This is a genomic window from Pseudenemella bisphenolivorans, assembly GCF_051133435.1.
Classification (GTDB): domain Bacteria; phylum Actinomycetota; class Actinomycetes; order Propionibacteriales; family Propionibacteriaceae; genus JAAYAO01.
The window spans coordinates 223,192-338,534 of sequence record NZ_JBPGNY010000004.1 but is presented as its reverse complement, the minus strand read 5'-3'; the positions used below and the strand labels follow the sequence as shown (position 1 = coordinate 338,534).

The window sequence follows — 115,343 nt, the reverse complement described above, 5'->3', positions numbered from 1 at the left end:
CGAATCCACCGAGGGCAATCTGCAACGGCTCAACGACCTGCTCGGTGAGATCCGCCGCCAGCTCAAACCCCTGGGCCGGCAGGCCGAGGTGGCCCGCAAGGCCGCGGTGATTCAGGCCGAGGCCCGCGACGCCCGCGCCCGGCTGCTCGCCGACGACCTGGTGCAGGCCACCCTCGCCCTGGAATCGGATCTGGCCGATGAGGCCGCCCGCCAGGCGCACCGCGAAGCCCTCGAGGTGCGGCTGAACGAGGCGCGCCGCACCGAATCCGATGTCGAGGTCGATCTGGCCGCGGTGACGCCCAGGCTGGCCGCCGCCCAGGAGCACTGGTATGCGCTGGCGGGGTTGCGGGAACGGGTCGCGTCCACTTCCTCGATCGCCGCCGAACGGGTGCGTCATGCCGCCGAGGCCCAGGCCGCCGAGGAAGGCCGCCGACCCGGCCGCGAACCCGAAGACCTGGAACGTGAGGCCGCCGAGGTGCGCAAGGTGCGCGACGGGCTGCAGGCCGCGGTCGAGGAGGCCGAAGCCGGTCTGGCCTCGGCCACCGAGGCCCGCATCCGGGCCGAACAGGATCATGCCGCCGAGGACGAGCGGGTGCGCAAGCTGCTGCGCGCCGCCGCCGACCGCCGCGAGGGCCTCGCCACCCTGGCCGGACGGGTGGACGCGATGCGCAGCCGGATCGCCGCCGCCGATGATGAGATCGAACGGCTGAACCGCGCCCGCGAGGCCGCGAACACCCGGCAGAGCGAGGCCAATACCGAGTTCACCAGCATCGAATCCACCGTCGCCGGCCTGGATGCCGGTGAAGAAGGCCTCGACGACGAACTCGAACGCGCCGAAGCGGCGCTGGCCGGCTTCGACCAGAAACTGACCGAGCTGCGTCGGGCCGAGGCCGAAGCAGAACGTGAGGTGGCCACCTGGCAGGCTCGCGCCGATGCCCTGGCGATGGGCCTGGAACGCAAGGACGGCGCCGCCGAGATCGCCAACCGGGGGTTGAGCGGTATCGGGGCCCAACTCGCCTCGCAGTTGCAGGTCGAATCCGGCTGGGAGGCCGCGATCGCCACAGCTCTCGGCCAAGTCGCCGACGCCCTGGTGGCCGATGACCTGACCTCAGCCGAACAGGCCTTCGAAGTACTCGCCGCCGACGATCTGGGCCGGGCCGGATTCCTGATCTCCACGGCCACCGCGACGACACGCGAGCAACCCGCCCTGCCGACCGGGGCCCGCTGGGCCACCGACACCGTCACCGCCCCCGACCCGCTGCGGGCAGCGGTCGATGCGGCCCTGGCCGGGGTGGTGCTGGTCGACCGGGCAGCGGCAGTTCGTGAGGTGCTCGACCGGCACCCCGAGGTGAAGGTCGTCACCGCCACCGGGGAACTGTTCACCACCTGGTTCGCCGCCGGTGGATCCGGGGCGAAACCCAGCCTGCTCGAAGTGCAGGCGGCGGTCGATGAGGCCGAGCAGAAGCGCGAGGCGGCCGAACACGAACTGCAACGTCTACGCTTCGCCGCGGCCGAGGTGGATCACGAGCAACAGGCCGCGACCGAACGGGTCGAGGCGGTACTGACCCAGTTGCACGAATCCGACGCCCGGATGTCGGCGATCGCCGAACAACTCGGCAGGTTGCGTTCCCAGGCCACCGCAGCGGGGGAGGAGGCCGAACGCCTCGCCCAGAACCTCACCGCCGCCGAGGCCGCCCGCAACGCCGACACCGAGACCCTGGCAGAACTCAGCGAGCGACTCGCGGCCGCCGAGGCCGATGCCGAATCCTCCGATGCCGAACCCGAGGCCGACCACCGCGACGAGTTGGCCGCGGCCGCCCGCGACGCCCGCTCTGCCGAGATGGACGCCCGGCTGGCCCTACGCACCGCCGAGGAACGCCTGCGCGGCACCGAGGGCCGCGCCGAGGCCCTCGACCGGGCCGCGGCCACCGAACGCAAGGCCCGCGCCGACGCCGCCCGGCGCAAGGAACGCCGCGCCCGCGAGCAGGCCGCCGCCCAAGCCGTCCGGGCCGGTGCCCAATGGTTGCTGGGCCGGGTCGATATCGCCCGGGAACGTGCCACCCGGGAACGTGCCGCGGCCGAGGCCGCCCGGGCCAAGGCCGATCAGGTACTCGCCGAGGCCCGCGCCGAGGTGCGGCGGGTGCAGCAGGATCTGGCCGAGGTGCAACTGGCCGACCACCGCGACGAACTGGCCCGCACCGAACAGCGGGTGCGGCTGGAGGGCCTGGCCGAGAAGGCCCGCGAAGAACTCGGCATGGAGCCCGACGACCTGATGTCGGAGTTCGGCCCCGAACAGCCGGTACCGGTGCTGACCCGCGAGGACGGGTCGGCCCTCACCGAGGACGACGAGGTGCCCGAACCGGTGGCCTACGTGCGCGCCGAGCAGGAGAAACGGCTGCGCTCGGCCGAGAAGTCCCTGGGGGTGCTCGGGCGGGTCAACCCGCTCGCCCTCGAGGAATACGACGCGATGCAGGAACGGCACGCCTTCCTGTCGGAGCAGTTGGCCGATGTACAACGCACCCGCGAGGACCTCCTGGAGATCGTCGCCGACGTGGACGAACGGGTGAAGGTGGTCTTCGCCGAGGCCTACGCCGACGTCGCCGAGGCCTTCGAACGGGTCTTCGCCCGGCTCTTCCCCGGCGGTGAGGGACGCCTCGTGCTCACCGAACCCGATGCCTGGCTGACCACCGGCATCGAGGTGGAGGCCCGTCCGGCCGGTAAGAAGGTCAAGCGACTGTCACTGCTGTCGGGTGGGGAACGGTCGCTGGTCGCGGTGGCCTTCCTGGTGGCGCTGTTCATCGCCCGTCCGAGCCCGTTCTACATCCTCGACGAGGTCGAGGCCGCCCTCGACGACACCAACCTCGGCCGGCTGCTGGAGATCTACGAGGAACTCCGCGAGAACTCCCAGTTGCTGGTGATCACCCACCAGAAGCGCACCATGGAGATCGCCGACGCCCTCTACGGCGTCACCATGCGCGGGGACGGGGTCTCGACGGTGATCAGCCAGCGCATCCGCGACTGAGCACAGCCGGTTCGGGCCGGGAGCGTCATACCTGGGTCTGATATCGCCCCGAAACGGTCGAACCACAGGGCGATTCCGGGTGTTTCCGGGCTACGAAGCCGCCGGCGAGGTCTAGCGTGTATGCAATCGACCGTGCCCACGGTTGTGACCTGCCGGCCCGCGAAGGAGACGACCGTGACCCCGGACGCCGCAACCCTGCCCACGGGCGGACCGGCGCGCGCCGAAAGGTCGAGCGAGGCCGGACGGTTGCCCGCAGCGGGTGAACCCCTGGTGCACACCCGCGAACTGAGCAAGATCTACCGGGTCGGTGATTCCCGGATCGCGGCCCTGAACCGGGTGAACCTGACGATCGAACGCGGCACCTTCACCGCGGTGGTCGGGACGTCCGGTTCGGGCAAATCGACCCTGCTGAACATGCTCGCCGGGCTGGAACGGCCCACCGCGGGCGAGATCCACGTCGCCGGGCAACCCCTGCACACCTACAACGAATCGCAACTGGTCACCTACCGCCGCGAACAGGTCGGATTCATCTTCCAGTCGTTCAACCTGATTCCGTCCTTGACCGCGATCGAGAATGTCGCCCTGCCACTGTCATTCCGGGGCATCCCCAAGGCGGCACGGGAACGACAGGCCCGGGCGATCCTGGTACAACTCGGCCTGGCCAAGCACCTGTCACACCGACCCGGCCAACTCTCCGGGGGCCAGCAGCAACGGGTCGGCATCGCCCGGGCGATGGCCGTGCGGCCGACCCTGGTCTTCGCCGACGAACCCACCGGCAACCTCGACTCACGCACCGCCGAAGCCACGCTGAACCTGTTCCGCACCGTGATCCGTCGATTCGGGCAGACCTGGGTCATGGTCACCCACGACGCCCACCTGGCGTCCTTCGCCGACACCATCGTTTCGATCGGCGATGGCCGGATCACCGGCATCACCGAAACCGAGCACCATCCACGAAACCAACGCACCCCGGAGTGCCCGGACAAGAAGGTCGACCGATGAAGCTGAAGCGTGTGCTGTGGCTGGCAATCCTGCTGCTGGGCCTGGTGATCGCACCGGCGGGGGTCGCGGTCGCCGATCCGGCCGATGACCCGGACGCGCCCGGTTCCACCGACACCGGCTCCGGCCCGTCGGATTCCGACCCCGCCACGGGAACGCCCGGCAATGACCCCGGCAGCGGTCAGGACGCCCCGCCGCCACCGCCGGGGGTATCGACCCCGCGGGTGATGTTGAAGGCCTTCAGTACCGACCCGGCCACGCTCGTGGCGGGCCAGGACTTCACGGTGAACTTCACCCTGCACAACACGTCCCAGCGCACCTATGTGCGCAATGTGAAGGTCACCCTGATCGCCGAGGAGGGTGCCTTCCTGCCCGCCAACGGCTCCTCGGCGCTCTATCTCCCGCAGATCAACCAGGGTGATGTCGAGACCGGCACGATGACCTTCCGCTCCCTGCCGTCCCTGGAGGAGAAGCCGTACCAGTTCACCTTGAACCTCGAGTACGAAGACCGCGAGAACAACCCGTTCTCGTCCACCGAAACGGTGTCGGTGATGGTGACCCAGAAAGCCCGCGCCGACGCCTCGGCACCCCAGTTGGTGCCCAGCCCGCTGACCGTCGGCCAGGACGCCTCGCTGACCTTCAGCGTGCACAATCAGGGCAAAACCAAGCTCTACAACGTGAAGGCGGCGATCGCCGAGGGGCAGCCGCTGACTGGCGCCGAGGTCTTCGTCGGCACGATCGAGCCGGGCAGTTCGGGTGCGGTGGACCTGACGGTGCAGGCCGAGGCCGAGGAATCCGGCCCCGCGACGATCAACATCACCTATGAGGACGTCAACGGCAAACCGACCACGATCACCCGGGAGGTCGAGGTGACGGTCGAGCCGCCGCTGGAGGACACGCCCGCCCAGATGCAGGACTACCCGGAGGAGCAGCCGGGCGCCGGATTGGGTGTGCTGATGCTGTTGATGATCGTCGGGGGGCTGGCTTTGGTGGGCCTGGCCATCGGGTTGCTGGTGCGCCGTTCCCGGCGCCGCCGGGCCGAGCAGGAGGAGCTGGAATCGCTGGCCCTGCTCGAGGGTGAACCGCTGGTGCCCACCGACGAGCACTGAGGCCGGGTTCATGCTCTGGGGTGATCTGCTGGCGATGAGCCTCGCCAGCCTGAAACAACGGGCCTTCCGCACCTCGTTGACCATGCTCGGGGTGGTGATCGGCACCACCGCGGTGGTGGTGATGGTGTCACTGGGGGTGGGCATGTCGGCGACCTACGACAACTCACTGGACACCACCAACCTGCGCCAGGTGACGGTTTCCGGCCCACCCCAGAACGCCACAGCCTCGGGCCTGCCCGACAAGCTCAACGACGCGATGGTCACCCACCTGCAGTCCTACCCCGGGGTGGAGTTGGTCTGGCCCACCTACTCGGTCGACGCGAACTTCCGGGTGAACACCGTGGAGGCGCACATTCAGATCACCGGGATGCCCCGCGACGCCATGGATTCGCTCGATCTGCCCCTGGCCTGGGGACGGTTGCCCGCGGCGGGTGAACCCCTGGCCCTGATCGTGGGGGAACAGGTGTCGACGATGTTCTGGGACGAGCGCACCCAGGACACCGCCGACGTCGACTTCGCCCGCGACTCGGTCTTCGTCACCTTCGGTACCGAGATGTTCGATCCGAACGGCCAACAGATACCCGATGGGGAACCGGCCCCGCCCGGAGGGGAAGCGCCCGGCAACCCCGGCCCGGCACCGAAACGGGTGCTCGTCCCGGTGGTTGCTCAGATCAGTGATGAGGGCAAACCGTGGAGTGCCAACTCCACGATGGTTTATACCGACCTGGACGCCCTGGTACGGGCACTGGAGAAGCAGATGCCGGGGAAGGCCCTGCCGAACCAGCCCGCCAGCGCCAGCGGGGCCCCCGTGAAGGGGTTCGTCTACACCGACATTCGGCTCTACGCGGAGAGCCCGGAGGCGGCCGAACGGTTGATGGTGGACCTGCGGGAACAGGGCTACGACGTCTCGGCCCAGGTCGAATGGATCCGTCAGGCCCAACAACAGGGTGTGCTGATTCAGGCGGTGTTCGGAGGGATCGGGTTCATCTCCCTGCTGGTGGCCGCGATCGGGATCGCGAACACAATGCTCATGAGTGTGTATGAACGCACCCGAGAGATCGGCATCATGAAGGTGCTCGGCGCCTCCTTGTCCGACATTCGCAAGCTGTTCCTGATCGAGTCGGCCTCGATCGGTTTCTTCGGGGGCCTGGCGGGGCTGCTGGTGAGCTTGGTGATCTCGATGCTGATCAACGCCACCCTGGGTGCCTCAATGACGGCCGAAATGGGTGTCGGAAAGATCTCGATCATCCCGTTCTGGCTGGCGCTGGGCTCGGTCGCCTTCTCCACCCTGATCGGCACGGTGGCGGGTCTGGCACCGGCCCAGCGGGCGACGAAACTGAGCCCTCTGGCGGCCATCCGCAATGAGTGAACCGGGCCCGCTGTGGGCCGAGCACGCAGGCCGTGGAGCGTTGCTGATAACGATTCACACAACTCTTTAGAGTTTCTTCACCATTCTGTCCGGATCACGACATGTCGGCGCGGAGAATAGAGGCATGTGGGTTTTCGTCGTGACATTCGTGCTGATCCTGGGGATCGTGGCGTTGATCGCCGGCGTGGTCCTGCTGGGAATGGAAGGGCAGTACCGAGACCGGGCGCCCGTGCTGGCCAAGCGGCTTGCTCAGATCGCCCAACACTTCAACGGTGACGGTGAACTGCCGCCGGAAGTGACCGCTCGGATCGAGAAGCGTCTCAGCTCCCGCTCCTCGGGCGAGACCAAGCACCCTTTCCGGGTGGGCGCCCCCTGACCAACCCCCTCCTTCGGTCGGCGGGCCCGCACGGGGCACGTCGAGGTTCAGCCGGCGGCCGCTCGTCCCGCCCGGCGTCCGAAGTAGGTGCCATCTCCCAACGACGTACCCGACACATACCCCCAGCCGTGCAACCCCGAGCTCGCCCGTCCGGCGGCGTAGAGCCCCGGGATCGGCTCGCCGCTCAGGTCGCACACCTCGCCGTCGACGGTGGTGTGCAAACCACCGATGGTGAACACGCCCGCGGCACTGCCCTTGGGACCCGACTGGTCATTGCGTGACTTCTCGGGGGATTCGGCCAGGCTGTTGCGCACGTTCATCGCCCCGAAGGGCGCGGTCAACGGACGCAGCCAGCGCGGGTCCTTGCCGAACAAGGGGTCCTCACCCTGGGCGGCGTGCTCGTTGTAGTACGCGACCGTGTCCTGCAGGCTGCCGGTGGGGAAGCCGCACAATTCCTCGAGTTCGGCGACGGTCTCGGCCACGTGGTGCGGACGAGCACCCCAGGACAGGTCGTCGGACACCTCCTCGAAGCCCTGCTCGTCCAGAATCACCCAGACCTCGAGGTCATGGCCGTAGAGGGCGGTCTGCCCGACCCGGCCGGGGTACACGTCCTCGTTGATGATGCGTTGGCCCTGCCAGTTCACCACGATGCCGCGCACCATGAACGCCGGTACGAAGGCGATGCCGATCTGGCCGGCCGACATCCGGCGCACCGCGCCACCGACCGACTGACCGAGCAGAATGCCCGAGCCGTTGTCGTTGCCATCGGAGTTGGTGCCGATGCCGATCAACTGCGGGGCGTGGTGCTCGACCATCCGCGGGTTGTCGATGAAGCCACCGGTGGTGATGATCACCCCCTTGTCGGCCCGGATCGCGCGGTCCACACCGAAGGAACGTGCCACGACCCCGGCGACCCGATCCCCGTCCAGAATCAGCCGGGTGGCCCGCGAGTCGTTCTGCACCCGAATGTCGGTCGCATCGACCGCGGCCATCAGGTGTCGCATCAACACCTTGCCGCCGAAGCCGTCCGACTGCACCCGGTGGCCGCGCGGTGCCATCGGGGAAATCTTGTTGAACGGGGCGGCGTTCTCACCCAGCCACATCAGCCCGTCGTCGGTGGGCGGCACCCAGCTCGGCTGGTCGAAGAACGACTCCTTGAACGGCACCCCGTGGCCGGTCAACCACGCGTAGTGCTCCAGCGAATCCCGGGCATAGAGCCGGATCTTGTCCTCGGGGGCGTTCGGTCCCAAAGCGGCCATCAAATACTCGGCCATCGCCTCGGCGGTGTCGTCGAAGCCGCAGGCCTGCTGGATCGGGGTACCTCCGCCCAGGTACATCTCGCCGCCCGACATCGCCGAGGAGCCACCACCGCCGCTGAGCATTTCCAGCACGATCACCGAGGCGTCCTGTTCGTGGGCGGTCAACGCCGCCGAAGCTCCCGCGCAGCCGTAGCCGAGAATCACCACATCGGCCGAATCGGCCCAGTCGGTGACCTCGTCGATCGACAGCGGACGGAGAGTGTCGGGGGCCATGGGTACTCCTTCGGCATCGGGGTTTGCCCGATCCTCACCACCCGTTCGGCCGGGCGGGGAAGCGTTTTCCGGTCAGCAGGACCTCAGCCGGAGATCCCGCCCATGATCAGCGAGATGACCATCGCCAGAATCACCGTGTTGAAGGCAAAGGCCACCAGGGTGTGGTTCATCGACAGCTTGCGCATCTCGGTGGTGGTGATCTGCACATCGGTGGCGCCGAAGGTGGTCTGGACGGCCAGGGCCAGGTAGAGGTAGTCGCTGAACGAGCGCGTCTGCGACCCGGGAAACTCGAAGCCGGGGGAGGAGAGATGGGTGCGGGCGTACTGCACCGTGAACATGATCCACACGTTCACCCACGACGACACCACCAGCAGGCCGGCACTGAGCATCAACGGGCCGGTGCGCAGTGAGGAGTTGAGCAGCAACACCCCCACACCGAGCAGCGCCATCGCCGACACCTGTACCGACCAGGACGGGGCACTGGAGGTGCCGGTCAGCCAGCGCACGAAGGCCGACCGCCTCGACTTGCGGCCCTCACGGCGCTTCTCGGCACCGAAACGGGCAAGCAGTTGGTCATCGGTACGACCCCGATAGGCGAGCCAGGTGAACAGGGAATGGAACAGCGTGAACGTCGACCAGGTCCACAACACGGACATCCAGCGCACCATGTCGGGGTCCAGATCGGTCAGGATCAGGGCCAGCGTCGCTCCACCCACGCTGACAATGACACTGGGCACCATGGCCAGCCACGATCGTCGGGCGTCGGTCATCGGCCGGCGGGTAGGGGCATCGGAGTTCACGGTGGTCATGGTAGGCGCGTACGGCGCCTAGGATGTGGACCGTGGACAACTATCTGGTGTGGATCATCATCGGTGCCGCAGTTCTGGTCTCGGTGGCCGTGGTCGGCATGGTCGTGGCGACCCGGCGTCGCCGGGAATTGCCCAAGGGGGAGGATCGCCCCGCAGTGGGCGCCGGCTCCTCGGTGGCGGTCGAGGAGCGGCCGAGTGATGACGCCGGGGTCGACCTGCTGCCGAGCGATGTCGATGTCACCACCGAACCGGCCGAGCCAGTCACCCCGGCCCTGGACACTCCCGAACCACCCCGGTCCCGTTTGGCCCGGCTGCGCCGTCGGTTGGCCGGGCAGCAGAACGCCCTGTCACGTGGTCTGTTGGCACTGCTCTCGCGCGACCGGATCGATGAGGACACCTGGGAGGACTTCGAGGACACCCTGCTCACCTCCGACCTCGGGGTGGGCCCGACCACCGAGCTGGTGGAGCGGCTGCGGCAGCGGTTGTCGATCGACGGGGTCGCCGATACCGACGAGGCCCGCCGGGTACTGCGGGAGGAAATGATCGCCCTGGTCGACCCGACCATGGACCGCAGCCTCAACCTCGAACGCAGCGGCGAGGCGCCCGCGGTGGTGATGGTGGTCGGGGTGAACGGCACCGGTAAGACGACCACGGTCGGCAAGCTCGCCCGCGTGTTGGTGGCCGAGGACAAGGACGTGATCCTCGCTGCGGCCGACACCTTCCGGGCCGCCGCGGCCGAACAGTTGGCGACCTGGGGTTCCCGGGTCGGTGTGCCCACCGTGCGCGGCGAGGAGGGCGCCGACCCCGGCAGCGTGGCCTTCAACGGGGTCAGTGCCGGTATCGAACAGGAGGTCGACGTGGTGCTGGTCGACACCGCCGGACGGCTGCACACCAAGACCGGCCTGATGGACGAGCTGGGCAAGGTGAAACGGGTGATCGAGAAGAAGGCCCCGGTCACCGAGGTGCTGCTGGTGCTCGATGCCACCACCGGGCAGAACGGCCTCACCCAGGCCCGGATCTTCCGGGAGGTCGTCGATGTCACCGGCATCGTGCTGACCAAGCTGGACGGGTCGGCCAAGGGCGGCATCGTGATTCAGGTGCAGCGTGAACTCGGCGTACCGGTGAAGCTGATCGGCCTCGGTGAGGGCGTGGACGATCTGGCACCCTTCGACACCGAGCAGTTCGTCGACGCGCTGTTGCTGGACGAAAGTGGGTAGTCTGGACCGATAACCGACCACCGGCGAAACGACACCTTAGGAACGACCTTTGTTCGACACACTCTCCGACCGCTTGGCAGCCACGTTCAAGGGCCTGCGTGGCAAGGGCCGGTTGAGCGACGCCGATATCGATGCGACCGCTCGCGAGATCCGTATCGCGCTGCTCGAGGCCGACGTCAACCTGACCGTGGTCAAGGACTTCGTGGCCGCGGTCAAGGAACGGGCCAAGGGCGCCGAGATCAATCAGGCGCTCAACCCGTCGCAGCAGGTCATCAAGATCGTCAACGAAGAGCTGATCGAGATCCTCGGCGGCGACACCCGCACGATCCGGTTCGCCAAGCACCCGCCGACGGTGATCATGCTCGCCGGTCTGCAGGGTGCCGGTAAGACCACCCTGGCCGGCAAGCTCGCCAAGTGGCTGAAGGACGACGGACATTCCCCGCTGTTGGTCGCCGCCGACCTGCAGCGTCCCAACGCGGTCACCCAGTTGCAGGTGGTCGGGGAACGGGCCGGGGTGCAGGTGTTCGCCCCCGAGCCCGGCAACGGGGTGGGTGACCCGGTGCAGGTGGCCCGCGACGCGATCGGTGAGGCCCGACGCCGACTCTTCGATGTGGTGATCGTCGACACCGCCGGCCGGCTGGGTGTGGACGCCGAGCTGATGCAGCAGGCGGCCAACATCCGCGACGCGGTGACTCCCGACGAGGTGCTCTTCGTCGTCGACGCGATGATCGGTCAGGATGCGGTGAACACCGCCAAGGCCTTCGCCGACGGGGTCGGATTCGACGGCGTGGTGCTGACCAAACTCGACGGTGACGCCCGCGGTGGTGCGGCACTGTCGATCGCGCGGGTGGCCGGCAAACCGATCATGTTCGCCTCCAACGGTGAAGGGCTGAAGGACTTCGACGTCTTCCACCCCGACCGGATGGCCAGTCGGATCCTGGGCATGGGTGACATGCTCACCCTGATCGAACAGGCCGAACGCACTTTCGACGCCGAACGGTCGGCGAAGGCCGCGGCGAAGATCACCAGCAAGGGTGGTTCGGAGTTCGGCCTGGGTGACTTCCTCGACCAGATGAAGCAGGTCCGCAAGATGGGGCCGCTGTCGAAGGTCTTCGGGATGATCCCCGGCATGGGCGACCTCAAGGGCGCGATCGAGGACATCGACGAACGCGAGATCGACCGGATCGAGGCGATCATTCTGTCGATGACCCCCGCCGAGCGCGACAACCCCAAGATTCTGGACGGCTCGCGCCGGGCCCGGATCGCGAAGGGCTCGGGCACCCAGGTCTCGGATGTGAACAGCCTGGTGAACCGTTTCTTCGACGCCCGCAAGATGATGAACCAATTCGCCACCGGCGGGGGCCTGCCCGGCATGCCCGGGATGCCCGGCCTGCCCGGGGGCGGCGGTGGCGGGGGCCGCAAACAGGCCCGCAAGCAGAAGAAGAGTGGACGCAAGGTCTCCGGCAACCCGGCCAAGCGCAACCGCCCCGCGGCACCGGCACCCGAACCGGTGAATCCGGCAGCCGCCTTCGGCCAGGCCCCGCCCAGTGAGAAGGACATGCAGCAGGCGATGGCGAACTTCGAGTTGCCGCCCGAACTGCGCGGCATGTTCGGGGACAAGTGAGGCCATGACGGCACCAGTACTGCACCTTCGCGGGACCGTGTTGCCCTCCGGGGAACCGACCGAGCTGTGGCTGGCCGATGGTGTGGTGCACACCGAACCGGTCTCCGGCGCCGAAACCGTGCACACCGGTGGCTGGATCGTGCCGGGGCTGGTCGATGCCCACTGCCACTTCGGGCTGGGCTCGGGTGGCGCGGTGGATGACGACACCACCCTCACCCAGGCGATCACCGACCGCAATGCCGGCACCCTGTTGGTGCGCGATGCCGGTTCACCCAGCGATACCCGATGGGTGCAGGACCGCGACGACCTGCCCCGGCTGATTCGGGCCGGACGACACATCGCCCGCACCCGTCGCTACATCCGTAACTTCGCCGATGAGGTCGAACCCGAAGACCTGGTGGCAACGGTCGAGAAGCAGGCCCTGGCCGGTGATGGCTGGGTGAAACTGGTCGGCGATTGGATCGACCGCGAGGTCGGAGACCTGGCCCCGTCCTGGCCGTCCGAGGTGACCGCCGAGGCCATCGCCCGGGCCCACGAACTGGGCGCCAAGGTGACCGCACACTGTTTCGCCGAGCAGTCGGTGGCCGAACTCGTCCGCGCCGGTATCGACGGCATCGAACACGGCACCGGCTTGGACGACGACACCATCGCGTTGATGGCCGAGCGTCAGGTCGCGTTGGTGCCGACGATGATCAACCTGGACACCTTCCCCGAGATCGCCGCGGCGGGGGAGGAGAAGTTCCCGACCTACGCCGCCCACATGCGTGACCTGCACCGTCGTCGCCACGCCACCCTACGGGCCGCGGTGGACGCCGGGGTGCCGGTCTATGCCGGCACGGATGCCGGAGGCACGATCGAACACGGCCGAATCGCCGACGAGATTGTCGCCCTGGCCGAACTGGCGGGGGCCGAGTTCGCCCTGGGTGCGGCCTCCTGGCGGGCCCGGGAATGGCTCGGGATGCCCGGGATCGAGCCGGGGGAGTCGGCCGACCTGATCTGCTACGACGCCGACCCGCGGATCGACCCGGCGGTTACCGCCCACCCGGCCCGCGTGATCCTGCGCGGACGCGTCGTCGCCTGAGCGACCCAGGGGCGGCAAGCCACCCGCGCCCCCAGGTGCGCTTGTGCTTCAGGCGGCCCGGCGCTCCTCGGTGCTGGGGCCGGCGGCCCGGTGCCAGACCACGCCGGCGCCGATGAGGAGCAGGGCGACGATCCAGTAGGGCCAGACGCCGTCGCCACCCGACATCGGCAGATCCCCGGTGGTGGTGTCGACCACCTCGATGGTGAAGGTGTCGCCGTCCTTGAGGCGGATGCCGTCGCTGGTGCCGTCGGTGAGGGTGATACCGGCCGGGGTGAGCGTGAAGGCGATCGGTTCGGCCAGTAGTTCGTGTCCGGTCGGGGACTTGGTTTCGACCAGCCAGTAGTCGCCGAGGTCGAGGTCGGCGGCGGTGTGGCGCCAGCCCTGGTTGGGGTCGACGGTCAGGGTGGCGATCGGTGTAGCTCCGGCCTGGCTGGGGTCGGTGTCGTACAGGTCGAAGGCGGCGCCTTCGATGGGGCAGGTGTCCTGGCCGACGTCACAGCTTTGTCCGCCGAGCTTTTCGACCGCGATCGCCTCGGTGGGTGGGTCGACCGGTACGCACGCGTCGTTGTTGGCGACGCCGTCGGAGTCGGGGTCCATCTGGACCTGGTTGAAGAAGCCACCGTCGGCCGGCGTGCCGGCGCCCTCGGTGTTACAGGTTCCGGCCTTTTCCCAGTCGATCGCGGCCCAGTCACCCGGTGCGCTGCGCCCGATGACCCGCACCTGGTAGGTCGTGGCGGCTTGGGGGCCCATCGGCACCGTGCCCGGCGGAATGGTGAAGTGCCCGTTCGTCAACTGGACGGCGACCCCGTCCACGGTCACCTGTTCGACGGTGAACCCCGGGGGCAGGGTGACGAGATCATCGATCTGCGGGTGCGGGGCGGCTACCTCACCGGTATTGCTGACGGTCACGGTGTAGTCGGCGGTCACCGAGAAGGTCTGGGTGTCCGCGTCCCATACCGCATCCACCCGGGCACCCGCGCCACCCGCTTCGCCACCCTCGGCGGCCTTGCGGATCGCGAAGTCCGGATCCTGGGCGGTGGGGTCGTCGGTGCTGTCCTCGATCGGCGGCGTCTCATCGGTGGAGGCCACCGCGGTGTTGACGATCCGTGCGGGGTGCTCCTCGTTGACCTTCACCCGGAAGGTGACCACGGCCGATTCGCCCGGTTCGAGGGAGATGCCTTCCTCGGCCCGGATGAAGTTCGGCGGCTGGCCGAGAGTGTCCGACACCTGTGACCTGCGGTTCGCGGTGACCTGATACTGGTAGTCCAGCACCACCTCGGTAGCGGCGGTGTTGTCCGAGTCATTCCTGAAGCGCCAGAGTTGGCGCGAAGCGTCCGACCAGGTCAGCGTGTAGGTGCCGACCGCCGATCCGGTGGCAGTGGTGGATCCGCGGGTCACGGTGTTCCAGTTACCGTAACCGGTGCCGAACTCCCCGGCACCCACGCCGAACCAGGACCCACCACCGGGCAGGGTGGCAGTCACCGACACGTCCTGTGCTTGGGCCGGCTGACAGCGGCGGTGCAAGAACCCGTCGCAGCCGCCGAGGATTTGCCCGCGCGCCGGGTCGTCGTAACTGATGCCGTTCATGGTCACCGTGTAACCGGTCAACTGGGCATTATCGGGGATCTTGCCGGCGGTGCTGAAGGTCTGTTGCGCGCTGCCACTGGCGCCCTCGCGGGTTCCGAAGATGAAGTCGAGCGGGCCCAACCCACCGCTTCGATAGGTGCCGGTTTTGGTCTCGGTATCGGTGACGGTCTCCCAGTACAACCGCTTGGTCGAGTTGGGCACGTACGTGGTGCCTTCGGGCAACGCATCGTTGAGCACCAGGTTGTTGAGGGTCACATCCCCGGAGGTGTTGGTGACCGTGATGGTGTAGAGAATCTCCTCGCCCACCCGCAGCGGGTTCTCGTCGGTGATCGGCGTGCCGTCGGGGCGAGTGGAGGTCTTCTCGATGGTCTTCATCGGCGGCCGCACCGTCCAGTCGTCCTGTGCGGTGACCCGGCGTTTGGAAACCGCCCCATCCCCTCGGGTGGTGGCGACGTTGACGTGTGGCCAGGTGCCTTCGTCGAGTCGCAGGGTGCTGGTGCAGGTGAACGTCCACGCCTCGTCGAGATCCAACATCTGGTTGTTGTTGGTGTCGCCGGAGACATAAGTGAGTGGCGTGGTGCCGGGAGTGCCACCGGCCGGGGCGCACTTGTCGTCGGTGACCTGCACATTGGCCAGTGGTTCCTCCGAGCCGGTCGGCTTCACCACATAGGTATAGGTGACGTCCTGTGGCGACCGCGCCAGCACATCGGTGCTACCGGTCTTCTCCAACGAGATCTTCGGCGTCGGCAGGGTGATCGTCCACGGGTCGGTGTCGTTGACCCGGGTGCCGGACCTCACGCCGATGCCGGTGGCAGTGGCGGTGTTGATGTGCTGACCGTTGGTGAAGGAGGCTTCGGTCAGCGTTGCCACGCAGGTGTACTTCCACGTTTCGGCGGGACGGTCCGGATTCGTACCGTCGCCCGGACGAGCAACGTTGAGCAGATTGTCCTGATTGACGTCGCCGACATTGAACTGCGTCCCGGGAGTGAGCACCGGGGCCACAGCGGTGCACTTGTCGTCGGTGAGGGTGACGTCGCGCAGGTCATCGGTTCCGGTGGTGGTGATGGCGTACTCGAAAGTCACCGCCTGCGGGTTCTCGGTGAGCTTGGTGACCGGGCTGGATTTGTCCACTTCGATCACGGGCTGAACCACGTCCACGCAGGTCGTGTCATCGTTGCCGGGCAGGGTCGGGTCGTCGGTCACGATGCCGCCATTGGGCCCACCGACGTACACGATGTTGCCCTGGTTGCAGACGCGGTCCTGACCGGGTTCGACCCGTACTTGGAAGGTGATCGTGGCCGTGGTCTTCGCCTCGATCAGGCCGTTGAGCCGCTCCGGCACGCCCGGGCCACGGATCAGCCTGGCCGAGGCATAGGGGAAGCCGCTGCCTCCGAAGGTGTCACCGACCAGCGACCCGTTCAGCCTGGTTGTACGCCGCACGTAGGTCACCCCGTCGGGCAGCCTGTCCTGCAGGGTCACCCCGGTCGCTGCGCCGGTGCCGATGTTCTCCACCTTGATCGTGTAGGTGAGCACCTGGCCGGCAGTCACCGTGCCGGTCGGCTCGACCTCCTTGGTGACCCGCAGCTCCGGGGTCGGCAGGGCACAGGAGCCCAGGTCCTCGAACCGCTTGCCCGTGATGGTTTCCTGCAGCGTGGTCGAGCCGTCGGTTTTGTTCACCAGGTACAGCCTGCCGGTGGCCGGCGCGGTCATGGCGGTGGCCCACAGACGACCGTCCTCGGTGAAGGCAATGCCGTTGAACTCACCGGTGCCCATGGTGCCGACCTCATTGGCCCGGGCGCCGCCGCCATTGATCAGGTCACGCCAATCCAGGGTGTACAGGTGTGCCTCGCCGGTGCTGCGGTTCGAGCCGATGATCCACATCGTGCCCGAGCCGTCGAAGGCGAGGTCACCGGAGGACAAACCTCCGCTTCCGAAGTCCGCGCCGGTGACCGATCCTTGGTTGACCCAGGTGCCTCCGGTCGGGTTCGTGGGGCTGTTCGGCGTGAACTGGAGGATCTGGCCGCCGAGGGTGACCGCCCAGAGACTGCCGTCCGGGGCGACGCCCAGCCGGTTCGACTCCACCGTCATGTTGGAAAGCTTGCGTCTTTCACCGGTGACGTTGTTGTACGCCCACAGCCTTCCGTACGTGACGTTGCCGTAGTTGGCCGTGGCGTCATCGCGTGGAATGAAATAGACCCAGTCGGGATTGGTGGTCGAGACCGCCGAGGCCGCCGAACCACGCCAATATGGGTATGGAGTAGCAGGGTCCTGATAGTTGATCGTGTGCCGGCGGGTGACCGTGGTGCCCGGACCCGGGTTGTTGAAGTATCCCAGTTCGCCGAGGATCGGGTTGGAGGAGCTCAGTGAGGTGTTACCGGTGCTGTACCACAAGGTGTTGCACTTGCTGTTGCCGCCGCCACTGCCCTCGACGGTCACTGTCTCGCTGGCCTTGGCCACCGGTGTGACACCCCAGTTGGAGCCCGAGTACTGGCTGAACGTTGCAGTAGCGGTGTTGAGTGTGGTCTGCCGGACATCCTGAGTGCACCGGAAGGTGGCGGTGGCCCCGGGCTGCAGGCGGATCTGTCGGCGATCGAAGAAGCTGACGTTCTGGAGCCCGCTCACGTACTCGATGTTGCCGCACCGGTCGTCGCTCAATCCGCGGAAGAACAGGGGGTCCCGGGTCAAATTGCTCTTCACCGTGTAGGTGTAGGTGACCGTTCCACCGCCGGCGGGGAGGGCAGTACGGCTCGCGGTTTTGGTGAGCGTGATTTCCCCATTGGCACTGGAGCCACTGCCGGCATGAGCCCGGGGGAGAGTGGAATCGGACGCGCCGGGGAGGCCGATCAGGGTGAAAGCGAGCACCATGGCCAAGGCAAGCCGGACATACCAACCAGCTCCGTGTCGTCCTCGCTGGGAGCCGGGATCTCGCCGGGAGGCCTCAACGCTGCCGACCATCACACCTCCCTGTCCTTGGGTTGTGCCGTAGCCAGTGGGTACGCGCATTCGCGAGTGATTCAATCCACTACTGCTTATTTAGTCAACTGTTGGAAATTGAGTCTCCCGTCACAATTGGTGTCCAGGAATTGCTAGGGATGGCTGAATGCCTCTGCTGACAGGAATCCCCGGATGTGTGCAACCCTCACTGAAGTTGAGAAATCTCAGTACTACTTGCTCACAGGACGATACAAAATGCCTGTCCTTGGTCACGTGATAGCAAAAAGCGGTGACTGAGCTTCGGGCGACGACGGTCGGCGGGCAGCATGCAGATCGGTTGGTGCCCGAGCCGCTTCGACGCACACGGGAGATTGCTCCCGTCCTGCTTCGGGTGGGTCAGCGGTTCTCGGTGGTGGGGGTGGTGGCCCGGTGCCAGACCACGCCGGCGCCGATGAGGAGCAGGGCGACGATCCAGTAGGGCCAGACGCCATCGCCACCCGACATCGGCAGGTCCCCGGTCGTGGTGTCGACCACCTCGACCGTGAAGGTGTCGCCGTCCTTCAATCGGACCCCCTCGCTGGTGCCCCCGTTGAGGGTGACGCCGGCGGGTGTCAGGCTGAAGGCGATCGGCTCGGCCAACAACTCGTGACCGGTCGGCGACTTGGTCTCGACCAGCCAGTACTCGCCCAGGTCCAGGTCGGCCGCGTTGTGGCGCCAGCCCTGGTTGGGGTCGACGGTCAGGGTGGCGATCGGGGTGGCTCCGGCCTGGTTGGGGTCGGTGTCGTACAGGTCGAAGGAAGCACCCTCCACCGGGCACGCATCCTGGCCGACATCACAGCCCTGTCCACCGAGCTTCTCGACCGCCATCGAGAAGGTGGGTGGGTCGACCGGCACACAGGCGTCGTTGTTGTCGATGCCGTCGGAATCGGAATCGATCTGCACCTGGTTGAAGAAGCCGCCCTCGGTCGGAGCGCCCGCACCCGCGGTGTTACAGGTTCCGGCCTGCTGCCAATCGATCGCCGCCCATTGTTCGGGGGTGCTGCGCCCGATGACGCTCACCTGATAGCTGGTGGTGCCACCGACCGCCACGGGTGCGGTGCCGGCCGGGATGGTGAAGCGTCCGTCGGTGACGTCGACGGGGGTGCCATTGAGGGTCACCCGATCGATGGTGAAGCCCTCGGGCAGGGTGACGAAGTCGTTGATGGCGGGATGTGGGCCGACGACCTCGCCGGTATTGGTGACGTTGACGGTGTAGTTGGCGATCGCCGTGAAAGTCTCGGTGTCCGCATCCCACACCGCCTCCACCCGGGCACCGGTGCCGCCGGCTTCGCCGCCTGCGGCCGACTTGGCCACGGCGAACTCGGGCTCCCGGTAGGTGGGGTCGTTGGTGCTGTCCTGAATCGGGGACGTTTGATCGGTGTCGGCCACGGCCGTGTTGACGATTCGCAGGGGATGGTCGTCGTTGACCGTGACCCGGAAGGTCACCACCGCCGATTCGCCCGGCTCCAGAGAGATGCCTTCGGCAGCGCGAATGAAGTTCGCCGGCTGTCCGAGCTTGTCGGAGACCTGCCGGCGGACGCCCTCGACCTCTCGGTAGGTGTAGTTCAAGACCACCCGGGTGTAGGCGGTGTTGTCCGGAAAGACGGGCTCATCCCGCGCGTCGTACCAAGACAGCGTGTAGACCCCGACGGCCGACCCGGAGGCAGCACCTTCTCTGATCACGGTGTTCCAAACACCGGGCCCGGTGCCGAAGGAGTTGTTGTCGACGCTGCGGTCGACTTCGAACCAGGCTCGCCCCCCGGGCAAGCTGGCTGCGACCGATACGTCTTCGCGCAAGGCCGGGAAACACGGGTTCAGGAATCCTCCGCAGAGTCCCAGCCTGCGCCGAGGGTCATCCCGGGTGAGGCCGTTCAGAGTTGCCCGGTAACCGGTCAACTGCGCGTCGGCGGGAATGCGGCCGACAGTGGTGAAGGTCTGTCGTCCGACCGCGAACCACTCGAAGTCGAAGTCGGGGAGATCACCGGTGTCAAAGGTGCCGTTCTTGGTGACGGTCTCCTGCGAGGTCCGCCAGTACAGTCGTGTGGTCGAGTTGGGCACGTAGCTGGTGCCGGTCGGAAGCTGGTCGGTGAGGACCAGGTTCTCCAAGGGGGCATCACCGTTGTTGGTCACCGTGATGGTGTACAGGATCTCCTCTCCCACCATCAGCGGGGTGTCCTCGGTGATCGGCGTGCCGTCGGTGCGACTGGAGACCTTGTCGATGGTTTTCATCGGCGCTTGGACGGTGAACGCGTCCTCGGCGGTCACTGCCTGCTTGGAGCCGGCGCCACGGGCCTGGGTGGTGGCGACCCCGGTTTGCGACTCTGTCGCCTCGGCACGGTTCACGGTGCGGGTGCAGGTGAACTCCCACTTCTCGTCCAGATCGAGGACGTCGTCGTTGTTGGTGTCACCCGAGACATAGGACACCGGGGTGCTGCCGGGGGTGCCACCGGGCGGGGCGCAGTGCTCATCGGTCACCGTCACCTCGTCGAGCGGCTCCTCCGACCCGGTGGGCTCCACCAGATAGGTGTAAGTGACGTCCAGGCGCGAGTCGCTGCGCGCGACGGCGTCCCCGGTCTTCTCCAGAGAGATCTCCGGGGTGGGAAGGGTGATCGTCCACGGGGCGGTGTCGGTGATGGTCGCCCCGGAAACCACCCCGACCGCGGACGCTGTGGCGGTACTGACGTGCTTGCCGTCGGTGAACGACGCCTCGGTCAACGTCGCGGCACAGGAGTACTTCCAGATCTCGGCCTGCCCGGTGTCGTCGCCGGTCGCCTCGGCGTTCAGCAGGCCGTCCTGGTTGCTGTCGCCGACAATGAACTCGGTTCCGGGGGTCAGCTCCGGGGTGATATTGCTGCACTTGCCGTCGCTCAGGGCGAGGTCGCGCAGATCCTCTTCACCCGGGTTGGTGACCCGGTACCGGAACTTCGCCGATTGCGGGTTCTCGGTGAGTTCGGTGACCTCACTGTGGATGTCGACCTCGAGTTGCGGCTCGATCAACCTGAGGCAGGTCGGATTCTGTGGACCGTCCACGTCCGGGTCATCGCTCTTCAGACCTTCGCCGGGCCCACCCAGGTAGGCGGCCCGGCCCTGGGCACAGACCTCCGCCTGATCCGGGGATACCTCCACCCGGAAGGTGATGGTGGCTGCCTGCTTGGGTGCGATGATGCCGTTGCTGCTCTGCGGCAAACCCGCACTGCGGACCAACTCCGCGGTGGCATAGGCGAACCCCGGTGATCGGTCGGTATCGGGCACCGGCGCACCGTTCAACCGGGTCGAACCCGGCACATAGGTGACGCCCCGGGGCAGTTCATGTTGCAGGGTGACGCCGGTGGCAGCCACGGTGCCGGTGTTCTCCACCACGACTGTGTAGCCCAGTTGCTGCGCCGAGGGTTCCTGCGCGTCCGGCCCCGGGTCGACCCTCTCGACACTGTTGGTGACCTGCACCTTCGCAGCAGGCCGAGCGCAAGAACCCATGCCCTCGAGGCTCATGCCGGGAAAGGTCCGCTGCGGGCTGGCAGTGCCGTCCGAGGTGTCCACCAGATAGAGGGTGCCGGTCGCGGACGTGGTGCCGGTGGCCCACAACCGGCCGTCGGCGGTGAAGGCGATTCCGGTGAATTCACCCTGGCCCAAGGCGCCGATCATGGTCGTTTCGGCGCCGCCGCCATCGGTGAGGTCGGCCCAGCCCAGGGTGTACAGGGACGCGGCACGGTCGTGGTTCGCACCGATGAGCCACATCGTGCCGGAACCGTCGAAGGCCAGGTCCCCCGAGGTGGCGTCCAGGCTCGCTCCGCGCACCGGACCCCGGGCGGTCCACGAGCCACCGGTCGGATTCGTCGTGCTGTCGGGGGTGAACTGATGCAACCCACCGTCCAGGTTGACCGTCCAGACCGATCCATCGGGTGCCACGCCCATCCGGTGGGAGCGCGTCGCGGGACTGTCGCCGATCAGCTCGCGGACTTCACCGGTTGACCTGTGGTACGCCCACAGGCCGCCGTACACCATCCCCGATCCGGTCGAACCGCTGTCGGTCTGCGGAATGAAGTAGACCCACTCGGAGTTGGTGGTGGAGACCGCTGAGGCCGCCGATCCACGCCACCGCTGATCTGGGGTCACTGTCTCCTGCGGCGGATCGGTCTGCTGCGAAGGGGTGGGGCTCTCCTGTTCCGGGGAGACGGTTTCCTGCGCCGACCCGGCTTCCGGTTGCGCTGCCACGTGTTGCGAACCAATCGTGTGGCGCGCCGTGGTGGTGGCGGCCGGGCCCGGGTTCTCGATCGTCCCCAACTCTCCGGCCAGATGATCGCCGGAGGAGCCCGGGGTCAAACCCCCGGTGCTGTACCACAGGGTGTTGCAGGCGTTCCCGGGGTTACCTTCGGCATGCGCCCGAGGGGTGGGAGTCTCGGCAGTACCCGGCCAGCCGATCAAGGTGAAGGCCAAGGTGATGACCACCGCCAGCCGGAGGTAGCGGGTCGCGCCGCGTCGGCCGGGTTGGGGCCGTGGGCGCCGGTACCCAGCACCGCTGCCCATCATCGCACCCTCTCTGGCACCGACTTTTTCCTCGCCGAGTACTCACCTACGCACCTTTCGATCGATTCAATCGATTACGGCTGGTCAAGTCAATCGATGCGGAACCGGGGCGTGGACGGCTATTCGGTGCACCACCGCAGGGCAAGCGTTGAGAGCCTTCGGGTGACGGGAATTGAGGTGTCGAGCTTCAGTGCCGGGCGCCTCGACCGGACGTCCAGACTTGTTCAGGGGGCGGCACGTAGATTCAGGGCGCGGCGCGCAGGCCGGTCGGGAACTCCGCCTCCAGGCGGCTCACGAAGATGCCGGTGATCCCGCGCGCCGGGGAGCGCAGCAGGCCCGCTTCGGCATGGTCGGTGTGCCACTCGTGCAACCGGGTGCCGTCGCCGGGGTCGGTGCTCTCATCACCGGGAGGGCCGAGATGGACGGTGATCTCCCGCAACGTCCGGCGGGCCAACTCGTCCAGCCAGTCGGGTTCGCCATGGGCGGTCAGATAAACCTCATCGGGCACCCCGGCACCCGTCCAGTGCCCGCCGAGCCGACGGGTGGTGCGCACCAGAAGCCCCTGGCCCGGTTCGGACTCGACCCCGAAAACCCCGGCCGCCCCGAACCACTCCGGTAGGCCACGAGGGTCATCGGGCAGGGGAGCGTTGGCGAAGACCTGTACCGCATTGGCCATCGCGCGGGCCGCCGCACCCAGTTCTGTGATGTCCTCGTCACGACACAGTTGGAGGGTCGCCCGCGGTGCGGGGTCGGAGCGCCATTCCAGAACGACATTGGCCCCGTTCACCCGCCAGCGCCGACTCCGCGGCAACTGGCCGCCGGAGTCGAAGGGGCGACCGAACTTGGTGCTGAACCACTCGGTGATCACCTCGGCCAACTGCAGTTGCTCCGGACGAAGCCGGTCGAACTCGAAGGTCACCGCCGACAGATGCGACCCCGACACCGCACAGGTGCCCAACAATCCGTCGGAGGTCGCGATGTGGCCACCATCGGGTTCGACCGAGGTGATGGACAGATCCGCCAGTCGCAGGAACCCGGTGATATCGCCGTCCGGCGGGGGCCACGGGGCGCTGAGCAGGGCCTCGGCGACCGACAACAGAGCGTCGGCTGTCCGGACCATTCGGGCGTCCAGTACGCGGGCGGGCTGGTTGGGCACGCCTGTACGATAACGGGTTCCGGCTCCGGTTAGCCCGATCGGGCCCGATCTGGCACAATATAGGCCGCATCTGATGCGGGGTGCCCTCTCAACGCCACGCATCGAGGTTCCCCGAGGCCGATCGCAACGCCCCACCGTTGACGAGAAGGCCCACCCGCATGCCCAACCGGGCACACCAACAGGAGTAACCACCCACGTGGCTGTCAAAATTCGTCTGAAGCGACTCGGCAAGATCCGTTCGCCCCACTACCGCATCGTTGTGATGGACTCCCGCGCCAAGCGGGACGGCCGGGCGATCGAGGAGATCGGTAAGTACCACCCGAAGAACGAACCGTCGTTCATCGAGGTCAACTCGGAGCGCGCGCAGTACTGGCTGTCGGTCGGCGCCCAGCCGACCGAGGCCGTCGTGGCGCTGTTCAAGCGTTCCGGTGACTGGCAGAAGTTCACCGGTGACGACTCCGCCTCGGGCATCGACCCGCAGGCCGAGAAGGAAGACAAGACCGCGATCTTCAACGCGGCCCTGGCCGACACCAAGGACATCCCGCTGGCCTCGGCGATCTCGTCCAAGAAGAAGGACGAGGACACCGATGAGGCTCCGGCCGAGGCCGCCGAAGAGGCGCCCGCCGAGGAAGCGGCCGAGACCGACGGCGAGTCCTGATGCTGGCCGACGCGCTCGAACATCTGGTCCGCGGTCTGGTGCTGAACCCCGACGATGTCCGGGTCACCGACCGGGACATGCGCCGTGGCCGGATGCTCGAGGTTCGCGTGCACCCCGATGACGTCGGCAAGGTGATCGGCCGTCAGGGCCGTACCGCCGGCGCCCTGCGCACCGTGATCGGTGCGCTGTCGGGCCGCGAACAGGTCCGGATCGACTTCGTGGACGTCGACCGGCGTCCGCGTGGTCGGCGCCGCTGACCTTGGCCGAGATCGAGGTCATCGTCGGACGAGTGGGTCGCCCCCACGGAGTCCGCGGTGACATCAGCGTGGAGCCCCGCACCGATGAACCGGATCGCCGGTTCGCGGTCGGGGCTCGACTGCGTGATGAGGCGAGTGGCCGAGCCTTCACCGTCTCGGCCATGCGCTGGCATCAGGGCCGGCTGCTGTTGCGGCTGGCCGAAATCACCGACCGTGACGCGGCCGAGGAGTTGCGCGGGACGATTCTGGTAGCCGATGTGGCGGCCGAAGAAGCCGCCGGTGATGCCGAGGACTTCTGGGACCGCGACCTGGTCGGGTTGAGGGTGCGCGACCACACCGGGGCCGAGGTCGGACGGGTGATCGCGGTACAACACCCACCCGCCCAGGACCTTCTCGAAATCCGCACCGACCACGGGGTGCGGCTGGTGCCCTTCGTCGAAGCCCTGGTGCCGACCGTGGACTTGGCCGAGGGCTACTGCCAACTCGCCGAGGTCACCGGCCTGCTCGACCCGGAGGCGGCCGAATGAGGATCGACATCGTGTCGATCTTCGTCGACTACTTCGCACCCCTGCGGTTGTCCCTGGTCGGCAAGGCGATCGAGAAGGGCATCATCGACCTCGACGTGCACGACCTGCGCACCTGGACCCACGACCGGCACCGCACCGTCGACGACACCCCTTACGGCGGTGGCGCCGGCATGGTGATGAAGCCCGAACCCTGGGGTGAGGCCCTCGACGCGCTGGCCGGCGAGGAAACCCTGCTGGTGGTGCCCACCCCGTCCGGGGAGCGGTTCAGTCAGCACCTCGCCGCCCGTTGGGCGGCCGAATCCCGTCTGCTGTTCGCCTGCGGCCGCTACGAAGGCATCGACGCCCGGGTGGTCGAACACGCCCGCACCCGGATGCGGGTGGTCGAGGTCAGTCTCGGCGACTACGTGCTCAACGGGGGAGAGGTCGCCACCTTGGCGATGGTCGAGGCCGTGGTGCGCCTGCTGCCCGGAGTGGTGGGTAACCCCGAGTCCCTGGTCGAGGAATCCCACTCCCTGGACGGTGGCCTGCTCGAATACCCCGTCTACACCAAACCCCCGAGTTGGCGCGGCCTGGACGTCCCCGACATCCTGCTGTCGGGCAACCACGCCAAGATCGCCGCATGGCGGCACGAACAATCCCTCGACCGCACCCGGCAGCGCCGTCCCGATCTGTTGGATCGGCCCGGTTCGGAATAGCCCTGCCAAGCGGTCGGGCACCCGGCCCGATGGCTCCCGGCGACCCGCCGGCTGTCTACCATTTACCAATGGAATCCAGCTACACCGCGGCCCCATCCCCGAGACCGCGCCGCAGTCGGTCGAGACGAATAGTGCCGATCGTCCTCGCAGCCCTCGGTGGGGTGATCGTTCTGGCTCTGGTGTGGTTCTTGGCCGTACCGGCGCTGTTCCCGAGCATGGGACGCGACCCTCTGGTCGAGGAGGCCGAGAAACTGGCCGCCGCCCTCGGCGACTCCGAGGTGCGCGTGGCAGACGATGAGTACGGTTACCGCGTGATCGTGCTGGTCGAGTTCACGCCGGGCCCCGACTACACGGCCCGCACGGAGCAGATCAACGACGAACTCTTCGGCCGCGGCTGGCTGCCACGCCCGGGACGTCCCGAACTGATCGATGCCGATCTGAATACCTACCGCTACAAGGTCGTGGGTGGCCGCGTCGCTTACGCCACTGCGATCACCGGCGTGCATCCGGTGGAAAAGGACGAGCTGCCCGAGACCGGCCACATCGCGGTCAAGTTCAGCCATGACTCCGGCGACTGAGGCCACCCCATAGCACGAATTCGCCGGCGCGGCGCCCACACAGCAAGTGAGGGCAGCCTTACTTCACCTGTCCGACAGGGCGTAATAGGCTGTGGGGCGTGGCGACAGCAACTATGACACCCAGAAAACAGGGCGGCCGGTCAACGGTCGTGGCCAAGGCTGTGATGGCGGTTACCGGTCTGATCATGATCGGCTTCCTGCTCATTCACATGTACGGCAACCTCAAGATCTTCAGCGGCGCGGAAGCCTTCAACAGCTACTCCGCCTGGCTGCGTGAGGCGTTCTACCCGATCCTCCCGCACCAGGGTCTGCTGTGGATCCTCCGCGTGGTACTCGTGCTTTCGGTACTGCTGCACATGTGGTCGGCGTTCAGCTTGTGGAGCCGGGACAACAAGGCAACCGGCGGTGGCCGCCGGTACGCGTCCAGCCGGGCGGGCAAGGGGCTGCAGCGCAGCTTCGCCTCGCGCACCCTGCGCTGGGGCGGCGTGATCATCGCCTTGTTCGTGGTCTTCCACATCCTGCACTTCACCGCGTACATCATCCGTCCGGGCGGCATGCCCACCGACACCCCCTACGACCGGGTGATGATCGGGTACTCGCCGCAGAACTGGTGGATCACCCTGATCTACGTGGTGGCCCTGGTCATGCTGTTGTTCCATCTGCGACACGGCATCTGGAGTGCGTTGACGACCTTGGGCGCCAACACCAGCGTGAAGGCCCGCAAGACGCTGGACATCATCGCGTGGGTGGTGGCCATCGTGATCATCGGTGGCTTCCTGTTGACCCCGATCGCCGTTCTGACTGGGATTGTGAGCTAGTTCAATGACCGATATCACTGAGAACCAGGTCAGCCCCGACGCTGACTCGCTGTGGGACGTCGGCAACGACATCCATGACACCAAGGCCCCGGCCGGGCCGATCGAGAAGAAGTGGGCCGAGCGCAAGTTCAACGCCCGACTGGTGAACCCGGCCAACCGCCGCAAGATGACCGTGATCGTGGTCGGCACCGGCCTGGCCGGTGGCGCCGCCGCCGCGACCCTCGGTGAGATGGGCTACCACGTCGAGAACTTCTGCTACCAGGACAGCCCCCGCCGCGCGCACTCGATCGCCGCCCAGGGTGGCATCAACGCCGCGAAGAACTACCGCAACGACGGCGACTCGGTACACCGGCTGTTCTACGACACGGTCAAGGGCGGCGACTACCGCGCCCGGGAAACCAACGTCCACCGCCTCGCCGAGGTGTCGGTGAACATCATCGACCAGTGCGTCGCCCAGGGCGTGCCCTTCGCCCGCGAATACGGCGGCCTGCTCGACAACCGCTCCTTCGGCGGTGTGCAGGTCTCGCGTACCTTCTACGCCCGCGGCCAGACCGGCCAGCAGCTGCTGATCGGTGCCTACCAGGCCCTCGAGCGTCAGGTCGCCGCCGGCACCGTGCACATGCACACCCGCCACGAAATGCTCGAGCTGATCGTCGCCGACGGCCGTGCCCGCGGCATCGTGGTGCGCGACATGGTCACCGGTGAGGTCAAGAACTACTACGCCGACGCCGTCGTACTCGCCACCGGTGGCTACGGCAACGTGTTCTTCCTCTCCACCAACGCGATGGGCTGCAACGTCACCGCCAACTGGCGGGCCCACCGCAAGGGCGCCTACTTCGGCAACCCCTGCTACACCCAGATTCACCCCACCTGCATCCCGCAGTCCGGCGATACCCAGTCGAAGCTGACCCTGATGTCGGAGTCGCTGCGTAACGACGGACGGATCTGGGTACCGAAGAACGGTGAGGACTGCACCAAGGACCCCCGCCAGATTCCCGAGGAGGACCGCGACTACTACCTGGAGCGGATCTACCCGGCCTTCGGCAACCTGGTGCCCCGCGACATCGCCTCGCGCCAGGCCAAGAACATGTGCGACGAGGGACGCGGTGTGGGCCCCGAGGTGGACGGTGTCCGCCGCGGTGTCTACCTCGACTTCGCCGACGCGATCGAGCGGTTGGGCCGCGGGGCCGTCGAGGCCAAGTACGGCAACCTGTTCGACATGTACCAACAGATCACCGGCGAGAATCCGTACGAAACCCCGATGCGGATCTACCCGGCGGTGCACTACACGATGGGCGGCCTGTGGGTCGACTACGACCTGCAATCGTCCATCCCCGGCCTGTACGTCACCGGTGAGGCGAACTTCTCCGACCACGGCGCGAACCGCCTGGGCGCCTCGGCGCTGATGCAGGGTCTGTCCGACGGCTACTTCGTGCTGCCGAACACCATCAACGACTACCTGGCCGATGCGCCCTTCGACAAGATCGACGACTCGCACCCGGCCGCCAAGGAAGCGTTGGACTCGGTCAACGAGCAGATCAACACCCTGCTGTCGATCAACGGCTCGCGCACCGTCGACTCCTTCCACAAGGAACTCGGCCACATCATGTGGGAGTACTGCGGAATGGAGCGCACCGAGGAGGGCCTGCGCAAGGCGATCGGACTGATCCGTGAGCTGCGCAAGAACTTCTGGGCCGACGTCAAGGTGACCGGCGAGGCGATGGAACTGAACCAGGCTCTCGAGCGGGCCGGCCGGGTGGCCGACTTCATCGAGCTCGGCGAGCTGATGTGCATCGACGCCCTGCACCGCCGCGAATCCTGTGGTGGTCACTTCCGGGCCGAATCCCAGACCGAGGACGGGGAGGCGCTGCGTCACGACGACGAGTACGCCTACGTCGCGGCGTGGGAGTGGGCCGGTGTCGGCAACAAGCCGATCCTGCACAAGGAACCGCTGGAGTACGAGTTCATCGAGATGAAGCAACGGAGTTACAAGTGAACGTCACCCTGCGCGTATGGCGCCAAGCCGGGCCCAAGGCCAAGGGCAAGATGGTCGAGTACAAGCTCGAGGGCATTCACGATCACATGTCCTTCCTCGAGATGCTCGACGCCCTCAACGAGAAGATCACCCTCGAGGGCGGCGACCCGATCGCCTTCGACTCCGACTGCCGTGAAGGTATCTGCGGTATGTGCGGCATCGTGATCAACGGCATCCCGCACGGTCGTGGTGAGACCACCTACCCGACCACGACCTGCCAGTTGCACATGCGGGAGTTCAAGGACGGCGATGTCATCGACATCGAGCCGTGGCAGGCCGAGCCGTTCCCGATTCTGAAGGACCTGGTCGTCGACCGGGGCGCCTTCGACCGGATTATCCAGGCCGGCGGCTACATCTCGGCCCCGACTGGCACCGCCCCCGACGCCCACGCCGTCCCGGTGCCGAAGAAGGACGCCGACGCGGCCTTCGACGCGGCCACCTGCATCGGCTGCGGCGCCTGTGTGGCGGCCTGCCCGAACGGGTCGGCGATGCTGTTCACCGCTGCCAAGGTGACCCACCTGGGCCTGCTGCCGCAGGGCCAACCCGAGCGCAAGTCGCGGGTGCAGAACATGGTCGCCCAGCACGATGCCGAGGGCTTCGGCAACTGCACCAACATCGGTGAGTGCACCGCCGCCTGCCCCAAGGAGATTCCGCTGGCCACGATCAGCCGCCTGAACCGGGATCTGCTCTGGCTCTGATGCGAATCGCCGTCGCGCAAATCACCAGCAGCCGCGACCTCGACGACAACCTGAACCTGGTTGGCCGTCAGGTCGCGGCTGCTGCCGCATCCGGGGCCGAGTTGGTGGTCTTCCCCGAGGCCGCGATGCGGGCCTTCGGGCATCGCCTCACCGACATCGCCGAACCCCTGGACGGCCCCTGGGCCACCGGGGTGCGCGAGTACGCCCGTCGCCACGGGGTGGTCGTGGCGGCCGGCATGTTCACCCCCGGCACCCCCAACGACCGGGGCGAGCCGCGGGTGATCAACACCCTGCTGGTCACCGGCCGCGACCGCGACGGCCGGGAGATCGAGGAGCACTACGACAAGCTCAATCTCTTCGACGCCTTCGGTTTCCGCGAATCCGATACCGTCCAGCCCGGCGACCGCGAAGTGATCGTCGACATCGGCGGGGTGAAGGTCGGGCTGACGATCTGCTTCGACGTCCGCTTTCCGGAGTTGTTCCGTAACTTGGCCCGCGCCGGCGCCCAAGCGATCATCTGCTGCGCGTCCTGGCATTCGGGGCCCGGCAAGGTCGAACAATGGGATCTGCTGGTGCGCGCCCGCGCGCTCGACTCGACCAGTTGGCTGATCGCTGCCGGCCAGGCCGACCCGGCCATCAGCGGGATCGAATCCAAACGGGGTGCGCCGACCGGGGTCGGGCACTCGGCGGTGATCTCACCGCGCGGCGAGGTCGTCGGCCGGCTCGGGGCTGGGCCCGGACTGCTGCTGCACGACCTGGACCTGTCCGGGCTGGACGAGGTGCGCCAGGAGATCCCGGTACTGGGTTGATTCCGGTTTTTGGTTGATGGCTCGGGACTGAGCGCCTGGGTTGACCCCTGTGATCTCAGCTTGCACAGGCCGCGAACCACCGTCTTATCTGCTGCGGCGCCGACCCCACCAACCTGCGACCCGCAGCTGCCAGCCCACCGGGGCTTCGGCCCCGGTCTGCTGCAAAGCGCCTGATTTCGGGTAGCAAAGCGATATAGAGTGTTCCCGGCCCGAGATCGGGCCAGTTGCAGCAGCGACGAGGGCTCAGACCGTGCGCGACAGCCCGCGATTCCCGTGCGGGCAGCCCACGATTTCCGTCCCGGCAGCACTCTGTGGCAAACTTGCGTGCTGTTGTCCGTGCGACGCGGCTCCTGCCACGGGGGGATCGACCGCACCACGGGCCCAACCAGACCCACCAGCTCAGGTGACCTGTGGCACCGGCAAGGAACAGTTCCATGAACCAGCTCATCGCAGCCATCGACGCCCAGTCCGTCCGGGACGACATCCCCGAGTTCCGGGCCGGCGACTCGGTCAAGGTGCACGTGCGAGTCATCGAAGGTACCCGCTCCCGTGTCCAGGTTTTCGCCGGTGTGGTGATCGCCCGCAGCGGGTCGGGCCTGCAGGAGACCTTCACCGTCCGCAAGATCAGCTTCGGTGTCGGCGTGGAACGAACCTTCCCGGTGCACACCCCGATCATCGAGAAGATCGAGGTCGAGCGTCGCGGTGATGTGCGTCGCGCCAAGCTGTACTACCTGCGCGATCGTCGCGGTAAGGCCGCCAAGATCAAGGAGAAGCGCGAGAACTGATCGCGCTGTCGAAAAACGCCCTCCGCTGAATCGCGGGGGGCGTTTCATATGTCAGGAAGTATTGGCCAACCGGTCTACGCTTGGCTGTGGTCACCACCGGTAGGAGGCAAGGGCGTTGAGCGAGAACGTGCAGGCCGACGAGGATCATCCCGTCGGTATCGGCACCAAGATGTGGCGCCTTGCTCGCGAGATCGGGCTGGTGCTGATCTTCGGCTTGATCCTGTCGGTACTGATCCGCACCTTCGTCGCCCAGGTCTTCTCGATTCCGTCCGGGTCGATGGAGAACACCCTGAAGATCGGCGACCGGGTGGTGGTGCAGAAGATCAGCAAGTTCCAGCGCGGTGATGTGGTGGTCTTTTCCGACCACGCCCACTGGCTGTCCGATCAACCCCAAGCACAGGACCGGGGCCCGCTCGGCAAGGCACTGGAGTTCGTCGGGGTGCTGCCCGACACCGGCACCAACCACCTGATCAAGCGGGTGATCGGGCTGCCCGGTGACACCGTGGAATGCTGCAGCACCGAGGGCCGGCTGTCGGTCAACGGGGTCGAGATTCCCGAGTCGGAGTACCTCTACACCGACGCCGAAGGCAACATGGTCGCCGCCGCCGACGTGCCCTTCAAGGTTGTGGTGCCCCGCGGCACGATGTTCGTGATGGGCGACCACCGCAATGCCTCCCGTGACTCCCGCTGCTATCTCAGCGATGTGTCCAACACCAGCTACACCGGCGCGACCGCCTTCGTCCCGACCGAGAATGTGGTTGGAACGGCCTGGGTGATCATCTACCCCTTCGAGCACGGACGCTTCTTCAGCACCCCCGACGCCTTCGCCAACGTGCCCGATCCACCGCCGGCACCCGACCGGGCGGTGATCGAACCCGAAGGAGTGGGCTGCTGATGGCCACCTTCCGGGTGCGCCGTGACTCCGGCCTGTACGGCTACGAACGCGCCCTGTACCGGGCCGGTCTCGGACCGGTGGCCGGCACCGATGAGGCCGGACGCGGCGCCTGCGCCGGCCCCCTGGTGGCGGCCGCGGTGATCCTCGAACCGAACCGTCCGATCACCGGCCTGCGCGACTCCAAACTGCTCACCGCCGCCGCCCGGGAACGGGCCTACGACGAGATCGTGGCCAAGGCCGCGGCCTGGTCGGTGGTCAGCGTCCCGGCCACCGAATGTGACCGGATGGGCCTGCACGTGGCCAACCTGGCCGCCCTGCGCCGGGCTGTCTGGCGGTTGGACGTGGCCCCGTCCTACGTGCTCAGTGACGGCTTCGCCGTCGACGGCCTGGGGGTGCCGGCATTGGCGATGTGGAAGGGCGACCGCGTCGCCGCCTGTGTTGCCGCCGCCTCGGTGATCGCCAAGGTGACCCGCGACCGGATCATGGTCGACATCGCCCAACAATGGCCCGACTACGGCTTCGAGATCCACAAGGGATACTCCACCGCCGCACACCAGCAGAGCCTCGACACCCACGGGCCGTGCCCCGAGCACCGGATGCGTTACGGGAATGTCCGACGAGCGGTAGAGTCGTCCGCGACATGAGCACTGATGATCTCGAGCAGTACGAAAGCGACCTCGAACTGCAGCTGTACCGGGAATACAAGGACGTCGTGAGCATCTTCACCTACGCGGTGGAGACCGAGCGCCGCTTTTACCTCTGCAATGCGGTCGACCTGAAGGTGCGCACCGAGGGCGGCGATGTGTACTACGAGGTTTCGATGGGCGACGCCTGGGTGTGGGACATGTATCGTCCGGCCCGTTTCGTCAAGAGTGCGAAGGTGCTGACCTTCCGCGACGTCTCGATCGAGGAAATCGTCCACAGCGATCTACAGGTTCCCGACACCCGCGACTGACAGTTATCCACAGATTTCGCTTCGCCGGGGAACTTCGGTATCCCGCTGCCCACCGTTACGGGTATGAACCGCAACGAATTGGGCAAACACGGCGAACAACTGGCCGCGTCCTTTCTCGAGGCCTCCGGATGGACGGTGATCGACCGCAACTGGCACTGCGCCGAGGGCGAACTCGACATCGTCGCCATCAGTGAGGACGCCGGGGAGAGCACGCTGGCCTTCTGCGAGGTGAAAACCCGCACCGGTTTGGGCTACGGCTCGCCTCTGGAATCCATCACCGATCTGAAAGTGCGTCGGCTGCGGCACCTCACCGCCCGCTGGCTGCTCGAGCACCCGATCACCGCCACCCACATCCGGCTGGACGCGATCGGGGTGCTGCTCGTGCCGGGCCGCGAACCCCAGATCCACCACCTGTCCGGGATCGGTCGATGAGCACCGGCACGGCCTGGTCGGTGGCCCTGACCGGCCTGGTCGGGCAGATGGTCGAGGTCGAAGCGGCGATCGGCGGGGGCCTGCCGCGCACGGTGCTGGTCGGGCTGCCCGACACCGCCCTGTACGAGGCCCGCGACCGGTGCAAGGTGGCGGTGGCCTCCTCGGGGCTGTCCTGGCCGGCGCAACTGGTGACGATCAACCTGTCACCGGCCTCGGTACCCAAGCACGGTTCCCACCACGATCTGGGCATCGCGATGGCCGTGCTGTCCGCGGCGGAAGCGGTGCCGGCCTCGGCGGGCGCCCGCACGGTGTGCTTCGGTGAACTCGGCCTGGACGGGCGGGTGCGCAGCGTCCCGGGCATCCTGCCGGCCATGATCGCGGCCCACGACGCCGGATTCCGGCGGGTGATCGTGCCGTGGGAGCAGGTGCGCGAAGCCTGCCTGATCGACGACCTGGCGGTGATCGGGGTGAGCACCCTGGCCGAACTGGTCGCCGTCCTGAACGGCAAGGGCACGCCGCGCGCGTTGTCGCAGGCCAGGGAGGCCGTCGTGGAGGAACCCGATGCGCCGCAGGATCTGGCTGATGTTGCCGGTCAGGCCGCGGCGCGGTTCGCCCTGGAGGTCGCCGCGGCCGGACGGCACCACCTGTATCTGCACGGCCCGCCGGGGGTCGGCAAGACCATGCTCGCCGAACGCTTGCCGGGGTTGTTGCCGCCGTTGAGCCGGGCCGAATCCCTGGAGGTCTCGGCCCTGCATTCCTTGTCGGGACGGGCGCTGACCGGTCTGATCGAACGTCCGCCGTATGCCGACCCCCATCATTCGTCCTCACCGGTGAGCATCATCGGTGGCGGCACCCGGGTGTTGCGTCCGGGGTCGATGTCATTGGCCCATCGTGGGGTGCTCTTTCTCGACGAGGCACCCGAGTTCAACCCGCGGGTCCTGGAATCGTTGCGGGTACCGCTGGAGTCCGGTGCGCTGACGGTGGGCCGGGCCCTCGGGCAGGCCCAGTTCCCAGCCCGTTTCCAACTGGTGATGGCCGCCAACCCCTGCCCCTGTGGTCGCAAGGATTCCCGGGGTGCGGCCTGTACCTGCACCCCGAACGCGATCCGGCGCTATCAGCAGCGCATCTCGGGCCCGATCCTGGATCGGATCGATATCCAACAGCGGCTGACGCCGCTCAGCCGAGCAGTACTGCGCCAAGCCGGTACCGGGCAGGCCGGGGCAGCCGAATCGACCGCCACCGTGGCCGAGCGGGTGGCCGAGGCCAGGCAGCGGCAACGCCACCGGCTGGCCGGATCGGGTTGGCTCACCAACGGTGAGGTGCCCGGCCCCTACCTGCGCACCCATCTGCCCCTGCCGGCCGGCCTGGAGATACTCGACACCGCGGTCGGTCGTGGACTGCTCAGCCCACGTGGGGTCGACAAGGTGCTGCGGGTTGCCTGGTCGATCGGCGATCTGGCCGGTGCCGACGTGCCCGGCCGCGACCATGTCGCGACGGCCCTGGCGATGCGACACGGCGAGGTGGCGGCATGAGCGTGGACGAGGCCGAACGCCGGGCCCGGCTGGCGTTGAGCTGTGTGGTGGAGGCCGGTGACCTGGAGATCGGCGGCCGCGTGTCGCGGGAGGGTGCCGAGCAGGTGTGGTCGCAGTTGCGGGAGGGCAGTACCGACTCGCGCTGGAATCGGCGGGCCGCGCTGTTCGATCCCGAGCCGGTACTGGAACTGGCCGAGCAGGCTCGGGTGCGCTTCGTGGTGCCCGGGGATCGCGAGTGGCCCGAACCCCTGGCCGATCTGGCCACGGCCTCGCCGGTACAGAACCAGGGCGGTGTGCCGATCGGGCTGTGGCTGCGCGGCGGCGGGAACCTGGTCGAGATCAGCCGCCGCTCGGTGGCGATCGTCGGGTCGCGGGCGGCCAGCCCCTATGGCGTCGAGGTCGCGGCCCATCTGGCTGCCGAACTCCAGGACGACCGGTGGCGGGTGATCTCCGGCGGGGCCTACGGCATCGACGCGGCCGCCCACCGGGGTGCGCTGGCGATGGACGCCCCGACCGTGGCGGTATTGGCCTGTGGCCCCGACCAGCCGTACCCGACCGGCAATCAGGGATTGTTCAACCAGATCCTGGATCACGGGGTGCTGGTGTCGGAACAGCCGCCGGGGGAGCGGCCCACCAAACCCCGGTTCCTGATCCGCAACCGGCTGATCGCCGCCCTGTCCACCGGGGTGGTGGTGGTCGAAGGCGCGCTGCGGTCGGGCAGCCGCAGCACCGCCACCTGGGCCACCCGCTGCGGTCGACCCCTGATGGCGGTTCCCGGGTCGGTGCTGACGAGCGAATCGGTCACCCCGCACGCCTTGATCCGCGACCAGGAAGCCGTCCTGGTCACCGGCGCCGCGCACGTGCGTGAGGTGGTCGGTTCCTATGGCGATGACTGCCTGCCCCATGAGCGCAGCCCTGATCGTCCGCTGGATCGGCTCTCGACCCACGAGCTGATGGTGTACGAGGCACTGCCGGCGCGTGGGGCGCGCACCGCCGACGAGCTGTCCATTCGGGCCGGGCTCCCCGTGACCCAGTGCCTGACCGCGTTGGCGACCCTGCAGGTGTCGGGTCTGGTCGCGCAAACGGCCGACGGCAGGTGGTGTCTGGGCTGATCGGCGGGTGAAATGACGAAGCGGCGGACCCGGTTGGGCCCGCCGCTCACAGGGGATTCGTTGGCCGGGTGCCGGTGGGCTACCGCGGCGGGCGGCGATCAGATGACGTCGGTGTATTCCGGGTGATCGCGCAAGAAGCGCTGAGTGTAGGCACACTGCGGTACCGCGCTGAGGCCGCGCAACCGCACATCGTCGAGCGCGAAGCGCGTCAGGGCACGGGCAATGCCGGTGTGGTGGACATGTTCAGCGGTTTCGGTATGGGTGATGACGACCTTGCGGCCGTTCATCCGGTAGTTGATTCGGCCGACGATCTCGCCATTGAGTTCGGCCTGGTACTGCGATTCATCAGCCAGGTGAACGAGATTGGGCACTGTGGTGTTCCTTGATTCTTGTTCCATACGTGGAGTTCCTCTCCACATCTTCAGTCTGCCCGTCACCATACGTTCGCGCCACGGCGACAGGCGGTGGCACGGGACGTTCATCGGCCCGTCATGTGGACCCCATTGGGTACCACACAGCAACAAGCTTAGCTTGCGCCTATGAATAACGACGCCTTCGGCACACGCGCCGTGCACGCCGGTCTCGAACCCGACCCGGCCACCGGTGCGGTGGTGCAGCCGATCTACTGGACGTCGACCTACCAGCAGGACGCTCCGGGGCAGTTGCGATCGGCCTACGAGTACGGCCGGGCCGCTCATCCCAACCGCACCGCCCTGCAAACCCAACTGGCCTCCCTCGAAGGCGGCGAACACGCCTTCGCGTTCACCTCCGGACTGGCTGCCGAGGACGTCCTGCTGCGCGGCCTGCTGGGCCCCGGTGGTCGACTGATCGTCGGCCGCGATGCCTACGGCGGCACCCTGCGGCTGTTCCGCCGCGTGCACGCCGACTGGCAGGTCGACGTCCGGGTGGTCGACCTGAGCGACCACGATGCGGTGGTGGCCGCCCTGGCCGGTTCGTCCGGTGCGGTGTTGTGGGTGGAAACCCCGTCCAACCCGTGGATGACCGTGCATGACATCGCCGCCCTGGCCGAGATTGCCCGCACCCATCACGCCCGGCTGGTGGTGGACAACACCTTCGCCTCCCCGGCCCTGCAGCAGCCCCTGGCCCTGGGTGCCGATGTCGTGGTGCATTCGACCACGAAGTATCTCGGCGGTCACTCCGATGTGGTGGGTGGGGCGTTGATCCTCAACGATGCCGAACTCGCCGAGAAGCTCGGGTTTCTGCACAACGCGACCGGTGCCGGGGCAGCACCGATGGATTGCTGGTTGACCAGCCGGGGCATCAAAACCCTGCACCTGCGGATGGAGCGACACTGCCACAATGCCCGCGCGGTGGCCGAGTACCTGGCCGAACATCCCGCGGTGTCGGCGGTGCATTACCCGGGCCTGCCCGGGCATCCCGGACACGAGATCGCCGCCAAGCAGATGAGCGACTTCGGGGGCATGGTGTCGGTGCAATTCGCCGGCGGTGAGGCGGCCGCCCGCACCGTCGGCGCGGCGATGCGGTTGTTCGTGCTGGCCGAATCGCTGGGTGGGGTGGAGTCCCTGGTCTGCCACCCGACGACGATGACCCACGCCTCGCTGTCCGGCACCGCCGAGGAGATCCCCGCCGACATGCTGCGGTTGTCGGTCGGTATCGAGGACGCCGACGATCTGATCGCCGATGTGGCTCAGGGGTTGGATCGCCTCACGTAACCTGAGGGCATGCGCCGGTTATTTGCGATCCTGTTGACCGCCCTCGTCTGTCTGGGGTGGGCTCAACAAGCCGCCCGAGCCGACTCGAACTGGCAGATCACCCGCTACGACATGCAGATGGTGGCCGAACGCGACGGTGCCATCAACGTCACCTTGGAGTTCGACTTCGACTTCGGCAACGAACGCGGTCACGGCCCCGTACTGGCGCTGCCGAACCGGATGGAGGTCGCCGACGATCCCGACCGCTGGCGGGTGCTCGAGATCAGCAATATCCAGGCCAGCAGCCCCAGCGGGGCACCGGCACAGGTGGCTCGCAGCGGTTCCGGTGGTGTGATCGAAGTGCGCATCGGCGACGAGAACCGTTATGTCCGAGGTGTGCAGACCTATGTCGTGACCTTCACCGTTGAGGGCGTGGTGAACCCCGATGTGAACGGACGCGATGAGATCGCCTGGGATGCGATCGGCGGTTTCGAGCTGCCGATCAGTAACGCCACGGTCAGCCTCGAAGGCCCCGACGAAGTGGTCGAGTCCGAATGCGTGGCGGGGGAGCGGGGCACATCGACCCCCTGCACCGATGAGCAGGTCACCGACAACCGGGTGGTCTGGAGCCAGGATCGTGTGGAGACCGGCGACGGCATGACGGTGGTGGCCGCCTTCCCCGGCGGCACCTTCCCCGGTGCCGAACCGAGGTTCACCAAGCGCTACCACCTCGGCAACACGCTCGTGGTCAACGAGGTCACCGGCGGCGTCTCCGGTGCGGTCGCGTTGCTGGGTGTGGGTGGGGTCGCCTTGCTGGCCCGGCGGCGCGGCCGCGACCGGGCCTGGGCGAACCTGCCCCCGGGGCTCACCCCCGACGACCCGCGCAGTGCCCAAGTGGTGACCCGCGACAAGCGCGCGCCGGTGGCCGTCCAGTTCACGCCACCGAAGGGCTTGCGACCCGCCGAGGTGGGCACCCTGATGGCAGAGCGGGCCGAGATGAAGGAGGTCAGCGCCACCCTGATCGACCTGGCGGTGCGCGGCTACCTGCAGATCCAGGAGGAGCCGAACGACCGCAAACGGCTGATCAAACTGCGCAACTCCGACGGGCTGGCACCGTTCGAGAAGGCGGTCTTCCACGGGGTCTTCGCCCGCAAGGACCAGCCGCTGCTGCACAAGATCAAGACGATGCCCGACATCGTGTCCAAGACGAAGTTCCAACTGGACCGGGCCGTCACCGACGCCGGCTGGTTCCGTGGCAATCCCACCCTGGTGCGCACCCTGTGGTACGTGCTGGGTGTCGCCGTCACGATCGGCGGGGTCGGGCTCGGACTGCTGCTGGGGCTGGCGGCCGGCTGGGGCTTGTTCGGTGTGGCGATTGCCCTGATCGGCCTGGCCATCATCGGCACCGCGCACGTGATGCCCGCCCGTACCCCGCAGGGCAGTGCGATGCTCGCTCAGGCCAAGGGCTTCGAGTTGTATCTGACCACCGCCGAGGCCGATCAGTTGCGCTTCGAGGAGGGCGAGGACATCTTCTCCAAGTACCTGCCCTACGCGATCGTGTTCGGCGTCGCCGAGCGGTGGACCAGGGTGTGTACCGCACTGGCCGCCGAGGGCCGGATGAATATCGACACCGGTTGGTATGTGGGCCCGTACGTGATGTTCAGCCACCCGGCGGCCTTCGCCGGCAGCATGGCCGGCTTGTCCGACTCGATGACGTCCGCCATGACCTCAGCGGTGGCCTCCTCGGCGGCTTCGGCCGGCGGGTCGGGCTTCGGCGGCGGAGTCGGTGGCGGTATCGGTGGGGTCGGCGGCGGCGGCTGGTAAACGCGATGATGAGCGGCCCCTCACGCACCGGCGAAGGGGCCGCTCATTACGCACAGCTCAGGGCATCACCGGCTGGGGCGGCGGCTGATGGCCACCCTGGCCGTAGGGGTCGGGCCCCGGGCCACCCTGCGGCCCCGGACCACCTTGCGGCGCGCCGCCCTGCTGGGACGCGCGCTGCCGCGCGATGGCGATGGACTGCGGGGTGGCGCCCGGCTCGTCCTCACCGAGCGGTACCGCCACAACCGCGGTGCCGTATGCGCACACTTCGGTGAAGGCCTGGCCCATGTCGCCGGTGTCGAACCGCATGCCGATGATCGCGTTGGCGCCGCGTTCCATCGCCTGCTGCCACATCCGGTTCATCACCTCGTTGCGGGATTCGTACACGATCTTGGTGTACTCGGTGACCTCACCGCCGCTGATCGAGCGGAAGCTGGCGGTGAAGTTCGCGCCGAAGTTGGCCGACCGTACGGTCATGCCCATCACTTCACCGAAAACCGCTTCGATGCGGTAACCGGGGATTTCGTTGGTGGTGACGATAATCATGGGCCAAGTATGCCCCCGGGCCGGTGAACTTCGCGCGGCTACAGCGCCAACAAGGGCCGACCGGCTGAGCGGTGGATTGACTTTGGTGCCACCGACCCCGACCGATCGTCAGCACGCGGCGGGCGGAGGGTGATCTCGCGGTCAGGGAGCGGGGACGGTGGCCCGGGCCCGGACGATCTTGCGGCGAATCCAGACCTCGCGGCTGCCATCGCGATAGCGTCGCAGCCGCTGCAGTTCCCAACCGCCGTACTCGGCGTGTTCGGTCAGCAGCTGTCGTACGGCATTGCGAGACAGGGTGCGGTCCAAACGCACTCTGTGAACCTCGTACTCGACCGATCGGCGCATTCGCTCATGATGCCATGTCACTGCTATAGTCGGTCGGCGTCGCCGACGAGTATCGGGTGGCGGCACAGCCTGGTCCGGGTGGCGGAATTGGTAGACGCGCCAGCTTGAGGTGCTGGTGCCCCGTTTGGGGCATGGAGGTTCAAGTCCTCTCTCGGACACGCTTCGGGTAAACCCGGCGTCATGCGAAAAACCGCGTGATGCCGGGTTTCTTGGTCTCCGGCGCCGAGGGTTGCCACGGCCCCTAGAATGTGAACATGGAGCCGAATATGCCCGAGCGACGCATGCGCGCCGGGGACGCCGACCGGGATGCCGTCCTGGAGGTGCTCCAGACCGCCTACGCCGAGGGGCGCCTGACGATCGAGGAATACTCCGAACGCCAGGACGCGGTACTGCAAACCAGCTACTTGGACGAGTTGACCACGCTGATCGATGACCTGCCCGAGCAGGAGTCGTTCACCGCACAGTCCTTGGCGCCGCGTGAGGCTCCGGTACCGGTGGTACCCGACGAGCCTGCCCGTTGGCATGCCGCGGTGATGAGCGGCAGCACCGTCGAACTCGAACGGGGCAGCGAGGGCATGAACAGCGTCGCCTTCTGGGGCGGCGACGACATCTACCTCACCGACGCGATGGGGCCGGGGGTCACGATCACGCTCAACCTGCACACGGTGATGGCCGGCAACGACATCTACGTCCCCGAAGGTGTGCGGGTGATCGACAAGCCGATCGCCATCATGGGCGGCAACAGCATCAAGAAGGACGCCCGGGGCGACGGCTCCAACGGCACCCTGATCCTGCGTGGCCTGGCCTTCTGGGGCGGCAACGAAGTGCACCTCGACAAGCGTCAGGACAAGTCCCGCAAACAGATCGAAGGCTGAGACCGCTCCGGTCGGGGAGGGTCCGATCAGGCAGGCAGCATCCGCGGGACGGTGACCGGCGTCCGGTTCAACATGCGTCGGGCCAGACGGTGCAGCGTCGCGCGCCGCTCGCCACGATTCGGCAGGGCATAACGGAAGACCTGGCGCCAGGCCGAGGCGGCCTGCTTGTGCAGCGGTCCGCTGACGTAGTGCAGCCCGTGTCGCTCCATCAGTTCCTGCACCTTGGGTGCCACCTCCGCATACCGGTTGCTCGGCAAATCGGGGAACACATGGTGTTCGATCTGGTACGAGAGGTTTCCGGTCATCAGGTGCATCAGTGGTCCACCGGAGATGTTGGCCGAGCCGAGCATTTGGCGGACGTACCATTCGCCGCGGGTCTCGTCCTCGATCGCTTCGGTCTCGAAGGTGGACACTCCCGAGGGAAGGTGACCGCAGAAAATCACGGTGTGGGCCCACAGATTGCGCACCAGATTCGCCGTCGCATTGGCCAGCAGGGTGGGTACCGCCGAGGGGCCGCTCAGGGCCGGGTGCAGCACGTAATCGCGGAACCCGTGCTTGGCCACCTTCTTCAGCATCGCGCGCAGATCGGCCAGGTAGGTGGTCCGATCGCGTTCGCCACGTTTCATGGCCGGGGTGCCCAGGTCGTGGATCGCCACCCCGTACTGGAAGAACACCGCGTTGAGCAGGTTCGTCATCGGCTGCAGCAAATGCCCGGGTTGCCACTTCTGGTCGGGGTCGACGCGCAGGATGTTGAAGCCCAGGTCGTCGTCCTTGCCCAGCACATTGGTGTAGGTGTGGTGCCGCACATTGTGTGCCTGCTGCCACTGCGAGCTGGGGGAGGCCATGTCCCACTGCCAACTGGTCGAGTGGATCTTCGGGTCCCGCATCCAGTCCCACTGGCCGTGCAGCACGTTGTGGCCGATCTCCATGTTCTCCAGGATTTTCGACACGCTCAGCCCGGCCGTTCCGACGATCCAGGCCGGCCAGAACTTGCTGAACAACAGCACCACGCGACTGAGCAGCTCCAGCGATCGCTGCATCCGGATCAGCCGGCGGATGTAGCCGGCGTCCTTCTCGCCCCGGGAATCGAGCACCTCCTGGCGGATGGCATCCAACTCGGTGCCGATCTGTTCGATGTCCTCGGCACTCAGTTGAGCCATCGGGTTGGCTTTGCCCGAGGCATAGGTCGCGGTCGGGGTCTTGGGACGGGTGGACGACAGCCGGTGACCGCCGCGTCCGGAGCGCAGTTTCGCTAGAGAATTCTTGAGGGTGTTGGGAATGGCCATGATGTTCCTACAGATCGATCGAGCAAGAGCCGGCGGCAGCGCTGACACAGGTTTGGATCATCACGGCCTCTCCGGGGGTTGCGGTGACGATGTCGCCGGTGCGCAGGTCGCGCACCGCACCTTCGGTGAGTGGGGCAACACAGCCGAAGCAGATGCCCATCCGGCAGCCCGAGGGCATCAGCACCCCGGCGTCCTCCCCGGCATCCAACAGCGGTTCGGCCGCATCGCCGTGGGCACGCACATCGGAGCGGGTGAAGTGGGCTTCGCCGCCCTCACCCTCGACGACCAACTCGACGTGGAAACGCTCCACGTGCAGGTTGTCCGTCAGGCCCTGATCGGCCCAGTGCTGTTCGGCGTCGTTCAACAGGGGAGCCGGGCCACAGGCCCAGGCCTCGCGCTGTCGCCAGTCGGGGACGACGGTGTCGAGGTCGCCGACCGGGAGTTTGCCCTCGGCCTCGGTGAACCGTTCCACCAGGGTCAGCCGGCCGTCGGCGACCATCCGGTGCAGTTCCTCGCGGAACATCATCCGTTCGGGGGTGGGGGCCGAATGCACCAGCACCGCGTTGGGGAAGCGGTAGCTGCGCAGCATGCCCATCACCGGGGTGAGGCCGCTGCCGGCGGTCAGGAACAGTACCTTGGCCGGCAGGGGGTCGGGCTGGGTGAAGAAGCCGACGGCCTGATCCAGCATCAGCATCGTGCCCGGGGTGAGCGCGCGCAGGATGTGGTTGCTGACCACGCCGTCCGGAATCGCGCGCACGGTGATGCTGACCAGCCGGTCGTGCCAGGTGGGTGGGCTGGTGATCGAGTACGAACGCCACAGTCGCACCCCGTCGACGTCGACTCCGATGCGCAGATACTGCCCGGGCAGGTGCCCGCGCCAGCCGCGGCCGGTGAGGATCGTCACGGTGGTGGCGTCGGCGGTTTCGGGGCGCACCGAGATCACCCGACCCCGGAGCGGAGCTCCCGCACGCAGTGGCAGGAACAGATCGAGGTAGTCGCCGGGGGACAGGGGGGTGGTGATCAACCGGGCCAGCGAGCGGGCGCTGTTGCGGATGGATCGTTGCAGGGTCGGTCGGACTTCACGCTGGGTGAGTGACACACTTCTAACTTACCCAACCGTAGGTTGTTTTCCCAAAAGCTCAGCGACCCGGATTCGGGCCACCGGACACATCGTCCAGCGCAGCGGCGATCTCGGCCGGCAACTCACGGTCCTCGACCGCGAGCAGCTCGCGCAGTTGCTCGGAATTGCGCGGCCCGACCAGGGGAGCGGTGACCCCGGGAGCATCGCGGATCCACAGCAGCGCCACCTGGGCCGGGGTCAGGTCGAGGCCCTCGGCCGCCTTGGCCACCGCTTCGACCACCGCCCGGCTGCGGGTCTCCAGATAGGGCTCCACGAACCATTCGAGGTGCTCATCGGCGCCCCGGGAATCCCTGGGGGTTCCGGTGCGGTACTTGCCCGACAGCACTCCGCGACCCAGCGGTGACCAGGGCAACACCCCCAGTCCCATCGCACGGGCTGCCGGGATCACCTCGATCTCGGCGCGTCGGGCGAGCAGGGAGTACTCGATCTGGGTGGTGGCCAGCGGGGTGCGATTCGCGTCGGCCTTCTGCCAGGTGGCGGCCTGGGCGGTTTGCCAGCCGACGAAGTTGGACAGCCCGACATAACGGGCCTTGCCCTGGGACACCGCCAGGTCGAAGGCGGCCAGGGTTTCCTCCAGGGGTGCCTCGCCCCAGGCATGCACCTGCCACAGATCGACGTGGTCGGTGCGCAGCCGGCGCAGCGAATCCTCCAACTCGCGCAGCATGGTGGAGCGGGAGGTGTCCATCATCCGCTCGCCGCCCTCGTTGACGAAGCCCGATTTGGTGGCGATCACCAGGTCTTCGCGGGAGAGGTCGCGCATCACGATCTCGCCGATCATCTTCTCGGTGTCGCCGGCCCCGTAGGCCGCAGCGGTGTCGATCAGGTTGCCGCCGGCCTCGACGAAGGTGCGCAGCAGCTCGCGTGCGGCCGGGCGGGTCACCGATCGGCCCCAGGTCAGGGTGCCCAGGCCCAACCGGGAGACCCGCAACCCGGTGGTGCCAGCGATCCGCCGTTTCATGGTGAGCGACATTACCGGTCGGCCTGCTGCCATGTGTTGCTACGCCCGGTGTCACGTGATGGATGTAAACGCACCCCACAGCCACCCATGTGGTGCGTTCGGGCACTAGCGGGCCGGTTGGGGTGCGTTTGTGTCCACGTGCATCCAGACGAAGCACCCGAGGTGGGCTCAGGGCAGCGGGTGCAGCACCCCGGTGAGCAGCAGCACCGCAACCACCGCGGCCAGAATCAGCCGGTACACCACGAAGATGGTGAAGTTGTTGCGGCTGACGTAGCGCAGCAGCCAGTGGATGACGCCCAGCCCGACCGCGAAGGACACCACGGTGGCCACGCCGATGCCCAGCCAATTCGGCGGAGTCGGGTCGGCACTGATCTCGGTGAGCTTGTAGAACCCCGACCCCAGCACGGCCGGAATCGCGAGCAGGAAGGAATACCGTGCGGCCGCCTCACGGGTGTAGCCCATCGCCAGACCGGCCGAGATCGTGGCGCCCGAACGGGAAACCCCCGGGATCAGGGCCAGCGACTGCGCCAGGCCGTAGAAGATGCCGTCGCGCCAGGACAGCTTCTCCAGCGGCTTGACGTGGCGGGCGAACCGGTCGGCCAGGAACAGCAGCACAGCCACCCCACCCAGCATCGCCACGGTCACCCACAGGTTGCGCAGGGCGTGATCGATGTAGTCCTGGAACAGCAGCCCGAGCACCACGATCGGTACCGACCCGATGATCACCAGCCACCCCATCCGCACATCGGGGTCGGATTGCGGCACCTTGCCGAACAGGGCCAGCACCCACCGTTTGATGATCCGGCCGATGTCCTTGGCGAAGTACAGAATCACCGCCGCCTCGGTGCCGATCTGCACGATCGCGGTGAAGGCCGAGCCGGGGTCATCGCGGCCCAGCAACTGGCCGACGATCGACAAGTGGGCGCTGGAGGAGATCGGCAAGAACTCGGTCAGTCCTTGGACCACCCCCAAAATCAGGGCTTCCCACCACGTCATCTGACACTCCTGAACTGTTCGGCTCCTGCGATCCGAGAGGCAACTGTAGACCGCGATGCAACCCGGCTGGGTACGGTCGGGGTGTGACCATTCATTCCGAGCATCCGTTCGCCACCCCCGAGCCCGACCGTGACCCGGTGCGCCGGTTCCGGGGCCGGATGCCGGCGCCGGTCACGGTGTGGACCACCGGGGCGGGCCGCGAGCGACAGGGGTGGACGATCGCCTCGATGCTGCTCGCCGAGGGGCCGGTGGCCGAGGTGCTCGGGCTGCTGGACGCCGATTCCGACCTGGCCGATGACCTCACCGCCGGCGCCGACCGGCTGGTGGTGAACCTCCTGGGGCCGGATCAGGCCCCGGTGGCCGATGCCTTCGCCCGGGTCGCGCCGGCCCCCGGCGGGCCCTTCACCCTGGGGCAGTGGCAGGACTCCGAATGGGGGCCGGTACTGGCCGACACCGCGGGCTGGCTCGGGGTGCGGGTCACCGCCCACGAAGACCGCCTGGGCTGGACCACGATGGTGCGCGGCGAGGTGGAACACGTGGAGTTGTCCGACCACGCTGCGCTGGGGTACCTGCGCGGACGCTATCTGGTGCCCTAACCTTTGCGAACATGACGACCCTGGTCCTGGTGCGGCACGGCCGCACCACCGCGAATGCCAATCACGTGCTGGCCGGACGCAGCCCCGGGGTGCACCTGGACGAGGTCGGTGTCGAACAGGCCCGGACGGTGGGCCGGCGGCTGGCCGGGGTGCCGGTGAGCGCGGTGTTCTCCTCCCCGATGGAACGCTGCCTGCAGACCGCAGCAGTGATCGGCGAGCAGGTCGACCTGCCCCCGGCGACCGCGGTCGAGGCGCTCACCGAATGTGACTACGGGGCCTGGACCGGCTCCACGCTGAAGGACCTGGCCGCCGAGGCGCTGTGGCAGGTGGTGCAACAGAACCCGTCCGAGGCGGCCTTCCCCGACGGGGAATCGCTCAGCGAGATGTCCACCCGCGCGGTGAACTGGGTGCGCGCCACGAACCGGCACCTGGCCACCGCCCAGGGTGCCGACGCGGTGTGGCTGGCGGTCAGCCACGGTGATGTGATCAAGGCGATCGTCGCCGACGCCCTCGGGATTCACCTCGATCAGTTCCAGCGCATCATGGTCGACCCCGGCTCGGTCACCGTGATTCGCTACACCCCCGCGCGTCCGTTCGTGGTCTGTGTGAACACCACCTCGGGTGAACTGGCCCCGGTCTGCGCCGGCGGTGCCGCGGCAGCGCAGGTCGGTGGCGGCCTCGGCAGCGGCGACTGACGTAGGCTGGTGCCATGGCTTCGGTGGTTTATCACTACGACGAACCCGATCGTTTCGTGGCCGGTACGGTCGGGGAACCCGGCGCACGCACCTTCTTCCTGCAGGCGCGTCAGGCGAACCGGATCACGTCGGTGGTGTGCGAGAAGGAACAGGTCGTGGTGCTCGCCGAGCACATCGAGAAGGTGCTCAACGAGATCCAGCGCCGCACCGGCCAGCCGGACCTCACCCTCGCCCCGCCGCAGGTCGACAACGCGCCACTGGACGTGCCCATCGACGAGGAGTTCCGGGTGGGCACGATGACCATCGCCTACGACGCCGACGAAGACCGGCTGATCATCGAAATGTTCTCCACCGAGCACGTCGACGAGGCCGCCGAGGAGCCGGACTTCTTCGCCGACGAGACCGAGATCGCCAAGCACGAGGCGGAACAGGCCGCCGAGGCCTTCGTGGTGCGCATCACCAAGGATCGGGCCCGCGACTTCGTGGCCCGAGCCCAGGCCGTGGTCTCGGCCGGTCGTCCGCCCTGCCCCTTCTGCGCCCAACCGTTGGAACCGGCCGGACACGTCTGCCCGCGCGCCAACGGGTACCGCCGAGCGTTGTTCTGAGAGCGGTTCGTCAGCCAGCATGCGCCATCCGTGTTTCGACGCCGATTTGAGCGGTACCCCGACCATCGTCGGCCGCTTGATGCAGGCCTCCAACGCCACCTTTCTGGTCGAACTGGACGACGACCGGCAGGCGATTCACAAACCGGTCGCAGGGGAGAAGCCCTTGTGGGACTTTCCCGACGCCACCCTGGGCCACCGCGAACTCGCCGCCCACGACCTGTCGGTGGCCTCCGGGTTCGATGTCGTGCCGCGCACCGTCTGGATCGACGAGGGCCCCCTCGGCCCGGGCATGTTGCAGGCCTGGGTGGACACCGAGGACGAGGACGAACTGGTCGACCTGCTGCCGGTGGCCGAGGCCGATCAACCCGGTTGGTTGAAGATCTTCACCGGCCTGGATGCCCACGAACAACCCGTCGCGGTGGTGCACGCCGATGACCCCCGGTTGCGTCGGCTGGCACTGTTCGACGTGGTGATCAACAACGCCGACCGCAAGGGCGGCCACGTCCTGCTGTCACAGGGAACGGTGTTCGGGGTCGACCACGGCCTGACCTTTCATGTCGAACCCAAACTGCGCACCGTGTTGTGGGGCTGGGCCGGCCGGTCGTTCAGCACCGATGAGGTGACCCTGCTGGAAAACACCGACCGGGTCGCGCAGGAGTGCTTGCAACCGTGGCTCACCGAGGCCGAGATCGCCGCCACCCGAGAACGAATCGCCGACCTGCTCGCGGCCGGGCATTTCCCGGCCCCCGGACGGGACTGGCCGACGATTCCGTGGCCACCGTTCTGACCCCGGCAAAGTAATTGAAAGTTCTCGCAACTGGTTCGGGTCGGGTACTGTCGCCCCCATGGATTCCTGGCAGGTGCCCAGCCCACCCCGCATTCCCGGAGACGGCTCCGCGCCGCTGGTGGCCCACGACAGTGCCACCGGCACGAAACAGCCGATCGGCCCCGAGTCCGGGACGGCGAAGATCTACGTCTGCGGGATCACCCCCTATGACGCCACCCACATCGGGCACGCCAACACCTACCTGACCTTCGATCTGCTGAACCGGGTCTGGCTCGACCGGGGACTGACCGTGGAATACGTCCAGAACGTCACCGACGTGGACGACCCCCTGTTGGAGCGCGCCCACCGCGACGGGGTCGACTGGCGAGTCCTGGCCCGGGAACAGATCGCGCTGTTCCGTGAGGACATGACCGCGCTGAATGTGCTGCCCCCGCAGCAGTTCATCGGCGCCACCGAAGCCATCGACGAGGTTGTGCACCTGATCGAGCGGCTGCGCGAACTCGGCACGGTGTACCGGGTCGACGACCCCGAATACCCCGACTACTACTTCACCACCACCGACGCCCCCGGCTATGTCGGGCTTTCCGGGCTTTCCCGCGAGCAGGCCCTGGCCACCTTCGCCGAACGCGGCGGCGACCCCGACCGGCCCGGCAAACGCGACCCCCTCGACGCCCTGCTCTGGCGGCTGGCCCGCCCGGGCGAACCGTCCTGGCCGTCGGCCCTGGGGGAGGGTCGGCCCGGCTGGCACATCGAATGCGCCGCGATCGCCCTGGAGAATCTGGGCCCCGCCTTCGACGTCCAGGGTGGCGGCTCTGACCTGGTCTTCCCCCATCACGAGATGAGCGCGGCACACGCCCACACCGCCTCGGGTCGTCCCTTCGCCCAGCACTGGCTGCACTCGGGCATGGTCGGCCTGGACGGGGAGAAGATGTCGAAGTCCAAGGGCAACCTGGTGTTCGTCTCGCGGCTGCGGCACGAGGGTGTCGACCCGAGAGCGATCCGGCTGGCCCTGCTGGCCCAGCACTACCGCGACGACTGGATGTGGACCTACCCGGGACTGTGCGAGGCCACCGACCGGCTGGCCCGCTGGCGCGAGGCCGTCCACAACGACACCGGGCTGAACGCAGCGGCCACCATCGCCGAGGTGCGCGCCGCCCTGCGCGACGACCTGGACGCCCCCCGGGCGCTGGCCGCGATCGACGCCTGGGCCGGGGGATCGCTGGCGATCGACTCCGACGACACCGAGGCCCCGGGGGAGATCATCGACGCGGTCGATGCCCTGCTGGGCGTCAACCTGCGTGGCTGAGCCCCGGACGATAGATTGACCCGCGTGAAAACCTTCGAGGAACTCTTCGCCGAACTGCAGGACAAGGCCCGCACCCGTCCGGCCGGTTCGGGCACGGTCGCCCAGTTGGACGCCGGGGTGCATGCGATCGGCAAGAAGGTCGTCGAGGAGGCCGCCGAGGTCTGGATGGCCGCCGAATACCAGTCGAAGGCGGAGGCCGCCGAGGAGATCAGCCAGCTGATCTACCACCTCCAGGTGATGATGGTGGCCCTCGATCTCGACCTGCGCGACGTGTACGAGTACCTGTGAGCAGTGGGTAGGGTCGGGGTCGTGATTCACCAAGGCCCGAAGCTCAAGATCGCCGTCCCGAACAAGGGCGCCCTGTCGGAGGCCTCCGCGCAGATGCTGCGCGAAGCCGGCTACCGGCAGCGCACCGACTCCAAGGATCTGGTTCTGGTCGACGAGGACGCCCATGTGGAGTTCTACTACCTGCGGCCCCGTGACATCGCCATCTATGTCGGTGAGGGCACCCTCGACGTCGGGCTGACCGGACGCGACATGCTGCTCGATTCGGGTGCCGACGCGGACGAAATCCTGCAGTTGGGCTTCGGCCGCAGCCGCTTCCGCTTCGCCTCACCCCAGGGCGAGAACCGCGACCTGGCCTCCCTGGAAGGGGCCCGGATCGCCACCTCCTACCCGGGGCTGTTGGAGACCTATCTGGCCGAGAAGAACATCACCGCCCGCCTGATCAAACTGGACGGCGCGGTCGAGAGCGCGATCCGTCTCGGGGTGGCCGATGTGGTCGCAGATGTGGTCGAGACCGGTAGCACCCTGAAGCGGGCGGGGCTGGAACTCTTCGGTGACCCGATCCTGGAATCGGAAGGGATCGTGATCCGGCGCGCCGACGCCGATCCCGAGCAGGTGAACCGGTTGCTCCAGCGGCTCAGGGGCGTCCTGGTTGCGCGCAACTACGTGATGATGGATTACGACGTGCCCGAGGCCTTGCTGGACGAGGCCGCCGAGCTCACCCCGGGCCTGGAATCGCCGACCGTGTCCCCGCTGGCCAAGGACGGTTGGGTCGCGGTGCGCTCGATGGTGCGTCGCCAGGATGCCCACGCCATCATGGACGACCTGTGGCAGGTCGGCGCCCGGGCGATTCTGGTCACCGACATCGCCGCCTGTCGCCTGTGAGCGCCGAACCCGCCCCGCTGACCGTCTGGCCGCGGGTGTCGCTGATCACCGCGATCATTCTGTCGCTGGTGTTGGTCGCCGCCGCGCTGTTCGGCTGGTACCGGTTGCCGTCCGACATCCAGGGAGAGTTCAACGTTTGGCAGATCGCCACGTTGATCGTGTTCATCCTGGTGATGATGGCGATGATGCTCGGCCTGGGGCTGTGCCGGGTGCGCGCCGATGCCAAGGGTGTGTTCGTGCGCAACGGACTGCTGTCGGAGACCTACCGGTGGGACGAGATCCGCGGCGTGCGATACCGCCAGGGAGACCCGTGGGCCTACCTGCTGCTCGACCCCACCGTCGGCCAGAAGGTGCACGGCGGGGACAAATTCCGGCGCCGACAGATGATCGCGATCCAGAACCCGGACGGGCAACGCGCCCGCGATGCCGCCGACCGGCTGGTGCAGATGGCCCGCTACTACGCCTCGGACGCGGGGGGCTCGGCGTCGGACTGACCCCGGGGGTTGGCCTGCCACCAGCCGTAGCCGCCGTCGGTGGTCTTCACCAGCCGGCGGCTCTGCGCGAGTTGTTGGTTGATCTCGTCGGCGATCACGAACGGGAACGGGCCCTGCAGGTCGATCAACACCGTATTGGCGCCCGACTGCACCGCCGCCTCGCAGACCTTGTCCAGGGTCGCCGGAATCGGCCGGGCGTCGGGTTGCCAGGCCGACATCGAATCGACCCCGGTGAACGCCACCATCGCCTTCTCCCCGTCCGGGCGCTGCAGCAGTACCGCGGCCATCTCGGCGTGCCGATCGGGTTCGGGGCCGGTGGCGTCCAGGTGGTCGCCGCTGGCCATGATCGGCACCAGTAGGCGCGACCCACACAGCTCCACCACCGCGTCGAGATAGGCGCGGGTGTCACCGCCCTCGGCGGCCGACAGGACTTGACGCACGGCCGGATCGGCCGTCCCGTCGTCATCGCTGAAAGTGCGGTCGGTGTCGCCGAGGGTCCGTCCGTGGGGCAGGTCTTGTCCAGTCATAGCAATCGCCAGCCTATCCAGGGACCGATGAGGGTGAATCCCGAGGCGTCAACGGTGGCCGTGTGAGAAAGTAATTGCATGACCTCCGACCAGTTCATGCTCCTGCTGTGCATCGCCATCGCCTTCGTCGGTGTCCTCTGGGCGCTGTTCTCGTGGCGACTGCGATCCGGCTACGGCCGCATCCTGCAGGGTGTCGCGATCATCCTGGCCGCGGTCGGTCTGTACCTGTCGGGGTTGCTGCCGCTGCTGTGGTCGGGCGTGAAGGCCGTGGTCGAGTGGATTCGCTCGGTGGTGCCCGACACCATGATCTGGACCGGGGTGAGCTTTCTCGGGGCAGCGCTGCTGGCCTGGCTGATCGGGGTCGTGTTGAACAGCCGCAATGTCGGCCGGGCCACCGCCGAACAGCGGGCCGAGGCCAAGGCGGCCAGGCGGGCGGCCAAGGAGTCGGCCAAGTCGGGGGAGGGCCGTCCGGCGGTCACCCCCGGACGCGCGCCGGCCGGCGCAGCCCCGGCGAACCGGGCTCCGGCGAACAAGGCTGCCGGAGACGACCTGGACGACATGGCCGAGATCGAGGCCATCTTGAAGGGCCGCGGCATCGAGTAGGCCCGACGAGTTGGGGCCCGGGCCGGATTTCGGCTAAGATGAACGACGGTCCGGCGCCTCGGTGCCGGCCCGGCATAAGCAGAGACCTGATCTCTCACCCGATCAACGGTGGACGTCGACGGGTTTTCGGCCATCATGGCGCCGACCGCACTCGCGTGGTCGGCCGCTCCCGGCTGACACCTTCAGGTCTGTGCATCACGCAAGATCACTGAACACTGGAGGAAGTATCAGCACAGAGCAGCGCATCAATGAGCGCATCCGGGTACCGGAGGTCCGTTTGGTCGGGCCCGCCGGTGAGCAGGTCGGCATCGTGCCGATCGAAGCAGCCCGCCAGCTTGCCCGTGAATCCGAACTCGACCTGGTCGAGGTGGCTCCCGACGCCCGCCCGCCGGTCGTCAAGTTGATGGACTACGGCAAGTTCAAGTACGAGAGTGCCCAGCGCGAACGGGAGAACCGGCGCAACCAGTCGAACACCGGCCTGAAGGAAATGAAGCTCCGGCCCAAGATCGACAGCAACGACTACGAGACCAAGAAGTCGCACGTGGTGCGCTTTCTCAAGGGCGGCGACAAGGTGAAGATCACCATCATGTTCCGTGGCCGCGAACAGAGTCGTCCGGAACTGGGTATCAACCTGCTCAAGCGCCTCGCTGAAGATGTTGAAGAGTACGGCTTCGTGGAGTCGGCCCCCAAGCACGAGGGCCGCAACATGCTGATGGTGCTCGGCCCGACCCGCAAGAAGGGGCAGGCCCGCGCCGATGCCGACGCCGAACGCAGCCGCAAGGCCGAGCGTCGTCGTGAAGCCCAGGAAGCCGAACGCACGATGCTGGCCGAACACCGCCAGCAGCACCAGTCCAAGCCCAAGAAGAAGGGCCCCGCCGACAACATGGATCCCGACATCGATCTGTGAGCCGGCCGCAAGCCACGCGAAACCCCCAGCCCGCCAGTCGGGTATGAAACAAAGGAGCAGATATGCCCAAAATGAAGACCCACTCGGGTGCGAAGAAGCGCTTCAAGATCACCGGTTCGGGCAAGGTCATGCACCGCAAGGCGGGCAAGATGCACCTCAACGATCACAAGGGCAACCGTCGCCTGCGCCGCTTGGACGGCGATGCGGTGATGGCCCCCGGCGACGCCAAGAAGGCCAAGAAGCTGCTCGGCAAGTGATCCCCTGACCGTTTTCCACCCCGCCCGGCCCTGCCGGGCACCCAAGCTGTAAGGAGAAAGTCCATGGCACGCGTCAAGCGTTCTGTGAATGCGCAGAAGAAGCGCCGCGAGATTCTCGACCAGGCCTCCGGCTACCGCGGGCAGCGCTCGCGGCTGTACCGCAAGGCCAAGGAGCAGGTGCAGCACTCCGGTGTTTACGCCTTCCGTGACCGTCGTGCTCGCAAGGGTGACTTCCGCAAGCTCTGGATTCAGCGGATCAACGCCGCCGCCCGCGCCGAGGGCATGACCTACAACCGGTTCATCTCGGGTCTGAAGAACGGTGGTGTCGAGGTCGACCGCAAGATGCTGGCCGAGCTGGCCGTGTCCGACCCGACCGCGTTCGCCGCGCTCGTCGAGGTGGCCAAGGCCAACCAGACGACCGTCGCCGCCTGAGGTTGAGCAGTACTCCCGAACCGACCGCAGCCGCAGCCCGGCACGTCCCCCGTGCCAGTGCCGCCGCGCTGCGGTCGGTTCGTCGTTTGACCAGACGCAAGGACCGCAGGGCCACCGGCGAGTGCCTGGTCGAGGGACGCCAGGCGGTGCGTGAAGCGCTCCGGTACGGCACCTGCCACCGGCTCTGGGTGGCCGAGGATCAGGTCGAGGCGATGGCCGACCTGATCGACCTGGCCACCGAACACGGGGTCGACTCGTGCACGGTGTCGGCCGCCGACCTGGCCGGGTTGTGTGATGCGGTCACCGCCCAAGGGGTGGTGGCCCACGCCGATTCCCCCGAGGTCGCCCTGCCCGAGCACTGGCCGCAGCCACCCTCGTTGGTGGTGATCTGCGCCCAGGTGCGCGACCCGGGCAATGCCGGCACCATCATCCGCTGCGCCGATGCTTTCGGTGCCGATGCGGTGATTCTGACCGGAGGTTCGGTCGAGCTGACCAATGCCAAGACCATCCGGGCCTCGGTCGGCAGCATCTTCCACCTACCGGTGATCACCGGCCCCGACCTGCCCGAGGCGATCGCCGCCTGTCGTGAGGCCGGCCTGCAGGTGCTGGCCGCCGACGGCTCGTCCGGCCCGACCCTGGACGATCTGACGCGTGCGGAACTTGCCGCCCCCACCGCGTGGGTGCTGGGCAACGAGGCCTGGGGGCTGCCCGCCGACGACGTCGCCCTGGCCGACCGCAGTATCGGCGTGCCGATGTACGGCCTGGCCGAAAGCCTCAATGTGTCCACCGCGGCGGCGATCTGCCTGTTCAGTACCGCCCGCGCACAACGAGGCTGACCACCACGTCCCGTCCGAAGTGCGCCGCCGCTGATCGGTAACGAGCGGGCCCGCGGGGACTGACGCAGCTAGGGTCGGAGGTGAACCCGACCGCCACGAATGGCGGCCACGACCGAGAGGACCCGACTGGTGGCAGTGACGATTGTGACCGGCGGTGCGCTGGGTATCGGCGGCGCCACCTCGCGACGGCTGGCCCGGCGCGGTGACTTGGTGCTGCTGAACGACATCAATGCCGAAGCCGCCGAGGCGACCCGGGCCGAGATCCTCGCCGAGGGGGGCCGCTGCGAGGTGGTCGTCGGCGACATCACCGAACCCGAGGTGATTACCGCGGTCGCCGACCGGGCCCGGGAACTGGGCGGTGGCGGCATCGGGGTGCTGGTGAACAATGTGGGCGATTTCAAACCCTTCGCCCGCAGTTTCGAGCAGTCCGAACCCGAGCACTGGCAGCAGTTGTACGAGATCAACCTCTGGCATGTCTTCGCGATGACCCATGCGGTGTTGGACACCATGAAGGCCCAAGGTGGCGGTGCAATCGTCAACGTGGCCACCGTCGAAGCCTTCCGGGGGATTCCGGGGCATGCGGTGTACTCGGCCTTCAACGCCGGCATCGTCGCTTTCACCCGATCGCTGGCGGTCGCGGTGGGGCAGTACGGCATCCGGGTCAATGCCATCGCCCCCGATCTGATCAACACGCCCGCCACCCCGGCCGAGATGATGTTGCGCGGGCGCGATCCCGACAACATGCGCTCGTGGGCGCCGCTGGCCCGCCTCGGCGAGGCCGACGATTGCGCCAAGGTGATCGAGTTCCTGTCCGGGGACGGGGCCTCGTACATGACCGGGCAGACCCTTCCGGTCGACGGCGGCACGCTGGAAGCCGGCGGCTGGTTCACCCGCTTCGACGGCAAGGGCTGGACGAACTTCCCCAAGGAGGTCTGAGGGCTCGCCTTTCACCGAGTCGTCACCGGGTCGATGCGCACTGCGCACGGCCCGGTTTTTGCTGCCCGGAGCTCCTGACCCGACCGACCGATGAAAAAGGTTTAAGGAAATGTCCTCACATACTGAGATGACCGTAGACGGATTTCGGGTCGCGGGTTAGCGTTTTCTTCATACCACCTAACGAGCGCTTGGTTGAGGAGTGAGATGGCCGTCACAGTTGAAGAGAAGCGCGAGCTGCCCCCGTCGATGGTTGAGCGGATGACGTTGATCCTGGACGCCTTCAGCGCCCCGGGTACCTGCCTGACCTTGGAGGGGATCTCGCGGCGAACCGGTCTGCCGCGGTCGACCGCGCATCGGATTCTCGAACAACTGGTGCGGGTGGAGTGGCTCGCCCACAGTCCCGACGGTTACGTGCTGGGTCCGCGGTCGCTGCGGCTGGGCTCCGGAATCCGCGACGAAACGATGATCCGGGAAGCTGCCTCGGCCCGGCTGCAGCAACTGCACTTGCGCACCGGTCTGGTCGTACACCTCGGTGTTCTGCAGGGCGGCGAGGTCTACTGCCTCGACAAGATCGGTTTCCGGGCGAACCTCGACGTGCCGACCAGGGTCGGGGTGCGCCTGCCCGCCCACCGCACCGCGTTGGGCAAGGCGATGCTCGCCTGGGTCGAGCCCGAGGTCGTCGAAGGTATGTACGGCATCGCGGTCTGCCGCAGTACCTCCGGGCGTCAGGGCAACCTGCACAAGGAGCTCTCCCGCATCCGGGCAGCGGGTGGACTGGCTTTCTCCACCGGTGCGCCCTTCGAGCACCTGGCCTGTGTCGGCTCGGCCATCCGCGGCCCCCGCGGCCAGGTCGGCGCGGTGTCCCTGACCGGTGAATCCGGGCTGCCGTTGGAGCGGGTGGCCGATCTGGTGGCCCACGCCACCCGCCGGATCTCGGAGGAACTCTGGCCCGACCATCAGGTGTCGACACGATCGCGCCGGCTGTCGGTGGTGCGCTGATTCAACGACAACGGCGGCGGGTGGGTTCGATCCCATCCGCCGCCGTTGTGCTGTCTGCGGGGCCGGCAGCAGTTGCCGCCGTGCTGCCGAGAATCAGCCGCGGGCCGGCTCGGCCTGCTCCGCCTCCCGGAGATTCTGTTCCACCTCGGCCCGCCAGGCTTCGTTCGGGCGGGTGGTGTCGATCTCGAACTCGAAGCGGTCGGTCATCTCCGGGGTGATGTCGGCGACGTCGGTGTAGAACTGCTGGTACCAACGACGCAACTGGTAGACCGGCCCGTCCTCCTCACACAGCAGCGGGTTGTCGATCTGGGTCTTGTTGTTCCAGATCTGGACGTCCTGCTCGAAGCCGATCTTGATGTACTGCGCCATCTGCTGGGCGGTCTCTTCGGCCGTGGCGGGGTCGGGGAAGTCGGTTTTCTTCACCTTGATCGCGTAGTTCAGCACGAAGTTGTTGTGATCGACCGGGTAGTGGCAGTTGATCAGCATCGAGTTGATGCTGAAATCGGCGAATTTGGTCTCCATCGGGTTCAACATGAAGGACGGACCGTAGTAGGTGCCGATCGACTCCATCCCCTGACGCTCCGAGGGCATCGTGCGCTTGCGCTCCACGTCGGCCCGTCCCTGGCCGTTCATGAACTGGGTGGCGATGTGACCCTCGAAGACGTTCTTGAAGTATGTGGGCAGGGAGCCGTGCACATAGAAGAAGTGGGCCATGTCGACGACGTTGTCGATGATCTCGCGGCAGTTGGAGCCCTTGATCTCGAACTTGTACCAGTACCAGTCGGTCCAGTCCGGGTCGTCGGCCATCGGAATGTCGGGGATCATCTGCTCCGGAATCGGCGGATTGCCCTCCGGGTCGTTCCACACGAACAGGATGCCGTCGTGCACCATGGTCGGCCAGGTTTGAGTGCGGGCGCGCAGGGGGACGCGGCGGGAGTAGGGGATCGAGGTGCATTTGCCCTCGCCCGACCAGCGCCAGTCGTGGAAGGGGCAGGCGACTTCGTCGCCCTTGACCTCGCCCTGGGAGAGGTCGCCGCCCATGTGGCGGCAGTAGGCGTCGAGGACGTTGATGTTGCCCTTGGTGTCGGCCCAGATCACCAGTTTTTGGCCGAAGGCGTGCAGGGTGTGGGGCTTGCCGTCGGAGAACTCCTTGGCCTGGCCCAAGCAATGCCAACCACGGGCATAACGATCCGGGTTGCCGGTGTTGTCGATCATCCGGACTTCGGTGTCCGTCATCAGTAGCTCCTCTCGAGGCTCCTGTCGATGCCACTCAGCGGAAGACGCAGGAGGGAGTCCGCCGGGCTTTGGGTCAAGCTAGCTCCGAGGCCGTCGCAGGTCCACAGATTCCCGCTCAATGGCCCGGGGTGCTTTCCGGCCAGCGGGAGGTTGAGCGAGGTCCCTTTACCCACATGCCAGGCTTCGAGCAAATGCTTGGTTGGCCTCATGGAGGAAGAATGGAACGAATTCAGTACGCCCGTGCCACCCACGGTGAAGAAGAGATCGAAGCGGTCGTCAAGGTGCTGCGCAGCGGTTCGCAGGGCTTGCGGATCGGGGCCAACGTCAAGGAGATGGAGACCCGCGTCGCCGAGTTGAGCGGCAAGAAGTACGGCGTGATGGTGAACTCCGGTTCCTCCGGCCTGTACCTCGCGGTCGATCTGCTGGGCCTGGAGCCGGGCAGCGAGATCATCACCTCGCCGCTCACCTTCTCCACCGATATCGCCCCGATCGTACGGGCCGGCCTGGTGCCGGTATTCGTCGATGTCGAACCCGACACCTATCAGGCCGATGTCAACCAGATCGAGTCGATGATCACCGAGCGCACCGGAGCCATCCTGTTGCCCAACCTGGTGGGCAACGCCCCCGATTGGGATCGCTTGCGCGAGATCGCCGACAAGCACAACCTGAAGCTCATCGAGGACAACTGTGACTCCCTGGGGGCCACCCTGCACGGCACCCCGACCGGCGCCCGCGCCGACTACTCGGTGACCAGCTTCGCGATGGCCCACATCATCACCTGCGCCGGCAACGGCGGCATGATCTCGGTCGACACCGAGGAAGACCGCGACCAGGCCCTGCTGCTGCGTCGCTGGGGCCGCCGCTCCGAGCCGAACCTGTTCGGCGGCGGTGCTGGACGGGTCTTCCGCGAAGATCTCGACGGTGTTCCCTACGACAACGACTTCATCTTCGACACCCTCTCGTGGAACTTCGAGCCCTCCGAACTGGGCGCGGCCTACGGCATCGTCCAGCTCAACAAGCTCGATCAGAATTACGCCCGTCGGCAGAAGACCTACGACGCCTACACCGCTGCTTACGCCGCCTTCCCCGACTTCTTCCGAACCCCGAAGTTGCTGGACGGCCTGCACACCGCCCTGCTGTGCTACCCGGTGTTGGTGCGCGAGGACGCGCCCTTCAAGCGCGCCGATCTGCAGGAGGCCATCGAGGCCGCCGGCATCGACACCCGCACCATCTGGACCGGCAACGCGGCCCGGCACCCGTTCCTGGACGGGGTTGAGTGGCGCCAGCCCGAAGGCGGCATGCCCGAGGCCGACAATGTCTTCGCCAACGGCATGTCCCTGGGTATGAGCCACGGCCTGAGCGATCAGGACGTCCAGCGGGTCTGCGACGCGATCACCAGCTTCGCCGAGAAGTGGTGAGCCGAGAATGACCCATGTGGTCGTTACCGGGTCGGCCAGTGGCATCGGCCGGGCGGTGGTTGATGACCTGCTCTCCCGTGGGTGTTCGGTCACCGGCATCGACCTGGCCGAGGGCCCGTCGCTGTCCCAGGTCGTCAACACCATCGCCGACGTCACCGACGAGGAGTCGATGCGCGCCGCCTTCGCCACCGGCGTCCGGCAGTGGGGGGTTGCCGACGGATTGGTCGCCTGCCACGGCATCCGCGGCCAGTTCGTGCCCACGATGGAGATGGACCTGGCCGCGGCCCGCAAGCTGATCGACGTACACCTGATCGGCACCCTGGTCGCGGCCCGCTGTTTCGCCGAACAGTTGCCCGACTACGCATCGGGATCGATCGTCGGCGTCTCGTCGACCACCGCTTACGGTGGCTGGGTGAATCAAGCCGACTACGGCCCGGCCAAGGCCGCGGTACAGCAACTGCTGCGCAACCTCGCCATCGAATGGGCGCCGCGAATCAGGGTGAACGCGGTGGCCCCCGGGCACACCCGCACCCCGATGGTGCAGTCGATGCTCGACAACGGCTACGACATCGATCCGGTGCTGCAGCGCAACCCGCTGGGACGACTGGCCGAACCTGCCGAGATCGCGACGGTGATCAACCAGCTCCTGCTGGAGGACACCTTCGTCACCGGCGTGTGCCTGCCGGTGGACGGTGGTTGGACGGCGGTCGGGAAATGACCGTGCGGCCGCGTCGGATCGGCGATGTCGAGGTGGGCGCCGTCGGCATGGGGGCGATGACCATCACCCAGGTGGACGGCTGGACCACCGAAGCGGCCGAACGCACGATCCACGCTGCCCTCGACGCCGGCGTCCGCTATTTCGACACCGCCGACACCTACGGCCCACCCGGGGCCCCCGGAGTGAACGAAACGGTGTTGGCCGCCTGTCTGGCCGACTACCCCGGCTCCACCGAGGACGTCCTGATCGGCACCAAGGGCGGGCACCTGCGGTACGGCCCGCCCGACAGTTGGTGGCTGGACGGACGCCCCGAACACCTGCGCAAGGCCGCGATCGGTTCCCTACAACGACTCGGCCTGGATGTGCTGCCCTTCTATCAATTGCACCGCCCCGACCCGGCAGTACCCCTGGCTGAATCCCTCGGCGGACTGGCCGCCCTGCACAGCGAAGGGCTGGTGCGCCGGATCGGGGTGTCCAACGTCAACGCCGACCAACTCTCCCTGGCCCGCCACATCCTGGGCGAGCGCCTGGTGGCGGTGCAGAACCCGCTCGCCCCCGACCTCGCCGACCCCGGCAGCCTCCGGGTGCTCGCTCATGCCGCCAAACTGGGGCTGGCCTTCCTGGCCTACAGCCCCTTCGGCGGACGACTGATGGCCAAGGCCGCCGGAGCCAACATCACCTCGCTGACCACCGTGGCCGAACGTCACGGGGTCAGCCGGCACCGGGTGGTGCTGGCCTGGCTGTTGGCTCTCTCTCCGGCCCTGATCCCGATCCCGGGGGCCAGCCGGCCGGAATCGGTGCGCGACAACATGGCAGCCGCCCGGCTCGACCTCGGCAAGGACGAGTTGCAGATGATCCACGACGAAATCACCAACGCAAACGCCCATCAGGAGAGCGAATGATCAACCACACCGGATTGACCGTCTCCGATCTGGAACGGTCCATCGACTTCTACGCCGCCCTCACCGGCGGCCGGGTCGACGGCCCCTACGAGAACTCCGGTCCGGCGGTGGACGCGGTCACCGGTTATCCGGGAGTGACCGTCCGGCAAGCCTTCGTGAACCCGCCCGAGGGACATGCCGTGATCGAACTACTGCAATACGTCGGCGGTTCCGACGTGGTGCTCGATCCCGACAACGGCTCGGTCGGTGCGGTGCACGTGGCCATCGAGGTTGCCGATCTGGACGCCGAACTCGAACGCCTCGCCGCCGCCGGCACCGCGGCGATGTCGGATCCGATCGTCGCCGGCCGCGGTGCGGTCGCCGGCTGCCGCGTCGTCTATGTGCTGGATCCGGACCGGATCCGGGTCGAACTCGTCGAGAAGCCCTAGGAGAGGAATCATGACCGAACCCCTGGTCGATCTGACCGACAAAGTGATCCTGGTGACCGGTGCCGGCGGCGGCATGGGCCGCAGCCACGTCGAACTGCTCACCGGCCTCGGCGCCCGGGTGATCGCCACCGACGTCTTCGTCCCCGAGGGCCCGGCCGATTGGAACACCGAACTGAATGTCACCGACCGGGCCGCCTGGGACCGGGTGATGGACGGCATCCGGGAGCGCTACGGACGGCTCGACGTGCTGGTCAACAATGCCGCGATCTACAAGCTCGACGAGATCGACACGATGACCGAGGACGATCTGCGGCTGACTCTCGACATCAACCTGATCGGGCCGATCCTGGGCATTCAAAGCGCTCTGCCGCTGCTCGGCGACGGCGCCTCGGTGATCAACCTGTCGTCCCTGGCCGGGATCAAGGGCCACGCCGCTGCGATCGCCTACAGCACCTCCAAGTTCGGCATCCTCGGCGCCACCCGCTCACTGGCCCACCAGCTCGGGCCGCGCGGAATCCGGGTGAACGCGATCTGCCCCGGCGGCATCGACACCCCGATGATCAGCGAGGAGGCCCGCCAAGGTGGGGGCTGGGTGCTGAAGAACCCGATCCGGCGGGTCGGTCGGCCGAGCGAGATCTCGAACATGGTGGCCTTCCTGGCCAGCGATGCCAGCTCGTACTGCACCGGCCACGAATTCGTGGTCGACGGGGGACAGATCGCCTGACCGTCCACCCCTGATCCGGAAACCCGCTCGCTGACCGCGGCGGGTTCCGGCAATTCTGCGCTCACTGGTACCGAATCGCTGTGTGGGAAAAGGGTTTTCGTGCATCCGGACGAGCCCCTAGCATGACCCTTCCAAGCAAGTGCTTGGGAGCTTGGCAAGGGGGACCAATGAAACGCTTCATGAAACTGACGGCCGCTGCGGCCGCGGCGATGCTGCTCGCCGCCTGCGGCACCGGACAAACCGGTGGTGGCGGCGGTGGAGACGGTGACAACACCGACAAGCCCTATCGGATCGTGGTCAGCGGCGGCGTGAGTGCTCCCGGCGTGATGGCCGATCTGTCGGGCACCTCGATCAACGCCACCAAGGCTGCCGTCGAGGACGTGAACGACAACGGCGGTATCGCCGGGCGGAAGATCGAACTGGTCGTCGTCGATGACGCCGGAGATCCCACCACCGCGGTGACCAAGCTCCGTGAGGAGATCAACGGCAAGGGTGTGGACGCCTACCTGAACTCGGGCCCGTCCACCATCGCCAACGCGACGCTGCCGATCCTGACCCAGAACAAGATCCTGTCGTTCAACATCGGCCCCACCGCCGAATCGTCCGACCCCTCGGCTCACCCGATGAACTTCGACCTGTCCCCGGGCCCGGCCGAATACCTGGCCGGCTTCATGGTCGAACTGGAGAAGACCGGCTACAAGAAGGTCGGCATCATTCACGGCAGCACCGCCTACGGTCAGACCTTCGGCAAGATGGCCGCCGACATGCTGCCCAAGGAGGGCTACGAGGTCGTCGGCAAGCAGGAGTACGACTCCGCCGCCCTGGACATGACCCCGCAACTGCAGTCCTTGCAGTCGTCCAAGCCCGAGGTACTGATCTTCGACGGCTATGGCGCCCCGGTGGGCTACGTGCTGCAGAGCAAGGAAAAGCTCGGCTGGGATGTGCCGATGCTGGCCAACAACTCGGTCGCCTCCACCTCGATCGTCAGCCAACCCCCGCCGGACGGCGTGCTGGGCACCAATCAGGTCAAGGGCCTGAAGATGCAGGTGGCCAAGAGCATCAAGCATGACCCGAACGCCGAGAACGTCAACCACGCCGTGGAACTGATGAAGAAGCAGGGCCCGATCAAGACCACCTTGGTGCAGGCCTACAACTGGGATGCCCCGCACCTGATCGCCGCCGCCGCGGACAAGGTCGGCAATGCCGACAACGCCGAGGAGCTCGCCAAGGCGCTGGAGGATCCCGAGGTTCAGGAGAAGGCCGAGTCGGCGATGATCTCCCGGTACAACTTCACGGCCGAGAGCCACGGCCCGAACGTGTCGGGCGAGGAGTTCATCTTCGTCGAACCGTCCGAGGTCAAGGACGGTCAGTTCCAGTAACCATCGGTCGTGGTTCCCGGCGCGGTTGTGGCCGGGAACCACGGGCCCGTCCGGTTCGGGGAATCAGGAGAAGCGCGTGACCCTCGTGTGGGGAGCCCTGTCACTGGGAGCCGTCTATGCCCTGGTGGCAATCGGCTACAACATCGTCTATATCGCCAGTAAGTCGTTCAACTTCGCGCACGCGCAGTTGATGATGATCGGCACCTTCATCGCCTACACCGGACTGATGGTGTGGGGATGGAACCCGCTGATCGTGGCCGTGCTGGCCGCGGTGCTGGTGGCCGCAGTGGCCCTGGTCGAGGAGCGGCTCGCGGTGCGCCCGGTCGACGACCACCACATGCTGCTGGTGACCACCCTGGGTGCGGCCACCCTGCTCAACGGGGCCACCCAACTGGTGTGGGGTGCCCAGGCGCTGCGGGTGCCGTTCTTCGCCGGGGGAGAGGTGTTGACCGTACTCGGTGGCCGGGTGGCGCCGGTGGAGATCGCGCTGATTCTGGTGGCCATTCTCTTCGTGGTGGCCTTCGCCCTGGTCACCAAGCGCACCAAACTGGGTCTGGCCCTGCTCGGTATGGCCGAGGACAACGAAGCCGCCCGGCTGCGCGGCGTACACGTGCGCCGGTTGGCGATGGCCGCCTTCGTCTTCTCCGGAATGGTGGCCGGCCTGACCGGCATGGTCGTCGGCCCGAAGACCTTCGCGGTCGCCACCCTCGGTTCGGCGCTGGCCCTGAAGGGCTTCGTGGTGCTGGCCATCGGTGGCTTCGGATCGATGCCCGGGGTGCTCGTCGGGGGCGCCCTGGTCGGGCTGGTGGAGTCCTTCGCCGCCCGCTACCTGGGCAGCGAGTTCGCCACCCTGTCGGTCTTCGTGATGCTGATCGCGATCCTGATGATCAGGCCCACCGGCCTGTTCGTCCGATCCGTGGAACGGACGGTGTGACGTGATTGCCGTCTGGAAATTGATTCGCCGCGTCCCCAGCTTCGTCTGGCCGCTGCTGGCGGCCCTGCTGCTGGTCGCGGTGCCCTACATCGGGCTCGACTACTCCACCACCCGACAACTTCAGCTCGCGCTGATCCTGTCCCTGGTGGTCGGTGGGCTGAACCTCAGCCACGGATATGCCGGCGAGCTCGCGCTGGGTCAGGCCGCGATGTACGCCGCGGGGGCCTACACCGCCGGATTGGCGTCGAAGGCCGGGGTCACCGACCTGTTCCTGCAACTGCTGATCGGTGGCGCCGCGGCGATGCTGGTCGGGTTGATGACCGGTATCCCGGGTCTGCGCCTGGGCGGCTGGTCGCTGGCGATGACGTCGTTCTTCCTGGTGTTGGTGTTGCCCGATGTGATCGCGATCTTCAACGAGGAGACCGGTGGACGCGAAGGGCTGAGCGGAATCGCCCCGCCCACCCTGGCCGGGGTTCTGCTGGACAACACCGGCTTCTACCTGATGATCGTGCTCGTGGTGGTGTTGTGGTTCGCCTTCATGCGCAACATCGTCACCTCGCGGCGAGGGGTGGCGCTGCGGGTGCTGCGGCAGAGCCCGGTTCTGGCCAGCTCGTTGGGGATCTCGGTCTTCGGCACCAAGCTGTCGGCCTATGCACTGGGGGCGATCCCGGCCGGCCTGGCCGGGGTGTTGTTCGCCAACCTCGACCTGTACATCTCACCGGAGGCCTTCGGCTTCCTGCTGGCCACCACCGTGCTGGCCGCGTCGATGCTGGGTGGTTCGACCAGCATCTACGGTGCCGTGGTGGGTGCGGCCATTCTGCAGTCGATCGCCTCCCGATCCACCGAGTTCCAATCCTTCGCCCTGGTCTTCACCGGTGCGCTGCTGATCCTCGGTGGGGTGCTGCTGCGTGGCGGTATCGCCCGGCTGGCCCGGACGATGGTGCGCCGCCTCGACCGGGCCGCAGGCCTGGGCGTGACCCCCGTGCAGACCGGCGGCGGACTGCCGGACACCCCGGGCCGGGAACTGGTCGTCGACAACGTCTCGAAGGCCTTCGGCGGCAACCGGGCCCTGCAATCGGTCTCGTTCACCGCACCCCCGGGCAAGGTCACCGCGCTGATCGGCCCGAACGGTTCGGGCAAAACCACCCTGCTGAACGTGGTCTGCGGCTTCTACCGCAATGACGACGGCACCATCACCCTGGACCAGCAGCGCATCGACCGGATGCGCTCCCACCAGGTGGCCCGCGCCGGAATCGCCCGCACCTTCCAGACCCCGAACATTCCCGAGGGCATCACCGTCACCGAGGCGGTCGCCGCGGGCCGGTTCATTCCGCACCGGGTCGGCCTGCTCGCCACCGCCCTGCGGCTGCCACAGTTCCTGAGGGCCCGCCGCGATGATCTGCGGATCACCCACGCGGTGCTCGACATGGTCGGGCTACTCGGCCTGCGCGATCAGGAAGCGGTGTCGCTGCCGCTGGGTCGCCGCCGCCTGCTGGAGGTGGCCCGGGCCCTGATCGCCGAACCGGGCGTCCTGCTGTTGGACGAATGTGCCTCGGGCCTGGACGAGCACGAGATCGAACGGCTCGCCGAACTGATCCGGCGGATCCGCGATGCCGGCGGCACCGTGCTGTTGGTGGAGCACAACTTCCGGCTGGTGCTCGACTTGGCCGACGACATCGTCGTGCTGGCCCAGGGCAAGGTTATCGCCCAGGGCCCGCCGGAACAGATCGAACACGACCCGGAGGTGGCCCGCCAATACCTGGGCCTCGACCCGGCCGAACAGGGGGCAGCCGAATGAGCGAACGCAGCCCGATTCTGGAGGTCAAGAACCTCGCCACCGGCTACGGCGACCTGAAAGCGGTGTGGGACGTCTCCTTCGAGGTCTGGCCCGGTGAACTCACCGTGCTGCTCGGCCGCAACGGAGCCGGCAAGACCACCACGATGCGCGCGATCGCCGGACTGAACCCGGTACAGGGCGGTTCGGTGCACTACCTCGGACGCGATATCTCCCGGGTCGGCGCGCACTCCCGGGTACGCAACGGGGTGGCCTACGCCCAGGAGGGCAAACGGGTCTTCCACAAGCTCACCGTCGAGGACAATCTGGTGCTCGGCGGCTACACCCGCAAGGAAAGCCGCTCGGCACTGCGCCGCGATGCGCAGCGGATGTACGAGCTCTTCCCGATCCTGGGCGACAAGCGCAATATGGTCGCCGGCTCGATGTCGGGTGGGCAGCAGCAGATGCTCGCGATCGCCCAGGCCCTGATGAGCAACCCCAAGCTGTTGTTGTTGGACGAACCCTCCGGCGGCCTGGCCCCGGTGATCGTCAACGAGGTGATGGAACAGGTCGGCCGGCTCACCGAGACCGGCATCGGCGTGCTGCTGGTGGAACAGGCCGTCGAGGCGTCGGTGCGGGTGGCCGACCACATCACCGTGCTCGACATGGGACGGGTGGTGATGGCCACCCGGGCCGAGGACCTGACCGACCTGTCGGTGCTGCAGGACGCCTACTTCGGCAAGACCCCGGAAGGCTTCTCCACCCATGAATGACGGACCCCTGTATGACACTGAACTGCGCCGGCTGCTGGCCGAACGTGAGATCTCGCGGGTGCTGGCCCGCTACGTCCGGGGTGTCGATCGGGTCGACCTGCCGCTGGTGGCGAGCTGCTACCACGTCGATGCCACCGACCTGCACGGCACCTTCGAGGGCAATGTCGAGGAGTTCATCACCTGGCTGGGCAAGCTGCTTCGGCGCTACACCATGACCATGCACCACCTCGGCCATTCCCTGGTCGACTGGGGTGATGCCGAGGACGAGGCCCGGGTGGAGACCTACGGCGTCTCGGTGCATCGCAGCCCGGGCGACGACCCGTCCGGCAGTTTGCTGATCGGGTTCCGCTATCTCGACCTGTTCCGCCGCAAACCGGTCGACGGGGTGCCGCAATGGCGGATTCAGCGTCGGGTGTGCACCACAGAGTGGATCAGAACCGACGACGCGGACGGGCGATTCCCGATCGGGGAGCGTTTCCTGCAGGGCTCCCGGGACGGCACCGACCTGGTGCAACAGCCCTGGGAAGCCCTGTTCGACGAACACGCCCGCTGAGGGGCTGATTCTCCGAAGCTCACCAGTCCTGGAAGGGAATGATCGTCTTCACCGGGGTGGACAACAACACCTCACCGGCATCGCCACAGTCGGCATTGCGGGCCAACTGCTCCTCCGCCGCGGCGATCCGTTCGGTGGTCGCCAGCGGATCGCCGTCCAAGTAGAGCAACCGCACCCGCATCGAACTGGCGGCGTCCTCGTCGGGGGTGTTGAAGTTCATCGTCGAGTGTTTCTGGAAGTGGCTGAAGCTGAAGGTGTAGCCGCCGGCCACCCCGTCCACCTCCATCAAACCCGGCATCAGCACCCGGTCGGTCCAGGTGTAATGGGTGTGGGTGTCCAGGCTGTGATGCTTCTGGTGCCGGGTGAGCAAGAAATGAATGCCCTGGTTCGGTCGGTACTTCAGCACCTCCGGGCTGACCAGCGAGGATGCGGCCGCATATCCCTTGACGATGCGGAAGAAGGCCAGCATGCGGCGCTCCACGCCCGGAATCAGGGGGCCGCGGCCCCACTGGAAAGAGGTCTCACCGAGGTCGTTCCACTGCCGGTACGACTCGTCGAAGGGTTCGTGGTACCAGTACATCGTCACGTAGTCGGTGTCGCCGAGGGTGTCGTTGCCCGTTCCGGCCGCCTTGAACTCCGCCGGACGACCCCACCGGTCGCCGTACTCCACGCCTGGCAGGTTCAGGTTCTCCGGACGGTGGTCGAGCTGATGCCACTTGTTGTACTCCCGGTGTTCCTCCGGCCCGGCGTCGGGCAGTGTCGCCAGCGAGAAGAAAACGAACCCCATTGCGAACCCTCCTTGGTCGGTATGTCCGGAACCTAGCAGCGGCACCGGGGTGCGTGGCCGATTCGTCAACTCACCGGACACGGACCCGGACGGCGGGGTGTCCGGGGCGGATTATCGGTTCGCACCGGGCCCGGGCGACTCCCTAGACTGTCGCCTTGGTGCCGCTTCGAAGGCGTGCGCCGGAGGAGAGGGAAATGTCGGGACCGAACAAGTCCTATGACCCGGTCGAGGTCGCCACGCTGCAACCGGAGCATCTGGCCGAGCTGGTTGCTCAGGCCAAGCAGGCCTTCGCCGAGGCCACCAGTACCGCCGAACTGAAGGCGGCCCGGATCGCCCACACCGGTGATCGTTCGCCGCTGGCGCTGGCCAACCGCGAGATCGGTGCACTGCCCCCGCAGGCCCGCAAGGACGCCGGCAAGCGGATCGGCGCCGCCCGCGGTGAGGTCAACCAGGCCCTGGCGGCCCGCACCGAGGAGATCTCGGTCGCCGAGTTGCAGGCCCGGCTGGTCGCCGAACAGGTGGACGTCACCATGCCGGTCGAACTGCAACCCCAGGGCGCCCCGCACCCGATCACCGCGCTGATGGACATGGTCTCGGAGATCTTCGTCGCGATGGGCTGGGAGGTCGCCGAGGGCCCCGAGGCCGAGGCCGAGTGGTTGAACTTCGACGCCCTCAACATGCACCCCGATCACCCGGCGCGCACCCTGCAGGACACCCTCTTCCTGGACCCCAGCGACAACGCGATGCTGCTGCGCACCCACACCTCTCCGGTGCAGGCCCGCACGATGCTGACGCAGGAGCCACCGATCTACGTGGTCTGCCCCGGCAAGGTGTACCGGGCCGATGAGTTCGACGCCACGCATGTGCCGGTCTTCCACCAGGTCGAGGGCCTGTGCATCGACAAGGGCATCTCGATGGCCGATCTGCGCGGCACCCTGGACCACTTCGCCAAGGCGATGTTCGGCGATGTGCGCACCCGGATGCGTCCGAACTACTTCCCCTTCACCGAGCCGTCGGCCGAGGTCGACCTCGAATGCTTCGTGTGCAAGGGCGCATCGGTCGGCAACCCGGACGCCCCCTGCCGCACCTGCGGTTCGGAGGGCTGGATCGAATGGGGCGGCTGCGGGGTGGTCAACCCCCGGGTGCTGATCGCCTGCGGTATCGACCCCGAGGAGTACTCGGGATTCGCTTTCGGGATGGGCATCGAACGAACCCTGATGTTCCGTAACAACGCCGCTGATATGCGCGACATGGTCGAGGGCGACGTGCGGTTCAGCCGCTCGCTGCTGGGAGGTGCACGATGAGGGCTCCGGTGAGCTGGCTGCGCGAACTGGTCGCGCTGGACGAGACGGTCACCCCCTTCGAGATCGGTCAATCGCTGATCCGGGCCGGCCTGGAGGTCGAGCAGGTCGAATCGGCCGGCGCCGATGTCACCGGCCCGGTGGTGCTGGGCCGGGTGATCGACTACGTCGACGAGCCGCAGAAGAACGGCAAGGTGATTCGCTGGTGCCACGTCGATGTCGGCGAGCACAACGATCCCGAAACCGGCAACCGTGGCGTGGTGTGCGGTGCGCACAATTTCAACACCGGCGACACCGTGGTGGTCGCCCTGCCCGGCGCCGTGCTGCCGGGTGACTTCGCGATCTCTGCGCGCAAGACCTACGGACATATCTCCGACGGGATGATCTGCTCGGCCTCCGAACTGGGTCTGGGCGACGACCATTCCGGCATCATGGTGCTGGCCGAAGCCGGCTCCGAGGTGCTCGACGATGCCGGTGATCCGGTACCGCTGGGAACCGACGCGGCCGGGGTGCTGCACCTGCGCGACGAGGTGCTCGACATCGCGGTTACCCCCGACCTCGGCTACTGCTTCTCGATTCGCGGCCTGGCCCGGGAAACCGCCCAGGCCTATCGCGCCGGGTTCACCGACCCGGTCGACCGCGATGTGCCGACCGCCACCGACGCCGGCTTCCCGGTGCGCTCCGAGAGCGAGGGCTGCTCGCTCTTCGTCGCCCTCACCGTGGACGGGGTCGACCCGAACCGGCCCAGCCCGCGCTGGATGCAGCGCCGCCTGCAACTGGCCGGGATGCGGCCGATCTCGCTGGCGGTCGACATCACCAACTACGTGATGTTGGAGACCGGTCAGCCGTTGCACGCCTACGATGCCGACCGGTTGGCCGGGGGCATCGTGGTGCGCAATGCCCGGGCGGGGGAGACCCTGGTGACCCTGGACGACCAGACCCGCACCCTGGCCGAACACGACCTGGTGATCACCGATGACTCGGGCCCGATCGGTCTGGCCGGGGTGATGGGTGGCGAGTCGACCGAACTGCGCGAGGACACCACCCGGATCGTGATCGAGGCCGCGCACTTCGATCCGCTGACCATCGCCCGCACCTCGCGTCGGCTGAAGCTGTCCTCGGAGGCCTCCCGGCGCTTCGAACGCGGGGTCGATCCGAACGCGACCTACGCCGCGGCCCACCGGGTCGCGCAGCTCTTGGTCGAACTGGCCGGTGGCACCCTGTCGGCGGACGAAACGGTCTTCGGCGCGGTACCGCCGATGCCCACCCAGACCATCGACGGCCAACTCCCGGCCGCGGTGCTGGGTACCGAGGTGGCCACCGACACGGTCGCCGAGATCCTCACCGACTCCGGGGTCCGCGTCGACCGGGACGGTGACCGACTCACCCTGACACCCCCGACCTGGCGTTTCGACCTGGTCGATCCCTACGACTATGTCGAGGAGATCGGCTGCAAGATCGGCCTGGACACGATCGAGCCGACGCTGCCCACCCCGCCGGCCGGGCGGGGCTTCACCCCGGGCCAGCGGGCCCGCCGCGCGATCAATCAGGCGCTGCCGGTGGCCGGTTTCGTCGAGGTGCTCACCTTCCCCTTCGGCTCCGATGACGAACTCGACAAGCTGGGGGTGGCCGCCGACGACCCGCGCCGGGCGCTGGTGCCGATCGCCAACCCGCTGTCGGACGTTCAGCCCGCCCTGCGCACCACCTTGTTGCCGGGACTCTTCGCCGCGGTGAACCGCAATACCTCCCGCAGCCTGGACGATGTCGCGATCTACGAGTCCGGCTCGGTCTTCCTGGCCCGCGGACGGGCCGCGGCCCCGCGTCCCTCGGTCGCAGCCCGGCCGTCCGACGAGGAGGTCGACGCCCTGAACACCGCCCTGCCCGAACAACCCCGGCACCTGGCCGCGGTGCTGGCCGGGCAATGGCGCCGCGACGGCTGGACCGGCGAGGGAGAACCGGTGACCTGGGCCCATGCGGTGGCCTTCGCCGAAACCGCTGCCGCCGCGATCGGGGTCACCCTGGGCCGCCGGGCGACCCAGTACGCCCCCTGGCATCCGGGCCGGTGTGCCGAATTGCTCGTCGGTGAAACCTCGATCGGACATGCCGGCGAAGTGCACCCGACCGTCTGCGAGGCGTTCGGTCTGCCCGAACGTACCTGTGCGGTCGAGCTGAACCTGGATCTGTTGATCGACCACGTCCCCGAGCCCGGTTCGATCCCGGAACTGTCCTCCTTCCCCCAGGCCAAGGAGGATGTTGCCCTGGTCGTCGACCGCGACATCCCGGTCGCCGCGGTTCAGGAGTCGTTGCGCGCCGGTGCCGGTGAGCTGCTCGAGGCGATCCGGTTGTTCGATGTCTACGAGGGCGAACAGGTGCCGCCCGGGCAGCGCTCGCTGGCCTTCGCGCTGCGGTTCCGCGCCTTCGGGCGCACCCTCACCGATGCCGAGGCCAGCACCGCCCGGGACGCCGCGGTGGCCCGGGCCGGCGCCGATCACGGAGCCGTCCTGCGGAGCTGAACGTTGGGCTTTGCAGCCGACTGCCATCCCGGCTGACTAGACATCTATAGCCAAGTACCGCACCCCCGGTGGAACACGCCGGGGGTGCTGCCGGTTACCACGCCCCGTCGTAGTAATGTTTTCTGCATCGGAACCAACGACCCATGGTCGATTCAACGGCGAGGTGACTGAATGGGAAGCACGCTGACCCTGGAACGCATAGACATTACCGACGAGGTGATGGATTGGAAGCAGGCGATCGCGCGCTGTGCCGAGCCACTGCTGGCGGATGGCTCGATCGAGGACCGATATGTCGAGGCCGTCTATACGACCGCTGAGAAAATGGGTCCCTTCTTCGACTTCGGCAAGGGTGTCGCCGTCCCGCACGCACGTCCCGAAGAGGGAACCAATGCGGTCGCGCTGTCGCTGTTGCGCACCCGAACCCCGGTGTTGTTGCTGGACCGTGAGGACCACCCGATCGAGGTGTGGATCCTCTTGGCGGCCACCGACGCCGAATCCCACGTCGATGTGCTGCGTTCACTCGCCACGGTTCTCACCGACGACGAGAAAGTGGCGGCACTGAAGAACGCCGAAACCCCCGAAGAGATCCTGGCCGTCTTCGACGACTGATCATCCACCAGCGCCGCTGCGTGGTTTCACGACTGGCAGATTCACCGAAAGGAATCGCTGATGAAATTCATGGCTGTTTGTGGCTCCGGACTCGGATCCAGCTTCATGGTCGAGATGAACATCCAAAAGGTGCTCGACGAACTGGGGGTCTCCGGGGTCGAAGTGGAACACTCCGACGTCGCCAGCGCACATTCGGGCGCCGCGGACGTGTTCTTCCTGGCCAAGGACGTCGCCGACGGGTTGAACCTGGACGCGAAGGTCGTGGTGCTGGACTCGATCATCGACATGGACGAGTTGCGCACCAAGGTCACCGAAGTGGTCGACGAACTCGGCCTCAAGTGAGCCCGCGCCCACTCCCTTATTCATCGACTTGATCCCACCCGCCCCCGCTTCCTCACCTTCCTCTAGCAGTTGGGAATGACATGAATGGCGTCATCGATGTACTCGTGAGCATCGCGAGTACGCCTGCGTTCCTGGTGGCCCTGATCGCCCTGATCGGCCTCCTGGCGCAGCGCAAAACCGCATCCGACACCGTCAAGGGTGTCGTCAAAACCTTCGTCGGCTTCCTCGTGTTGGGTGCTGGTGCCGACTTCCTCGTGGGTGCGCTGAACCCCTTCGGCAGCATGTTCGAGGCCGCCTTCAACGTGAAGGGTGTGGTGCCCAACAACGAGGCGATCATCTCGCAAGCACTCGTCGAGTACGGCACCACCACCGCCCTGATCATGTTCTTCGGCATGATCGTGAACATCCTGATCGCGGCCTTCACCCGGTTCAAGCACATCTTCCTGACCGGTCACCACACGCTCTACATGGCGGCCATGTTGGCCGTGGTGTTCACCGTGGCCGGCCTGCGCGGCCCGCTGCTGATCGGCCTGGCCGCTCTGGCGCTGGGTGCGGTGATGAGCCTCTCGCCGTGGCTGTTGCAGCGGTACATGAACCGCTTGACCGGCCAGCAGAACAAGGTCGGCCTGGGTCACTTCGCCGGTGTCAGCTACTTCCTCGGCGGCCTGCTGGGTGACCTGCTCAAGCCCAAGAGTGGCAAGGTGAAGAGCACCGAGGATGTGAACTTCCCCAAGGGGCTGGCCTTCCTGCGCGACAGCACCGTCGCCATCGCGCTGACCATGATGATCGTCTACGTCGTGGTGGCCCTGGCCGCCGGGCCGACGGTGATCACCGAGCAGCAGACCGCCGACGGTGGTGCCGCGACGAACTACGTCGTGTACGCGCTGACCCTGGGCGGCAAGTTCGCCGCCGGTGTGTTCATCATCCTGGCCGGCGTCCGGTTGATCCTGAACGAGATCGTCCCGGCCTTCAAGGGCATCTCGGAGAAGATCGTGCCGAACGCCATTCCCGCCCTGGACTGCCCGATCGTGTTCCCCTACGCCCCCAACGCGGTGCTGATCGGCTTCCTGGTCAGCTTCGCCGCCGGTGTGGTGTCGATGTTCATCATGGGCGCCGCCGGAATGACCGTGGTCATCCCGGGCGTGGTGCCGCACTTCTTCCTGGGTGCGACCACCGGTGTGATGGGCAACGCGACCGGCGGTATCCGCGGTGCGATCGCCGGTGCGGCACTCAACGGTGTGATCATCAGCTTCCTGCCGCTGTTCCTGCTGCCGGTGCTGGGTGATCTGGGCTTCGCAGCCACCACCTTCTCCGACACCGACTTCATCCTCACCGGCATGTTCTTCGGCAACCTGGCCAAGATCGGCACCATCGGCGTTGTCATCGGTCTGGTTGTTGTCTACGCACTGATGATCGGCTGGACGATCTTCGCCAAGGTGCGTAAGCCCAAGGATGCCGAAACGGTGTCCGCGTCCTGAAAGGAAAGCTATTGACCACCGATCTCAAGCTCCTCGCGGACGAGATCCGCTATTGGACGCTTCGAGAGCTCCTCAACCTCGGCTACGGACACTTCGGCGGAAGCCTGTCGATCGTGGAAGCCCTGGCGGTGCTCTACGGAGATGCCATGACATACGATCCGGCAAACCCGGACTCGGAGGACAGGGATTGGTTCATCCTGTCGAAGGGGCACGCAGGGCCGGCGTGGTACGCCACGCTCGCCCTGCGGGGCTTCTTCGACACCGATCGGCTGATGACGCTGAATGCGAACGGCACCGACCTGCCCTCGCACCCGGACCGGTTGAAGGTTCCGGGCGTCGAGATGACCACCGGCTCGATGGGCCAGGGCATCTCGGCGGCCAGCGGCGTCGCCTATCGATTGCTGACGACGGGTAAACCCAACCGGGTTTACTGCATCGTCGGCGATGGTGAACTGAATGAAGGACAGCCCTGGGAGGCTGCCCAGTTCATCGCCCACCAGAATCTGCACAATCTGACCGTGCTGGTGGACGACAACAAACGTCAGCTCGACGGCTTCACCGAGGACATCTCGCGAACCTTCGACTTCGTCGAGAAGTTCAACGCCTTCGGCTTCCACGCCGTTCGTGTCGACGGTCAGAGCGTCGACGAGATCAAGGCGGCGATCGACCAGGCCAAGGGCCGCACCGACCGTCCGACCTGCATCGTGCTGGACACCACGAAGGGTGCCGGTGTTCCGTGCGTGGCCGAAACCAAGGACAACCACCACATGCGCCTCGACGACGAGGCAACGGCGGCGATCCGGGCCACGATGGAAGAACTCGGCGCACGAGTGGGGGTGCAGGCATGAACTACAGCGGAATGGAAATGCGCAAGGCCTACGCGGCCGTGCTCGAAGAACTCGGCACTGCCGACAAGGACGTCTACGTCCTCGAGGCCGACCTGTCGAGCTCGATGTCGACCGCGGGGTTGAAGGACAAACTCGGCCCCAACTACATCAACGTGGGCATCATGGAAGCTCACATGATGGGGGTCGCGGCCGGTCTCGGCCTGGCCGGGGGATACGCCTTCGTGCACTCCTTCGGACAGTTCGTCACCCGGCGGGCCTTCGATCAGTTGTTCGTGTCGCTGGCCTATTCCAAGGTGCCGGCCTGCATCGTCGGATCGGACGCCGGGGTCACCGCCGAACACAACGGCGGCACCCACATGACCTTCGAGGACATGGGACTGGTGCGGGTGATCCCCGACGTCCAGCTCTACGACGTCTGTGATCCGGTGCAGTTCGCCGCGATCCTGAAGAAGGCCCGCGAGTCCGGCAAGCTCACCTACATCCGCACCATCCGCAAGGCGCCGAAGACCACCATCTATCCCGATGGGGAAACCTTCGGTGACGAGGGTGGCCGGGTGTTGCGCGAGGGCACCGACGTGACCCTGGTGGCCTGCGGTATCGAGGTGGGTGAAGCCCTCGCGGCCGCCGACCTGTTGGCCGAAGAGGGCATCAGTGCCGAGGTGATCGACATGTTCCGGATCAAGCCGCTCGACTCGGAGCTGTTGCTGCGGTCGGCCGGCAAGACCGGACGGGTGGTCACCGCCGAGAACCACAGCGTGATCAACGGTCTCGGATCGGCGGTCGCCGAAACGCTCGCCGAACACCTGCCCACGCCGATGGAACGGATCGGGGTGATCGAGCACTTCGGCCAGGTCGGTCTGACCGATTACCTGATGGAGTTCTACCAACTGACGGCCTCCGATATTGCGGTGGCCGCCCGCAAGGTGCTGAAGCGCTGAATCACCGAAGGAGGAGTCGCACACCCGGTCTCGGGGGTGCGACTCCTTCCTATTTCGCTCCGGTTGCATCTGCGGGCGGACGAGAGGGTGCGCGGGCGGCCGAGGAGTCGGGGAATCGTCGCGATAGGTTGAGGTCTCCGGTGAAAAGCTCTCGAATACCTATGCGGAGTGTGCAATAGTTATGCCCATGGAGAAGATGCGGGTCGCCGTTGCCGGATGTACGGGGTACGTCGGTGGTGAAGTGTTGCGCCTGCTGTTGGTGCATCCCGGGGTCGAAATCGGGGCACTGACCGCCGGGGCCAGCGCCGGAGGACGACTGGGGGAGCACCAGCCACACCTGGTGCCGCTGGCCGACCGAACGATCCTGGACACCACCGTGGACAACCTGGCCGGCCATGACGTGGTCTTCCTCGGGCTGCCGCACGGCACCTCCGGTCCGATCGCCACCGAACTGCAGGCCGCCGACCCGAACGTGGTCGTGATCGACTGCGGTGCCGACTTCCGGCTGGAGAGCGCCGAGATGTGGCGGCAGTTCTACGGCACCGACCACGCCGGTACCTGGCCCTACGGGCTGCCCGAGTTGCCCGGCCAGCGCGACACCCTCAGCACCGCCAAGCAGATCGCGGTTCCGGGCTGTTACCCGACCACCGGCACCCTGGCGCTGCTGCCGGCGCTGACCGCCGGACTGGTCACCGGCACCGATGTGGTGATCGTCGCCGCCAGCGGCACCTCCGGGGCCGGCAAAGCGGCCAAGACCAACCTGCTCGGCAGCGAGGTGATGGGCTCGGTCAGCGCCTACGGCGTCGGCGGGGTACACCGGCACACCCCCGAACTGCTGCAGAACTACGCCCGCCTCGGAGCCACCAACCCGACGGTTTCGTTCACCCCGGTGCTCGCCCCGATGTCGCGCGGCATTCTGGCCACCTGCACCGCACCACTGGCCGACCCGGCCACCACCGCCGAGCAGGCCCGCGCCGCCTATGCCGAGGCCTACGGCGACGAACCCTTCGTCCACCTGCTGCCCGAAGCGCAATGGCCGGCCACCGCCTCGGTGCTGGGCTCCAACGCCGTGCACGTGCAAGTCACCGTCGATGCCGCCGCCGGACGGCTGGTGGCCGTGGCAGCCCTGGACAACCTGACCAAGGGCACCGCCGGGGGAGCGATCCAGTCGATGAACCTGGCCTGCGGGCTGCCCGAAACCACCGGCCTGCACACGATCGGAGTGGCCCCATGAGCACCGGAGTGACCGCCGCGAGCGGCTTCGAAGCAGTCGGTATCGCGGCCGGCATCAAGGCCTCCGGCGCCCCCGACCTGGCCCTGGTGCGCAATCTCGGCCCCCAGCAGACCGCCGCAGTGGTGCTGACCAGCAACCGGATCCAGGCCGCCCCCGTGCAGTGGACCCGGCAGGCGCTGGCCGACGGGGTGTGCACCGCGGTGGTGCTGAACTCCGGGGGCGCCAATGCCTGCACCGGTGCCGAGGGCTTCGCCGACACCCACCACACCGCCGAGAAGGTCGCCGAGGTGCTCGACACCAGCCCCGGTGACGTCGCGGTCTGCTCCACCGGGCTGATCGGCATCCGGCTGCCGATGGAGCCCCTGCTGGCCGGTATCGAGACCGCCGCGACCCGGTTGTCGGCCACCGGCGGCGCCGATGCCGCGGCCGCGATCATGACCACCGACACCGTGGCCAAACAGGCCGTGGTCACCCGCGACGGCTGGACCGTCGGCGGCATGGCCAAGGGCGCCGGCATGCTCGCCCCCGGGCTGGCCACGATGCTCGTGGTGCTCACCACCGATGCGGACCTGAGTGCCGAACAGCTCGACACCGCCCTGCGCGCCGCCACCCGGGTCAGCTTCGACCGGGTGGATTCCGACGGGTGCATGTCGACCAACGACACCGTGTTGTTGTTGGCCAGCGGCGCCAGTGGTATCAGCCCCGACCCGTCCGACTTCACCGCGGCCCTCACCGAACTGTGCCTTGATCTGGGCATGCAACTGCTGGCCGATGCCGAGGGTGCCGCCCACGACATCGCCGTCGAGGTCACCGGCGCCGCCACCGAGGACGAGGCCGTCGACGTGGCCCGGACGATCACCCGGTCGAACCTGTTCAAGACCGCCGTGTTCGGCAACGACCCGAACTGGGGCCGGGTGCTGTCGGCGATCGGCACCACCGACGCCGCCTTCGAACCCGACCGGGTCGACGTCAGCTTCAACGGCGTGATGGTCTGCCGGGGCGGCGGTATCGGGGAACCGCGCGAACTCGTCGACCTGAAACCCCGGCAGGTACACGTCCTGGTCGACCTGCACGCCGGGGACGCGAGCGCCACGGTGTGGACCAACGACCTCACCTACGACTATGTGAAAGAGAACGCCGAGTACTCCTCATGACCGAACCGACCCTCACCGAGGCCGACAAGGCCCACATCCTGATCGAGGCGCTGCCCTGGCTGAACCGCTATGCCGGCAGCACGATCATCGTGAAATACGGCGGCAATGCGATGGTCGACGACACCCTGAAACAGGCCTTCGCCGAGGACATCGTCTTTCTGCGCCGCTGCGGATTGCGCCCGGTCGTGGTGCACGGCGGCGGCCCGCAGATCTCGTCCATGCTCGACCGGCTCGGCATCCATTCGGAGTTCAAGGGCGGCCTGCGGGTCACCACCCCCGAGGCAATGGACGTCGTCCGGATGGTGCTGGTCGGCCAGGTGGGTCGCGAACTGGTCAACCTGATCAACGCCCACGGCCCCCTGGCGGTCGGCCTGTCGGGTGAGGACGGGCAACTGTTCCGGGCCCAGCGCCGCGGCACCACCGTCGACGGTGAGGACGTCGACCTCGGCCTGGTCGGCGAGGTCGCCGAAGTGCGCCCCGAGGGGGTGCGCGACCTGATCGACGCCGGCCGGATTCCGGTGGTGGCGACCGTCGCCCCCGACGACCACGGCCAAGTGCACAACGTCAACGCCGACACCGCCGCGGCCGCGCTGGCCGTAGCCCTGGAGGCCGACAAACTGGTGGTGCTCACCGACGTCGAGGGGCTCTACCGCGACTGGCCGGCATCCACCGAGGTGATTCACGAGATCACCGCCTCCGAACTGCGCGAGCTGATCCCGCTGCTGGCCTCGGGCATGGTGCCGAAGATGGAGGCCTGCCTGGCCGCGGTCGACGGCGGCCTGTCGCGGGCCTCGGTGATCGACGGCCGGGTCAAACACAGCCTGCTGCTGGAGATTTTCACCAACGCCGGAATCGGCACCCAGGTGGTGGCCGACGAAACGGAGCATGACGATGTCTGACCCCAAGCTCAGCGAGCTGATCGGCCCCGGAACGGCCGACGAGTTCACCGACCGGTACGAAGAGGCGATGATGAAGACCTTCGCCCGCCCGCCGCGGATCCTGGCCCGCGGCCAAGGAGCCCGGGTCTGGGACGTCGACGGCAACGAGTACCTCGACCTGCTGGCCGGGATCGCGGTGAACTCCCTGGGCCATGCCCATCCCTTCGTCACCGCGGCGATCAGCGAACAACTCGCCACCCTCGGACACATCTCCAACCTGTTCGCCTCCCCGGCCCAGATCGCCCTGGGGGAGAAACTGGACGCCCTGGTCACCGCGAACGACCCCGAACGTGGTGCGCGGGTGTTCTTCACCAATTCCGGTACCGAGGCCAACGAGGCCGCCTTCAAGGTGACCCGGCGCACCGGTCGCACCCGGATCGTGGCGATGGAGGGCTCCTTCCACGGCCGCACGATGGGCGCCCTGGCGGTCACCGCCAACCCGTCCTACCGTCAGCCCTTCGAACCGCTGCCCGGTGAGGTCACCTTCGTCCCCTACGGCGATCTGGACGCGCTGCGGGCCGCGGTGGACGAAACCGTCGCCGCGGTGGTGATCGAACCGATTCAGGGTGAGAACGGTGTGGTCACCCTGCCCGAGGGCTATCTGGTCCAGGCCCGGGAACTGACCACCGCGCATGGGGCTCTGCTGTGGCTGGACGAGATCCAGACCGGCATCGGCCGCTGCGGCCACTGGCTGGCCAGCGAACCCACCGGCGTTACCGCCGATCTGGTCACCGTGGCCAAGGGTCTGGGCGCCGGTTTCCCGATCGGAGCCTGTGTGGCCACCGGGGCCACCGCCGAACTCCTCACCGCCGGCCACCACGGCACGACCTTCGGGGGCAACCCGGCGGCCGCGATCGCCGGGCTGTCGGTGCTGTCGGTGATCGAACGTGAGGGCCTGCTGGAACGCACCCGCGAACTCGGCGACAACCTGGCCGCGGCGATCACCGCACTGGAACACCCATTGATCGACCACGTCCGCGGCGCCGGCCTGCTGCGCGGCGTGGTGCTCACCGAACAGATCGGCCCCAAAGTGGTCACCGCCGCCCTCGAGGCCGGCTACATCCTCAACGCCCCGCGTCCCGGGGTGCTGCGACTGGCCCCACCGCTGATCATCGAACAGGCCGACCTCGACCGGTTCGTCCACGACCTGCCCACCATCCTCGAAAGCGCCCGCGCATGACCATTCGCCACTTCCTCGCCGACGACGACCTCACCCCCGAGGAACAAGCCCGCGTACTGGCCCTGGCAGCCGAACTCAAGACGGCACCGACCGCACGCCAACCGCTGGACGGGCGCACGGTCGCGGTGCTGTTCGACAAGGCCTCCACCCGCACCCGGATCAGCTTCGAGGTCGGAGTCACCGAACTCGGCGGCCACCCGATGATCATCGATGCGAGTACCTCCCAGATGGGGCGCGGCGAACCGATCGCCGACACCGCCCGGATTCTGGACCGGCACGTCGCCGCGGTGGTCTGGCGCACCGGTGCCCACGACCGGATCACCGAGCTGGCCGAGCATTCGGCCGTCCCGGTGGTCAACGCGCTCACCGACGACTACCACCCCTGCCAGATTCTGGCCGACCTGCAAACGATCATCGAGCACAAGGGCAACCCGTCCGGGCTGACCATCGCCTACCTGGGCGACGGGGCCAACAACATGGCCAACTCTTACCTGCTCGGCTGCGCGACCGCCGGTATGCATGTGCGGATCGGCGCCCCGGCGGGCTACCAGCCGGCCGCCGAGGTGGTGGCGCGGGCCGAACGGATCGCCGCCGAGACCGGGGGATCGGTGCTTGTCACCGACGACCCCGTGGCCGCGGTGGACGGGGCCGATGTGGTGACCACCGACACCTGGGTCTCGATGGGGCAGGACGACGAGAGCGCTGCCCGCGAGGCGGTCTTCCCGCCCTACCGGGTGACTGCCGAACTGATGGGCTCGGCCGCCGCCGACGCGATCGTGATGCACTGCCTGCCGGCCTACCGCGGCAAGGAGATCGACTCCGAGGTGCTGGACGGCCCGCAGTCGGTGATCTGGGACGAGGCGGAGAACCGCCGGCACGCCCAGAAGGCTCTGCTGTGCTTCGTCCTGGGTGCGGTCTGAACCGATCATGAGCGACCCCGCCCGCCGTGATCGGCCCGACGTCCGCGTCGAGGCCGGCCGCGCGGTGCCCTCGTCCAAGAACGCCCGGCAGCGCCGGATCGCGGAGTTGATCGGTGAGGCACAGGTGGCTTCGCAGACCCAACTCGCCGACCTGCTCGAGGCCGAGGGCCTCGCGGTCACCCAGGGCACCCTGTCGCGTGATTTGCACGAGATCGGCGCGGTGCGGGTGCGCACCCCTCAGGGAGTGGTCTACCGGTTGACCGACGACGAGGACGGTTGGCGGGCCGAAGCCGGGCTGTTCGAGAGCAAGCTCGAACGGTTGTCGGCCGAGGTGTTGTTGTCGGCGGAGGCCTCGGCGAACCTGGTGGTGCTGCGTACGCCGCCCGGGGCGGCCCAGTACTACGCCTCGGCGATCGACCGGGTGGCCTGGCCCGAGGTGCTGGGCACCATCGCCGGTGACGACACCATCATGGTGATCTCCCGTGACCCCGAAGGCGGCCGGGAGTTGGCCGACCGTTTCCTCGACCCCAAATCCGACTCGTCCCGAAAGGCCGATCAATGACCAGCAACGAGCCCGAGAACATCCTTCCGGATGACAGTGGGCAGGACGCCAACGCACAGGACGAGGGCGCGGCCGGCCGACTGTGGGGCGGCCGGTTCGCCGGGGGGCCGGACGAGGCGATGTTCGCGCTGAGCCAATCCACCCAGTTCGACTGGCGGCTGGCGCCCTACGACCTGCTGGGCTCGCTGGCCCACGCCACCGCCCTGCATGCCGCCGAGCTGCTGACCGACGACGAGTACTCCCAGTTGATCACCGGGCTGAGCGACATGCTGGCCGATCTGTGGCTCCCCGACCGCGAGGGGGCCCGTCCGATCGCCCCGGCCGACACCGATGAGGATGTGCACGGCGCCCTGGAGCGGATTCTGATCGAACGCGTCGGTGCCGAACTCGGCGGCCGGCTGCGGGCCGGACGCTCCCGCAACGACCAGATCGCGACCCTGGTGCGGATGTACTTGCGCGCCGAACTGCGCAATGTGGCCCATGACCTGACCGATGTGATCGAAGCACTCGGGCAGCAGGCCGGCAAACATCTCGGTGCGGCGATGCCGGGACGCACCCACCTGCAGCACGCCCAGCCACTGCTGCTGTCCCATCACCTGCTGGCCCATGCCTGGCCGCTGCTGCGCGATATCGACCGGATCCGCGACCTGGACCGCCGGCTGGCGATCAGCCCTTACGGTTCGGCCGCCCTGGCCGGCACCTCACTGGGCCTCGACCCGCACCTGGTGGCCGAACACCTCGGTTTCGACTCCTCGGTCGCCAACTCGATCGACGGCACCGCCGCCCGCGACCTGGTGGCCGAAGCCGCCTTCGTACTGGCCCAGATCGGGGTGGACCTCTCGCGGATCAGCGAAGAGGTGATCTTGTGGTGCACCCACGAATTCGGTTTCGCCACCCTGGCCGACGCCTGGTCGACCGGATCGTCGATCATGCCGCAGAAGAAGAACCCCGATGTCGCCGAACTGGCCCGGGGCAAGGCCGGCCGCTTCATCGGCAACCTGTCCGGCCTGCTCGCCACCCTGAAGGGTCTGCCGCTGGCCTACAACCGCGACCTGCAGGAGGACAAGGAGCCGGTCTTCGACTCCATCGACCAGCTCAAGGTGCTGGTACCGGCGATGGCCGGCATGCTCGGCACGCTGACCTTCCACGAGGAGCGGATGGCGGCCCTGGCCCCGATGGGCTTCTCGCTGGCCACCGACGTGGCCGACTGGCTGGTGCGCCAACGGGTGCCCTTCGCCCGCGCCCACCACATCGCCGGCGCCGCTGTGCGCTACTGCGAGGAGCGCGGCATCGACCTGCCCGAACTGACCGCCGACGACCTGCCCCGGATCGCCCCCGAACTCGGTGCCGGCGTACTCGAGGTGCTGAGTGTTTCTGGGTCGATCGATGCCCGGGACGGACGCGGCGGCACCGCCACCGTCCGGGTGCGTGATCAGTTCGACGAACTCGACGCGGCCCTGATCGCCGCCCGGGAATGGGCCGACACCCCGGTGGGGTGGCGAACCCCCTTCGAATGGACCGCCGAGAACCCCGAACAGAACTGAACCGGGCGGTCCACCCTGGATATCGACGCGCGCGAATCACGGTGCGGCGATAGGCTCGGGAACTGTGAACGCACTGCTCGAAGAACTCCAATGGCGTGGCCTGGTGGCCGACTCGACCGACCTGGATGCGCTCAGCGCCCATCTGGACGAGGGTCCGATCACGTCCTATGTGGGCTTCGACCCGACCGCGGCCAGCCTGCACATCGGACACCTGGTGCAGTTGATGGTGGTACGCCGGTTGCAGGCCGCCGGACACCATCCACTGCTGCTGGTCGGCGGATCGACCGGCCTGATCGGTGACCCGAAACAGACCGGCGAGCGGGTGATGAACCCCGCCGAGGTGGTGGCCGACTGGGTCGAGCGGCTCCGGGAACAGATGAGCGCCTATGTCGATCTGGACGGGCCGAATCCGGTGCGCTTCGTGAACAACTACGACTGGACCGCCAACCTGTCCACCCTCGAGTTCCTGCGCGATGTCGGCAAGCATTTCTCGTTGAACCGGATGCTGGCCCGCGATGTGGTGGCCCGCCGGCTGGAGAGCGGGATCTCCTACACCGAGTTCAGCTACGTGCTGCTGCAATCCCTGGATTACCGCGAATTGTACCGACGCCACGGGGTCACCCTGCAGACCGGGGCCCAGGACCAGTGGGGCAACATCACCGCCGGCATCGATTTCGTCCGCCGCACCGAGGGTGCCACCGTGCACGGGCTGGTCACACCACTGTTGACCAAGGCCGACGGCACGAAGTTCGGCAAGACCGAGAGCGGGACGGTGTGGATCGACGGCGAGCTGACCTCGCCCTACGCCTTCCACCAGTTCTTCCTCAACTCCGAGGACGCCAAGGTGATCGACTACCTGAAGGTGTTCAGCTCCCGCGACCGCGACGAGATCGACCACCTGGCCCACCTCACCGAAACCGAACCGTTCCGCCGGGCGGCGCAGCGGGCCCTGGCCGACGACATCACCGACCTGGTGCACGGGGTTTCCGAACGCGAGGCCGCGGTGGCCGCTGCGGCCGCCCTGTTCGGACGCGGTGAGCTGAGCGAACTGCCGGCCCACACCCTCAGCTTGGTGGCCACGGAAGTGGGGGCCGGCACCCTGGCCCGCGATGCCGAGATGCCGACGGTGCTCGATGCCCTGGTGGCCTCCGGTGTGGTCGAGTCGAAGGGTGCGGCCCGTCGGGCGGTCAACGAGGGTGGCGCCTACCTGAACAACCAGAAGGTGACCGACCCCGAGATGCGCCTGACCGAGCAGGATCTGTTGGCCGACCGTTTCGTCGTCGTTCGCCGCGGAAAGCGCACCGTCGGGATGGTCGATCTGGGCGCTTGAGGGCCGTCGTGGCGGGGCCCGTCGAGGGCCCCACAGGCCCGGAACGACGCGGATTTGACTTCCTGGAATCACCTGCGTAATGTTCTCTGAGCCTTGACGGTGCAAGCGCGACCAGGCCGAGGAGCGAAAGCCCCTCCAAGCCCCGCCCAACTGCCCGAAAGGTCACCCTTCGAGACAAGCTCGGTACGGTGTGCGTTCAAGACGGAACCCACCTAGGCCGTGACTCGTCATGGAGAGTGGTAAGACCCCGAAACGGTCGATTTGACTCCGGTCAAACGGCCCGGGTAAAGTAAGTCGAGTTGCCCCAAGCGGCGGTGAGAGCCAAAGCGAGGTGCGCACCCGAAACTTGAGAACTCAACAGTGTGCTTAAAAGTCAATGCCAAGCAATGCACAAAAAATCCCGTGCTCAGGCATTGTGAAGGTCGATTCTTCGACCAGATCAATACTTGAGTCGGATTCCTTTGATGAATGACACCCAAACAATAAATGGGTATGTCAGGAATCGAACTAGTTGACGGTAACCGGGCTCAGCCCGACACCGATATTTTTCAACGGAGAGTTTGATCCTGGCTCAGGACGAACGCTGGCGGCGTGCTTAACACATGCAAGTCGAACGGTAAGGCCCTTCGGGGTACACGAGTGGCGAACGGGTGAGTAACACGTGAGCAACCTACCCTTGACTCCGGGATAACAGCTAGAAATAGCCGCTAATACCGGATATCACCCCTCCAGGCATCTGGTGGGGTTGAAAGCTCCGGCGGTCAGGGATGGGCTCGCGGCCTATCAGCTTGTTGGTGAGGTAACGGCTCACCAAGGCTTCGACGGGTAGCCGGCCTGAGAGGGCGACCGGCCACACTGGGACTGAGATACGGCCCAGACTCCTACGGGAGGCAGCAGTGGGGAATATTGCACAATGGGCGCAAGCCTGATGCAGCAACGCCGCGTGCGGGATGACGGCCTTCGGGTTGTAAACCGCTTTCAGCAGGGACGAAGCGCAAGTGACGGTACCTGCAGAAGAAGGACCGGCCAACTACGTGCCAGCAGCCGCGGTGATACGTAGGGTCCGAGCGTTGTCCGGAATTATTGGGCGTAAAGAGCTTGTAGGCGGCCTATCACGTCGGAAGTGAAAACTCAGGGCTTAACCCTGAGCCTGCTTCCGATACGGGTAGGCTAGAGGAAGGTAGGGGAGAATGGAATTCCTGGTGGAGCGGTGGAATGCGCAGATATCAGGAGGAACACCAGTGGCGAAGGCGGTTCTCTGGACCTTTCCTGACGCTGAGAAGCGAAAGCGTGGGGAGCAAACAGGCTTAGATACCCTGGTAGTCCACGCCGTAAACGGTGGGCACTAGGTGTGGGGGACATTCCACGTTCTCCGTGCCGTAGCTAACGCATTAAGTGCCCCGCCTGGGGAGTACGGCCGCAAGGCTAAAACTCAAAGGAATTGACGGGGGCCCGCACAAGCGGCGGAGCATGCGGATTAATTCGATGCAACGCGAAGAACCTTACCTGGGTTTGACATATACCGGAAACACCTAGAGATAGGTGCCCCGCAAGGTCGGTATACAGGTGGTGCATGGCTGTCGTCAGCTCGTGTCGTGAGATGTTGGGTTAAGTCCCGCAACGAGCGCAACCCTCGTCCTATGTTGCCAGCGGATAATGCCGGGGACTCGTAGGAGACTGCCGGGGTCAACTCGGAGGAAGGTGGGGACGACGTCAAGTCATCATGCCCCTTATGTCCAGGGCTTCACGCATGCTACAATGGCTGGTACAAAGGGCTGCGAAATCGCAAGATGGAGCGAATCCCAAAAAGCCAGTCTCAGTTCGGATTGGGGTCTGCAACTCGACCCCATGAAGTCGGAGTCGCTAGTAATCGCAGATCAGCAACGCTGCGGTGAATACGTTCCCGGGCCTTGTACACACCGCCCGTCAAGTCATGAAAGTCGGCAACACCCGAAGCCGGTGGCCCAACCTTTTGGAGGGAGCCGTCGAAGGTGGGGCTGGTAATTAGGACTAAGTCGTAACAAGGTAGCCGTACCGGAAGGTGCGGCTGGATCACCTCCTTTCTAAGGAGCCATATGGCAGGCATGACCTGTCCATGCGATCTGATCTCAGTCGTACGTACTGAGCAGATCAGGCACCGGAATGTGGAACATTGACCATTAAGCCCCGATGAAGACATTCGTCAGTACAACCTCTGGTTCGCCAGGGGAGTGGAACCTCGAATGCCGGCACCGGGGCCCGAGCACACTGTTGGGTCCTGAAGGGTCGGTTGCGATTGCAACGAACCTTCTGCGGACCACAACCTCGAGAGGAATCTCGAGGCTGGTTACCGCCCGTATTTTGAGAACTACACAGTGGACGCGAGCATCTTTGTAGTAACAACAAGCTACTAAGGGCAATCGGTGGATGCCTAGGCACCAAGAGCCGATGAAGGACGTTGTAACCTGCGATAAGCCCCGGGGAGCTGGTAAACAAGCCGATCCGGGGATCTCCGAATAGGGAAACCTCGAAACACCGGAATTAAATGTCCGGCGACCTCTGCCTGAACACATAGGGCAGTTGGAGGGAACGTGGGGAAGTGAAACATCTCAGTACCCACAGGAAAAGAAAACAACCGTGATTCCGTAAGTAGTGGCGAGCGAACGCGGAAGAGGCCAAACCACAGGTGTGTGATAGCTACCAGGCGTTGCACTTGTGGTGTTGAGGGGCCGTTCCGATCAGGCTGGTAACTGATCAAGGAGTCATAAACGATCTCGAAAGTCGAATCATACTGGGAAGATGAAGCACAGAAGGTAATACTCCTGTAGACGTAACGTGATCACTCCTGAGCGTCACCCCAAGTAACACGGAACCCCTGAAATTCCGTGTGAATCCGGCGGGACCACCCGCTAAGCCTAAATACTCCTTGGTGACCGATAGCGGACAAGTACCGTGAGGGAAAGGTGAAAAGTACCCCGGGAGGGGAGTGAAATAGTACCTGAAACCGATTGCCTACAATCCGTCGGAGCCCTTCGGGGTGACGGCGTGCCTTTTGAAGAATGAGCCTGCGAGTTAGTGGTATGTGGCGAGGTTAACCCGTGTGGGGAAGCCGTAGCGAAAGCAAGTCCGAACAGGGCGTTGAGTCGCATGCTCTAGACCCGAAGCGAAGTGATCTATCCATGGCCAGGTTGAAGCGACGGTAAGACGTCGTGGAGGACCGAACCCACCTAGGTTGAAAACTGGGGGGATGAGCTGTGGATAGGGGTGAAAGGCCAATCAAACTTCGTGATAGCTGGTTCTCCCCGAAATGCATATAGGTGCAGCGTCACGCGTTTCTTTCCGGAGGTAGAGCACTGGATGGTCTAGGGGGCCCACAAGCTTACCGAAATCAACCAAACTCCGAATGCCGGAAAGTTAGAGCGTGGCAGTGAGACTGTGGGGGATAAGCTTCATAGTCGAGAGGGAAACAGCCCAGATCACCAGCTAAGGCCCCTAAGCGATTGCTAAGTGGAAAAGGATGTGGAGTTGCGCAGACAACCAGGAGGTTGGCTTGGAAGCAGCCACCCTTGAAAGAGTGCGTAATAGCTCACTGGTCAAGTGATTCCGCGCCGACAATTTAGCGGGGCTCAAGCAATCCGCCGAAGCTGTGGCATTCATGCATTAGCCCGGTACCTAGTACCCAGGCGCATGGATGGGTAGGGGAGCGTCGTGTGCGCGAAGAAGCGGCGGGGTGACCCAGCCGTGGAGAGCACACGAGTGAGAATGCAGGCATGAGTAGCGAAAGACGGGTGAGAAACCCGTCCGCCGAATATCCAAGGGTTCCAGGGTCAAGCTAATCTGCCCTGGGTAAGTCGGGACCTAAGGCGAGGCCGACAGGCGTAGTCGATGGACAACGGGTTGATATTCCCGTACCGGCGTATGTTCGATCCTGCCGAGGCGAATAATGCTAAGCACGGAAGGTTCCGGATGTCTTCGGACTGAAAAGAACCGACTCTGCGACCCAAGTTCGTATTAGGCAAGCTGCGGAGGGACGCAGGAAGGTAGCCCAACCCGGGCGATGGTAAGCGCAAGCTGATCCCGGGCTAAGTGTGTAGGGTTGGATGTAGGCAAATCCGCATCCTCGGTACCTGAGACATGACGGCTGGTTGGCATTCGTGCCAACGAGTGGGTGATCCTATGCTGCCTAGAAAATCTTCGTGAGCGAGAACATGAGCCGCCCGTACCCCAAACCAACTCAGGTGGATAGGTAGAGAATACCAAGGCGATCGAGATAATCATGGTTAAGGAACTCGGCAAAATACCCCCGTAACTTCGGAATAAGGGGGGCCGGATGTGTGATGAGATTTACTTTCTAAGCACTGAAGGCCGCAGAGACCAGGCCCAAGCGACTGTTTACCAAAAACACAGGTCCGTGCCAAGTCGCAAGACGATGTATACGGACTGACTCCTGCCCGGTGCTGGAAGGTTAAGGGGAAGTGTTAACTTCGGTGAAGCACTGAACTTAAGCCCCAGTAAACGGCGGTGGTAACTATAACCATCCTAAGGTAGCGAAATTCCTTGTCGGGTAAGTTCCGACCTGCACGAATGGAGTAACGACTCGGGCGCTGTCTCAACCATGAACTCGGCGAAATTGCACTACGAGTAAAGATGCTCGTTACGCGCAGCAGGACGGAAAGACCCCGGGACCTTTACTATAGTTTGGTATTGGTGATTGGGACAGCTTGTGTAGGATAGGTGGGAGACTTTGAAGCGGCCACGCCAGTGGTTGTGGAGTCAACGTTGAAATACCACTCTGGTTGTTCTAATTATCTAACCTAGGTCCGTTATCCGGATCAGGGACAGTGCCTGATGGGTAGTTTGACTGGGGCGGTCGCCTCCCAAAAGGTAACGGAGGCGCCCAAAGGTTCCCTCAGCCTGGTTGGCAATCAGGTTTCGAGTGTAAGTGCACAAGGGAGCTTGACTGTGAGAGAGACATCTCGAGCAGGGACGAAAGTCGGGACTAGTGATCTGACGGTGGCATGTGGAAGCGCCGTCACTCAACGGATAAAAGGTACCCCGGGGATAACAGGCTGATCTTGCCCGAGCGTCCATAGCGACGGCATGGTTTGGCACCTCGATGTCGGCTCGTCGCATCCTGGGGCTGGAGTCGGTCCCAAGGGTTGGGCTGTTCGCCCATTAAAGCGGCACGCGAGCTGGGTTCAGAACGTCGTGAGACAGTTCGGTCCCTATCCGCTGCGCGCGTAGGAGTCTTGAGAAGAGCTGTCCTTAGTACGAGAGGACCGGGACGGACGAACCTCTGGTGTGCCAGTTGTCCTGCCAAGGGCACGGCTGGTTAGCTACGTTCGGAAGTGATAACCGCTGAAAGCATCTAAGCGGGAAGCACACTTCAAGATGAGGGCTCCCACAGATTAATCTGGTAAGGCCCCCAGCAGAACACTGGGTTGATAGGTCGGATGTGGAAGTGCAGCAATGCATGGAGCTGACCGATACTAATAGGCCGAGGGCTTGTTCCTACAAAGATGCTACGCGTCCACTGTGTGGTTCCCGAGATATGGTCGGGAACCTCGTCACCGCAAGGTGACTCGAAGGTCCGATATCTCAATAGAGTTTCGGTGACCATGGCGAGAGGGAAACACCCGGCTCCATTCCGAACCCGGAAGTTAAGCCTCTCAGCGCCGATGGTACTGCGTGGGGGACTGCGTGGGAGACTAGGCCGTCGCCGGACATACAAAACACCTCAGCGGTGGTTCTTCGGAACCACCGCTGAGGTGTTTTTGCGTGCCCTTTTGTTTTCGCACGCCCGGGTTCGGGCGCGCCTGGCTCTCCGGGGCGCACCGGGATCGTGTGACTTTGTGCCCGAGGGGTGCACAAGATGTCACACGATGACGCGTAGTCCTGCCGACGATTGGCATTGTGTCGCCCGACCTAGAAGAATCGGGGGGTGAACGAATCCCACGATGACCAGGCGCCACGCGATCGCGGCCGGCGCCCCGGGCCCGGTAGGGGCCCACGCGACAACCGGCGCGGTGGCGGGCCGCCTCGGTCGAGATGGCAACGGTCCGGGGAACCGTCCCGGGACGAGGGTCGACGGGAATCGGGTCGGGACTCCGACCGACGCGGCTGGACCGGACGTTCCCCGTCACGACGTACCGCCGAACCGGGTGCCGACTCCTCCCGTGGCGGCCGTGGCTCCAGCAGTTGGAATCGCGAGAGTGGGCGAGGAACGGGCCGTGACCGCCGAGAAGGTACTCGGCGAGATCGCGACGACTCGCGGGGTTACCGCAGCGATCGTGACGACCGTGGCTTCGACCGCGGTCGTGGCGGAGCCGGTGAGGAAGAGCGCCGCGGTCGGTGGAACAGAACCGAGCGCTCCGATGGGCGAGACCCCCGCGGGCGTGGTGACCGGCCGGCCGGTCGTGGTCCCCGGGGCGACGGAGCACGCGGATCCGAGGGACGATGGAACTCCGGGCGGGGTTCGGATCGGTCGCGTTCGGACAGACCGCGTCGCGACGACCGAGGCCGCGACGAGCGAGGCCGCGACAATCGAGGTCGGGATGACCGGTGGCGCGACGATCGTCGCCGCGAGGATCGGGGTGGCCGCGGTCGCTACGACGACCGAGCCCCACGCCGGTTCTCCGACCGGGACAGCCGCGATGACCGTCGACCGTGGAGTCGGGACGATTCGGGGCGAGCTGGTCGCGATGGGCGTGGTCCCGATGAGCGTGGTCGCGATGACGCCCGTCGGGGTGGTCCCGAGCGTGGTCGACCTCAGCGTGGCCGACCCGGAGTTCGACGTGGCCCGGGCGACCGTGGCTTCGAGAGCCGTGGTTTCGAGAAGCGTGGCTTCGATGACCGTGGCCCGGGCGCCCGCCGGGACAATCGTGGCGGTGGCCGTTACCCGGGGCGGGACGACCGAGGCGGAAAGTTCGAGCGACGCGATGACCGCGGCGGTCGGTTCGACCGCCGGGATGATCGCCGCGACGAGGAACGGCAGATTCCGCCCGGACTGGAACGGCACCCCGATGAGCCGGCGGTACCCGAGGTCGATCCGAAACTGTTGCCGCGTGCGGTGCGTGCGGAACTGCGCGGGTTGTCGCCGGAGGCCGCCGAAACCGTGGGGGCCCATTTGGTCGCTGCCGGCCAGCTGATCGACATCGATCCGGAGCTGGCCTTCCGGCACGCCGAGGCCGCCCGGCGACGCGGCGCCCGGCTGCCGGTGGTGCGGGAGGCCTCGGCCGAAACCGCCTATGCCGCCGGCGAATACGCCCACGCCCTGCAGGAATACCGGGCGCTGCGCCGGATGACCGGCGAGCAGATCTACCTACCGGTGATTGCCGACTGTGAACGTGCCCTGGGCCGGCCGCAGGAGGCTCTCAGCGTGATTCGCGAGGCTCGGGGCTTGGAACTGCCGGGCGATACCCGGGTGGAACTGTTGCTGGTCGAGGCCGGCGCCCGCGGGGATCTCGGGCAGGTACCGGAATCCCACCGGCTACTGCGCGATGCCCTGCGCAACGGCATTCCCGGCGCGTCCTCACTGGCCCAGGCGCGATTGGCGTATGCCTTCGCCGAAGCCTTGTTGAGCCGCGGTAGGGAGGCCCAGGCGCGCACCTGGTTCGACCGGGCGGCCGATTGGGACGCCGAGCATCAGACCGACGCCGCCGACCGTCGCGACGAACTGGACGGACTGTTGGTCGAGTTCGACGACGCTGAGGACTTCGACGACGCTGAGGACTTCGACGACGCCGAGCAGTTGGACGATGCCGAGCAGTTGGACGACGCTGCCCGGTTGGAGGACGGTGACCAGTTGGACGAGGGTGACGAGTTCGAGGACATCGTGGGCCACGACGGCGAGGAGGCCGAGGACGACCCGGGGGAGCAGCCATGATCGAGGCCTTCGACGCGGTGCTGTTCGATCTCGACGGTGTCATCTACCTGGGACCCCAACCGGTAGCCGGTGCCGCCGAGGGCGTCCGGGGATTGCGGGATCGCAAGATCGCGATCGGCTTCGTCACCAACAACGCCGCCCGGTCGCCGCGCGAGGTGGCCGAACACCTCACCGCCCTGGGTGTGGCGGCGACCGAAACCGACGTGGTGACTTCCTCCCAGGCCGGGGCCCGGCTGCTCGCCGAGCAGGTTCCGGCCGGATCGAAGGTGCTGATCATCGGCACCGAGGCCCTGGCCGAGCAGGTCGCCCTGGTGGGCCTGGAACCGGTGCACGACCTGACCGAGATGCCGGCCGCGGTGATTCAGGGATACCACCCGAACTTGTATTGGCCCCTGCTGGAGGAGGCCTGCGTGGCGATCCAGCACGGTGCGGTGTGGGTGGCCACCAATACCGACTCGACCCGGCCCACCGAGCGCGGCATCGTGCCCGGTAACGGAGCCGCGGTGGCCGCGGTGCGCACGGCGGTCGATGTCGACCCCCTGGTGGCCGGTAAGCCCCACCGACCCCTGATCGACGAGGCGGTCCGCCGCACGGGGGCGAGCAATGCCCTGTTCGTGGGCGATCGGCTGGACACCGATATCGAGGGCGCCCACGCGGTGGGTCTGGCCTCGGCGATGGTGCTCACCGGGGCGCACGGGGTGCGCGATCTGCTGGCCGCCCACCCGGGAGCCCGGCCGACGATGCTGCTGGTCGACCTGCCGGAGATGTTCGAGCCGGCCCGGGTCGCCGAACCGATCGAGGGCGGATTCCGCTGCCGCGCCGCCGAGGCCCGGGTGCTGGAGGGCACGCTGCGCGTCGTCGGACCCGAGGACACCCCGGCGCGGGCGGCCGACGCGGCCTGGGCAGCAGCCAACGCCTGCTGGGCCGCGGCCGATGCCGGGATCGCGGTGGACCGGAACGGCTGGGGGGCAGACCGATGACCGAGAGCCATGTACCCGAGAGCCCTGCTCCCGAGAACCGTGCTCCCGAGAACCGTGCACCCGAGGGCCATGTCACCGAGGAGCACGTCACCGAGGGTGGCACCGGCACCGACAGCCCTCCGCAGACCGGCCACGAGGCCATCGATGCGGCTCTGGCCCACGTTGCCGAATCCGGTGACCCCGAAGCAATCACCCGCGCCCTGGACGTCCTGCAGAGCGTCCTGGACGCCGACCCCGACGAACTACCGCCCCGGTGAGACTCGATCTGGCCCTGGTCGAGGCCGGTTTGGCCCGCTCCCGCACCCAGGCCGCCCGCCTGATCGCCGCCGGACGCGTCCGGGTCAACGGCCGCACGGCCGACAAACCCGCCCAGCCGGTCACCGGCGAGGACGAGCTCCACCTCAGCGAACCCGACCCCTGGGTGTCGCGGGCCGCCCACAAACTCCTCGGCGCCCTGGCCGACCTCGAGCTGCATCCGGCCGGCCGGGCCCTCGACGCCGGGGTGTCCACCGGTGGGTTCACCCAGGTACTGCGCCACCTGGGCTGCGCACCGGTCTACGCCGTCGACGTCGGCCACGGCCAACTCGCCGACCCGGTACGTCACGATCCGGGCGTGATCGTGCACGAAGGGCTGAATCTGCGCGATCTGCAACCGGCCCACCTCGATCACCGGCCGGTCGATTGGGTGGTGGCCGATGTCTCCTTCATCTCGCTCACCCTGCTGCTGGAACCCCTGTTCGGGGTCCTCGACGACCGGGGCACCGCACTGCTGATGGTCAAACCCCAGTTCGAGGTGGGCCGCGCCAAGCTCGGCAAACACGGCGTGGTCACCGACCCCGAAGCCCGCGAAGCAGCGGTCGACACAGTCTGTGCAGCCGCCGCCGAGCTCGGCTGGTTCGAGCACGGCCGGGTACCGAGCCGCGTCCCCGGCCCGGCCGGCAATGTGGAGTACTTCGTCCGGCTGCGCCGAGAAAGCAAAGACACCGACCAGCCCGAGACGTCGTAGGGTGGACCCCGTGACAAGCCCGTCCCCAGTTCCTGTCGTCCGGCGCCGTGTCGCCGTGCTCACGCACAGCCACCGCGAACAAGCCATCAGTGCCGCGAAGCAATTCATCGCCGGGATGGCCGACCACAACATCATCTGTGTCCTGCCCGCCAAGGACTTGGAGATCATGGGCGACCTGGGTGGCGCCCCGGTGGAGCAACTCGCCGACGAACACAACGGAGCCAGTTGTGAACTGGTGGTCATCTTCGGCGGCGACGGCACGATCCTGCGCGGCGCCGAATGGGCGCTGCTGGCCGACATCCCGCTCCTGGGGGTCAACCTCGGCCACGTCGGCTTCCTGGCCGAGGCCGAAGCCACCGAGATCGACGAAACGGTCAAACACGTGGTGGCCCGCGAATACCGGGTCGAGGAACGTCTCACCGTCGACGTGGAGATTCTCGACGAGGACGGACAGGTGGTCTGGTCGACCTTCGCGGTCAACGAGGTGTCGGTCGAGAAGGGCGCCCGGGAACGGATGATCGAGGTCGTGGTCAAGGTCAACGACCGGTCGCTGTCGCGATGGGCCTGCGACGGGGTGCTGGTGGCCACCCCGACCGGATCCACCGCCTACAGCTTCTCCGCCGGCGGCCCCGTGGTGTGGCCCGGGGTGGAAGCCATGCTGATGGTGCCGCTGAGTGCCCACGCCCTGTTCAACCGCCCGATGGTCTTTCCACCCAAAACCACGCTGGAGGTCGAGTTGTTGCCGACCGTGCCGAAGACCGAGGGCATCATCTGGTGCGACGGGAGGCGCTCCAGCCCGGTGTGGGGCGGGCAGACGGTGCGCGCCACCGCCGGACAACACCGGCTGCTGCTGGCCCGACTGGGCCACTCGTCGTTCACCGACCGCTTGGTGCGCAAGTTCGGCTTGCAGGTCGAGGGCTTGCGCGGGGTGGGTGAGAAGCGGCTGGCCCAGCCGGACGGGGACGCGCAGTGATCGGCGAACTGCGAATCCGCAATCTCGGCGTGATCGCCGACGCCACCATCGAGCCCGGTCCCGGGCTGACCGTGGTGACGGGGGAGACCGGCGCCGGTAAAACCATGGTGGTCACCGGCTTGGGTCTGCTGCTCGGCGGCAAGGGCTCGGCCGGCCAGGTGCGCAACGGCACCGAACGACTGCAGGTCACCGGACGGTTCAGTCAGGTCGGTGCGGAGGCCGTCGAACGGGTCACCGACGCCGGCGGCGAACTCGACGAGGACGAACTGCTGGTGGTGCGCCAGGTGACCGCCGCCGGACGCTCCCGTGCCCACCTCGGGGGAGTCGCGGTACCAATGGCGGTGGCCGGCGACCTTGTCGCCGAGATGCTGGTGATCCACGGCCAAACCGAGCAGGTGCGCCTGGCCCGCTCCGACCGGCAACGCGAGGTACTCGACCGTTTCGGCGGTGCCGAACTGGCCGCCGAACGCGACACCTATCACCGCGCCTGGCAGGACCGCCGCGCTGCGGTCACCGAACGCGACGAACTTCACGCCGCGAGCCGGGAACGAGCCCGCGAGCTCGACCTGCTGCGCTTCGGAGCCGACGAGATCGCCGCCGTCGACCCACAACCCGGCGAGGACGAGCAACTCCGGGTCGAGGCCAACCGGCTGCAATCGGTCGACGACCTGCGGATGGCGGCCCACACCGCCCTGGTGGCGATCAACTCCGACCCCGACGACCCGACCGATCAGCCCTACGCGGTGGGCCTGCTGGACACCGCCCGCACTGCGCTGGACCGGGCCGACACCGACCCCGAAGCAGCCGACCTGGCTCGTCGGGTCGCCGACCTCGGTTATCAACTCGCCGACCTCGGCGCCGACCTGTCGAGCTTCCTGGCCGGTCTGGAGGCCGACCCGAACCGGCTGGAATGGGTCACCGGCCGGCTCGCGGAGCTGTCCGGCCTGACCCGCAAGTACGGCGAGAGCATCGACGAAGTGCTCGCCTGGGCCGCTTCGGCCGCCGAACGGATCGCCGAACTCGACGGCACCGACGACCGGATCGCCGCCCTGGACCACCGGATCGAGGCCCTGGACACCGAACTGCTCGCCACAGCCGCCCGGCTGACCGCCCTGCGCCGCACCGCCGCCGACGAACTCGCTGCCGCGGTCGACACCGAACTGGCCGCCCTGGCGATGCCGAATGCCACCTTGAGTTTCGAGCTCACCAGCACCGGCGACGATGTCGCAGCGTTGGGGCCGACCGGGGCCGATCAGGTGGAGATCATGTTCCGGGCCAACCCCGGACAACGACCCGGCCCGCTGGGCGCGGTCGCCTCCGGTGGCGAACTCTCCCGGATCCGACTCGCTCTGGAAGTTTCCCTGGCCGACCGGTTGGTCGCCGAAACCGGCACCGGCCCCACCACGATGGTCTTCGACGAGGTCGACGCCGGTATCGGTGGACGGGTCGCCAGCGAGGTGGGGCGCCGCCTCGCCCGGCTGGCCGAACACGCCCAGGTGATCGTGGTGACCCACCTGGCCCAGGTGGCGGCCTTCGCCGGGCGACACTATTGCGTGGCCAAGACCGATGACGGGCAGGTCACCGTCAGCGATGTCGCCGAGGTCACCGGTGACGACCGGCTGGCCGAACTGGCCAGGATGCTCGGCGGTGCCGACTCCGACGCGGCCCGGGCCCACGCCGCCGAACTGCTGGCACAAGCAACCGTGTCGGACCCGGTCACTACACTGATGCAGAACTGATCTGGAGGGGGACGGCAGTGAACTCGATGAGGATCGCCCTGGTACTCACCTCCGGGCCCGGCGCACTGGGCCGCCACGTCGGTCGGATGGCGAAACGGTTCGCCGCCGAGGGGCACGAGGTGGAGCTGTACTGCCTGCCCGCAACCGCTCGCGGGCACCAATACGCAGACCTTCCCGGGGTGCGGGTGCGCACCCTGATGGAGATGCACAACCTGCGCCATGCCGATGTGGTGCACGCCCACGGCTACCAGGCCACCCTGCAGGCCGTCACCGCCACCCTCGGCCGGGTGCCGTTGATCTCGAGCTGGCACCAGTCGGCCTCGGCTCCCGAGGCCGGTCCGGCCGTCCGGCTGGGCCAAACCGGCGCGGCCAAGGCCGCCGACCTGGTGCTCGGCGCCAGCCAGGACGTGGTGGCCGAGGCCCGCGCGCTGGGGGCCGAGGCCGAGTTCGGCCCGATCGGAGCACCCCCACCGGCACGTCCGAGCCGCACCCGCGAAGAAGTCCGCGCCGATATGGCGCTGGCCGAGAACGAGAAACTCATCGTCTCGGTGGGCCGGCTCACCCGGGGCAAGAACTTCGACCTGGTGGTCGACATGGCCACCGAACTGGCCGACCGGCGCGACCTGCGGTTCGTGATCCTCGGCGGTGGGCCCGAACGCACCCGGCTGCTGCGCCGGATCGTCGAACCGGCCCTGCCGGTCGCCCTGCCCGGCACCCGCGGCAAGGTCGCCGATCTGCTGGCCGCCGCCGACGTGGTGCTGATCACCTCCCGCTGGGAGGCCCGTCCGATCCTGGCCCAGATGGCGCTCCAGGCCGGGGTGCCGCTGGTCGCCACCCGGGTCGGCGGCATCCCCGACCTGGTCGGTGACGGGGCGGTGCTGATCGACCCCGACGCCCCGGCCTCGGCTGCCTTCGCTCTCGCCGGGCTGCTGGACGACCCCGAACGCGGCGCCGAACTCGCCGCCGCCGGACGCGCCCAAGCCGCCACCTGGCCCACCGAGGACGATGTGGCCGACCAACTGCTCGGCGTTTACCGCCGGGTGATCGACCAGCGCGCCTCGAGCGAGCGAACCGACGAGAAACCCGAACTCGAAACCCCCGGCCGGGATGCGACAGAACCTGGCCCCAGACGCTAGGTTGGAGATCCGTGGGGACTGCACCGAAAACCAAGCACATCTTCGTTACCGGAGGCGTGGTTTCCTCCCTCGGTAAGGGACTGACCGCCTCCAGCCTGGGCAGCCTGCTGGTGGCCCGCGGACTGCGGGTCACGATGCAGAAGCTTGACCCGTACCTCAACGTCGACCCCGGCACGATGAACCCGTTCCAACACGGCGAGGTGTTCGTCACCGAGGACGGCGCCGAAACCGACCTGGACATCGGCCACTACGAGCGCTTCCTCGATGTCGACCTGAATGCGGCGGCCAACGTGACCACCGGCAAGGTCTACTCGGCCGTGATCGCCAAGGAACGCCGCGGCGACTACTTGGGCGACACGGTGCAGGTGATTCCGCACATCACCAACCAGATCAAGGACGAAATGATGTCCATGGTCAGCGACGACATCGACGTGGTGATCCACGAGATCGGCGGCACCGTCGGTGACATCGAATCGCTGCCCTTCCTGGAGGCCGCGCGTCAGGTCCGCCGCGACATCGGCCGCGACCGGTGCTTCTTCCTGCACGTCTCCCTGGTGCCCTACATCGGGCCCAGCGGTGAGATGAAGACCAAGCCGACCCAGCACTCGGTGGCCGCCCTGCGCCAGGTCGGTATCCAGCCCGACGCCCTGGTCTGCCGGTCGGACCGCGAGATCCCCGAGTCGGTCAAGCGCAAGATCGCCAACGCCTGCGACGTCGACGAAGAGGCCGTGGTGGGTTGCGCGGACGCCCCGAGCATCTACCACATTCCCAAGGTGCTGTACGCCGAAGGCCTCGACGTCTACGTCATCCGCCGGCTCAACCTGCCCTTCCGTGATGTCGACTGGAAGTCCTGGCACGACCTGCTGGAGCGGGTGTACCACCCCAAGGACGAGGTCACCATCGCCCTGGTCGGCAAATACATCGACCTGCCCGATGCCTACCTCTCGGTGGGCGAGGCATTGCGCGCCGGTGGTTTCGCGAACTGGACGAAGGTCAACGTGCGCTGGGTGCAGTCCGATGACTGCGACACCCCCGAAGGTGCGGCCCGGCTGCTCGGCGATGTGGACGGGATCTGCATTCCGGGTGGCTTCGGCATCCGGGGTGTCGAGGGCAAGATCGGGGCCCTGCGCTATGCCCGCGAGAACAAGGTGCCGCTGCTCGGCCTGTGCCTGGGCCTGCAGATGATGGTGATCGAGGTCGCCCGCAATCTGGCCGGGCTGCCGGAGGCCAACTCCAGTGAGTTCGACCCCGATGCCGCCGACCCGGTGGTGGCCACGATGGCCGAACAGGTCGACATCGTCGAGGGCCAGGGCGACCTGGGCGGTTCGATGCGCCTCGGCTCCTACCCGGCGGTGCTCGATCGTGACTCCCAGGTGGCCTGGTTGTACGGTCAGAATCAGGTCACCGAACGGCACCGGCACCGCTACGAGGTGAACAACGCCTACCGTGACCGGCTCATCGAGGCCGGCCTGGTGATCTCGGGCACCTCCCCGGACGGGTCGTTGGTGGAGTTCGTCGAACTTCCCCGCGAAACCCACCCCTTCTTCATCGCCACCCAGGCCCACCCCGAGTACAAGTCCCGGCCCACCCGGCCCCATCCGCTCTTCCGCGGCCTGATCGAGGCAGCCCTGGTGCGGCAGAAGGGCCGGCGGCTGCCGGGCCTGGAGATGGCCGACCTCACCGAGGACGATGATGCGTGAGGTTCCGCGGCTGAGCGGTGACGAACTGATCGACAGCCCCGAACAGTGGGAGCTCGTGTCGCGCACCGAGATCATGCGCAACCGCGTGTTCTCGATGCAATCCGACACCATCCGCACCCCCGACGGCGAAGAACTGGTGCGCGAGTTCGTGCAACACCCCGGCGCGGTGGGCATCATCGCGGTCGATGCCGACGATCACGTGATCCTGGTGCGCCAATACCGGCACCCGGCCGGCTATCGGCTGATCGAACCTCCCGCCGGCCTGCTCGACATCGATGACGAACAACCTCTGGCCGCCGCCCAACGGGAACTGGCCGAGGAGGCCCAGATGGCCGCCGCCGACTGGCGGGTACTGGTCGACCTGTTCACCACCCCCGGTGGGGTACAGGAATCGGCACGGGTGTTCCTGGCCCGCGACCTCAGCGACGCCCCGCGTCCCGAAGGATTCGTGGTGGAACACGAAGAGGCCCACATGGACGTGGTACGGGCACCGTTCGACGAGGTGGTGGCCGGGGTGCTCGGTGGCCGGCTGCAATCCCCGTTGTTGGTGTCCGGAATCCTGGCCCTGGCCACCGTCCGGGCCGGGGCGGGGGAGGACTCCCTGCGCGCCCCCGAGGCCCCCTGGCCGGCCCGTGGCCAGAAGCGCAAGGTGGACGCGGCCGGTTGAACCCCGGCGAGCCCTCGGCCCGGCTGACCGGATGGGTGCAGACCTTCCTGGATCATCTGGCCGTCGAACGCGGACTCAGTGGCAACACCACCGAGGCCTACCGGCGTGACCTCACCCGCTACCTGGACCACCTGACCCGGCAGGGCATCACCGAACCGGCTGCGATCACCGCCGAGCATGTCGCCGGTTTCGCCGGCTACGCCGCCGACCTCGGCCTGGCCGACAGCAGTATCGCCCGGGCGGTGGTGGCCGTCCGCGGCCTGCACCGCTTCGCCCTCGAGGAGGGCACCTGTCCGGCCGACCCGGCCGCCGACGTCCGCCCCCCGCAACAGCGCCAACGACTGCCCAAGGCACTGAGCATCGCCGAGGTCGGTGAGCTGCTGGCCACCCCCGACACCAGCACCATCACCGGCTTGCGTGACGCCGCCCTGCTCGAACTGCTCTACGGCACCGGGGCCCGGATCAGCGAGATCGTCGACCTCGATGTCGACGACCTCACCCGGGTGCTGACCGACCCCAGCCCGGAGGTCGGCCTGCGCCTGCGCGGTAAGGGCGACAAGGAACGGGTCGTTCCACTGGGCCGCTACGCCCGCGAGGCGGTGGACGCCTGGCTGGTGCGCGGACGTCCGGGCTTGGCCGAACGCGCGGCGAGGTTCGACCCGGCACTGCTGCTGAATGCCCGGGGCGGGCGGCTGAGCCGACAAAGCGCCTGGGCGGTGCTGCAGCGGGCCGCCAAAGCCGCCGGGATGGACGACCGGGTGTCGCCGCACACCCTGCGCCACTCCTATGCCACCCACCTGATCGACGGCGGTGCCGATGTGCGCGTGGTCCAGGAACTCCTGGGTCACGCTTCGGTAACGACCACCCAGATCTATACGCTGGTCACCATCGATCATTTGCGTGAGGTGTACGCGACGGCCCATCCGAGGGCACGACGTGACACTTAATAACCTCTTATCGATATTTCGTTTACCGTTTGTGTCGGAGACGCACCTCACCCGCTAGGGTGTGTCGATATGTTCGCCGCGAGGCGATGAAGGGAGTGACCAGGTGACCAACACCACGAACTCGGGGCCCGCCCTGTTCGAGGAACCGACCGCTGAAGGCCCCGAGTTGGGTCCCACCGGTCGACCCTGGCCGACCATTCCCGAAATGCACCCTCCATCGGCACCGCCGTCACGGGCGCAGATCATCGCCATGTGCAACCAGAAGGGTGGGGTCGGTAAGACGACCACCACCATCAATCTGGGCGCATCCCTGGCCGAAGCCGGCTACCGCGTCCTGCTGGTCGATTTCGACCCGCAGGGCTCGCTGTCGGTGGGCCTGGGTGTGGATCCGCACTCGATGGAACTCAGCATCTACAACGCGTTGATGGACGACGCGTCGGTGGACGAGGTCATCTTGCCCACCGGGGTCGACGGGATGGACCTGATCGGTTCGAACATCGACCTGTCCGCGGCCGAACTGCAATTGGTATCGGAAGTGGCTCGCGAACAAGCACTCAGCCGGGTGCTGACTCCCTTGCGGAATCGCTACCACTTCATCCTGATCGACTGTGCCCCGTCCTTGGGGCTGCTCACGATCAACGCGATGACCGCAGCCGACCGGGTACTGATCCCGCTCGAATGCGAATACTTCGCGTTGCGCGGGGTGGCGCTGCTGCAGCGCACGATCGACATGGTGCAACGCCGGATCAACCCCGAACTGAAGATTCTCGGCGTGGTTGGCACCATGTTCGACGGCCGCACCCTGCACGGTCGTGAGGTGATGGAGCGGGTCGTCGAAGCTTTCGGCGACAAGGTCTTCCACACCGTGATCCGCCGAACCGTGAAATTCCCCGAGACCACGGTGGCGGGCGAACCGATCACCACCTATGCCTCCGCCTCGCCGGGTGCCGGGGCATATCGCGTACTTGCCAGAGAGGTGTTGTCCCGATGCCAAGACGAGTAGCGCTGCCGGGAGAGAACAAATTGCTGCATGCCACCGACGAAACAGCCACCGAATCGGGCGCCCCGCCCGAGACCGCGGCCGAGCGCCGGGTTCGCCGCGGAAGCGGCCGGGTGAGGCATGACGAGAAGATCACGGTTTACATCAGTAAGGACGAGCTGCTCGCCCTGGAGACCGCGCGGCTCACCCTGCGCGGACACGGCTTGGCAGTGGACCGTGGCCGGATCGTACGCGAAGCCGTGGCCATGGCTCTGGAGGACCTCGACGAGCGAGCCGACGACTCCGAGATCGTCCAACGGCTGCAACGGTGAGCGCCCCGGCGTTCGTTGTACGCCTGGACAATTTCGAGGGCCCCTTCGATCTACTGCTGCAGCTGATCTCGCGGCGCCGACTCGATGTCACCGAGGTCGCCCTCTCGCAGGTGACCGACGAGTTCATCGCCTATGCCCGAGCCGGCGGCAAGGTGTGGCCCCTGGAACAGACCAGCCAGTTCCTGCTGGTGGCAGCCACCCTGCTCGACCTCAAGGCCGCCCGACTGCTGCCGGCCGGTGAGGTCGAGGACGACGAGGACCTCGCCCTGCTGGAGGCCCGCGACCTGCTGTTCGCCCGTCTGCTGCAGTACCGCGCCTTCCAACAGGTGGCGGCCTGGATCGCCGATGTGCTGGACACCCAGCAGTCCTGGCACCCGCGCCCCGGCGGGCTGGAACCGCACTTCGCCGCGCTGCTGCCCGAAGTCGAGCTCGACCTCGAACCCGAGGAGCTGGCCCAACTGGCTGCTGCGGCGATGACCCCCAAGGCCCTGCCGGTGGTGTCGCTGGAACACCTGCACGCCCCCGCGGTGAGCGTGCGCGACGAGGCCCAGGTGATCGTCAACCGGTTGCGCGTGGTGCGCAGCCTGTCCTTCCGCTCCCTGGGGTCCGATGTCGACGTGCCGGTCGTGGTGGCCCGCTTCCTGGCCCTGCTGGAGTTGTTCCGCGAGGGCGCGGTTGCCTTCGAACAGGTCAGCCCACTGGCAGAGTTGACCATTCGCTGGACCGGCACGGAAGCTGGTGAGGTCGAGATCAACGACGAATACGTGCGTGAGGAGAACGGGACCGCAGATGAGTGACGAGGTGGCACCGCTGATCGAAGCGTTGCTGTTGATGGCCACCGAGCCGGTCTCGGAGCTCGAGCTCGCCGAAGCCTGCGAGCGCCCGGTGGACGAGGTGCGCACCGTACTGGCCGAACTGCAGGAGTTCTACGACAGCACCGGCCGGGGTTTCGCACTGCGCAATGTGGGCGGGGGGTGGCGCTACTGGACCCGTCCCGAATATGCCGAGGCGATCGGCCGGCACCTGCTGGAGGGCCAACACGCCAAGCTGTCCAAGCCCGCCCTGGAAACCCTGTCGGTGATCGCCTACCTGCAGCCGGTCTCACGCAGCCGCATCGCCGCGGTGCGCGGGGTGAACGTGGACGGGGTGGTGCGCACCCTGATCAGCCGCGGCCTGGTCGACGATTCGGGCCGCGACGAGGACACCGGTGCCGGCCAACTGGTCACCACCCCCCTGTTCCTGGAGCGGATGGGTCTCGGCTCGCTGGACGAACTACCCCCGCTGGCCCCGCACCTGCCCGAGGTGGCCGACCTCGAGGCCGAACTGAGCCAACTGGCCGACCTGGACACCGACGGCGGCGAAGCCCCGGCAACCGACGGGTCGCCGCAGCCCGAACTCTCGCCGGCCGCCGAGCCGGAATCACGACAGGAGATGTGATGGAGCAGGCCGAAGGAGTGCGGCTGCAGAAAGTGCTCGCCGCCGCCGGAATCGCCTCCCGCCGCGCCGCCGAGGAGATGATCGCCGAGGGCCGGGTTGAGGTGAACGGCCGCCTGGTGCTGGAACAGGGCCTGCGGGTCGACCCCGACACCGACGAGATCCGGGTCGACGGTTCCCGCATCCCGCCGCCGCGCCGGCATGCCTACCTGGTGCTCAACAAGCCCCGTGGGGTGGTGTCCACCCTGTCCGACCCCGAGGGGCGTCCGACCCTGGCCGACTACCTGGAGGACCGCCGGGAACGCCTCTTCCACGTCGGACGCCTGGACACCGACACCGAGGGCCTGATCATTCTCACCAACCACGGGGAGTTCGCCCACCGGCTCGCCCACCCGTCCTACGAGGTACCGAAGACCTACCTGGCGGTGGTCGAGGGCCGGGTCAGCCCCTCGGAGATCCGCCGACTGCAGAAAGGCGTCACCCTCGAGGACGGCCCGGTGCGTCCCGACCGGGTCACCCTCAAGAACGCCCACGGCGACCGGTCAATGGTCGAGGTGGTGCTGCACGAGGGCCGCAACCGGATCGTGCGACGGATGTTCGATGCGATCGCCCACCCGGTGCGCGAACTGGCCCGCACCCGGATCGGCCCGGTTCGCCTGGGCCGACTGCCCAGCGGCGAATCCCGCGACCTGACCCGGGAGGAACTGGGCGCGGTACTGGACCTCATCGGGCTGTGATGGGGTTCCTGGGGCGTCGGATCTACGGTCTGGAGACCGAGTTCGGCGTGCTCGGATTGGACAACAAACTCAGCCCCGAACAGATCGCCCGCTACCTCTTCCGCAGCGTCGTGGCCTGGGGACGCACCAGCAATGTCTTCCTGGAGAACGGCTCCCGGGTCTACCTGGACGTCGGCTCGCACCCCGAATACGCCACCGGCGAATGCGATTCGGTGCCCCAGGTGGTGGTCCATGACCGGGCCGGGGAACTGATCCTGCACGACCTGGCCCTCGGGGCGGAACAACAGTTGGCCGCCGAACAGATCACCAGCCGGATCCACCTGTTCAAGAACAACGTGGATTCCTACGGACACTCCTACGGCTGCCACGAGAACTACCTGGTGCGGCGCACCGGCGACTTCTCCCGCTACGCCGACCTGCTGGTGCCCTTCCTGGTCTCGCGCACCCTGCTGTGCGGGGCCGGGCTGCTGGCCCCCGATGACCGCGGCCGCAGCGTTTATCAGCTCAGCCAGCGCGCCGATCACATGTGGGAGGCGGTGTCCTCGGCCACCACCCGGTCGCGTCCGATGATCAACACCCGCGATGAACCCCACGCCGACCCGGAACGGTACCGCCGGCTGCACGTCATCGTCGGGGACTCCACGATGGCCGAACCCACCACCGCCCTGAAGCTCGGCTCCTGCGAGTACGTGCTGCGGGTGATCGAATCCGGCCGGGCGATGCGCGACCTGCGCCTGGAACACCCGGTGCGGGCGATGCGCCGGATCAGCGCCGACCCGACCGGACGCACCCCGGTGCGCCTGGCCAGTGGCCGCACGATCACCGCCCTGGAACTGCAGGCCGAATACCTCACCGCGGCCCAACAGATCGCCGAGGAGGATCCACACCCGACCGACCCCTGGCTGGGCCGGGTAATGGAGTTGTGGCAACGTGGCCTGACCGCGATCGAATCCGACAACCTCTCCCTGGTCGACACCGAACTCGACTGGGTGATCAAGCAACGGCTGCTGCAGCGCTATGCCGACCGGGACGGACTCGCCCTGGATGATCCGCGCCTGGCCCAGATCTCGCTGGCCTACCACGACATCGCCCCCGACCGGGGGCTGCATCGGCTGCTGGAGACCGCCGGGGCGGCCGCCCGCTGGACCACCCCCGAGGAGGTCACCGAGGCGAGGACCCTGGCCCCGCAGACCACCCGGGCCGCGCTGCGTGGACGGTTCATCGCGGCGGCCCGGGAGGCCGGGGTGGCCTACGCCGTCGACTGGACGAATCTGCGCGTCACCGAAGGAGCCGGCGCCCGTACCGTGATGTGCAAGGACCCCTTCGCCGCGACCGACGAGCGGGTCGATCGACTGATCGAAGGAATCGGTGCCTCCGGGCAGGTCGGGTAGGCTACGCGCGTGCAGTACATCTCCCGACGCGTGGGCGCGGCCCTGGTGGCCCTCACGCTCACCGCGACCCTGGCAGCTTGCTCCGGCGACGATCCCGAGACCTCGGAGACGACCGAACCGAGTGTGGCCGGCCCCACCGACGGGACCCCTGCCCCGACGGAGCAGCCGACGCCCACTCCGACGCCGGAACCCACGCCGCAGCCCGAACCGACCACGCTGCAGAACCTGGACGCGATCAAGGTCTCGGGTGAGTTGAACCAGAAGGTGCAGGTCACGGTTCCGGCGCCGATGAAGGTCGACCAGACCCAGGCGAAGGTGCTCGTCCAGGGCAAGGGTTCCAAGGTTCCCGAGGGCGGGCAGGTGCTGGTGCACTACACCGGCGTCAACGGACGCAGCGGTGAGGAATTCGACTCGAGCTGGTCGCGCGGCGAGGAACCCACTCCTTTCCCGCTGGATCAGGTCGTCCCGGGCTTCGCCAAGGGGCTGGCCGGTAAACAGGTCGGCAGCCGGGTACTGATCGCGATGACCGGCAAGGACGGGTACGACTCGATGGGTGGCAACCCGCCGACGATCCAGGTGGGCGACACCCTGGTCTTCGTGGTCGACATCGTCGGCACCCAGTTGGCCGGCCCCGAGGGTGACCAGGTGCAACCCAAGGCCGGACTGCCCACCGTGAGCGGGGAACTCAATGCCCCGAAGGTGACCATCCCCAAGAGCGAACCGCCGACCGACCTGGTCGTGCAGCCGCTGATCAAGGGCAAGGGTGCCGAGGTGGCTCCCACCGACACGATCGTGGCCGACTACCAGATGGTGTCCTGGAAAACCGGCGAGGTGATCGACCAGTCGTACGGCCGCAAGCCGGCTTCGGGCGAGGTGTCGCGACTGATCAAGGGTTGGGTCGAGGGCCTCCCGGGCCAGACCGTGGGTAGCCGGGTGTTGCTCGTGGTTCCGCCCAACCTGGCTTACGGCGACTCCGGCTACGACGACCCGAAGGTCGAGGGTGGCGACACGCTGGTGTTCGTGGTCGACATTTTGATGAGCACTCCTGCCGAGTAAAGTAGGAGTTTCTGCGGGTGGGGTCTGGTGGTCAGACGCCGCACTTCCGGTGTGGAGATCGGGGTTCGAATCCTCGCGCCCGCTCCAACTTTGCCCCGATGTGCCCCGAAGACTCTCAAGCAGGGTCGATCACGGCCAACCGGGGTAGTACCCACGGCTGATCCGGCATCACCGCCGGGTCGAACCGGCGCAACAACTCATCGGTGCCGACCTGTTCGCCGGGATGCACCCCATCCGGCCCGTCCGGCCCGGGTTCGGCCAGCCCGAGCGAAGCTGCCAGCAGTGACCGCACCCGTCCGGGTGTCCAACCCCGTTCGGCCACCTCGGCCAGGGTGATCGCGCCGTCGCGCTTGGCCAGCCGCTTGCCCTCGTCGTTGACCACCAGCGGGACGTGGGCGAACTCCGGCACCGGGCCACCCAACCGGTCGGCCAACCAGCCATGCCGCGGTGCCGAGGACAACAGGTCGTCGCCGCGACACACCTGGTCGATGCCCATCGCCAGGTCGTCCACCACCACCGCCAGGTGATAGCCGAAGGCGCCGTCACTGCGCCGCACCACGAAATCGTCCACCACCGCACCGACCCGACCGTGCCACCGATCGGTGATCGTGAACCGGGCACCCTCGGCCCGCACCCGCAGCGCCGGGGGACGTTCCCTGCGACGCCGCCGCCGTTCGGCCTCGTCCAGATTGCGGCAGGTGCCGGGGTAGGGGCGCAAACCATCGGCCGCATGGGGGGCGGTGCTGGCCAGGGCGATGTCCTTGCGGGTGCAGAAACACTCGAAGACATCCAGCCGTTCCAGGGCCTGCTCGTAGACCGCCAACCGTTCGGTCTGCACCACCGTCGGCGGGTCGAAGTCCAGGCCGATGGCGGCCAGATCCTCGACCTGTTGGGCGGCCACCGCGGGCGCCCCGGCCACCCGCTGTTGATCCAGGTCCTCGATCCGCAGGCGGAAGGCCCGTCCGGTGCTGCGGGCCAGCAACCATGCCACCAGGGCGGTGCGCAGATTGCCCAGATGCAGCGGTGAGGTCGGGCTCGGCGCATAGCGTCCGGCCCCGGCGGTGGTGCTGTTGGTCGGTGAGGTCATCTCGAAGCCCGATCGTAATCGTCCACGGCGGGATCGTGGTTCCCGATGTGAGGTGGAGCGGTAACCTCTGCGGGAAGGATCGGGAGGTGGCATGGCGGCACGCAAAACCGAACGACAGATGAACCTGACGATCGTGCTGCTGGAGGCACGCGGATTTCTGACCAAGCACCAGATCCGGGAACGGGTCGAGGGCTATGCCGGGTTGAGCGACGGTGCCTTCGAACGCACCTTCGAACGCGACAAGGACGACGTGCGGCGCTACGGGATGGAGATCAGCACCGGCCAGAACGCCGAATGGGCCGGCGACGAGATCGGCTACCGCATTCTGCGCTCGGAATTCGAACTGCCCCCGGTGGCGCTGACCGCGGAGGAAGCCGCCGTCGTGGCCCTGGCCTCCCGGGCCTGGGACCAGAACACCCTGGCCGGTTCCACCGCCACCGCGGTGCGCAAACTGTCGTTGGACGCCGAAACGGGTTCGGCCGAGCTGCACCTGGATCCGATGGTCACCGTGCCGGAGGACGTCTTCAACCCGTTCGTCGACGCGCTGAACAACCGCACCCAGGTGCGTTTCGACTACCGAAACTCCAGGGGCGAGGTGGCCGAGCGCACCCTGGAACCCTGGGGCCTGAACCAGGTCAAGGGCTCCTGGTACATCATCGGCCGTGATCTGGATCGCGATGAGCGCCGCACCTTCAAACTCGACCGGGTGCTGGGCACCCCGAAGATCAAACGTCCGGTACGGCGCTTCACCCTGCCCGACGACCTCGACCTGACCGCGATCTGGGCCGAGTTGGCCCGACAACCGACCCGTACCGCCGTGGTGGCGCTGCGACCCGACACCGAGGCGAGCCTGCACCGTCGCGGCCGGCCCACCGACCATCCGCGTCCCGAGGGGGTGCCACCGGACTGGACACTGGTGGAGGTGCCCTACTCCTACGAACCCGGCCTGATCGGGGAACTGGCCGCGGCCGCCGGCAATGTGGTGGTGCTCGATCCCGCCGACCTGCGCGAGCGGGTACTGGAACGACTCGCGGGGGTGGCCCGATGAGCAGCCTGCAGCAAGTACCCCGCCTGTTGGCCCTGGTGCCCTATCTGTTGCGCCATCCCGGGGCGCGGGTGAGCGATGTGGCTCGCGAGTTCGGAATCACCCGACAACAACTGCTGCGCGACCTGCAGGTGCTGTGGTTCTGTGGGGTCTCGAACATGCCCGACGACCTGATCGACATCAACATGGACCAGGTGGAGCACGAGGGCGTGATCCACATCAGCAATGCCGATTTCCTGAGCACCCCGCTGGTGTTGTCACCCACCGAGGCGCTGACCCTGGTGGTCGGATTGCAATCGCTGCGGCCGGTGGCCGGCCCCGATGAGGTGGCGGTGATCGATGGGGCGCTGAACAAGGTGCGGGCGGCGCTGGGCCCGCGCAGCGAGTTGGCCGACCAGGTGGTGATCGATGTGCGATCGGCCGCCGATCGGGTCCGGGCGAACCTGGACGATGCGCTGGCCGAGCGGTGGCGGGTGAATATGCACTACCAGCCCGACCATCTGATCGAGCCACAACGGCGGATGGTCGATCCGCATTCGATCGCGGTGCGCAACGGATTCGCCTACCTGGAGGCCTTCGACATCGATCGACAGGACTGGCGGTCGTTCCGACTCGACCGGATCGTCGATGCGGTGTCCACCTCGATCCGGGCCGAGGATCACGGCAGCCCACCGAGCGGCGACTGGCTGTCGCGCGCCGAGGACGCCGAACAGGTGGAATTGTGGTTGGCCGTTGACGCCCTGTGGGCCACCGAGCACTACCCGGTGGAGGCGGTGCGACCGGCCACCGCCGAGGAATCCGCCCGGGTGGGCAGGGAGCATCGGGGCAACGAGCAGATCGTCACGATGTTGATCACCGACCCCGAATGGTTGGTCCGGTTGCTGCTGCGGCTGGGGCCCGCGGCCCGGGTTCTGGACGCCCGGGGCTGGGAGGATCGGATCGCCGAGGCCGGGGAGCGGGCCCGTCTGGCGATGGCGATGCACCACGAGGTCACGGACCGATCGGGTAGGGTCGAACCGTGATGTGGGTGCTGATCTTCGCAGGTATTGCCGTGGCCGGGCTGATCATGACGATCAGCTACGCCATCTGGCTGTACCACAAGGCATCGGACCTGTGGTCGGAAATCGAGATGCTCGGCACTCGGGCGGACGAGTTGGGTGCCCTGTTGGAACAACTGGCACCCATGCCGGAGATCGGTGACACCGAATCCTCGGCGGGGGAGAAGGTAGGTACGTAATGGTCCCCATGTTCATCGGCACCACCGAGTTGCTGATCCTGTTGGCCCTGGCGCTGTTGATTTTCGGTGGCGCGAAGCTGGCCGGTCTCGGACGCGGTGCCGGACGGGCGATCCGGGAGTTCAAGGAAGAAACCAAGGGGATCGGTTCCGATCCCTCGACCGACACCGATCCCACAACCGAGCCCAAGACCGAGATCGAGCCCGACCGTCCGGCCGATGGGGCCGGCGATGACGTCGGGCGCAACCGCGACGGTTAAGCATCGTGGCCCGGATGCGAACGGCGGGTCGGCGCTCGCCCGAGGGCACCATGTCGCTGGCCGACCATTTCCGCGAGCTGCGGTTGCGGCTGATGTTGTCGCTGATCGGCATCGGCGTGATGACCGTGGTGGCCGCGATCTTCTACCAGCCGCTGTACCGGCTGTTGCTGCGTCCGGTGAACCAGGCGATGCAGAACCTGGCCGCCAGCCATCCCGAACTCGACGCCTCGCTGGTGAACATCGGCATCCCGGCGCCGATGATGTTGGCGATCAAGCTGTGTCTGGTGGCCGGACTGGTTGCCAGCTCGCCCTGGTGGATCTACCAGATCTGGGCCTTCATCGCCCCCGGCCTGCTGCGACACGAGAAAAAGTGGACCCTGGCCGTGGTCGGTATCTGCGCCCCGCTGTTCATCGGCGGGGTTTTCATCGGCTATTGGGTGATGCCGACCGCGATCACCTTCATGCTGTCGTTCATCCCCGACTCGGCCGGGGTGAACAGCATCGTCGACCTGCCCTTCTACCTCGACTTCCTGGTGCGGTTGATGCTGGTCTTCGGCATCGCGATGGTGATTCCGGTCTTCGTCGTGCTGCTGAACTTCGTCGGCATCATCCCGGCCGCCGCCCTGTCGAAGTGGCGCAGCCTGGTGGTCTTCGGATGCTTCGTCTTCGCCGCGGTGGCCACCCCCAGCGGTGACCCGCTGTCGATGTTGGCCTTGGCCCTGCCGATGGCGCTACTGTTCCTGATCGCCGAAATGATCGCCCATGTCCATGACCGACGCGCACGCAGTGAGGCCAGTGATGTCTGACGGACCCGTTCTCACCCTGGTGTGCAACCCCAACGCCGGGCTGGGTAAGGCCAACAAGCTCCTGCCCCGGGTGACCGCCGCGATCGAGAAGGCGATCCCCGACGCCACCGTGCGGGTGCATCGTGCGGTCAGCGTGCGCGAGGCCCGGCTGCTCACCATCGCCGCCGCCGCGGCCGCCCGTCCGGCCACCGAGAACCGACGCGCCGACGCGGTACTGGTGATGGGTGGCGACGGGATGATGCACCTCGGGGTGCAGGCCTGCGCCAATACCGGGGTGCCGATCGGCCTGATTCCGGCCGGCACCGGCAACGACATCTGCCGCGGCTTCGGCCTGCCGGTCAACGACGCCCTGGCCGCCCTGGACGTGATCGTGCGCGGCAACACCCGCAAGGTCGACCTGATCAAGGTGAGCGGCCACCTGGTCGACGGCACCCGCGAACGCTATGTCGCCTCGGTGGTCGCCTCCGGCTACGACGCCAAGGTGAACCGAAGGGCCAACCAAACCTCCTGGCCGCGCGGCTCGGCCCGCTATGCGGTGGCGGTCTTCCGGGAACTGCGGGTCTTCGAACCGCTGCGCTACCGGGTGACCATCGACGGAGAAACCGCCCACCTGCCCGCGATGGTGATCTCGGTGGCCAACTCCCGCTACTTCGGCGGCGGCATCATGATCGCCCCACGGGCCAACCCGGCCGACGGCTGGCTCGACATCACCCTGGTGCACCCGGTCAGCCGACTGACCCTGATCCGGCTCTTCGCGAAACTCTTCAGCGGCAAGTTCGTCTCCGACCCCGCCGTGGAACAGTTGCGCGCCCGCGAGATCGTGATCGACGGCGACGATCTGATCGCGATGGGCGACGGCGAAGAACTCGGCCCCGTCCCGGTCACCCTGACCAACACCCCCGACGCCCTGACGATTTTTGCCCCGAACTGATGGATGATCTGACACCTGCCGAAGCGATGGCGGCTGCCCGCCGGCGCAACCGCTACCCCGAACTGACCGATTTCGGGCACGGCTACTCGTTCGAGTTCGACGAGTACCAGGTCGAAGCCTGCCAGTACGTCGAGGACGGCTCCGGGGTGCTGGTGGCCGCCCCAACCGGTGCCGGCAAAACGATCGTGGGGGAGTTCGCGGTGCACCTGGCCCTGAGCCGGGGACGCAAGGCCTTCTACACCACCCCGATCAAGGCCCTGTCGAACCAGAAGTACCACGACCTGGTCGAGCGTCACGGCGCCGAACACGTCGGCCTGCTCACCGGCGACACCTCGATCAACTCCGAGGCCTCGGTGGTGGTGATGACCACCGAGGTGCTGCGCAATATGATCTACGCCTCCTCACCGACCCTGAACAACCTGGGCTTCGTGGTGATGGACGAGGTGCACTACCTCGCCGACCGGTTCCGCGGCGCGGTCTGGGAGGAAGTGATCATCGGACTGCCCGAGTCGGTGCAGATGATCTGCCTGTCGGCCACGGTCAGCAATGCCGAGGAGTTCGGGGAATGGCTCGGCGAGGTACGCGGCGATATGCAGATCGTGGTTTCGGAGAAGCGGCCCGTCCCGCTGTACCAGCACGTGATGGTGGGCCGCAAACTGTACGACCTGTTCGCCGAGATCGCCCCGACCGCGGTGGTGGACGACGATGCCTCGGCCCCCACCCGCTGGTCGGTGAACCCGCAACTGGTCAACGTCGCCAAAACCGAATCCCGCACCGTCCGCGACGATTCCCGCCGGCCCAGGGGCCGCAAAGGTCGGGGCAAGAAATCCGGCTATGGGTCGGGCGCCTACGGGGGAGCCGCCCACGGCCGGCACCAGGACCGCAGCCAACAGCGCCGCCGCACCGTGCCGACCCGTCCGGAAATGGTCGAGGCCCTGGACCGGGCCAACCTGCTGCCGGCCATCGTGTTCATCTTCTCCCGCGCCGGCTGTGACGCCGCGGTACGGCAGTTGCAGACCGCCCGGGTGCGGTTGACCACCGCCGAGGAAGAACTGGCGATCCTGCAGATCGTCGACAAGCACATCACCGGGCTGTCGGAGGCCGACCTGCGCGCCCTGCGCTGGGACGACTTCCTGGACGCCCTGCTGCGTGGGGTCGCCTCGCACCACGCCGGGCTGCTGCCCGCCTTCAAGGAATTGGTCGAGGAATGCTTCGTCTCCGGCCTGATCAAGGTGGTCTTCGCCACCGAAACCCTCGCCCTGGGCATCAACATGCCGGCCCGCAGCGTGGTGTTGGAGAAGCTGGTCAAGTTCAACGGCGAAACCCACGCCGACATCACCCCCGGTGAATACACCCAACTCACCGGACGCGCCGGTCGGCGCGGGATCGACGTCGAGGGGCACGCGGTGGTGCTGTGGCAGCCGGGCCTCGACCCGCGGGCGGTGGCCGGACTGGCTTCCCGGCGTACCTACCCGCTGCGCTCGTCCTTCGCACCGACCTACAACATGGCGGTCAACATGGTCGGCCGGGTGGGCCGCGACCAGGCCCGCACCCTGTTGGAACAGTC

108 protein-coding genes, 2 tRNA genes and 3 rRNA genes (2 of these 113 only partly in view) are annotated in these 115,343 nt (G+C 67.0%); 97 read left to right on the top strand and 16 right to left on the bottom strand.

Going from position 1 to position 115,343, the window contains the following annotated elements; genetic code table 11:
- The 5 genes from smc to ACR4XW_RS11695 all read left to right on the top strand — a co-directional run.
- Positions 1-3,022, top strand: partial view of a chromosome segregation protein SMC gene (gene smc / locus ACR4XW_RS11715; RefSeq protein ID WP_434760737.1) — the 3' portion only. It extends 542 nt beyond the left edge of the window; 3,022 of the gene's 3,564 nt are visible here — the last part of the coding sequence; its start codon lies beyond the left edge, outside the window; its stop codon occupies positions 3,020-3,022.
- Positions 3,023-3,196: 174 nt separating this feature from the next.
- Positions 3,197-4,024 carry an ABC transporter ATP-binding protein gene (locus tag ACR4XW_RS11710; RefSeq protein ID WP_434760736.1) on the top strand — a complete coding sequence of 276 codons (828 nt, stop codon included), beginning with the start codon at positions 3,197-3,199 and terminating at the stop codon, positions 4,022-4,024.
- Positions 4,021-5,130: a COG1361 S-layer family protein gene (locus tag ACR4XW_RS11705; protein WP_434760735.1), complete on the top strand. Its 1,110-nt coding sequence runs from the start codon at positions 4,021-4,023 to the stop codon at positions 5,128-5,130. The genes ACR4XW_RS11710 and ACR4XW_RS11705 overlap by 4 nt, the downstream gene beginning before the upstream one ends.
- Before the next feature lie 10 nt (positions 5,131-5,140).
- Positions 5,141-6,499 carry an ABC transporter permease gene (locus ACR4XW_RS11700; RefSeq protein ID WP_434760734.1) on the top strand — a complete coding sequence of 453 codons (1,359 nt, stop codon included), beginning with the start codon at positions 5,141-5,143 and terminating at the stop codon, positions 6,497-6,499.
- Positions 6,500-6,623: 124 nt separating this feature from the next.
- Positions 6,624-6,875: a hypothetical protein gene (locus ACR4XW_RS11695; RefSeq protein WP_434760733.1), complete on the top strand. Its 252-nt coding sequence runs from the start codon at positions 6,624-6,626 to the stop codon at positions 6,873-6,875.
- Between the two features lie 47 nt (positions 6,876-6,922).
- Here ACR4XW_RS11695 and ACR4XW_RS11690 read toward each other — a convergent pair whose 3' ends face one another.
- Together ACR4XW_RS11690 and ACR4XW_RS11685 are read right to left on the bottom strand one after the other, a co-directional pair.
- Positions 6,923-8,407 carry an FAD-dependent oxidoreductase gene (locus ACR4XW_RS11690; protein ID WP_434760732.1) on the bottom strand — a complete coding sequence of 495 codons (1,485 nt, stop codon included), beginning with the start codon at positions 8,405-8,407 and terminating at the stop codon, positions 6,923-6,925.
- Between the two features lie 83 nt (positions 8,408-8,490).
- On the bottom strand, positions 8,491-9,216 hold the full coding sequence (locus tag ACR4XW_RS11685; protein WP_434760731.1) for a DUF1345 domain-containing protein: 726 nt from the start codon (positions 9,214-9,216) through the stop codon (positions 8,491-8,493).
- Between the two features lie 23 nt (positions 9,217-9,239).
- On the opposite strand from ACR4XW_RS11685, the gene ftsY reads away from it, so the two are divergent.
- The 3 genes from ftsY to ACR4XW_RS11670 are packed head-to-tail and all read left to right on the top strand — an operon-like array spanning position 9,240 to position 13,138.
- Complete coding sequence (gene ftsY, locus ACR4XW_RS11680; RefSeq protein WP_434760730.1) at positions 9,240-10,433, top strand: signal recognition particle-docking protein FtsY; 1,194 nt, start codon at positions 9,240-9,242, stop codon at positions 10,431-10,433.
- A gap of 49 nt (positions 10,434-10,482) precedes the next feature.
- Positions 10,483-12,057, top strand: coding sequence for a signal recognition particle protein (ffh, locus tag ACR4XW_RS11675; RefSeq protein ID WP_434760729.1), 1,575 nt, complete (start codon positions 10,483-10,485; stop codon positions 12,055-12,057).
- A gap of 4 nt (positions 12,058-12,061) precedes the next feature.
- Positions 12,062-13,138 (top strand): amidohydrolase family protein, encoded by a 1,077-nt coding sequence (locus tag ACR4XW_RS11670; RefSeq protein ID WP_434760728.1) that lies wholly within the window; start codon positions 12,062-12,064, stop codon positions 13,136-13,138.
- Between the two features lie 48 nt (positions 13,139-13,186).
- On the opposite strand, the gene ACR4XW_RS11665 is transcribed toward ACR4XW_RS11670, so the two are convergent.
- The 3 genes from ACR4XW_RS11665 to ACR4XW_RS11655 form a co-directional block, all read right to left on the bottom strand.
- Positions 13,187-17,422 carry a SpaA isopeptide-forming pilin-related protein gene (locus ACR4XW_RS11665; protein ID WP_434760727.1) on the bottom strand — a complete coding sequence of 1,412 codons (4,236 nt, stop codon included), beginning with the start codon at positions 17,420-17,422 and terminating at the stop codon, positions 13,187-13,189.
- 633 nt (positions 17,423-18,055) lie between these two features.
- Positions 18,056-22,222 carry a SpaA isopeptide-forming pilin-related protein gene (locus ACR4XW_RS11660; RefSeq protein ID WP_434760726.1) on the bottom strand — a complete coding sequence of 1,389 codons (4,167 nt, stop codon included), beginning with the start codon at positions 22,220-22,222 and terminating at the stop codon, positions 18,056-18,058.
- Positions 22,223-22,466: 244 nt separating this feature from the next.
- Entirely contained in the window at positions 22,467-23,378 is a 912-nt protein-coding gene (locus ACR4XW_RS11655) for a hypothetical protein (RefSeq protein ID WP_434760725.1), read from the bottom strand.
- A 196-nt stretch (positions 23,379-23,574) separates the two neighbouring features.
- On the opposite strand from ACR4XW_RS11655, the gene rpsP reads away from it, so the two are divergent.
- From rpsP to dprA, 16 genes are all read left to right on the top strand, one after another.
- Positions 23,575-24,036, top strand: coding sequence for a 30S ribosomal protein S16 (gene rpsP, locus ACR4XW_RS11650; protein ID WP_434760724.1), 462 nt, complete (start codon positions 23,575-23,577; stop codon positions 24,034-24,036).
- Positions 24,036-24,293, top strand: coding sequence for an RNA-binding protein (locus ACR4XW_RS11645; RefSeq protein ID WP_434760723.1), 258 nt, complete (start codon positions 24,036-24,038; stop codon positions 24,291-24,293). Before rpsP ends, ACR4XW_RS11645 begins: the two co-directional genes overlap by 1 nt.
- 2 nt (positions 24,294-24,295) lie before the next feature.
- The gene (gene rimM, locus ACR4XW_RS11640; protein ID WP_434760722.1) at positions 24,296-24,820 is read left to right on the top strand and encodes a ribosome maturation factor RimM; all 525 of its coding nucleotides are present in this window, start codon (positions 24,296-24,298) and stop codon (positions 24,818-24,820) included.
- On the top strand, positions 24,817-25,515 hold the full coding sequence (gene trmD / locus ACR4XW_RS11635) for a tRNA (guanosine(37)-N1)-methyltransferase TrmD (RefSeq protein ID WP_434760721.1): 699 nt from the start codon (positions 24,817-24,819) through the stop codon (positions 25,513-25,515). Before rimM ends, trmD begins: the two co-directional genes overlap by 4 nt.
- Positions 25,516-25,646: 131 nt before the next feature.
- Positions 25,647-26,093 carry a hypothetical protein gene (locus ACR4XW_RS11630; RefSeq protein ID WP_434760720.1) on the top strand — a complete coding sequence of 149 codons (447 nt, stop codon included), beginning with the start codon at positions 25,647-25,649 and terminating at the stop codon, positions 26,091-26,093.
- 98 nt (positions 26,094-26,191) lie between these two features.
- Positions 26,192-26,911 (top strand): succinate dehydrogenase cytochrome b subunit, encoded by a 720-nt coding sequence (locus tag ACR4XW_RS11625; protein WP_434760719.1) that lies wholly within the window; start codon positions 26,192-26,194, stop codon positions 26,909-26,911.
- 4 nt (positions 26,912-26,915) lie between these two features.
- On the top strand, positions 26,916-28,907 hold the full coding sequence (locus ACR4XW_RS11620) for a fumarate reductase/succinate dehydrogenase flavoprotein subunit (protein ID WP_434760718.1): 1,992 nt from the start codon (positions 26,916-26,918) through the stop codon (positions 28,905-28,907).
- Positions 28,904-29,644: a succinate dehydrogenase/fumarate reductase iron-sulfur subunit gene (locus ACR4XW_RS11615; RefSeq protein ID WP_434760717.1), complete on the top strand. Its 741-nt coding sequence runs from the start codon at positions 28,904-28,906 to the stop codon at positions 29,642-29,644. The genes ACR4XW_RS11620 and ACR4XW_RS11615 overlap by 4 nt, the downstream gene beginning before the upstream one ends.
- A complete protein-coding gene (locus ACR4XW_RS11610; RefSeq protein WP_434760716.1) occupies positions 29,644-30,453 on the top strand; it encodes a carbon-nitrogen hydrolase family protein in 810 nt (269 codons plus the stop codon). The genes ACR4XW_RS11615 and ACR4XW_RS11610 overlap by 1 nt, the downstream gene beginning before the upstream one ends.
- 434 nt (positions 30,454-30,887) lie before the next feature.
- On the top strand, positions 30,888-31,238 hold the full coding sequence (gene rplS / locus ACR4XW_RS11605) for a 50S ribosomal protein L19 (protein ID WP_434760715.1): 351 nt from the start codon (positions 30,888-30,890) through the stop codon (positions 31,236-31,238).
- A gap of 115 nt (positions 31,239-31,353) precedes the next feature.
- Positions 31,354-32,133, top strand: coding sequence for a signal peptidase I (gene lepB, locus ACR4XW_RS11600; RefSeq protein ID WP_434760714.1), 780 nt, complete (start codon positions 31,354-31,356; stop codon positions 32,131-32,133).
- Positions 32,133-32,777, top strand: coding sequence for a ribonuclease HII (locus ACR4XW_RS11595; protein WP_434760713.1), 645 nt, complete (start codon positions 32,133-32,135; stop codon positions 32,775-32,777). Before lepB ends, ACR4XW_RS11595 begins: the two co-directional genes overlap by 1 nt.
- A complete protein-coding gene (locus ACR4XW_RS11590; protein WP_434760712.1) occupies positions 32,774-33,088 on the top strand; it encodes a DUF2469 domain-containing protein in 315 nt (104 codons plus the stop codon). The genes ACR4XW_RS11595 and ACR4XW_RS11590 overlap by 4 nt, the downstream gene beginning before the upstream one ends.
- Before the next feature lie 63 nt (positions 33,089-33,151).
- Entirely contained in the window at positions 33,152-33,520 is a 369-nt protein-coding gene (locus ACR4XW_RS11585; protein WP_434760711.1) for a YraN family protein, read from the top strand.
- Positions 33,517-35,052, top strand: a complete 1,536-nt coding sequence (locus ACR4XW_RS11580; protein WP_434760710.1) for a YifB family Mg chelatase-like AAA ATPase — start codon at positions 33,517-33,519, stop codon at positions 35,050-35,052. The genes ACR4XW_RS11585 and ACR4XW_RS11580 overlap by 4 nt, the downstream gene beginning before the upstream one ends.
- A complete protein-coding gene (gene dprA, locus ACR4XW_RS11575; protein ID WP_434760709.1) occupies positions 35,049-36,164 on the top strand; it encodes a DNA-processing protein DprA in 1,116 nt (371 codons plus the stop codon). Before ACR4XW_RS11580 ends, dprA begins: the two co-directional genes overlap by 4 nt.
- Positions 36,165-36,262: 98 nt before the next feature.
- On the opposite strand, the gene ACR4XW_RS11570 is transcribed toward dprA, so the two are convergent.
- Positions 36,263-36,535 (bottom strand): GNAT family N-acetyltransferase, encoded by a 273-nt coding sequence (locus ACR4XW_RS11570; protein ID WP_434760708.1) that lies wholly within the window; start codon positions 36,533-36,535, stop codon positions 36,263-36,265.
- A 168-nt stretch (positions 36,536-36,703) separates the two neighbouring features.
- On the opposite strand from ACR4XW_RS11570, the gene ACR4XW_RS11565 reads away from it, so the two are divergent.
- Positions 36,704-37,858: a cystathionine gamma-synthase gene (locus ACR4XW_RS11565; protein ID WP_434760707.1), complete on the top strand. Its 1,155-nt coding sequence runs from the start codon at positions 36,704-36,706 to the stop codon at positions 37,856-37,858.
- A gap of 9 nt (positions 37,859-37,867) precedes the next feature.
- A complete protein-coding gene (locus tag ACR4XW_RS11560; RefSeq protein WP_434760706.1) occupies positions 37,868-39,661 on the top strand; it encodes a DUF2207 domain-containing protein in 1,794 nt (597 codons plus the stop codon).
- A gap of 57 nt (positions 39,662-39,718) precedes the next feature.
- On the opposite strand, the gene ACR4XW_RS11555 is transcribed toward ACR4XW_RS11560, so the two are convergent.
- Positions 39,719-40,204, bottom strand: coding sequence for a YbjQ family protein (locus tag ACR4XW_RS11555; RefSeq protein WP_434760705.1), 486 nt, complete (start codon positions 40,202-40,204; stop codon positions 39,719-39,721).
- A gap of 141 nt (positions 40,205-40,345) precedes the next feature.
- Positions 40,346-40,549, bottom strand: a complete 204-nt coding sequence (locus ACR4XW_RS11550) for a DUF5703 family protein (RefSeq protein ID WP_434760704.1) — start codon at positions 40,547-40,549, stop codon at positions 40,346-40,348.
- A 72-nt stretch (positions 40,550-40,621) separates the two neighbouring features.
- Here ACR4XW_RS11550 and ACR4XW_RS11545 point away from each other — a divergent pair.
- Both ACR4XW_RS11545 and ACR4XW_RS11540 read left to right on the top strand, forming a co-directional pair.
- Positions 40,622-40,707, top strand: a tRNA-Leu gene (locus ACR4XW_RS11545).
- 108 nt (positions 40,708-40,815) lie between these two features.
- The gene (locus ACR4XW_RS11540; protein WP_434760703.1) at positions 40,816-41,424 is read left to right on the top strand and encodes a DUF1707 SHOCT-like domain-containing protein; all 609 of its coding nucleotides are present in this window, start codon (positions 40,816-40,818) and stop codon (positions 41,422-41,424) included.
- Between the two features lie 26 nt (positions 41,425-41,450).
- On the opposite strand, the gene ACR4XW_RS11535 is transcribed toward ACR4XW_RS11540, so the two are convergent.
- The 4 genes from ACR4XW_RS11535 to ACR4XW_RS11520 form a co-directional block, all read right to left on the bottom strand.
- On the bottom strand, positions 41,451-42,710 hold the full coding sequence (locus ACR4XW_RS11535; protein ID WP_434760702.1) for a fatty acid desaturase family protein: 1,260 nt from the start codon (positions 42,708-42,710) through the stop codon (positions 41,451-41,453).
- Between the two features lie 7 nt (positions 42,711-42,717).
- Positions 42,718-43,809: a ferredoxin reductase gene (locus tag ACR4XW_RS11530; protein WP_434760701.1), complete on the bottom strand. Its 1,092-nt coding sequence runs from the start codon at positions 43,807-43,809 to the stop codon at positions 42,718-42,720.
- Positions 43,810-43,849: 40 nt separating this feature from the next.
- The gene (locus ACR4XW_RS11525; RefSeq protein WP_434760700.1) at positions 43,850-44,809 is read right to left on the bottom strand and encodes an aldo/keto reductase; all 960 of its coding nucleotides are present in this window, start codon (positions 44,807-44,809) and stop codon (positions 43,850-43,852) included.
- A 168-nt stretch (positions 44,810-44,977) separates the two neighbouring features.
- Positions 44,978-45,805, bottom strand: coding sequence for an undecaprenyl-diphosphate phosphatase (locus ACR4XW_RS11520; protein WP_434760699.1), 828 nt, complete (start codon positions 45,803-45,805; stop codon positions 44,978-44,980).
- An 83-nt stretch (positions 45,806-45,888) separates the two neighbouring features.
- Here ACR4XW_RS11520 and ACR4XW_RS11515 point away from each other — a divergent pair, with 83 nt between their 5' ends.
- Genes ACR4XW_RS11515 through ACR4XW_RS11480 form a run of 8 tightly spaced genes read left to right on the top strand, consistent with a single transcriptional unit; the run spans position 45,889 to position 51,458 of the window.
- Complete coding sequence (locus ACR4XW_RS11515) at positions 45,889-46,401, top strand: flavin reductase family protein (RefSeq protein WP_434760698.1); 513 nt, start codon at positions 45,889-45,891, stop codon at positions 46,399-46,401.
- 11 nt (positions 46,402-46,412) lie between these two features.
- The gene (locus ACR4XW_RS11510) at positions 46,413-47,096 is read left to right on the top strand and encodes an MSMEG_4193 family putative phosphomutase (RefSeq protein ID WP_434760697.1); all 684 of its coding nucleotides are present in this window, start codon (positions 46,413-46,415) and stop codon (positions 47,094-47,096) included.
- Between the two features lie 14 nt (positions 47,097-47,110).
- Positions 47,111-47,701: a DUF3090 domain-containing protein gene (locus ACR4XW_RS11505; RefSeq protein WP_434760696.1), complete on the top strand. Its 591-nt coding sequence runs from the start codon at positions 47,111-47,113 to the stop codon at positions 47,699-47,701.
- Positions 47,702-47,720: 19 nt separating this feature from the next.
- A complete protein-coding gene (locus ACR4XW_RS11500) occupies positions 47,721-48,488 on the top strand; it encodes an SCO1664 family protein (protein ID WP_434760695.1) in 768 nt (255 codons plus the stop codon).
- Positions 48,489-48,546: 58 nt separating this feature from the next.
- Positions 48,547-49,794, top strand: a complete 1,248-nt coding sequence (gene mshC / locus ACR4XW_RS11495; RefSeq protein ID WP_434760694.1) for a cysteine--1-D-myo-inosityl 2-amino-2-deoxy-alpha-D-glucopyranoside ligase — start codon at positions 48,547-48,549, stop codon at positions 49,792-49,794.
- 24 nt (positions 49,795-49,818) lie between these two features.
- The gene (locus tag ACR4XW_RS11490) at positions 49,819-50,082 is read left to right on the top strand and encodes a phosphoribosyl-ATP diphosphatase (RefSeq protein ID WP_434760693.1); all 264 of its coding nucleotides are present in this window, start codon (positions 49,819-49,821) and stop codon (positions 50,080-50,082) included.
- A 24-nt stretch (positions 50,083-50,106) separates the two neighbouring features.
- On the top strand, positions 50,107-50,964 hold the full coding sequence (gene hisG, locus ACR4XW_RS11485; RefSeq protein WP_434760846.1) for an ATP phosphoribosyltransferase: 858 nt from the start codon (positions 50,107-50,109) through the stop codon (positions 50,962-50,964).
- Entirely contained in the window at positions 50,961-51,458 is a 498-nt protein-coding gene (locus ACR4XW_RS11480; RefSeq protein WP_434760692.1) for a PH domain-containing protein, read from the top strand. The genes hisG and ACR4XW_RS11480 overlap by 4 nt, the downstream gene beginning before the upstream one ends.
- On the opposite strand, the gene ACR4XW_RS11475 is transcribed toward ACR4XW_RS11480, so the two are convergent.
- Positions 51,422-51,985, bottom strand: coding sequence for an SseB family protein (locus ACR4XW_RS11475; protein WP_434760691.1), 564 nt, complete (start codon positions 51,983-51,985; stop codon positions 51,422-51,424). The genes ACR4XW_RS11480 and ACR4XW_RS11475 overlap by 37 nt on opposite strands.
- 78 nt (positions 51,986-52,063) lie before the next feature.
- Between ACR4XW_RS11475 and ACR4XW_RS11470 the strand changes: the two genes are divergently transcribed.
- From ACR4XW_RS11470 to ACR4XW_RS11440, 7 genes are all read left to right on the top strand, one after another.
- Positions 52,064-52,588: a hypothetical protein gene (locus tag ACR4XW_RS11470; protein WP_434760690.1), complete on the top strand. Its 525-nt coding sequence runs from the start codon at positions 52,064-52,066 to the stop codon at positions 52,586-52,588.
- A gap of 190 nt (positions 52,589-52,778) precedes the next feature.
- On the top strand, positions 52,779-53,495 hold the full coding sequence (gene infC / locus ACR4XW_RS11465; protein WP_434760689.1) for a translation initiation factor IF-3: 717 nt from the start codon (positions 52,779-52,781) through the stop codon (positions 53,493-53,495).
- Between the two features lie 62 nt (positions 53,496-53,557).
- Positions 53,558-53,752: a 50S ribosomal protein L35 gene (gene rpmI / locus ACR4XW_RS11460; protein ID WP_434760688.1), complete on the top strand. Its 195-nt coding sequence runs from the start codon at positions 53,558-53,560 to the stop codon at positions 53,750-53,752.
- A 63-nt stretch (positions 53,753-53,815) separates the two neighbouring features.
- Positions 53,816-54,184, top strand: coding sequence for a 50S ribosomal protein L20 (rplT, locus tag ACR4XW_RS11455; protein WP_434760687.1), 369 nt, complete (start codon positions 53,816-53,818; stop codon positions 54,182-54,184).
- Between the two features lie 2 nt (positions 54,185-54,186).
- Positions 54,187-55,020, top strand: coding sequence for a TrmH family RNA methyltransferase (locus ACR4XW_RS11450; RefSeq protein WP_434760686.1), 834 nt, complete (start codon positions 54,187-54,189; stop codon positions 55,018-55,020).
- A 129-nt stretch (positions 55,021-55,149) separates the two neighbouring features.
- Positions 55,150-55,956, top strand: a complete 807-nt coding sequence (locus tag ACR4XW_RS11445) for an SDR family NAD(P)-dependent oxidoreductase (protein ID WP_434760685.1) — start codon at positions 55,150-55,152, stop codon at positions 55,954-55,956.
- 204 nt (positions 55,957-56,160) lie between these two features.
- The gene (locus ACR4XW_RS11440; RefSeq protein WP_434760684.1) at positions 56,161-56,955 is read left to right on the top strand and encodes an IclR family transcriptional regulator; all 795 of its coding nucleotides are present in this window, start codon (positions 56,161-56,163) and stop codon (positions 56,953-56,955) included.
- Positions 56,956-57,048: 93 nt separating this feature from the next.
- Here ACR4XW_RS11440 and ACR4XW_RS11435 read toward each other — a convergent pair whose 3' ends face one another.
- Positions 57,049-58,191, bottom strand: a complete 1,143-nt coding sequence (locus tag ACR4XW_RS11435) for a 3-ketosteroid-9-alpha-monooxygenase, oxygenase component (protein WP_434760683.1) — start codon at positions 58,189-58,191, stop codon at positions 57,049-57,051.
- Positions 58,192-58,409: 218 nt separating this feature from the next.
- On the opposite strand from ACR4XW_RS11435, the gene ACR4XW_RS11430 reads away from it, so the two are divergent.
- The 10 genes from ACR4XW_RS11430 (at position 58,410) to ACR4XW_RS11385 (ending at position 67,794) form a co-directional block, all read left to right on the top strand.
- Entirely contained in the window at positions 58,410-59,609 is a 1,200-nt protein-coding gene (locus ACR4XW_RS11430) for a DegT/DnrJ/EryC1/StrS family aminotransferase (RefSeq protein ID WP_434760682.1), read from the top strand.
- Between the two features lie 7 nt (positions 59,610-59,616).
- Positions 59,617-60,327, top strand: coding sequence for an SDR family NAD(P)-dependent oxidoreductase (locus ACR4XW_RS11425; protein ID WP_434760681.1), 711 nt, complete (start codon positions 59,617-59,619; stop codon positions 60,325-60,327).
- Positions 60,324-61,229 carry an aldo/keto reductase gene (locus ACR4XW_RS11420; protein ID WP_434760680.1) on the top strand — a complete coding sequence of 302 codons (906 nt, stop codon included), beginning with the start codon at positions 60,324-60,326 and terminating at the stop codon, positions 61,227-61,229. Before ACR4XW_RS11425 ends, ACR4XW_RS11420 begins: the two co-directional genes overlap by 4 nt.
- Positions 61,226-61,657 carry a VOC family protein gene (locus tag ACR4XW_RS11415; protein WP_434760679.1) on the top strand — a complete coding sequence of 144 codons (432 nt, stop codon included), beginning with the start codon at positions 61,226-61,228 and terminating at the stop codon, positions 61,655-61,657. The genes ACR4XW_RS11420 and ACR4XW_RS11415 overlap by 4 nt, the downstream gene beginning before the upstream one ends.
- A 10-nt stretch (positions 61,658-61,667) precedes the next feature.
- A complete protein-coding gene (locus ACR4XW_RS11410) occupies positions 61,668-62,381 on the top strand; it encodes an SDR family NAD(P)-dependent oxidoreductase (RefSeq protein ID WP_434760678.1) in 714 nt (237 codons plus the stop codon).
- 167 nt (positions 62,382-62,548) lie between these two features.
- Positions 62,549-63,760, top strand: a complete 1,212-nt coding sequence (locus ACR4XW_RS11405; RefSeq protein WP_434760677.1) for an ABC transporter substrate-binding protein — start codon at positions 62,549-62,551, stop codon at positions 63,758-63,760.
- A 76-nt stretch (positions 63,761-63,836) separates the two neighbouring features.
- Positions 63,837-64,694, top strand: coding sequence for a branched-chain amino acid ABC transporter permease (locus tag ACR4XW_RS11400; protein WP_434760676.1), 858 nt, complete (start codon positions 63,837-63,839; stop codon positions 64,692-64,694).
- Position 64,695: 1 nt separating this feature from the next.
- A complete protein-coding gene (locus ACR4XW_RS11395; RefSeq protein ID WP_434760675.1) occupies positions 64,696-66,492 on the top strand; it encodes a branched-chain amino acid ABC transporter ATP-binding protein/permease in 1,797 nt (598 codons plus the stop codon).
- A complete protein-coding gene (locus tag ACR4XW_RS11390) occupies positions 66,489-67,241 on the top strand; it encodes an ABC transporter ATP-binding protein (protein ID WP_434760674.1) in 753 nt (250 codons plus the stop codon). The genes ACR4XW_RS11395 and ACR4XW_RS11390 overlap by 4 nt, the downstream gene beginning before the upstream one ends.
- Complete coding sequence (locus ACR4XW_RS11385; RefSeq protein WP_434760673.1) at positions 67,234-67,794, top strand: nuclear transport factor 2 family protein; 561 nt, start codon at positions 67,234-67,236, stop codon at positions 67,792-67,794. The genes ACR4XW_RS11390 and ACR4XW_RS11385 overlap by 8 nt, the downstream gene beginning before the upstream one ends.
- Before the next feature lie 19 nt (positions 67,795-67,813).
- On the opposite strand, the gene ACR4XW_RS11380 is transcribed toward ACR4XW_RS11385, so the two are convergent.
- Entirely contained in the window at positions 67,814-68,581 is a 768-nt protein-coding gene (locus ACR4XW_RS11380; protein ID WP_434760672.1) for a hypothetical protein, read from the bottom strand.
- A 194-nt stretch (positions 68,582-68,775) separates the two neighbouring features.
- On the opposite strand from ACR4XW_RS11380, the gene pheS reads away from it, so the two are divergent.
- The 37 genes from pheS (at position 68,776) to ACR4XW_RS11195 (ending at position 108,500) form a co-directional block, all read left to right on the top strand.
- Positions 68,776-69,885, top strand: coding sequence for a phenylalanine--tRNA ligase subunit alpha (gene pheS / locus ACR4XW_RS11375; RefSeq protein ID WP_434760671.1), 1,110 nt, complete (start codon positions 68,776-68,778; stop codon positions 69,883-69,885).
- Entirely contained in the window at positions 69,882-72,395 is a 2,514-nt protein-coding gene (gene pheT, locus ACR4XW_RS11370) for a phenylalanine--tRNA ligase subunit beta (RefSeq protein WP_434760670.1), read from the top strand. The genes pheS and pheT overlap by 4 nt, the downstream gene beginning before the upstream one ends.
- 171 nt (positions 72,396-72,566) lie before the next feature.
- Positions 72,567-73,004, top strand: coding sequence for a PTS sugar transporter subunit IIA (locus tag ACR4XW_RS11365; protein WP_434760669.1), 438 nt, complete (start codon positions 72,567-72,569; stop codon positions 73,002-73,004).
- Positions 73,005-73,064: 60 nt separating this feature from the next.
- Positions 73,065-73,346, top strand: coding sequence for a PTS sugar transporter subunit IIB (locus ACR4XW_RS11360; protein ID WP_434760668.1), 282 nt, complete (start codon positions 73,065-73,067; stop codon positions 73,344-73,346).
- Between the two features lie 80 nt (positions 73,347-73,426).
- Positions 73,427-74,824, top strand: coding sequence for a PTS ascorbate transporter subunit IIC (gene ulaA / locus ACR4XW_RS11355; protein ID WP_434760667.1), 1,398 nt, complete (start codon positions 73,427-73,429; stop codon positions 74,822-74,824).
- 11 nt (positions 74,825-74,835) lie between these two features.
- Positions 74,836-75,672, top strand: a complete 837-nt coding sequence (locus ACR4XW_RS11350; protein ID WP_434760666.1) for a transketolase — start codon at positions 74,836-74,838, stop codon at positions 75,670-75,672.
- The gene (locus tag ACR4XW_RS11345; RefSeq protein ID WP_434760665.1) at positions 75,669-76,610 is read left to right on the top strand and encodes a transketolase family protein; all 942 of its coding nucleotides are present in this window, start codon (positions 75,669-75,671) and stop codon (positions 76,608-76,610) included. Before ACR4XW_RS11350 ends, ACR4XW_RS11345 begins: the two co-directional genes overlap by 4 nt.
- 181 nt (positions 76,611-76,791) lie before the next feature.
- On the top strand, positions 76,792-77,844 hold the full coding sequence (gene argC / locus ACR4XW_RS11340) for an N-acetyl-gamma-glutamyl-phosphate reductase (protein ID WP_434760664.1): 1,053 nt from the start codon (positions 76,792-76,794) through the stop codon (positions 77,842-77,844).
- Positions 77,841-78,998 (top strand): bifunctional glutamate N-acetyltransferase/amino-acid acetyltransferase ArgJ, encoded by a 1,158-nt coding sequence (gene argJ / locus ACR4XW_RS11335; protein WP_434760663.1) that lies wholly within the window; start codon positions 77,841-77,843, stop codon positions 78,996-78,998. Before argC ends, argJ begins: the two co-directional genes overlap by 4 nt.
- Complete coding sequence (gene argB / locus ACR4XW_RS11330) at positions 78,995-79,897, top strand: acetylglutamate kinase (protein ID WP_434760662.1); 903 nt, start codon at positions 78,995-78,997, stop codon at positions 79,895-79,897. The genes argJ and argB overlap by 4 nt, the downstream gene beginning before the upstream one ends.
- The gene (locus tag ACR4XW_RS11325; protein WP_434760661.1) at positions 79,890-81,116 is read left to right on the top strand and encodes an acetylornithine transaminase; all 1,227 of its coding nucleotides are present in this window, start codon (positions 79,890-79,892) and stop codon (positions 81,114-81,116) included. The genes argB and ACR4XW_RS11325 overlap by 8 nt, the downstream gene beginning before the upstream one ends.
- Entirely contained in the window at positions 81,113-82,036 is a 924-nt protein-coding gene (gene argF / locus ACR4XW_RS11320) for an ornithine carbamoyltransferase (RefSeq protein ID WP_434760660.1), read from the top strand. Before ACR4XW_RS11325 ends, argF begins: the two co-directional genes overlap by 4 nt.
- A gap of 7 nt (positions 82,037-82,043) precedes the next feature.
- Entirely contained in the window at positions 82,044-82,598 is a 555-nt protein-coding gene (locus ACR4XW_RS11315; protein ID WP_434760659.1) for an arginine repressor, read from the top strand.
- Entirely contained in the window at positions 82,595-84,142 is a 1,548-nt protein-coding gene (gene argH / locus ACR4XW_RS11310; protein WP_434760658.1) for an argininosuccinate lyase, read from the top strand. The genes ACR4XW_RS11315 and argH overlap by 4 nt, the downstream gene beginning before the upstream one ends.
- Positions 84,143-84,206: 64 nt before the next feature.
- Positions 84,207-85,472: a tyrosine--tRNA ligase gene (tyrS, locus tag ACR4XW_RS11305; RefSeq protein ID WP_434760657.1), complete on the top strand. Its 1,266-nt coding sequence runs from the start codon at positions 84,207-84,209 to the stop codon at positions 85,470-85,472.
- Between the two features lie 548 nt (positions 85,473-86,020).
- Positions 86,021-87,535: ribosomal RNA gene (locus tag ACR4XW_RS11300) — 16S ribosomal RNA — on the top strand.
- 316 nt (positions 87,536-87,851) lie between these two features.
- A 23S ribosomal RNA gene (locus ACR4XW_RS11295) occupies positions 87,852-90,964 on the top strand.
- Between the two features lie 95 nt (positions 90,965-91,059).
- Positions 91,060-91,176 (top strand): 5S ribosomal RNA (rrf, locus tag ACR4XW_RS11290).
- Together the 16S, 23S and 5S rRNA genes form the textbook arrangement of a ribosomal RNA operon.
- A 505-nt stretch (positions 91,177-91,681) precedes the next feature.
- On the top strand, positions 91,682-92,599 hold the full coding sequence (locus ACR4XW_RS11285; RefSeq protein ID WP_434760656.1) for a hypothetical protein: 918 nt from the start codon (positions 91,682-91,684) through the stop codon (positions 92,597-92,599).
- Positions 92,566-93,336: a tetratricopeptide repeat protein gene (locus ACR4XW_RS11280; protein WP_434760655.1), complete on the top strand. Its 771-nt coding sequence runs from the start codon at positions 92,566-92,568 to the stop codon at positions 93,334-93,336. The genes ACR4XW_RS11285 and ACR4XW_RS11280 overlap by 34 nt, the downstream gene beginning before the upstream one ends.
- Positions 93,333-94,316 (top strand): HAD-IIA family hydrolase, encoded by a 984-nt coding sequence (locus ACR4XW_RS11275; protein ID WP_434760654.1) that lies wholly within the window; start codon positions 93,333-93,335, stop codon positions 94,314-94,316. Before ACR4XW_RS11280 ends, ACR4XW_RS11275 begins: the two co-directional genes overlap by 4 nt.
- Positions 94,313-94,573: a hypothetical protein gene (locus ACR4XW_RS11270; protein ID WP_434760653.1), complete on the top strand. Its 261-nt coding sequence runs from the start codon at positions 94,313-94,315 to the stop codon at positions 94,571-94,573. The genes ACR4XW_RS11275 and ACR4XW_RS11270 overlap by 4 nt, the downstream gene beginning before the upstream one ends.
- The gene (locus ACR4XW_RS11265) at positions 94,570-95,322 is read left to right on the top strand and encodes a TlyA family RNA methyltransferase (protein ID WP_434760652.1); all 753 of its coding nucleotides are present in this window, start codon (positions 94,570-94,572) and stop codon (positions 95,320-95,322) included. The genes ACR4XW_RS11270 and ACR4XW_RS11265 overlap by 4 nt, the downstream gene beginning before the upstream one ends.
- A 1-nt stretch (position 95,323) precedes the next feature.
- Entirely contained in the window at positions 95,324-96,295 is a 972-nt protein-coding gene (locus tag ACR4XW_RS11260) for an NAD kinase (protein ID WP_434760651.1), read from the top strand.
- Complete coding sequence (recN, locus tag ACR4XW_RS11255; RefSeq protein ID WP_434760650.1) at positions 96,292-98,034, top strand: DNA repair protein RecN; 1,743 nt, start codon at positions 96,292-96,294, stop codon at positions 98,032-98,034. The genes ACR4XW_RS11260 and recN overlap by 4 nt, the downstream gene beginning before the upstream one ends.
- Positions 98,035-98,060: 26 nt before the next feature.
- Entirely contained in the window at positions 98,061-99,170 is a 1,110-nt protein-coding gene (locus ACR4XW_RS11250; RefSeq protein WP_434760845.1) for a glycosyltransferase family 4 protein, read from the top strand.
- An 11-nt stretch (positions 99,171-99,181) separates the two neighbouring features.
- On the top strand, positions 99,182-100,870 hold the full coding sequence (gene pyrG / locus ACR4XW_RS11245) for a CTP synthase (protein WP_434760649.1): 1,689 nt from the start codon (positions 99,182-99,184) through the stop codon (positions 100,868-100,870).
- Positions 100,863-101,537 carry an NUDIX domain-containing protein gene (locus ACR4XW_RS11240; RefSeq protein WP_434760648.1) on the top strand — a complete coding sequence of 225 codons (675 nt, stop codon included), beginning with the start codon at positions 100,863-100,865 and terminating at the stop codon, positions 101,535-101,537. Before pyrG ends, ACR4XW_RS11240 begins: the two co-directional genes overlap by 8 nt.
- Positions 101,534-102,484, top strand: coding sequence for a site-specific tyrosine recombinase XerD (xerD, locus tag ACR4XW_RS11235; protein WP_434760647.1), 951 nt, complete (start codon positions 101,534-101,536; stop codon positions 102,482-102,484). The genes ACR4XW_RS11240 and xerD overlap by 4 nt, the downstream gene beginning before the upstream one ends.
- A gap of 103 nt (positions 102,485-102,587) precedes the next feature.
- Positions 102,588-103,487, top strand: a complete 900-nt coding sequence (locus ACR4XW_RS11230) for a ParA family protein (RefSeq protein ID WP_434760646.1) — start codon at positions 102,588-102,590, stop codon at positions 103,485-103,487.
- Positions 103,472-103,795, top strand: a complete 324-nt coding sequence (locus ACR4XW_RS11225) for a hypothetical protein (protein WP_434760645.1) — start codon at positions 103,472-103,474, stop codon at positions 103,793-103,795. The genes ACR4XW_RS11230 and ACR4XW_RS11225 overlap by 16 nt, the downstream gene beginning before the upstream one ends.
- Complete coding sequence (locus tag ACR4XW_RS11220) at positions 103,792-104,592, top strand: segregation and condensation protein A (RefSeq protein WP_434760644.1); 801 nt, start codon at positions 103,792-103,794, stop codon at positions 104,590-104,592. Before ACR4XW_RS11225 ends, ACR4XW_RS11220 begins: the two co-directional genes overlap by 4 nt.
- Entirely contained in the window at positions 104,585-105,232 is a 648-nt protein-coding gene (gene scpB / locus ACR4XW_RS11215; protein ID WP_434760643.1) for an SMC-Scp complex subunit ScpB, read from the top strand. The genes ACR4XW_RS11220 and scpB overlap by 8 nt, the downstream gene beginning before the upstream one ends.
- Positions 105,232-105,966, top strand: a complete 735-nt coding sequence (locus ACR4XW_RS11210; RefSeq protein WP_434760642.1) for a pseudouridine synthase — start codon at positions 105,232-105,234, stop codon at positions 105,964-105,966. The genes scpB and ACR4XW_RS11210 overlap by 1 nt, the downstream gene beginning before the upstream one ends.
- Positions 105,966-107,357, top strand: a complete 1,392-nt coding sequence (gene pafA / locus ACR4XW_RS11205) for a Pup--protein ligase (protein ID WP_434760641.1) — start codon at positions 105,966-105,968, stop codon at positions 107,355-107,357. Before ACR4XW_RS11210 ends, pafA begins: the two co-directional genes overlap by 1 nt.
- 9 nt (positions 107,358-107,366) lie before the next feature.
- Positions 107,367-108,413 carry an FKBP-type peptidyl-prolyl cis-trans isomerase gene (locus ACR4XW_RS11200; RefSeq protein ID WP_434760640.1) on the top strand — a complete coding sequence of 349 codons (1,047 nt, stop codon included), beginning with the start codon at positions 107,367-107,369 and terminating at the stop codon, positions 108,411-108,413.
- 13 nt (positions 108,414-108,426) lie between these two features.
- Positions 108,427-108,500, top strand: a tRNA-Gly gene (locus ACR4XW_RS11195).
- A 28-nt stretch (positions 108,501-108,528) separates the two neighbouring features.
- Here ACR4XW_RS11195 and gluQRS read toward each other — a convergent pair.
- Positions 108,529-109,500: a tRNA glutamyl-Q(34) synthetase GluQRS gene (gluQRS, locus tag ACR4XW_RS11190; protein WP_434760639.1), complete on the bottom strand. Its 972-nt coding sequence runs from the start codon at positions 109,498-109,500 to the stop codon at positions 108,529-108,531.
- A 91-nt stretch (positions 109,501-109,591) separates the two neighbouring features.
- On the opposite strand from gluQRS, the gene ACR4XW_RS11185 reads away from it, so the two are divergent.
- The 7 genes in view from ACR4XW_RS11185 to ACR4XW_RS11155 are tightly spaced (at most 26 nt apart) and all read left to right on the top strand, a layout consistent with a single transcriptional unit that may run on beyond the window.
- On the top strand, positions 109,592-110,548 hold the full coding sequence (locus tag ACR4XW_RS11185; RefSeq protein ID WP_434760638.1) for a helix-turn-helix transcriptional regulator: 957 nt from the start codon (positions 109,592-109,594) through the stop codon (positions 110,546-110,548).
- A complete protein-coding gene (locus tag ACR4XW_RS11180; protein WP_434760637.1) occupies positions 110,545-111,567 on the top strand; it encodes a helix-turn-helix transcriptional regulator in 1,023 nt (340 codons plus the stop codon). The genes ACR4XW_RS11185 and ACR4XW_RS11180 overlap by 4 nt, the downstream gene beginning before the upstream one ends.
- On the top strand, positions 111,564-111,782 hold the full coding sequence (locus ACR4XW_RS11175; protein WP_434760636.1) for a hypothetical protein: 219 nt from the start codon (positions 111,564-111,566) through the stop codon (positions 111,780-111,782). The genes ACR4XW_RS11180 and ACR4XW_RS11175 overlap by 4 nt, the downstream gene beginning before the upstream one ends.
- A complete protein-coding gene (locus ACR4XW_RS11170) occupies positions 111,782-112,039 on the top strand; it encodes a twin-arginine translocase TatA/TatE family subunit (protein WP_434760635.1) in 258 nt (85 codons plus the stop codon). The genes ACR4XW_RS11175 and ACR4XW_RS11170 overlap by 1 nt, the downstream gene beginning before the upstream one ends.
- A 14-nt stretch (positions 112,040-112,053) precedes the next feature.
- Complete coding sequence (gene tatC, locus ACR4XW_RS11165) at positions 112,054-112,845, top strand: twin-arginine translocase subunit TatC (protein ID WP_434760634.1); 792 nt, start codon at positions 112,054-112,056, stop codon at positions 112,843-112,845.
- Positions 112,838-113,776 (top strand): diacylglycerol/lipid kinase family protein, encoded by a 939-nt coding sequence (locus ACR4XW_RS11160; protein ID WP_434760633.1) that lies wholly within the window; start codon positions 112,838-112,840, stop codon positions 113,774-113,776. The genes tatC and ACR4XW_RS11160 overlap by 8 nt, the downstream gene beginning before the upstream one ends.
- A 26-nt stretch (positions 113,777-113,802) precedes the next feature.
- Positions 113,803-115,343 carry the 5' portion of a DEAD/DEAH box helicase gene (locus ACR4XW_RS11155; protein WP_434760844.1) on the top strand. The gene runs 1,288 nt beyond the window's last position, so 1,541 of the gene's 2,829 nt are visible here — the first part of the coding sequence; its start codon is at positions 113,803-113,805; the stop codon falls past the right edge of the window.

What these genes read in the sequence shown, in the direction of transcription:
- ACR4XW_RS11705 (WP_434760735.1), top strand. Translation starts at nt 4,021, where the DNA reads ATGAAGCTGAAGCGTGTGCTGTGGCTGGCAATCCTGCTGCTGGGCCTG.
- ACR4XW_RS11700 (WP_434760734.1), top strand. Translation starts at nt 5,141, where the DNA reads ATGCTCTGGGGTGATCTGCTGGCGATGAGCCTCGCCAGCCTGAAACAA.
- ACR4XW_RS11695 (WP_434760733.1), top strand. Translation starts at nt 6,624, where the DNA reads ATGTGGGTTTTCGTCGTGACATTCGTGCTGATCCTGGGGATCGTGGCG.
- ACR4XW_RS11690 (WP_434760732.1), bottom strand. Translation starts at nt 8,407, where the DNA reads ATGGCCCCCGACACTCTCCGTCCGCTGTCGATCGACGAGGTCACCGAC.
- ACR4XW_RS11685 (WP_434760731.1), bottom strand. Translation starts at nt 9,216, where the DNA reads ATGACCACCGTGAACTCCGATGCCCCTACCCGCCGGCCGATGACCGAC.
- ftsY (WP_434760730.1), top strand. Translation starts at nt 9,240, where the DNA reads ATGTGGACCGTGGACAACTATCTGGTGTGGATCATCATCGGTGCCGCA.
- ACR4XW_RS11670 (WP_434760728.1), top strand. Translation starts at nt 12,062, where the DNA reads ATGACGGCACCAGTACTGCACCTTCGCGGGACCGTGTTGCCCTCCGGG.
- ACR4XW_RS11660 (WP_434760726.1), bottom strand. Translation starts at nt 22,222, where the DNA reads ATGGGCAGCGGTGCTGGGTACCGGCGCCCACGGCCCCAACCCGGCCGA.
- ACR4XW_RS11645 (WP_434760723.1), top strand. Translation starts at nt 24,036, where the DNA reads ATGCTGGCCGACGCGCTCGAACATCTGGTCCGCGGTCTGGTGCTGAAC.
- trmD (WP_434760721.1), top strand. Translation starts at nt 24,817, where the DNA reads ATGAGGATCGACATCGTGTCGATCTTCGTCGACTACTTCGCACCCCTG.
- ACR4XW_RS11620 (WP_434760718.1), top strand. Translation starts at nt 26,916, where the DNA reads ATGACCGATATCACTGAGAACCAGGTCAGCCCCGACGCTGACTCGCTG.
- ACR4XW_RS11610 (WP_434760716.1), top strand. Translation starts at nt 29,644, where the DNA reads ATGCGAATCGCCGTCGCGCAAATCACCAGCAGCCGCGACCTCGACGAC.
- rplS (WP_434760715.1), top strand. Translation starts at nt 30,888, where the DNA reads ATGAACCAGCTCATCGCAGCCATCGACGCCCAGTCCGTCCGGGACGAC.
- ACR4XW_RS11595 (WP_434760713.1), top strand. Translation starts at nt 32,133, where the DNA reads ATGGCCACCTTCCGGGTGCGCCGTGACTCCGGCCTGTACGGCTACGAA.
- ACR4XW_RS11590 (WP_434760712.1), top strand. Translation starts at nt 32,774, where the DNA reads ATGAGCACTGATGATCTCGAGCAGTACGAAAGCGACCTCGAACTGCAG.
- ACR4XW_RS11585 (WP_434760711.1), top strand. Translation starts at nt 33,152, where the DNA reads ATGAACCGCAACGAATTGGGCAAACACGGCGAACAACTGGCCGCGTCC.
- ACR4XW_RS11580 (WP_434760710.1), top strand. Translation starts at nt 33,517, where the DNA reads ATGAGCACCGGCACGGCCTGGTCGGTGGCCCTGACCGGCCTGGTCGGG.
- dprA (WP_434760709.1), top strand. Translation starts at nt 35,049, where the DNA reads ATGAGCGTGGACGAGGCCGAACGCCGGGCCCGGCTGGCGTTGAGCTGT.
- ACR4XW_RS11565 (WP_434760707.1), top strand. Translation starts at nt 36,704, where the DNA reads ATGAATAACGACGCCTTCGGCACACGCGCCGTGCACGCCGGTCTCGAA.
- ACR4XW_RS11560 (WP_434760706.1), top strand. Translation starts at nt 37,868, where the DNA reads ATGCGCCGGTTATTTGCGATCCTGTTGACCGCCCTCGTCTGTCTGGGG.
- ACR4XW_RS11555 (WP_434760705.1), bottom strand. Translation starts at nt 40,204, where the DNA reads ATGATTATCGTCACCACCAACGAAATCCCCGGTTACCGCATCGAAGCG.
- ACR4XW_RS11550 (WP_434760704.1), bottom strand. Translation starts at nt 40,549, where the DNA reads ATGCGCCGATCGGTCGAGTACGAGGTTCACAGAGTGCGTTTGGACCGC.
- ACR4XW_RS11540 (WP_434760703.1), top strand. Translation starts at nt 40,816, where the DNA reads ATGCCCGAGCGACGCATGCGCGCCGGGGACGCCGACCGGGATGCCGTC.
- ACR4XW_RS11535 (WP_434760702.1), bottom strand. Translation starts at nt 42,710, where the DNA reads ATGGCCATTCCCAACACCCTCAAGAATTCTCTAGCGAAACTGCGCTCC.
- ACR4XW_RS11525 (WP_434760700.1), bottom strand. Translation starts at nt 44,809, where the DNA reads ATGAAACGGCGGATCGCTGGCACCACCGGGTTGCGGGTCTCCCGGTTG.
- ACR4XW_RS11520 (WP_434760699.1), bottom strand. Translation starts at nt 45,805, where the DNA reads ATGACGTGGTGGGAAGCCCTGATTTTGGGGGTGGTCCAAGGACTGACC.
- ACR4XW_RS11510 (WP_434760697.1), top strand. Translation starts at nt 46,413, where the DNA reads ATGACGACCCTGGTCCTGGTGCGGCACGGCCGCACCACCGCGAATGCC.
- ACR4XW_RS11505 (WP_434760696.1), top strand. Translation starts at nt 47,111, where the DNA reads ATGGCTTCGGTGGTTTATCACTACGACGAACCCGATCGTTTCGTGGCC.
- ACR4XW_RS11500 (WP_434760695.1), top strand. Translation starts at nt 47,721, where the DNA reads ATGCGCCATCCGTGTTTCGACGCCGATTTGAGCGGTACCCCGACCATC.
- mshC (WP_434760694.1), top strand. Translation starts at nt 48,547, where the DNA reads ATGGATTCCTGGCAGGTGCCCAGCCCACCCCGCATTCCCGGAGACGGC.
- ACR4XW_RS11475 (WP_434760691.1), bottom strand. Translation starts at nt 51,985, where the DNA reads ATGACTGGACAAGACCTGCCCCACGGACGGACCCTCGGCGACACCGAC.
- ACR4XW_RS11470 (WP_434760690.1), top strand. Translation starts at nt 52,064, where the DNA reads ATGACCTCCGACCAGTTCATGCTCCTGCTGTGCATCGCCATCGCCTTC.
- rpmI (WP_434760688.1), top strand. Translation starts at nt 53,558, where the DNA reads ATGCCCAAAATGAAGACCCACTCGGGTGCGAAGAAGCGCTTCAAGATC.
- rplT (WP_434760687.1), top strand. Translation starts at nt 53,816, where the DNA reads ATGGCACGCGTCAAGCGTTCTGTGAATGCGCAGAAGAAGCGCCGCGAG.
- ACR4XW_RS11440 (WP_434760684.1), top strand. Translation starts at nt 56,161, where the DNA reads ATGGCCGTCACAGTTGAAGAGAAGCGCGAGCTGCCCCCGTCGATGGTT.
- ACR4XW_RS11435 (WP_434760683.1), bottom strand. Translation starts at nt 58,191, where the DNA reads ATGACGGACACCGAAGTCCGGATGATCGACAACACCGGCAACCCGGAT.
- ACR4XW_RS11430 (WP_434760682.1), top strand. Translation starts at nt 58,410, where the DNA reads ATGGAACGAATTCAGTACGCCCGTGCCACCCACGGTGAAGAAGAGATC.
- ACR4XW_RS11425 (WP_434760681.1), top strand. Translation starts at nt 59,617, where the DNA reads ATGACCCATGTGGTCGTTACCGGGTCGGCCAGTGGCATCGGCCGGGCG.
- ACR4XW_RS11420 (WP_434760680.1), top strand. Translation starts at nt 60,324, where the DNA reads ATGACCGTGCGGCCGCGTCGGATCGGCGATGTCGAGGTGGGCGCCGTC.
- ACR4XW_RS11415 (WP_434760679.1), top strand. Translation starts at nt 61,226, where the DNA reads ATGATCAACCACACCGGATTGACCGTCTCCGATCTGGAACGGTCCATC.
- ACR4XW_RS11410 (WP_434760678.1), top strand. Translation starts at nt 61,668, where the DNA reads ATGACCGAACCCCTGGTCGATCTGACCGACAAAGTGATCCTGGTGACC.
- ACR4XW_RS11405 (WP_434760677.1), top strand. Translation starts at nt 62,549, where the DNA reads ATGAAACGCTTCATGAAACTGACGGCCGCTGCGGCCGCGGCGATGCTG.
- ACR4XW_RS11390 (WP_434760674.1), top strand. Translation starts at nt 66,489, where the DNA reads ATGAGCGAACGCAGCCCGATTCTGGAGGTCAAGAACCTCGCCACCGGC.
- ACR4XW_RS11385 (WP_434760673.1), top strand. Translation starts at nt 67,234, where the DNA reads ATGAATGACGGACCCCTGTATGACACTGAACTGCGCCGGCTGCTGGCC.
- ACR4XW_RS11380 (WP_434760672.1), bottom strand. Translation starts at nt 68,581, where the DNA reads ATGGGGTTCGTTTTCTTCTCGCTGGCGACACTGCCCGACGCCGGGCCG.
- pheS (WP_434760671.1), top strand. Translation starts at nt 68,776, where the DNA reads ATGTCGGGACCGAACAAGTCCTATGACCCGGTCGAGGTCGCCACGCTG.
- pheT (WP_434760670.1), top strand. Translation starts at nt 69,882, where the DNA reads ATGAGGGCTCCGGTGAGCTGGCTGCGCGAACTGGTCGCGCTGGACGAG.
- ACR4XW_RS11365 (WP_434760669.1), top strand. Translation starts at nt 72,567, where the DNA reads ATGGGAAGCACGCTGACCCTGGAACGCATAGACATTACCGACGAGGTG.
- ACR4XW_RS11360 (WP_434760668.1), top strand. Translation starts at nt 73,065, where the DNA reads ATGAAATTCATGGCTGTTTGTGGCTCCGGACTCGGATCCAGCTTCATG.
- ulaA (WP_434760667.1), top strand. Translation starts at nt 73,427, where the DNA reads ATGAATGGCGTCATCGATGTACTCGTGAGCATCGCGAGTACGCCTGCG.
- ACR4XW_RS11345 (WP_434760665.1), top strand. Translation starts at nt 75,669, where the DNA reads ATGAACTACAGCGGAATGGAAATGCGCAAGGCCTACGCGGCCGTGCTC.
- argC (WP_434760664.1), top strand. Translation starts at nt 76,792, where the DNA reads ATGCCCATGGAGAAGATGCGGGTCGCCGTTGCCGGATGTACGGGGTAC.
- argJ (WP_434760663.1), top strand. Translation starts at nt 77,841, where the DNA reads ATGAGCACCGGAGTGACCGCCGCGAGCGGCTTCGAAGCAGTCGGTATC.
- argB (WP_434760662.1), top strand. Translation starts at nt 78,995, where the DNA reads ATGACCGAACCGACCCTCACCGAGGCCGACAAGGCCCACATCCTGATC.
- ACR4XW_RS11325 (WP_434760661.1), top strand. Translation starts at nt 79,890, where the DNA reads ATGTCTGACCCCAAGCTCAGCGAGCTGATCGGCCCCGGAACGGCCGAC.
- argF (WP_434760660.1), top strand. Translation starts at nt 81,113, where the DNA reads ATGACCATTCGCCACTTCCTCGCCGACGACGACCTCACCCCCGAGGAA.
- ACR4XW_RS11315 (WP_434760659.1), top strand. Translation starts at nt 82,044, where the DNA reads ATGAGCGACCCCGCCCGCCGTGATCGGCCCGACGTCCGCGTCGAGGCC.
- argH (WP_434760658.1), top strand. Translation starts at nt 82,595, where the DNA reads ATGACCAGCAACGAGCCCGAGAACATCCTTCCGGATGACAGTGGGCAG.
- ACR4XW_RS11275 (WP_434760654.1), top strand. Translation starts at nt 93,333, where the DNA reads ATGATCGAGGCCTTCGACGCGGTGCTGTTCGATCTCGACGGTGTCATC.
- ACR4XW_RS11270 (WP_434760653.1), top strand. Translation starts at nt 94,313, where the DNA reads ATGACCGAGAGCCATGTACCCGAGAGCCCTGCTCCCGAGAACCGTGCT.
- ACR4XW_RS11250 (WP_434760845.1), top strand. Translation starts at nt 98,061, where the DNA reads ATGAGGATCGCCCTGGTACTCACCTCCGGGCCCGGCGCACTGGGCCGC.
- ACR4XW_RS11240 (WP_434760648.1), top strand. Translation starts at nt 100,863, where the DNA reads ATGCGTGAGGTTCCGCGGCTGAGCGGTGACGAACTGATCGACAGCCCC.
- ACR4XW_RS11225 (WP_434760645.1), top strand. Translation starts at nt 103,472, where the DNA reads ATGCCAAGACGAGTAGCGCTGCCGGGAGAGAACAAATTGCTGCATGCC.
- scpB (WP_434760643.1), top strand. Translation starts at nt 104,585, where the DNA reads ATGAGTGACGAGGTGGCACCGCTGATCGAAGCGTTGCTGTTGATGGCC.
- ACR4XW_RS11210 (WP_434760642.1), top strand. Translation starts at nt 105,232, where the DNA reads ATGGAGCAGGCCGAAGGAGTGCGGCTGCAGAAAGTGCTCGCCGCCGCC.
- pafA (WP_434760641.1), top strand. Translation starts at nt 105,966, where the DNA reads ATGGGGTTCCTGGGGCGTCGGATCTACGGTCTGGAGACCGAGTTCGGC.
- gluQRS (WP_434760639.1), bottom strand. Translation starts at nt 109,500, where the DNA reads ATGACCTCACCGACCAACAGCACCACCGCCGGGGCCGGACGCTATGCG.
- ACR4XW_RS11185 (WP_434760638.1), top strand. Translation starts at nt 109,592, where the DNA reads ATGGCGGCACGCAAAACCGAACGACAGATGAACCTGACGATCGTGCTG.
- ACR4XW_RS11180 (WP_434760637.1), top strand. Translation starts at nt 110,545, where the DNA reads ATGAGCAGCCTGCAGCAAGTACCCCGCCTGTTGGCCCTGGTGCCCTAT.
- ACR4XW_RS11170 (WP_434760635.1), top strand. Translation starts at nt 111,782, where the DNA reads ATGGTCCCCATGTTCATCGGCACCACCGAGTTGCTGATCCTGTTGGCC.
- tatC (WP_434760634.1), top strand. Translation starts at nt 112,054, where the DNA reads ATGCGAACGGCGGGTCGGCGCTCGCCCGAGGGCACCATGTCGCTGGCC.
- ACR4XW_RS11160 (WP_434760633.1), top strand. Translation starts at nt 112,838, where the DNA reads ATGTCTGACGGACCCGTTCTCACCCTGGTGTGCAACCCCAACGCCGGG.